At 62.5% G+C, this 115014-nt stretch carries 111 protein-coding genes, 1 tRNA gene and 2 pseudogenes (2 of these 114 cut by a window edge); 58 read left to right on the plus strand and 56 right to left on the minus strand.

Going from position 1 to position 115014, the window contains the following annotated elements:
• Positions 1-1256, minus strand: the 5' portion of a protein-coding gene (locus B4F07_RS09720; protein ID WP_293704741.1) for a S8 family peptidase. Its footprint begins 1105 nt before the window's first position; 1256 of the gene's 2361 nt are visible here — the first part of the coding sequence; it begins with the start codon at positions 1254-1256; the stop codon falls past the left edge of the window.
• A gap of 189 nt (positions 1257-1445) precedes the next feature.
• On the opposite strand from B4F07_RS09720, the gene B4F07_RS09725 reads away from it, so the two are divergent.
• From B4F07_RS09725 to B4F07_RS09735, 3 genes are all read left to right on the plus strand, one after another.
• Positions 1446-2138, plus strand: coding sequence for a pyrimidine 5'-nucleotidase (locus B4F07_RS09725; RefSeq protein ID WP_414711754.1), 693 nt, complete (start codon positions 1446-1448; stop codon positions 2136-2138).
• A complete protein-coding gene (gene dapD / locus B4F07_RS09730) occupies positions 2135-2977 on the plus strand; it encodes a 2,3,4,5-tetrahydropyridine-2,6-dicarboxylate N-succinyltransferase (protein WP_293701239.1) in 843 nt (280 codons plus the stop codon). The genes B4F07_RS09725 and dapD overlap by 4 nt, the downstream gene beginning before the upstream one ends.
• A gap of 126 nt (positions 2978-3103) precedes the next feature.
• Positions 3104-5194, plus strand: coding sequence for a TonB-dependent receptor (locus tag B4F07_RS09735; protein ID WP_293701238.1), 2091 nt, complete (start codon positions 3104-3106; stop codon positions 5192-5194).
• Positions 5195-5251: 57 nt separating this feature from the next.
• Here the strand turns inward: B4F07_RS09735 and gpmA are convergent, their stop codons facing one another.
• Positions 5252-5938, minus strand: a complete 687-nt coding sequence (gene gpmA / locus B4F07_RS09740; protein WP_293701237.1) for a 2,3-diphosphoglycerate-dependent phosphoglycerate mutase — start codon at positions 5936-5938, stop codon at positions 5252-5254.
• Positions 5939-6126: 188 nt separating this feature from the next.
• Here gpmA and B4F07_RS09745 point away from each other — a divergent pair, with 188 nt between their 5' ends.
• Positions 6127-6588 (plus strand): Hsp20 family protein, encoded by a 462-nt coding sequence (locus tag B4F07_RS09745; protein ID WP_293701236.1) that lies wholly within the window; start codon positions 6127-6129, stop codon positions 6586-6588.
• A 71-nt stretch (positions 6589-6659) separates the two neighbouring features.
• Here the strand turns inward: B4F07_RS09745 and B4F07_RS09750 are convergent, their stop codons facing one another.
• From B4F07_RS09750 to B4F07_RS09805, 12 genes are all read right to left on the minus strand, one after another.
• Positions 6660-7142 carry a GNAT family N-acetyltransferase gene (locus B4F07_RS09750; RefSeq protein ID WP_349681321.1) on the minus strand — a complete coding sequence of 161 codons (483 nt, stop codon included), beginning with the start codon at positions 7140-7142 and terminating at the stop codon, positions 6660-6662.
• Complete coding sequence (locus B4F07_RS09755) at positions 7139-8248, minus strand: M14 family metallopeptidase (RefSeq protein ID WP_293701235.1); 1110 nt, start codon at positions 8246-8248, stop codon at positions 7139-7141. Before B4F07_RS09755 ends, B4F07_RS09750 begins: the two co-directional genes overlap by 4 nt.
• Entirely contained in the window at positions 8245-8856 is a 612-nt protein-coding gene (locus B4F07_RS09760; protein WP_293701234.1) for a DUF4136 domain-containing protein, read from the minus strand. Before B4F07_RS09760 ends, B4F07_RS09755 begins: the two co-directional genes overlap by 4 nt.
• A 71-nt stretch (positions 8857-8927) precedes the next feature.
• Positions 8928-9596 carry a cell wall hydrolase gene (locus tag B4F07_RS09765; protein ID WP_293704743.1) on the minus strand — a complete coding sequence of 223 codons (669 nt, stop codon included), beginning with the start codon at positions 9594-9596 and terminating at the stop codon, positions 8928-8930.
• Positions 9597-9789: 193 nt separating this feature from the next.
• Positions 9790-10128 (minus strand): DUF1491 family protein, encoded by a 339-nt coding sequence (locus tag B4F07_RS09770; protein WP_293701232.1) that lies wholly within the window; start codon positions 10126-10128, stop codon positions 9790-9792.
• 21 nt (positions 10129-10149) lie between these two features.
• Positions 10150-10614 (minus strand): PTS sugar transporter subunit IIA, encoded by a 465-nt coding sequence (locus tag B4F07_RS09775; RefSeq protein WP_293701231.1) that lies wholly within the window; start codon positions 10612-10614, stop codon positions 10150-10152.
• A 148-nt stretch (positions 10615-10762) separates the two neighbouring features.
• Positions 10763-11335 carry a ribosome hibernation-promoting factor, HPF/YfiA family gene (gene hpf / locus B4F07_RS09780; protein WP_293701230.1) on the minus strand — a complete coding sequence of 191 codons (573 nt, stop codon included), beginning with the start codon at positions 11333-11335 and terminating at the stop codon, positions 10763-10765.
• Between the two features lie 47 nt (positions 11336-11382).
• Entirely contained in the window at positions 11383-12084 is a 702-nt protein-coding gene (dnaQ, locus tag B4F07_RS09785; RefSeq protein ID WP_293701229.1) for a DNA polymerase III subunit epsilon, read from the minus strand.
• A 19-nt stretch (positions 12085-12103) separates the two neighbouring features.
• A complete protein-coding gene (gene coaE, locus B4F07_RS09790; protein ID WP_293701228.1) occupies positions 12104-12727 on the minus strand; it encodes a dephospho-CoA kinase in 624 nt (207 codons plus the stop codon).
• Positions 12724-13539, minus strand: a complete 816-nt coding sequence (gene aroE, locus B4F07_RS09795) for a shikimate dehydrogenase (RefSeq protein WP_293701227.1) — start codon at positions 13537-13539, stop codon at positions 12724-12726. Before aroE ends, coaE begins: the two co-directional genes overlap by 4 nt.
• Complete coding sequence (locus B4F07_RS09800) at positions 13536-14132, minus strand: Maf family protein (RefSeq protein WP_293701226.1); 597 nt, start codon at positions 14130-14132, stop codon at positions 13536-13538. The genes aroE and B4F07_RS09800 overlap by 4 nt, the downstream gene beginning before the upstream one ends.
• The gene (locus B4F07_RS09805; RefSeq protein ID WP_293701225.1) at positions 14129-14941 is read right to left on the minus strand and encodes a pyruvate, water dikinase regulatory protein; all 813 of its coding nucleotides are present in this window, start codon (positions 14939-14941) and stop codon (positions 14129-14131) included. Before B4F07_RS09805 ends, B4F07_RS09800 begins: the two co-directional genes overlap by 4 nt.
• A gap of 349 nt (positions 14942-15290) precedes the next feature.
• Here B4F07_RS09805 and hemE point away from each other — a divergent pair, with 349 nt between their 5' ends.
• The 6 genes from hemE (at position 15291) to B4F07_RS09835 (ending at position 19753) form a co-directional block, all read left to right on the plus strand.
• Positions 15291-16319, plus strand: a complete 1029-nt coding sequence (gene hemE / locus B4F07_RS09810) for a uroporphyrinogen decarboxylase (protein ID WP_293701224.1) — start codon at positions 15291-15293, stop codon at positions 16317-16319.
• A gap of 1 nt (position 16320) precedes the next feature.
• Entirely contained in the window at positions 16321-16770 is a 450-nt protein-coding gene (locus B4F07_RS09815) for a CopD family protein (RefSeq protein ID WP_293701223.1), read from the plus strand.
• A gap of 196 nt (positions 16771-16966) precedes the next feature.
• Positions 16967-18220 (plus strand): transcription termination factor Rho, encoded by a 1254-nt coding sequence (gene rho / locus B4F07_RS09820; protein ID WP_293701222.1) that lies wholly within the window; start codon positions 16967-16969, stop codon positions 18218-18220.
• Between the two features lie 9 nt (positions 18221-18229).
• On the plus strand, positions 18230-18463 hold the full coding sequence (locus tag B4F07_RS09825; RefSeq protein ID WP_293701221.1) for an antibiotic biosynthesis monooxygenase family protein: 234 nt from the start codon (positions 18230-18232) through the stop codon (positions 18461-18463).
• A 59-nt stretch (positions 18464-18522) separates the two neighbouring features.
• Positions 18523-19248: a TerC family protein gene (locus B4F07_RS09830; RefSeq protein ID WP_293701220.1), complete on the plus strand. Its 726-nt coding sequence runs from the start codon at positions 18523-18525 to the stop codon at positions 19246-19248.
• A gap of 103 nt (positions 19249-19351) precedes the next feature.
• Complete coding sequence (locus B4F07_RS09835; RefSeq protein WP_293701219.1) at positions 19352-19753, plus strand: DUF1489 family protein; 402 nt, start codon at positions 19352-19354, stop codon at positions 19751-19753.
• A 13-nt stretch (positions 19754-19766) separates the two neighbouring features.
• Here B4F07_RS09835 and B4F07_RS09840 read toward each other — a convergent pair whose 3' ends face one another.
• Together B4F07_RS09840 and B4F07_RS09845 are read right to left on the minus strand one after the other, a co-directional pair.
• Positions 19767-20123 carry a nuclear transport factor 2 family protein gene (locus B4F07_RS09840; RefSeq protein ID WP_349681322.1) on the minus strand — a complete coding sequence of 119 codons (357 nt, stop codon included), beginning with the start codon at positions 20121-20123 and terminating at the stop codon, positions 19767-19769.
• Between the two features lie 47 nt (positions 20124-20170).
• Complete coding sequence (locus B4F07_RS09845; protein ID WP_293701217.1) at positions 20171-20869, minus strand: dienelactone hydrolase family protein; 699 nt, start codon at positions 20867-20869, stop codon at positions 20171-20173.
• A gap of 105 nt (positions 20870-20974) precedes the next feature.
• On the opposite strand from B4F07_RS09845, the gene B4F07_RS09850 reads away from it, so the two are divergent.
• The 9 genes from B4F07_RS09850 (at position 20975) to B4F07_RS09890 (ending at position 32142) form a co-directional block, all read left to right on the plus strand.
• A complete protein-coding gene (locus B4F07_RS09850; protein WP_293701799.1) occupies positions 20975-21268 on the plus strand; it encodes a DUF6489 family protein in 294 nt (97 codons plus the stop codon).
• A gap of 23 nt (positions 21269-21291) precedes the next feature.
• Entirely contained in the window at positions 21292-22596 is a 1305-nt protein-coding gene (mnmE, locus tag B4F07_RS09855) for a tRNA uridine-5-carboxymethylaminomethyl(34) synthesis GTPase MnmE (RefSeq protein ID WP_293701796.1), read from the plus strand.
• 184 nt (positions 22597-22780) lie between these two features.
• On the plus strand, positions 22781-24643 hold the full coding sequence (gene mnmG, locus B4F07_RS09860) for a tRNA uridine-5-carboxymethylaminomethyl(34) synthesis enzyme MnmG (protein WP_293701216.1): 1863 nt from the start codon (positions 22781-22783) through the stop codon (positions 24641-24643).
• Positions 24644-25036: 393 nt separating this feature from the next.
• A complete protein-coding gene (gene rsmG, locus B4F07_RS09865; protein ID WP_293701215.1) occupies positions 25037-25714 on the plus strand; it encodes a 16S rRNA (guanine(527)-N(7))-methyltransferase RsmG in 678 nt (225 codons plus the stop codon).
• Positions 25711-26493, plus strand: a complete 783-nt coding sequence (locus tag B4F07_RS09870; protein WP_293701214.1) for a ParA family protein — start codon at positions 25711-25713, stop codon at positions 26491-26493. Before rsmG ends, B4F07_RS09870 begins: the two co-directional genes overlap by 4 nt.
• Positions 26494-27453, plus strand: a complete 960-nt coding sequence (locus B4F07_RS09875; protein ID WP_293701213.1) for a ParB/RepB/Spo0J family partition protein — start codon at positions 26494-26496, stop codon at positions 27451-27453.
• Positions 27454-27795: 342 nt separating this feature from the next.
• Positions 27796-28293: a DUF4402 domain-containing protein gene (locus B4F07_RS09880; protein WP_293701212.1), complete on the plus strand. Its 498-nt coding sequence runs from the start codon at positions 27796-27798 to the stop codon at positions 28291-28293.
• A 213-nt stretch (positions 28294-28506) separates the two neighbouring features.
• The gene (locus tag B4F07_RS09885; RefSeq protein WP_293701211.1) at positions 28507-29337 is read left to right on the plus strand and encodes a molecular chaperone; all 831 of its coding nucleotides are present in this window, start codon (positions 28507-28509) and stop codon (positions 29335-29337) included.
• A 30-nt stretch (positions 29338-29367) separates the two neighbouring features.
• Positions 29368-32142 carry an MSCRAMM family protein gene (locus B4F07_RS09890; RefSeq protein WP_293701210.1) on the plus strand — a complete coding sequence of 925 codons (2775 nt, stop codon included), beginning with the start codon at positions 29368-29370 and terminating at the stop codon, positions 32140-32142.
• Positions 32143-32176: 34 nt separating this feature from the next.
• On the opposite strand, the gene B4F07_RS09895 is transcribed toward B4F07_RS09890, so the two are convergent.
• Positions 32177-33064 (minus strand): hypothetical protein, encoded by an 888-nt coding sequence (locus B4F07_RS09895; RefSeq protein WP_293701209.1) that lies wholly within the window; start codon positions 33062-33064, stop codon positions 32177-32179.
• Positions 33065-33221: 157 nt separating this feature from the next.
• Between B4F07_RS09895 and B4F07_RS09900 the strand changes: the two genes are divergently transcribed.
• The 3 genes from B4F07_RS09900 to B4F07_RS09910 are packed head-to-tail and all read left to right on the plus strand — an operon-like array spanning position 33222 to position 37082.
• The gene (locus tag B4F07_RS09900; protein WP_293701208.1) at positions 33222-34760 is read left to right on the plus strand and encodes an NAD(P)/FAD-dependent oxidoreductase; all 1539 of its coding nucleotides are present in this window, start codon (positions 33222-33224) and stop codon (positions 34758-34760) included.
• A 25-nt stretch (positions 34761-34785) separates the two neighbouring features.
• Positions 34786-35217: a GtrA family protein gene (locus tag B4F07_RS09905; protein ID WP_293701207.1), complete on the plus strand. Its 432-nt coding sequence runs from the start codon at positions 34786-34788 to the stop codon at positions 35215-35217.
• On the plus strand, positions 35214-37082 hold the full coding sequence (locus B4F07_RS09910; RefSeq protein WP_293701206.1) for a hypothetical protein: 1869 nt from the start codon (positions 35214-35216) through the stop codon (positions 37080-37082). The genes B4F07_RS09905 and B4F07_RS09910 overlap by 4 nt, the downstream gene beginning before the upstream one ends.
• A 25-nt stretch (positions 37083-37107) precedes the next feature.
• On the opposite strand, the gene msrB is transcribed toward B4F07_RS09910, so the two are convergent.
• From msrB to B4F07_RS09930, 4 genes are all read right to left on the minus strand, one after another.
• Entirely contained in the window at positions 37108-37593 is a 486-nt protein-coding gene (gene msrB, locus B4F07_RS09915) for a peptide-methionine (R)-S-oxide reductase MsrB (protein ID WP_293701205.1), read from the minus strand.
• 73 nt (positions 37594-37666) lie between these two features.
• Positions 37667-38923 carry a cytochrome P450 gene (locus B4F07_RS09920; protein WP_293701204.1) on the minus strand — a complete coding sequence of 419 codons (1257 nt, stop codon included), beginning with the start codon at positions 38921-38923 and terminating at the stop codon, positions 37667-37669.
• Between the two features lie 201 nt (positions 38924-39124).
• Positions 39125-40420, minus strand: a complete 1296-nt coding sequence (locus B4F07_RS09925) for an ABC transporter permease (protein WP_293701203.1) — start codon at positions 40418-40420, stop codon at positions 39125-39127.
• Positions 40417-41370 (minus strand): ABC transporter ATP-binding protein, encoded by a 954-nt coding sequence (locus B4F07_RS09930; protein WP_293701202.1) that lies wholly within the window; start codon positions 41368-41370, stop codon positions 40417-40419. Before B4F07_RS09930 ends, B4F07_RS09925 begins: the two co-directional genes overlap by 4 nt.
• Positions 41371-41437: 67 nt before the next feature.
• Here B4F07_RS09930 and queG point away from each other — a divergent pair, with 67 nt between their 5' ends.
• Positions 41438-42490, plus strand: a complete 1053-nt coding sequence (queG, locus tag B4F07_RS09935; protein WP_293701201.1) for a tRNA epoxyqueuosine(34) reductase QueG — start codon at positions 41438-41440, stop codon at positions 42488-42490.
• Between the two features lie 154 nt (positions 42491-42644).
• Here queG and B4F07_RS09940 read toward each other — a convergent pair whose 3' ends face one another.
• Positions 42645-43025, minus strand: coding sequence for a hypothetical protein (locus B4F07_RS09940; protein ID WP_293701200.1), 381 nt, complete (start codon positions 43023-43025; stop codon positions 42645-42647).
• The gene (locus B4F07_RS09945) at positions 43022-43705 is read right to left on the minus strand and encodes an EI24 domain-containing protein (protein ID WP_293701199.1); all 684 of its coding nucleotides are present in this window, start codon (positions 43703-43705) and stop codon (positions 43022-43024) included. Before B4F07_RS09945 ends, B4F07_RS09940 begins: the two co-directional genes overlap by 4 nt.
• A 109-nt stretch (positions 43706-43814) precedes the next feature.
• Between B4F07_RS09945 and B4F07_RS09950 the strand changes: the two genes are divergently transcribed.
• Both B4F07_RS09950 and B4F07_RS09955 read left to right on the plus strand, forming a co-directional pair.
• On the plus strand, positions 43815-44813 hold the full coding sequence (locus B4F07_RS09950) for an adenosine kinase (protein WP_293701198.1): 999 nt from the start codon (positions 43815-43817) through the stop codon (positions 44811-44813).
• Between the two features lie 57 nt (positions 44814-44870).
• Positions 44871-45128 carry a hypothetical protein gene (locus B4F07_RS09955; RefSeq protein ID WP_293701197.1) on the plus strand — a complete coding sequence of 86 codons (258 nt, stop codon included), beginning with the start codon at positions 44871-44873 and terminating at the stop codon, positions 45126-45128.
• A 13-nt stretch (positions 45129-45141) separates the two neighbouring features.
• On the opposite strand, the gene B4F07_RS09960 is transcribed toward B4F07_RS09955, so the two are convergent.
• From B4F07_RS09960 to tsaD, 3 genes are all read right to left on the minus strand, one after another.
• Complete coding sequence (locus tag B4F07_RS09960) at positions 45142-46677, minus strand: lipopolysaccharide biosynthesis protein (protein ID WP_414711711.1); 1536 nt, start codon at positions 46675-46677, stop codon at positions 45142-45144.
• A gap of 76 nt (positions 46678-46753) precedes the next feature.
• Positions 46754-47746, minus strand: a complete 993-nt coding sequence (locus tag B4F07_RS09965) for an NAD(P)H-dependent glycerol-3-phosphate dehydrogenase (RefSeq protein ID WP_293701196.1) — start codon at positions 47744-47746, stop codon at positions 46754-46756.
• A complete protein-coding gene (gene tsaD, locus B4F07_RS09970) occupies positions 47743-48777 on the minus strand; it encodes a tRNA (adenosine(37)-N6)-threonylcarbamoyltransferase complex transferase subunit TsaD (RefSeq protein WP_293701195.1) in 1035 nt (344 codons plus the stop codon). The genes B4F07_RS09965 and tsaD overlap by 4 nt, the downstream gene beginning before the upstream one ends.
• Before the next feature lie 309 nt (positions 48778-49086).
• Between tsaD and hemC the strand changes: the two genes are divergently transcribed.
• Genes hemC through B4F07_RS09995 form a run of 5 tightly spaced genes read left to right on the plus strand, consistent with a single transcriptional unit; the run spans position 49087 to position 54027 of the window.
• A complete protein-coding gene (gene hemC, locus B4F07_RS09975) occupies positions 49087-50040 on the plus strand; it encodes a hydroxymethylbilane synthase (RefSeq protein WP_293701194.1) in 954 nt (317 codons plus the stop codon).
• Complete coding sequence (locus B4F07_RS09980; protein ID WP_293701193.1) at positions 50037-50726, plus strand: uroporphyrinogen-III synthase; 690 nt, start codon at positions 50037-50039, stop codon at positions 50724-50726. The genes hemC and B4F07_RS09980 overlap by 4 nt, the downstream gene beginning before the upstream one ends.
• A 19-nt stretch (positions 50727-50745) precedes the next feature.
• Positions 50746-51651 carry a mitofilin family membrane protein gene (locus B4F07_RS09985; RefSeq protein ID WP_293701192.1) on the plus strand — a complete coding sequence of 302 codons (906 nt, stop codon included), beginning with the start codon at positions 50746-50748 and terminating at the stop codon, positions 51649-51651.
• A 47-nt stretch (positions 51652-51698) separates the two neighbouring features.
• Complete coding sequence (locus tag B4F07_RS09990; protein ID WP_293701191.1) at positions 51699-52904, plus strand: acyl-CoA dehydrogenase; 1206 nt, start codon at positions 51699-51701, stop codon at positions 52902-52904.
• Position 52905: 1 nt separating this feature from the next.
• On the plus strand, positions 52906-54027 hold the full coding sequence (locus B4F07_RS09995; RefSeq protein WP_293701791.1) for a CaiB/BaiF CoA transferase family protein: 1122 nt from the start codon (positions 52906-52908) through the stop codon (positions 54025-54027).
• 221 nt (positions 54028-54248) lie between these two features.
• Here B4F07_RS09995 and B4F07_RS10000 read toward each other — a convergent pair whose 3' ends face one another.
• A complete protein-coding gene (locus tag B4F07_RS10000) occupies positions 54249-56612 on the minus strand; it encodes a TonB-dependent receptor (protein WP_414711710.1) in 2364 nt (787 codons plus the stop codon).
• A 205-nt stretch (positions 56613-56817) separates the two neighbouring features.
• Between B4F07_RS10000 and B4F07_RS10005 the strand changes: the two genes are divergently transcribed.
• Positions 56818-57453 (plus strand): TetR/AcrR family transcriptional regulator, encoded by a 636-nt coding sequence (locus B4F07_RS10005; RefSeq protein WP_293701190.1) that lies wholly within the window; start codon positions 56818-56820, stop codon positions 57451-57453.
• A gap of 144 nt (positions 57454-57597) precedes the next feature.
• On the opposite strand, the gene metW is transcribed toward B4F07_RS10005, so the two are convergent.
• Positions 57598-58191 carry a methionine biosynthesis protein MetW gene (gene metW / locus B4F07_RS10010; RefSeq protein ID WP_293701189.1) on the minus strand — a complete coding sequence of 198 codons (594 nt, stop codon included), beginning with the start codon at positions 58189-58191 and terminating at the stop codon, positions 57598-57600.
• Positions 58191-59312 carry a homoserine O-acetyltransferase MetX gene (gene metX / locus B4F07_RS10015; protein ID WP_293701188.1) on the minus strand — a complete coding sequence of 374 codons (1122 nt, stop codon included), beginning with the start codon at positions 59310-59312 and terminating at the stop codon, positions 58191-58193. The genes metW and metX overlap by 1 nt, the downstream gene beginning before the upstream one ends.
• Positions 59313-59403: 91 nt before the next feature.
• On the opposite strand from metX, the gene hisC reads away from it, so the two are divergent.
• Both hisC and B4F07_RS10025 read left to right on the plus strand, forming a co-directional pair.
• Positions 59404-60519 carry a histidinol-phosphate transaminase gene (gene hisC / locus B4F07_RS10020; protein WP_293701187.1) on the plus strand — a complete coding sequence of 372 codons (1116 nt, stop codon included), beginning with the start codon at positions 59404-59406 and terminating at the stop codon, positions 60517-60519.
• The gene (locus B4F07_RS10025; RefSeq protein WP_293701186.1) at positions 60519-61430 is read left to right on the plus strand and encodes a prephenate/arogenate dehydrogenase family protein; all 912 of its coding nucleotides are present in this window, start codon (positions 60519-60521) and stop codon (positions 61428-61430) included. Before hisC ends, B4F07_RS10025 begins: the two co-directional genes overlap by 1 nt.
• 87 nt (positions 61431-61517) lie before the next feature.
• On the opposite strand, the gene B4F07_RS10030 is transcribed toward B4F07_RS10025, so the two are convergent.
• From B4F07_RS10030 to ftsE, 4 genes are read right to left on the minus strand one after another with little or no spacing between them, the layout of a single operon-like run.
• On the minus strand, positions 61518-62237 hold the full coding sequence (locus B4F07_RS10030) for a lysophospholipid acyltransferase family protein (RefSeq protein WP_293701185.1): 720 nt from the start codon (positions 62235-62237) through the stop codon (positions 61518-61520).
• Between the two features lie 11 nt (positions 62238-62248).
• Entirely contained in the window at positions 62249-62779 is a 531-nt protein-coding gene (locus B4F07_RS10035; protein WP_293701184.1) for a YdcF family protein, read from the minus strand.
• Entirely contained in the window at positions 62776-63681 is a 906-nt protein-coding gene (locus B4F07_RS10040) for a cell division protein FtsX (RefSeq protein ID WP_293701183.1), read from the minus strand. The genes B4F07_RS10035 and B4F07_RS10040 overlap by 4 nt, the downstream gene beginning before the upstream one ends.
• 10 nt (positions 63682-63691) lie before the next feature.
• A complete protein-coding gene (ftsE, locus tag B4F07_RS10045; RefSeq protein ID WP_293701182.1) occupies positions 63692-64423 on the minus strand; it encodes a cell division ATP-binding protein FtsE in 732 nt (243 codons plus the stop codon).
• 170 nt (positions 64424-64593) lie between these two features.
• Here ftsE and B4F07_RS10050 point away from each other — a divergent pair, with 170 nt between their 5' ends.
• A complete protein-coding gene (locus B4F07_RS10050) occupies positions 64594-65343 on the plus strand; it encodes a zinc-ribbon domain-containing protein (RefSeq protein ID WP_293701181.1) in 750 nt (249 codons plus the stop codon).
• Positions 65344-65375: 32 nt separating this feature from the next.
• Here the strand turns inward: B4F07_RS10050 and B4F07_RS10055 are convergent, their stop codons facing one another.
• Positions 65376-66410 (minus strand): YeiH family protein, encoded by a 1035-nt coding sequence (locus B4F07_RS10055; RefSeq protein WP_293701785.1) that lies wholly within the window; start codon positions 66408-66410, stop codon positions 65376-65378.
• A gap of 133 nt (positions 66411-66543) precedes the next feature.
• On the opposite strand from B4F07_RS10055, the gene B4F07_RS10060 reads away from it, so the two are divergent.
• Positions 66544-66620, plus strand: a tRNA-Arg gene (locus B4F07_RS10060).
• A 233-nt stretch (positions 66621-66853) separates the two neighbouring features.
• On the opposite strand, the gene rfbB is transcribed toward B4F07_RS10060, so the two are convergent.
• From rfbB to rfbA, 4 genes are read right to left on the minus strand one after another with little or no spacing between them, the layout of a single operon-like run.
• Entirely contained in the window at positions 66854-67918 is a 1065-nt protein-coding gene (gene rfbB, locus B4F07_RS10065; RefSeq protein WP_293701180.1) for a dTDP-glucose 4,6-dehydratase, read from the minus strand.
• On the minus strand, positions 67911-68768 hold the full coding sequence (gene rfbD, locus B4F07_RS10070) for a dTDP-4-dehydrorhamnose reductase (protein ID WP_293701179.1): 858 nt from the start codon (positions 68766-68768) through the stop codon (positions 67911-67913). The genes rfbB and rfbD overlap by 8 nt, the downstream gene beginning before the upstream one ends.
• A complete protein-coding gene (rfbC, locus tag B4F07_RS10075) occupies positions 68765-69310 on the minus strand; it encodes a dTDP-4-dehydrorhamnose 3,5-epimerase (RefSeq protein WP_293701178.1) in 546 nt (181 codons plus the stop codon). The genes rfbD and rfbC overlap by 4 nt, the downstream gene beginning before the upstream one ends.
• Positions 69310-70191, minus strand: a complete 882-nt coding sequence (gene rfbA, locus B4F07_RS10080; protein WP_293701177.1) for a glucose-1-phosphate thymidylyltransferase RfbA — start codon at positions 70189-70191, stop codon at positions 69310-69312. Before rfbA ends, rfbC begins: the two co-directional genes overlap by 1 nt.
• 330 nt (positions 70192-70521) lie before the next feature.
• Between rfbA and galU the strand changes: the two genes are divergently transcribed.
• The gene (gene galU, locus B4F07_RS10085) at positions 70522-71403 is read left to right on the plus strand and encodes a UTP--glucose-1-phosphate uridylyltransferase GalU (RefSeq protein ID WP_293701176.1); all 882 of its coding nucleotides are present in this window, start codon (positions 70522-70524) and stop codon (positions 71401-71403) included.
• Positions 71404-71436: 33 nt separating this feature from the next.
• Here galU and B4F07_RS10090 read toward each other — a convergent pair whose 3' ends face one another.
• The 4 genes from B4F07_RS10090 to B4F07_RS10105 form a co-directional block, all read right to left on the minus strand.
• Entirely contained in the window at positions 71437-71856 is a 420-nt protein-coding gene (locus B4F07_RS10090; protein ID WP_293701175.1) for a retropepsin-like aspartic protease family protein, read from the minus strand.
• Between the two features lie 190 nt (positions 71857-72046).
• Positions 72047-72829 carry a hypothetical protein gene (locus tag B4F07_RS10095; protein WP_293701174.1) on the minus strand — a complete coding sequence of 261 codons (783 nt, stop codon included), beginning with the start codon at positions 72827-72829 and terminating at the stop codon, positions 72047-72049.
• 98 nt (positions 72830-72927) lie between these two features.
• A complete protein-coding gene (locus tag B4F07_RS10100; RefSeq protein ID WP_293701173.1) occupies positions 72928-73506 on the minus strand; it encodes a PEPxxWA-CTERM sorting domain-containing protein in 579 nt (192 codons plus the stop codon).
• Positions 73507-73772: 266 nt separating this feature from the next.
• The gene (locus B4F07_RS10105) at positions 73773-74615 is read right to left on the minus strand and encodes an EpsD family peptidyl-prolyl cis-trans isomerase (protein ID WP_293701172.1); all 843 of its coding nucleotides are present in this window, start codon (positions 74613-74615) and stop codon (positions 73773-73775) included.
• Between the two features lie 104 nt (positions 74616-74719).
• Here B4F07_RS10105 and B4F07_RS10110 point away from each other — a divergent pair, with 104 nt between their 5' ends.
• A complete protein-coding gene (locus B4F07_RS10110) occupies positions 74720-74974 on the plus strand; it encodes an XrtV sorting system accessory protein (RefSeq protein ID WP_293701171.1) in 255 nt (84 codons plus the stop codon).
• Positions 74975-74978: 4 nt separating this feature from the next.
• On the opposite strand, the gene xrtV is transcribed toward B4F07_RS10110, so the two are convergent.
• Entirely contained in the window at positions 74979-75842 is an 864-nt protein-coding gene (gene xrtV / locus B4F07_RS10115; RefSeq protein ID WP_293701170.1) for an exosortase V, read from the minus strand.
• A gap of 332 nt (positions 75843-76174) precedes the next feature.
• On the opposite strand from xrtV, the gene B4F07_RS10120 reads away from it, so the two are divergent.
• The gene (locus B4F07_RS10120; protein WP_293701169.1) at positions 76175-77515 is read left to right on the plus strand and encodes an oligosaccharide flippase family protein; all 1341 of its coding nucleotides are present in this window, start codon (positions 76175-76177) and stop codon (positions 77513-77515) included.
• Positions 77516-77519: 4 nt separating this feature from the next.
• Here the strand turns inward: B4F07_RS10120 and B4F07_RS10125 are convergent, their stop codons facing one another.
• Genes B4F07_RS10125 through epsI form a run of 5 tightly spaced genes read right to left on the minus strand, consistent with a single transcriptional unit; the run spans position 77520 to position 83706 of the window.
• Positions 77520-78578 (minus strand): polysaccharide pyruvyl transferase family protein, encoded by a 1059-nt coding sequence (locus B4F07_RS10125; protein ID WP_293701168.1) that lies wholly within the window; start codon positions 78576-78578, stop codon positions 77520-77522.
• Between the two features lie 3 nt (positions 78579-78581).
• Positions 78582-79637, minus strand: coding sequence for a glycosyltransferase (locus B4F07_RS10130; RefSeq protein WP_293701167.1), 1056 nt, complete (start codon positions 79635-79637; stop codon positions 78582-78584).
• A gap of 51 nt (positions 79638-79688) precedes the next feature.
• Positions 79689-81083 (minus strand): hypothetical protein, encoded by a 1395-nt coding sequence (locus tag B4F07_RS10135; protein ID WP_293701166.1) that lies wholly within the window; start codon positions 81081-81083, stop codon positions 79689-79691.
• Between the two features lie 54 nt (positions 81084-81137).
• On the minus strand, positions 81138-82862 hold the full coding sequence (locus B4F07_RS10140) for a hypothetical protein (protein WP_293701165.1): 1725 nt from the start codon (positions 82860-82862) through the stop codon (positions 81138-81140).
• Positions 82863-82920: 58 nt separating this feature from the next.
• Positions 82921-83706: an exosortase-associated protein EpsI, V-type gene (epsI, locus tag B4F07_RS10145; RefSeq protein ID WP_293701164.1), complete on the minus strand. Its 786-nt coding sequence runs from the start codon at positions 83704-83706 to the stop codon at positions 82921-82923.
• Between the two features lie 66 nt (positions 83707-83772).
• Between epsI and B4F07_RS10150 the strand changes: the two genes are divergently transcribed.
• Genes B4F07_RS10150 through B4F07_RS10170 form a run of 5 tightly spaced genes read left to right on the plus strand, consistent with a single transcriptional unit; the run spans position 83773 to position 88742 of the window.
• A complete protein-coding gene (locus B4F07_RS10150; RefSeq protein ID WP_293701163.1) occupies positions 83773-84990 on the plus strand; it encodes a glycosyltransferase in 1218 nt (405 codons plus the stop codon).
• Positions 84990-86183 (plus strand): glycosyltransferase family 2 protein, encoded by a 1194-nt coding sequence (locus tag B4F07_RS10155; protein ID WP_293701162.1) that lies wholly within the window; start codon positions 84990-84992, stop codon positions 86181-86183. The genes B4F07_RS10150 and B4F07_RS10155 overlap by 1 nt, the downstream gene beginning before the upstream one ends.
• A complete protein-coding gene (locus tag B4F07_RS10160; RefSeq protein WP_293701161.1) occupies positions 86183-87208 on the plus strand; it encodes a glycosyltransferase in 1026 nt (341 codons plus the stop codon). Before B4F07_RS10155 ends, B4F07_RS10160 begins: the two co-directional genes overlap by 1 nt.
• Positions 87208-88230 carry a glycosyltransferase family 2 protein gene (locus B4F07_RS10165; RefSeq protein WP_293701160.1) on the plus strand — a complete coding sequence of 341 codons (1023 nt, stop codon included), beginning with the start codon at positions 87208-87210 and terminating at the stop codon, positions 88228-88230. The genes B4F07_RS10160 and B4F07_RS10165 overlap by 1 nt, the downstream gene beginning before the upstream one ends.
• Positions 88227-88742: a serine O-acetyltransferase gene (locus B4F07_RS10170; RefSeq protein ID WP_293701159.1), complete on the plus strand. Its 516-nt coding sequence runs from the start codon at positions 88227-88229 to the stop codon at positions 88740-88742. The genes B4F07_RS10165 and B4F07_RS10170 overlap by 4 nt, the downstream gene beginning before the upstream one ends.
• 5 nt (positions 88743-88747) lie before the next feature.
• Here the strand turns inward: B4F07_RS10170 and B4F07_RS10175 are convergent, their stop codons facing one another.
• From B4F07_RS10175 to B4F07_RS10200, 6 genes are all read right to left on the minus strand, one after another.
• Positions 88748-89215 (minus strand): serine O-acetyltransferase, encoded by a 468-nt coding sequence (locus B4F07_RS10175; protein ID WP_293701158.1) that lies wholly within the window; start codon positions 89213-89215, stop codon positions 88748-88750.
• 35 nt (positions 89216-89250) lie between these two features.
• A complete protein-coding gene (locus tag B4F07_RS10180) occupies positions 89251-90558 on the minus strand; it encodes a glycosyltransferase family 4 protein (protein ID WP_293701157.1) in 1308 nt (435 codons plus the stop codon).
• Positions 90559-90819: 261 nt separating this feature from the next.
• Complete coding sequence (gene epsE, locus B4F07_RS10185) at positions 90820-92052, minus strand: exopolysaccharide biosynthesis GT4 family glycosyltransferase EpsE (protein ID WP_293701156.1); 1233 nt, start codon at positions 92050-92052, stop codon at positions 90820-90822.
• Between the two features lie 43 nt (positions 92053-92095).
• Positions 92096-92860: a WecB/TagA/CpsF family glycosyltransferase gene (locus B4F07_RS10190; protein ID WP_293701155.1), complete on the minus strand. Its 765-nt coding sequence runs from the start codon at positions 92858-92860 to the stop codon at positions 92096-92098.
• Positions 92850-94238, minus strand: a complete 1389-nt coding sequence (locus B4F07_RS10195) for an undecaprenyl-phosphate glucose phosphotransferase (protein ID WP_293704746.1) — start codon at positions 94236-94238, stop codon at positions 92850-92852. Before B4F07_RS10195 ends, B4F07_RS10190 begins: the two co-directional genes overlap by 11 nt.
• Positions 94239-94285: 47 nt before the next feature.
• The gene (locus tag B4F07_RS10200) at positions 94286-95863 is read right to left on the minus strand and encodes a tetratricopeptide repeat protein (protein WP_293701153.1); all 1578 of its coding nucleotides are present in this window, start codon (positions 95861-95863) and stop codon (positions 94286-94288) included.
• Positions 95864-96062: 199 nt separating this feature from the next.
• Here B4F07_RS10200 and B4F07_RS10205 point away from each other — a divergent pair, with 199 nt between their 5' ends.
• The 9 genes from B4F07_RS10205 (at position 96063) to B4F07_RS10245 (ending at position 106585) form a co-directional block, all read left to right on the plus strand.
• Positions 96063-96704 carry a polysaccharide biosynthesis/export family protein gene (locus B4F07_RS10205; RefSeq protein ID WP_293701152.1) on the plus strand — a complete coding sequence of 214 codons (642 nt, stop codon included), beginning with the start codon at positions 96063-96065 and terminating at the stop codon, positions 96702-96704.
• Positions 96701-97930, plus strand: coding sequence for a hypothetical protein (locus B4F07_RS10210; RefSeq protein WP_293701151.1), 1230 nt, complete (start codon positions 96701-96703; stop codon positions 97928-97930). Before B4F07_RS10205 ends, B4F07_RS10210 begins: the two co-directional genes overlap by 4 nt.
• Positions 97927-99399, plus strand: coding sequence for a GumC family protein (locus B4F07_RS10215; protein WP_293701150.1), 1473 nt, complete (start codon positions 97927-97929; stop codon positions 99397-99399). Before B4F07_RS10210 ends, B4F07_RS10215 begins: the two co-directional genes overlap by 4 nt.
• A 9-nt stretch (positions 99400-99408) precedes the next feature.
• Positions 99409-100194 carry a CpsD/CapB family tyrosine-protein kinase gene (locus tag B4F07_RS10220; RefSeq protein WP_293701149.1) on the plus strand — a complete coding sequence of 262 codons (786 nt, stop codon included), beginning with the start codon at positions 99409-99411 and terminating at the stop codon, positions 100192-100194.
• An 887-nt stretch (positions 100195-101081) separates the two neighbouring features.
• The gene (locus B4F07_RS10225) at positions 101082-101765 is read left to right on the plus strand and encodes a PEPxxWA-CTERM sorting domain-containing protein (protein ID WP_293704748.1); all 684 of its coding nucleotides are present in this window, start codon (positions 101082-101084) and stop codon (positions 101763-101765) included.
• Positions 101766-102063: 298 nt separating this feature from the next.
• Positions 102064-102894 carry a cell wall hydrolase gene (locus B4F07_RS17410; RefSeq protein WP_349681323.1) on the plus strand — a complete coding sequence of 277 codons (831 nt, stop codon included), beginning with the start codon at positions 102064-102066 and terminating at the stop codon, positions 102892-102894.
• A gap of 112 nt (positions 102895-103006) precedes the next feature.
• Positions 103007-104638, plus strand: coding sequence for an alpha-D-glucose phosphate-specific phosphoglucomutase (locus B4F07_RS10235; RefSeq protein WP_293701147.1), 1632 nt, complete (start codon positions 103007-103009; stop codon positions 104636-104638).
• Between the two features lie 217 nt (positions 104639-104855).
• Positions 104856-105545, plus strand: a complete 690-nt coding sequence (locus B4F07_RS10240; protein WP_349681324.1) for a helix-turn-helix domain-containing protein — start codon at positions 104856-104858, stop codon at positions 105543-105545.
• A 389-nt stretch (positions 105546-105934) separates the two neighbouring features.
• Entirely contained in the window at positions 105935-106585 is a 651-nt protein-coding gene (locus B4F07_RS10245; RefSeq protein WP_293701145.1) for a choice-of-anchor C family PEP-CTERM protein, read from the plus strand.
• 738 nt (positions 106586-107323) lie between these two features.
• Here the strand turns inward: B4F07_RS10245 and B4F07_RS10250 are convergent.
• A complete protein-coding gene (locus B4F07_RS10250) occupies positions 107324-107971 on the minus strand; it encodes a PEPxxWA-CTERM sorting domain-containing protein (protein WP_293701144.1) in 648 nt (215 codons plus the stop codon).
• A gap of 709 nt (positions 107972-108680) precedes the next feature.
• On the opposite strand from B4F07_RS10250, the gene B4F07_RS10255 reads away from it, so the two are divergent.
• Positions 108681-109286 (plus strand): PEPxxWA-CTERM sorting domain-containing protein, encoded by a 606-nt coding sequence (locus tag B4F07_RS10255; protein WP_293701143.1) that lies wholly within the window; start codon positions 108681-108683, stop codon positions 109284-109286.
• 1341 nt (positions 109287-110627) lie between these two features.
• Here the strand turns inward: B4F07_RS10255 and B4F07_RS10260 are convergent.
• A pseudogene (locus B4F07_RS10260) lies at positions 110628-110786 on the minus strand (IS5/IS1182 family transposase); the annotation flags it as partial.
• A gap of 106 nt (positions 110787-110892) precedes the next feature.
• Between B4F07_RS10260 and B4F07_RS10265 the strand changes: the two are divergent.
• The 5 genes and pseudogenes from B4F07_RS10265 to B4F07_RS10285 form a co-directional block, all read left to right on the plus strand.
• Complete coding sequence (locus B4F07_RS10265) at positions 110893-111120, plus strand: hypothetical protein (RefSeq protein ID WP_293701142.1); 228 nt, start codon at positions 110893-110895, stop codon at positions 111118-111120.
• On the plus strand, positions 111074-111304 hold the full coding sequence (locus B4F07_RS10270; protein ID WP_293701141.1) for a hypothetical protein: 231 nt from the start codon (positions 111074-111076) through the stop codon (positions 111302-111304). Before B4F07_RS10265 ends, B4F07_RS10270 begins: the two co-directional genes overlap by 47 nt.
• Positions 111305-111309: 5 nt before the next feature.
• Positions 111310-112623 carry an HlyD family efflux transporter periplasmic adaptor subunit gene (locus tag B4F07_RS10275; RefSeq protein ID WP_293701140.1) on the plus strand — a complete coding sequence of 438 codons (1314 nt, stop codon included), beginning with the start codon at positions 111310-111312 and terminating at the stop codon, positions 112621-112623.
• Positions 112584-114758, plus strand: coding sequence for a peptidase domain-containing ABC transporter (locus B4F07_RS10280; protein ID WP_293704750.1), 2175 nt, complete (start codon positions 112584-112586; stop codon positions 114756-114758). Before B4F07_RS10275 ends, B4F07_RS10280 begins: the two co-directional genes overlap by 40 nt.
• A gap of 180 nt (positions 114759-114938) precedes the next feature.
• Positions 114939-115014 (plus strand): annotated as a pseudogene (locus B4F07_RS10285) (UTP--glucose-1-phosphate uridylyltransferase); its annotated part runs 29 nt beyond the window's last position; the annotation flags it as partial.

Raw genomic sequence — 115014 nt, forward strand, 5'->3', positions numbered from 1 at the left:
GCTACCAGCCCAATCGTGGATCCGGCGCGCCCCGCGCCCGCATCGCCCATCGGCCCGCCCAGGATGCCAAGCGCGCTGCCCAGATTTACAACGGTCGCCGTCCCCGCGAGCGTCGTCGCCCCCATGGGCTGAAACGCACGCGCAATGTCAAGCACGCCCTGTCCATAGACCGCGTCGTCACCCGCCGCCCCGGCATCGCGCGCCGATTGATAAAGCAATTGCACGATCTGCTGGCTCGAAAGGTTCGGAAATGCCTGGGCCAGCAATGCGACCGCCCCGGCGACTTGCGGTGCGGCAAAGCTGGTGCCGCTGATCACGAACACAAAATTGCCGCTGGTTTCGATCACGCCGTCTTTATAGGCGCAGCATACTCCTTCGCCGAGTGCCGCGAGATAGGATCCGGCATAAGTGCCGGCGCGGTTGCTGAAATCCGAACGTACGCCGTTTTCGTCCACCGAACCGACGATGATGACGAGCCCACCCCCGGCATCGCGAAGCCCTTGCGCAAACAGACCGGGGTTGTTCGGGTCGTTGCCCCCCGCCGTCGTGTCGCCTTCGTTACCCGCCGAAAGGATCACGATGATTCCGGCGGCGGTTGCGCGCTGCACCGCGGCGCGCAACGTCGCGCCGGGGCCGTCGTCGCCGCCCAGCGAGATATTGACGACGCGGGCGCCCGCCGTCACCGCGCGGTCGAGCCCTGCGGCGATCGCGCTTTCAGGAAACAGGCACCCGCTTTCGTCATTGGTCGGATCTTCGGTCGCGCAGCTGCCCGGGCGGTCGGCGCGTAGTACGAGCAGATTGGCATTATAGGCGATACCCATCGTGCCCGCGTCATTCTTTGCTCCGAGCAATATCTGCGCGACATTGGTGCCGTGCGTGCCCTCGCCATTGATGCCGCGCGATCCGGCGAGGTCGGCCGAGAAGGACGAGATGCGACCGGCAAATTCGGGGCTGTCGGCGTCGATGCCGTCGTCGATGACCCCCGCCAAAATCCCCTGCCCCGTCGCGCCCGCCTGATAGGCAGTGATCGCGCCGTGGAAGTTGACCCCGTCCGATCGCCGCGTTTCGGCAGTGTTGAAATTGCCCGTCGGTGGCGGCGTGGGCGTCGGGGTTGGTGCGGGGGCCGGCGTCGGGGTCGGTGCGGGCGCCGCGGGCGGAACCGGTGTCGGGGAAGGCCGCGCCCCACCGCCGCCGCCGCAACCGGCTAGCGATAGCGCCGCGACGCTGAGCAGCAGGGGCAAAGGCCGCCCTGCCATCCGCCGGACGCCTTTGCGTCGGTTCTGATGCACCATCGCCATTCCTTTTGCCCTGACCGCCGCTAGCCTAGCGGAGCGAATAGCGAAGCGGTAGCAAAGAGGTGTTAATCCGGAGTTCCAATCCTCCCTGTCGCGCAGCGATGGGGAGGATCCAATTTGCTGGTCTTGCCGCCGCTTCTTCCACCCTTTATGCGCCGCCCCGCCATGCCCGTCCCGCTTCACCATATCGATTGCTGGATCTTCGATCTCGACAACACGCTCTATCCGCCGTCAGCACAGCTGTTCGACCTGATCGACGAGCGCATGGGTGCCTTCATCATGCGGCTGCTCGATTGCGATGCGGTCGAGGCGCGGCGGGTGCAGAAGCTTTATTTTCACGACCATGGCACGACCATGGCGGGGTTGATGCGTCACCATGGCGTCGATCCCGAAGATTTTCTGGTCGACGTCCATGACATCGCCCTCGACCGGATCGCGCCCGACGCACGGCTGCGCGCGGGATTGGCGCGGCTGCCCGGGCGCAAGCTGGTGTTTACCAACGCCGATGCCGATTATGCCGCGCGCGTGCTCGATGCGCGTGGCATCGCCGACCTGTTCGGCGGCATCTGCGACATTCGCGCCACCGGCTATATGCCCAAGCCCGATCCAGCGGCCTATGCGACGATGATTACGCATCTGGGCATCGACCCGGCGCGCAGCCTGTTTGTCGAAGATATGGCGCGCAACCTGACCCCGGCCAAGGCGCTGGGGATGACCACCGTCTGGCTGGACAATGGCAGCGAAAGCGGCCATCGCGACCACCTGCCGGACCAGGTCGATTTTCACGTCAGCGACCTTGCCGACTGGCTCGATAGCTTGCCTGCACCCTGGGGGATTTCATGACGACCGAACTGCAATCGACGATCGACGCCGCGTGGGAAGCGCGCGACGCTTTGGGGCTGACAACGCAGGGTACCGTGCGCGAGGCGGTCGACACCGCGCTCGCCGGGCTCGACGACGGCAGCTTGCGCGTCGCCGAGCGTGACGCTGGGGGGACATGGCAGGTCAATCAATGGCTGAAAAAAGCGGTGCTGCTATCGTTTAGACTCAACGACATGGAACTCATCGAAGGTGGCCCCGGCGACGCGCGCTGGTGGGACAAGGTGCCGTCGAAGTTTGCCGGGTGGGGCGAGAATCGTTTTCGCGACGCGGGTTTCCGAGCTGTACCCGGTGCGATCGTCCGCCGCGGCGCCTTTATCAGCAAGGGCGCGGTGCTGATGCCCAGCTTCGTCAATATCGGCGCCTATGTCGGTGAAGGGTCGATGGTCGATGCCTGGGCCACCGTCGGCAGCTGCGCGCAAATTGGCGCCAACGTCCATCTGTCGGGCGGCGCCGGGATCGGCGGGGTGCTCGAACCGCTGCAGGCCGGACCGGTGGTGATCGAAGATGGCGCCTTCATCGGCGCGCGCGCCGAAGTCGCCGAAGGCGTGATCGTGCGCGAGGGCGCGGTTCTGTCGATGGGCGTCTATCTCGGCGCCTCGACCAAGATCGTCGACCGCGCGACGGGTGAGATTTTCATCGGCGAAGTGCCGCCCTATGCGGTGGTTGTTCCCGGCGCGCTGCCCGGTAAGCCGTTACCCGACGGCTCGCCCGGCCCGTCGCTGTACTGCGCCGTGATCGTCAAACGCGTCGATGCCAAGACGCGCGCCAAGACCGGCATCAACGAGCTGCTGCGCGACTGAAGCCCCATTGCCGCTCGTCGAATGCTGCGTCGGGTTGGTAGAAGTTTGACATCGTTTTGCGATCGCCCTGCCCAAAGCAGCGCGCGGAACGCCCGCCGCCGGCGTGTCCGGTTGGGGGAGGAAACCATGCGTCGCATTTCAGCTGTTTCGTCGCTGGCCATGGCTATGGCCTGCTCGCCGACGTTGGCGAAGGCGCAAGAAGTCGCACTTGACCCTACCCCGGCTATCGAAACGCCCGCCAACGGCGCGCAGCGTTACACCCAGAGCGATTTCGCCAGCTTTTCGCCGCGCACCGCGCTCGACATGGTCGAGAAGGTCCCGGGCTTCCTGATCGTCACCGGCACCAACGGCGGTGAGCGCGGACTGGGAGCCGCTACGCAGAATGTCCTGATCAACGGCGAGCGTATCGCCAACAAATCGACCGATGCGCGCAGTGCGCTGCAACGCATTGCCGCCATGCAAGTGGCCTATATCGATATCGTCGATGGTGCGAGCCTGGACGTCCCCGGCCTGACCGGTCAGGTCGCCAATGTGGTTCTGGTCGCGGGGGCGGCGCAAGCTGGCTTTACGACGACAATGCGCTGGCAACCCGAATGGCGACCGCGGATTGCCGACAATTGGTTGAACGGCGAGGTTTCGACAACCAGTCGGCTCGGCGGCACCAATGTCACGCTCAGTCTGAAAAATGATGCCACTCGGCAGGGGCATTGGGGGCCAGAACAACGCTTTGACGGCAATGGCGACCTGCGGTTCGTGCGCGACGAGTTCGGCGCTTATGACGGCGACCGGCCGCGACTGTCGGCGGCGCTCGCGCGCACGACGGTGAACGGCAACAAGTGGAACTTCAACGCCGGCGGGCAGCTGCAGCTGCTACGCGATCAGGTGACGGGTTCTTCGGTCCAGCCCGTCTTCGGCCGGGTGACCGAGAAATTCCGCTTCACCGAGAATGAGTATAATTTCGACATCGGCGGCGATTATGAGCTGGGGCTGGGCAAGGGTCGGCTGAAGCTGATCTCGCTCTATCGCTTTGAACACAGTCCTGTCGTCGACAGCTTCGTCGTCGAGCGCGAGTTCGGCGTGAGGTCGGGCGAGCGCTTCACGCAGCGCGCCGATGAGAGCGAATCGATCCTGCGCGGCGAATATAGTTGGCGCACCGCGGGCGGCACCGACTGGCAGGTTGCGCTGGAGGGCGCCTACAACACGCTCGACGTCGACGCCGAATTTGCCACGTTGCAACCCGACGGCAGTTTCCTGCCGATCATCTTCGGCGGCGAGACGACCCAGGTCGAGGAAAGACGCGGCGAAGCGTCACTGACCTGGGGGCGTGCACTCGCGTCCAACCTGACCGCGCAGATCAACCTTGGCGCCGAATATAGCGGGTTGTCGTCATCCGGCCCGGGCGGGCTGACCCGCCGCTTTATTCGTCCCAAGGGCAAGCTCGCGCTGGCGTGGAAGCTGGGCGCCAAGACGACCGTCAACTGGTTCGTGCAGCGCCGCGTCGATCAGCTCAATTTCTTTGATTTCGCCAGTTCGGTCGATGTCGCCAATGGGCAGGGCAATGGTGGCAACGGGTTGCTGGTGCCCCCTGTTTTGAACCGAACCGAGCTGGAGTTCGTTCAGGACATGGGCGCATGGGGCAATGCCTCGGTCGCCTTCGCTTATGCCTATGCGCAGGATCTGGTCGATCAGATCCCGCTGTCGCCGACCACCGAAGGCCGCGGCAACCTGCCGGGCGCCCATCTCTATCGCATCAGTTCAAAGGCGACGCTGTTGCTCGACCGGCTGGGCTGGAAAGGGGCGCGCATCAACAGCGACCTGACCTGGCGCCGCAACCGGGTGCGCGATCCGCTGACCGACGGATGGCGCAACCAGAGCCAGGGGCAGGAATATCTGGTCGATGTGAGCCTGCGGCATGACATTCCGGGATCGAAGCTGGCGTGGGGGGCGGGCTATTTCGATGAGCGCTACAGCCCCAATCTGCGGCTCGGCGCGATCGAGAACGACTACACAGACGGCGCATTCGTCACCGCCTTTGTCGAGCATAAGGATGTCGCCGGGTTTACGGTGAAGCTGTCGTATCGCAATCTGGCCGGGATGATCGACGCATTCGACCGCACCGTGTTCGTCGATCGCCGTGACGGGCCGGTCGCTTTCAGCGAAAGCCGGCGGCGCAAGTTCGGGCAATATGTCCAGCTGACCATGACGGGGACGATTTAAGCACAGTTATTCCGGCGACGCCCGGAGGACGAGGCAAGGGCGCCGCGCCGCCTTTTTTTACCGCTCGCTCAGATAATAGCGCTCGCGCGCAGTCAGATCGGCGTTCAGTTCGTAAACAATCGGCTGGCCGGTCGGAATTTCCAGGCTGGTGATATCGGCGTCCGAAATGCCCGACAGATGCTTGACCAACGCGCGCAGGCTGTTGCCATGGGCCGAGATCAGCACGGTTTTGCTCGCGGCAAGCTCGGGCACGATCGAGGCTTCATAATAGGGGAGCACACGCTCGATCGTGTCTTTCAAGCTTTCGGCTGAGGGGATGGCGATGCCCGCGTAGCGCGGATCGCTGGCGAGATTCCAGGGCGAGCCCGGCTCGAGCGGTGGCGGCGGGATGTCGAAGCTGCGGCGCCAGATCTTGACCTGATCGTCGCCATGCTTCGCCGCGGTCTCGGCCTTGTCGAGCCCGGTCAGCCCGCCATAATGACGCTCGTTCAAACGCCAGTCCTTGGTCACCGGTAGCCACAAGCGTCCCATCGCCTCGAGCGCCAGATTGAGCGTCTTGATCGCGCGCGACTGGACCGAGGTGAAGCAGGAGTCGGGCGCGATGCCCTTGGCCTTCATCAACTCGCCCGCCGCCCACGCCTCGGCCACGCCCTTTTCGGTGACGTCGACGTCCCACCAGCCGGTAAAGCGGTTTTCGAGATTCCACTGCGACTGGCCATGACGGATGAGGATGAGCTGGGGCATTTCGGATCCTTCGGACGGGGCGTTTGACTGCCCCTTAGCGTGGCTTTCGCATGAACGCCAATCACCCTCTTGAAATGGTTTCACGCGCACCCAGATTTGCAGCATCCGGTCGCCGAAACGGGGCCGGGTGGCGATCGCGGCGCGCCGCCGCGGTCCCTGACTTCGCTTTTAGGAAAGGAAGAAAGACCATGCGTAACAGTTTTGACTGGACCCCCTATCGCCGTTCGACCGTCGGTTTCGATCGGCTTTTCGATTTCCTTGAAACCAGTGGTTCGGGGGCGGAAAATTATCCGCCGTTCGACATCGAAAAGGTCGCCGACGATCATTTCCGCATCACCGTGGCGGTCGCCGGTTTCAAGAGCGACGAAATCGAGATCGTCGCGCAGCAGAATATGCTGACCGTCAGCGGCCGCAAGGCGCCCGCCGCCGAAGGCGAAGAGCGGCAGCTGCTGTATAGCGGCATTGCGACGCGCGCGTTCGAGCGCCGCTTCCAGCTCGCCGATTTCGTGCGCGTGAGCGCCGCCGACCTGGCCGACGGGCTGCTGATCATCGACCTGGTGCGCGAGGTGCCCGAGGCGATGAAGCCGCACAAGATCGCGATCGGCGGCAACGCGACCCCGACGTTGGTCGAGGACAAGCAGGCGGCGTAAGGCCTGCCAACGCACGCTCCCAAGGCGTAACGAACGGGGTCCGGAGTCCCTTCCGGACCCCGTTTTCGTTTCTAAAGCGCGCGCGTCATGAAGCGGCTAAACGGGTCGGGTTTATAGTCTGCGAAGGGGGCGCAATCGTCGAAGCCATAGCGGCGGTAGAGCGCAATCGCGGGTTCGAACGGCGCGCCTGAACCGGTTTCCAGACTGAGCCGTTTCAGCCCGCGGCCATGCGCTTCGGCGATAATATGGTCGAGCAAGCGTGCGGCAACGCCGCGGCGCAGGAAGGCGTCGGCGGTGCGCATCGACTTGATCTCGCCATGTTCGGCATCGAGCGTCTTGAGCGCGCCGCACCCCGCCAGTGCCTCACCATCATGGATCGACCAGAAGGTCACATCGTCGGCATTAAGCCCGTCAAAATCGAGAAAATGACAGCTGCCCGCGGGCGAGTTCGCCAGCATCCCCGCGAAATGCTGTTCCAGCAACGCGCGGATCGCGGCGCCGGACAGATCGTCTTCGACAATCCGCCAGGCCCCGTCCCCCGCGCTGTGTATCACAGCATCTGGTCCAGCGTCGCTAGACACGCGTGCGCCAGCAGCTTCGAGCGCTCGGGCGACCAGCCCGCGACCGGGTCGGGAAGGTCGTCATTGTCCTTGAACGGCATTTCGATCGTCATTGACACCGCGCCGAAGCGCTCGGCGAGCTGGGTCGTCGACATCGACAGATTCGCCTTGCCCGGCGCCGATTCGCTGTAGCCAAGTGCGACCTGGAAATCGGGCGTGTTCGCCGCGAGCGCGGTCTGGAAAGCCTTGTATTTTTTCAACTGCTCGGGCTTCAGCGACGGGATACCTTCAAATCCCGCGAGGAAAACCGCCGGGATCGCTTCGTCGCCATGGACGTCCATCGCCCAATCGACCCCGCTTTCGTCCATCGCGCTGCGCACGCACAGCACTTCAGGGCTGCGCTCCGCCGTCGGATTGTCCCATTCGCGGTTGAGGTTTACCCCCGCGAAATTGGTGCGCAAATGGCCGCGCCGCGACCCGTCGGGGTTCATGTTGGGGACAATGTGGAAACGGCATTTCTTCAGTAGTGAGCGCGCATGCGGATCGGCGGGGTCAGTGAGCTTTTCGAGCGCACCCTCGACCCACCATTCGGCCATGCTCTCGCCCGGATGCTGGCGCGCATAGAGCCACACCTGCGTATCGCCGCTCCCCATTTCGAGGCAGTCGATCGGCTGGCCTTCGAGGCTGGTGCCGAGGCATCGATAGGTGACGCCTTCGCACTCGGCGACCGAGGCGATCAGGTCGTGGTGTCGCTCCATCGAAAAGGGCGCGAAATAAGCGAGGTAGAGGATCGGGCTTTCGGCGGTGTGGCGGATGGTCAGCGTGCCGGCCTGATAGCTGGTATCGAGGCGAAACCAATAGTCGCGGTCGTAGCTCGCGCAGGCCGCATAACCCGGCCAGCCGTCGGGATAAGCCGAGGCATCGAGCCCGGTGATAGCGAGTTCAAGCGCATCGCCGACCGCGCACGACACGCGGAAATGGAACCACTGAAAGAAATCGGAGTCGCGGTCCTTGCGGATCGACAGGCGGGCGGACGTGCCGTCGATGGCGTCCACGACGATGTTGCCGCTGTCGAACGCGGCGTTGATGGTGATAGTCATGGGACGCTGATAGTGCGTCCCGATTCGCCGGGGAAGTCCTTGAATAGGGCCTCGGCCAATTTTGCTGCGGCAAGCGACGGTTGCGACGCGGGCGCCTTTACCGGGATTGCCGCGAGCGCGCGGCCTTCCCACAACGCCTGCCCGGTCGCGGCATCGTCGATGCGCACCGAAAGCTGCATGTCGGCCATCCGCTTGGGACCGCCGCCAAGGTTGATGCCGATACCGAGTCCAACCCCCGAGCCATAGCTGCCGGTCGAACCGCCGACCCCGACCGATACGGGCGAGCGGCGCCCCTCTAGCGGTTGTTCGCTGCGTTCAAAGGCGATCCGGACCAGCAACGGGGCGCGTTCGTTGGTCCCGGCGGCGACCAGCCCCTGGCGCTGCAATTGCTGGTCGACCGCAGAACGATAGCTGTTCCATTCGAGCGACGGCATGCCCGCGCCCGGCCCGTCGAGCGGCGCGGTTGCGATGGCGTATCGCGTCCCCGGCGCCCAGCTGGGCACAGCGTTATGAAAGCGAGTGACCTCAACCGGCGGCACCGCGGTGGCACAGCCACCGAACGAAAGCGCCGCTGCGCAGAGCAGGGCGACAGAAATTTGACGCGTCATCGGGTTATCATGCGCCACCAAATATGGCTTGGCAATGAATGGGATGCTGCCGCGTCGCGTCGTCTTGCGCCTCAGCGATAGAAGATGTGGTTGTCGATCTGTGCGATGCGCGTCTTGCGCCAGCCCGGCGAGACATAGCGGGCGTGGAAGAACAGCGCGCCCGGTGCATGATTCTTCCAGCTGCCGTCGCGGGCGATCTGCGCGATCGCAATGGCGTTGTTCCACTGCGCGCCTTCGCGGATCGCCGGCATCCTGCCGCCACGGACAAAGCTGAACTGGCTGCGCTGATGGACGACGCCGCACAGGCTTTTGGGGAAGCGGCCCGACTGGGCGCGATTGATCACGACATGCGCGACCGCGAGCTGGCCGACGAGCGATTCGCCGCGCGACTCGAAATAAACGGTGCCGGCAAGGCAGCGCAGCTCGGGATCCAGGTCCGCCGGGCGAGGGGTCGCAGCGACGAGCGCAGCGAGCGATTCGGCGGTGACCGGGGCCGGTTTGGATTCCGGGGCCGGCGCTTCATCGGTATTTTCGTTGATTCCGTCGATCGGCGCATCGGCCTTGATCGACAGATCCGCCTGTTCAGCCACAACCGGCGCATCGGCGCTGGGGGCGATGAGGGCGGGAAGATTGGCGTCGGCGGCAAGATCGCTTGCAAAGCCGGGTTCCGCCAAAAGCAGCATGGTGGCGGCAGTCATGCCGACGGCAGCCACGCTGGCTACGTTCAAAATACGACTCATTATGTCCGTCAAAAGTGCGGCCGATGAACCGAACCTCTCAAAACAGGTGGGGGGCTATGGCCCAATACCGCCTGCGGTCATCGTCCGACTGCGTGTCCATCCCATTTTGCCGGGGCATCGCCAAGACGATGCAACCCACGGGACGACCTACGCGTTATCGAATGGGCGCCACCTATTGTGCAGCGCAACAGAGTCAAGTTAACGTCGCCCATTCCGCGACGAGTTGTGGCGCATCTGCGATGTCCAGTTCTACGATCCACAAATCGGGATCCGCCTTTTGTCGCCGGTCCTGGTAGTTCGCGCGCGATTCACCATCTTTGGGGTCATCGGGGCCGACGGCCTCCCAGATATGGCGGCCAGTCGGTGAAAAGCGCCGTTCGAGTAGCGGGCCGGGCTGGCCGCGCTCGGTGCATTGGACAAGGATTGTTCCCGAATGCTCGTCGCCTTTGACGAGGATCGTCGCAAAACCGCCAGCCGATTCGGTGCGGCGCAGCAACAGGTCGACGAGGAAGCGGCTGGTCAGCCGCGTCATGGCACGGTCAGCGCCGCGACGTTAGGCCGCGTCACGCGTTTCGGTGTCGGCGAGCAGCGCGTATAGCGCCTCGTCGCTCTTTGCACCGCGCAGCCGTTCAGCGATCGCTTCGTTACGCAGCATACGCGAAACCCCGGCGAGCGCCTTGAGATGATCCGCGCCGGCGTCAAGCGGCGACAACAGCACGAACAGCAGGTCCACCGGCAGCCCATCGACCGCGTTGAAATCGATCGGCCGCGACAGTTGCAGGAAAAGGCCGCGGACCCCGGTCAGGTCCGCCAATTTGGCATGTGGCAGCGCGATCCCGCGCCCGAACCCGGTCGAACCGAGCCGCTCGCGTTCGAGCAGCGCTTCGCTGACTTCGCCCGCGTCGAGGCCGAGCGAGCGGCTGGCGAGGTCACCGACGAGAGGAAACAGCGCTTTTTTCGAATCGATCGGCACATGCGCGCGCACGGTCGCCGGATACAAAAGGGAGGAAAGGTTCATGGGTCTGGTCAAATCTGTATAGCCACCGGGCAAGGGGCCGGTTGTTCCGTAACGATGATCGCGGATCGGTGAGTCCGGCGCCCCGCCATACCGGCATAGGACGTTGTTGGGCGCGGCCCTTATGCCGGTTGGCGAAGAAAATCCAGTCCTATCGTGGTTCGACCCAGCCGATCGTCCCGTCATCGCGGCGATACACCATGTTGTGTGTACCGGTCTTGCTGTTGACGAACAACAGGGCGTTGGTGTTGCGCAGGTCGAGCATCATGACCGCATCGGACACGCTGCTATTCGGAATATCGACCCGCGTTTCGGCGATGATTGCGGGGGCATCGCCGGCATCATCGTCGTCGCCGGCGTCGAACACCGTATAGCCTGCGTTTTCTTCGATCTCGTCAACTGTCGGTGACGGCACCGCAGCGCCATTATTATGGTCCTTCAGGCGCCGCATATAGCGTCGCAGCTGCTTTTCGATGCGCTCGGCGGCGCCCTCAAACGCCACATGCGCATCTTGCGCCTGGCCATGCCCCTTGAGCACCAGCCCCTGCATCACATGCGCAACGATGTCACACTGGAAACTGTCGTGCGGGCCTTTGCCAAAGGTGGCGTGTGCGCCGATCGCCCGGGAGAAATATTTGTCGGCAATCGCGTTCATCCGATCCGACACATGCGCCTGCAGCGCTTCGCCGGTTTCGATCTGGTGGCCAGAGACGCGGATTTCCATTTTTCTTCTCCTGCTATGTCCGGTGCGATGACATCAAGGGAGCGTCGTCACACCGTATCGAGCCACAGCGGCTGGTTCAGCCCTGCGACAAATTCGGCATGGCGCGCGAGATCGGCGGCCGATGCCATATGGGGTCGGGGTTCGCGGAACGGACGGACATGGCCGCGCGCCGCTTGGGAGATGGTCGGCGCCAAGGCTTCGGTACCGGGTGCCGACGATGCCAGCCCCAAACCGATCTGTCGTCCACCGGTCATTTCGATATAGAGATGCGCCAGCAATTCGGCGTCGAGCAGGGCGCCATGCTTGACGCGGTGGCTGCGGTCGATGCCGTAGCGGGTGCAGAGGGCATCGAGGCTGTGTTTGGCGCCGGGGTGGAGCTTGCGCGCCATCTGCACCGTGCAGCACATCCGCGCCATGTCGAGCGCGGGGCGTCCCGCGCGCGCCAGCTCGGCGTTGACGAAACCAAAGTCGAAGGCGGCGTTGTGCGCAACCAGCGGCGCGTCGCCGAGAAATTCCATCAGGTCGTCGATGCGCTCAGCAAACAAAGGCTTGTCCGACAGAAACTGGATCGACAGGCCGTGGACCGCTTCGGCAGCGGCGGGCATATCGCGCTCGGGGTTGAAATAAGCGTGAAAGGTCTGGCCGGTCTCACGGCGATCCACCAGCTCGATGCACCCGATTTCGACCAGCCTGTCCCCGGTCTTGGGATCGAATCCCGTGGTTTCCGTATCGAAGATGATCTCTCGCATTGAACCATTAATCTGGACCCTATCGGGCGCGGAAACAAGAGGCGATGGCGCGAATCTGGCGATGCGTCTCGCTTTTGGGTCCGCCTGTGTCGATGACGAAATCGGCGCGCGCGCGCTTGACGCGGTCGGGAACCTGCAACCGCCGGATTGCTTTCAGGCGGCCATAGGTCATGCCCTGTCGGCGCATCACCCGCTTGGTCTGCATCCATGTCGGCGCCGACACCACCGCAATCGCCCCGACGCGCCGCCAGCCGCCCTTTTCGAAGAGCAGCGGGATGTCGAGCACCACGACGTCGCGGGCGCGGTGGCGGGCGAGGAATTTTTTTTGTGCCCGAAACACCGCGGGATGGACGATCGCTTCGAGCGCGGCGAGTTCGTGGCGGTTGCCGAGCACCAGCCCCCCGAGTTTCTGCCGGTCGACCCCACCGGGTCCGGTGGTGCCAGGAAAGCGCGCTTCGATCGCCGCGACGAGCGCGCCGCCCGGGCCTTGCAACCGGTGGACTTCGGCATCGGCATCGAATACCGGCACGCCTTCGCGTTCGAACATCGTCGCTGCAGTCGATTTGCCCATGCCAATCGAGCCGGTGAGGCCGAGGATGAAAGGCCGCCGCAACCGCGAACCGGGGCGGGGGTGGTGGGTCATGCAATGAGCAGCGCGCGCAGTTCGTCGTCGCGGCCCTGGGGCGGCGGCGCGCCGAAAAACAGCTCGAAGGCGAGCGCGGCCTGGCCGATCAGCATGTCGAGCCCGTCAATGGTGTCGAGCCCACGCGCGGCGGCAGCCTTGAGCAAGCCGGTCTGGAGCGGCGCATAGACGAGGTCATAGACAATCGCGTCTTCAGGAAGCGGCGACAGGTCAAGATCGAGCGGCGGCTGCCCGGTCATGCCAAGGCTGCTCGAATTGACGAGCAGCGCGACCGGCGGGAGCGCGGCGTCTAGCTGGACGACATCGCCCTTCAGTCCGAAGGTCGCGAGCAGGCCCATCGCTTTCAATGGGCTGCGATTGAGGATGGTGACATGGCCGACGTTCGCGCGTGCCAGCGCGAACAACACCGCCCGCGCCGCGCCGCCCGCGCCGACAACCGCGACCGGCGCGCCGTCCAGATCGAGCTCGGCAAGCGGCGCATAAAAGCCCGCCGCGTCGGTGTTGGTGCCGATCACCGACCCGTCGGGCTGACGCACGATTGTATTCATGGCCCCGATCGTACCGCGAATATTGCCGGGGTCGTCGACCAGGTCCATGACCGCGACCTTGTGCGGGATGGTGACGTTGCAGCCGCGCCAGCGGGGATCGTCACGGCGCTCGGTGAGGTAGGCGGCGAGATCCTGAGGCTTGATATGGGCGCGCCGATAATCCCCCGCGATGCCGAGCGCGTCGAGCCAAAATTTGTGGATCAGCGGCGATTTCGACTGCGCGATCGGATCGCCGATCACCTCGGCATAGGGAGCGCTGCTCATGACTTAGCCAATCCGGTGGCCCGCAGCCACGCCAGCAGCGGGAGCATCGGCATGCCGATGATCGTCCAGGGATCGCCTTCAACCCGCTCAAACAATTGCACGCCCGCTCCCTCAATCTCGTAACAGCCGACGGTCCAGCGGATGCTGTCCCAATGCTGCGCGACATAGGCGGCGATGAAGGCGTCGGACAAGGGGCGCATCCACAGCTTCGCCTCGCCGATCGCGCGCCACACCGGCGCTCCGTCGCGCGCGGCAACCGCGGCGCTGAACAGACGGTGGCGCGTTCCCGCCATGCGGCGAAGATGGTCAGCCGCCTCTTTGGGTGTTTCGGGTTTCGACAGCATTGTCCCATCGTCGAGCGCGAGCGTTGAGTCGGCACCGATCACCGTAACCCCCGGCAAGCGCGACGAGATTTTGACGGCTTTCGCTTCGGCGAGCGCGTCGGCGATATTGCGCGGCGTCTGGCCCGCGGCGAGCAGCGATGCGGTCAGCGCCTCTTCATCGACATGCGCGGCAGTCGTTTCGAACGCGACTCCCGCGGCACGGAGCATCGCGGCGCGGCCGTTGCTTTGCGAGGCAAGGAGAAGCGTCATCCGGCGCTGCGGTCCTCGACCAGCTTGATCACCGCCGCCGCGGTCTCCTCGATCGAGCGCCGTGTCACATCAATCACGGGCCAGCCATTGTCGGCGAACATGCGCCGTGCATAGGCCAGCTCAGCTTTCACCCGCTCGTCGTCAACATAGGCGGTTTCGGGCGCCTGATTGAGCGAGAGCAGCCGGTTGCGCCGCACCTGCACCAGCCGGTCGAGCCCGGTGGTCAACCCGACGACCATCGGGCGCCTCAGCCGGAACAAGACATCGGGTGGCGGCGATTCAGGAACGATCGGGATGTTCGCGGTCTTGAACCCGCGGTTGGCGAGATAGATGCTGGTCGGCGTCTTCGACGTGCGCGACACCCCGGCAAGAACGATGTCGGCCTGTTCCCAATTTTCCCAGCCGATGCCGTCGTCATGCGCAACGGTGAACTGAATCGCCTCGACCCGCGCGAAGTACGCGGCGTCGAGCTGGTGCTGGCGTCCCGGCCGCGCCTTCGCCTCCTGACCCAGCATCCGCGACAGCGCATCGGTCACCGCGTCGAGCGCGGGCACAAGCGGCAGATTGAGCGCCCCGGCGCGACGTTCGAGGCTGACGCGCAGGTCGCCATTGACCAGCGTGAACAGGATCATCCCCGGACTGGCCTGCACTTCGGCCATGATCCGATCGAGATGCGATTCCGACCGCACCATCGGCCAGAAATGGCGCACCACCTCGACATCGTCGAACTGTGCGATGGCCGCCTTGGCGATATTTTCGAGAGTCTCCCCTGTGGAGTCGGATATGAGATGAAGGTGAAGCCGGCCCATCGCGGCACCATGGCGGGAAGCTGCCAAGAAAGGCAATCCCGGATCAGCTTTGGAATGCCGAAAAGCCGCCTGTGGATAAGTTTTGGACAAGCGCGGGGAGCAAATGGGTACGGAGGATTCATCCCCGGGCGTGTCGAATCCGCTCCGCCACTTGTCCACAATGGACAAATCTTATCCACAGGCTGTGAATTAGGGGCACAGAGGTTCGCGACTCTGAAGCAAAGGGAGGCATGATGAGAGTCAAGCTGTTGGCAAAAACGACGCCTCGGCCTAAAGCCCCGCTGTCCGCCGACCAACAAACCACCACAATTTCATTTAAGATATTATTGATAGAAGAAAGAGGGGCCGTGTGAAGGCGTCACCGAAGAGTTTGCTGGCCGTGCTGCGCGGGGCGCGGCAAGAGCGCCCGCCCTTATGGCTGATGCGCCAAGCGGGACGCTATCTGCCCGAATATCGGGCGCTGCGGGAAACCAAGGGTGGTTTCCTCGAGCTCTGCTACGATCCCGAAGCCGCGGCTGAGGTGACCTTGCAGCCGATCCGCCGTTTTGGGTTCGACGGATCGATCCTGTTTTCCGACATTTTGATCGTCCCCCATGCGCTCGGACAGAAATTATGGTTCGAGGCGGGCGAGGGGCCGCGGCTGGCCCCGCCGCTGGTGGACAGCGCGTTGGCATCGCTCGAAGCAGTGCCCGCGCGGCTCGATCCCATTTATGCGACGGTAGCGCGCGTCGCCGCGTCGCTGCCTGCCGAAACGACCTTCCTGGGCTTTGCCGGAAGCCCGTGGACGGTTGCGACCTATATGGTGGCGGGGCAAGGGTCGAAGGATCAGGCCGCAGCGCGGCGCATGGCGTTCGGCGATCCTGCTGCGTTTCAGGCGATCATCGATGCGATCGTCGACGTTACGGTAACTTACCTGTCGGGGCAGATCGAACATGGCGTCGAGGCGGTGCAATTGTTCGACAGCTGGGCGGGCAGCCTGAGCCCGGCGCAATTCGAACGCTGGGTGATTGCACCGAACGCGGAAATTGTCCGCCGTCTGAAGGCGATGCATCCCGACACCCCGGTGATCGGCTTTCCGAAGGGCGCCGGCGGCAAGCTGCGCGCCTATGCCGATGAGACCGGCGTTAATGCGATCGGGCTCGACGAGACGGTCGATCCCGACTGGGCCGACCGCGTCGTGCCGCAACATCTGCCGGTGCAGGGCAATCTTGATCCGCTGGCGCTGGTTGCGGGCGGGCCCGCATTGGACGCCGCGATCGACCGTATCCTTGCAGCGTTCCCGGCGCGACCCCATATCTTCAACCTCGGCCATGGCATCGTCCCCGACACGCCGATTGCCCATGTCGAGCATCTGATCAGACGGGTTCGCGGCGGGTAACATGGCAGACTGGGCAGGATTTTTGGGGGCGACGATGCTTTGGGTCAAAGCGGCGCATATCATTTTTGTGATCTTCCTGATGGCCGGCCTGTTCATGATGCCGCGCTTTTTTGTCTATCACCACCAATGTGCCGTTGGATCCGACGAGGACAAAAAGTGGCTCGATCGCGAAGACCGCTTGCGCCGGATCATCCTGACCCCGTCGCTGACGATCGTCTGGGTGCTCGGGCTGCTGCTCGCCTTCAACGGCAATTATTGGGGTGAGACCTGGTTCATTGCAAAATTCATCCTGGTGTTTGCGCTGTCAGGCTATCACGGCTGGATGATCGGCTATTTCAAGAAGCTCCAGCAAGGCTTGCGGCCGCTCACCGAAAAGCAGCTCCGGCTGCTGAACGAAGTCCCCGGTGTCGCTGCCGCGATCATCGTCATTCTGGCGGTCGTTCGGCCCTGATATCCGGTGGTCCTGGCGCAGGTCCGATTGACTTGCTCCCGCCGCGGTTATAGGGGCCGTGTCAATCCCGCCAGCCGGGCGGCGCTTCCCGAGCGCCGAAGCTATCGCAAACGGTCGTCCCACGGCCGGATAGGCACCCCAGCGGTGCAATGAAAATCGACTGCCATTTTTCCTGAAATTCACCTGGAATCCATCCATGCATCTTAAAGAACTGAAAACGAAATCGCCCGCCCAGCTGGTCGAAATGGCCGAGGAACTGGGGGTCGAGGGCGCTTCGACGCTGCGCAAGCAGGATCTGATGTTCTCGATCCTCAAAGAGGTCGCCGAGGATGAAGAAATCATCGGCTCGGGCACGATCGAAGTGCTGCCGGACTCGTTCGGTTTCCTGCGTTCGTCCGAAGCCAATTATCTCGCCGGTCCGGACGACATCTATGTCTCGCCGAACCAGGTCCGCAAACATGGCCTGCGCACCGGGGATACAGTCGAGGGCGAGATCCGCGCCCCGCGTGACGGCGAACGCTATTTCGCGCTGACCAAGCTGATCAGTGTCAATTTCGACGATCCCGATGTCGTCCGTCACCGGGTCAATTTCGACAATTTGACCCCGCTTTATCCGAACCAGAAGCTGTCGCTCGACACCGTTGATCCGACCGTCAAGGACAAGTCGGCGCGGGTGATCGACCTCGTCAGCCCGCAGGGCAAAGGCCAGCGCGCGCTGATCGTCGCGCCGCCGCGCACCGGTAAAACGGTGCTGCTGCAGAATATCGCCAAAGCGATCACCGACAATCATCCTGAGGTTTATCTGATCGTCCTGCTGGTCGATGAACGCCCCGAGGAAGTCACCGACATGCAGCGCAGCGTGAAGGGCGAGGTCGTTTCCTCGACCTTTGACGAACCCGCGACACGCCACGTCCAGGTCGCCGAAATGGTGATCGAAAAGGCCAAGCGTCTTGTCGAGCACAAAAAGGACGTCGTCATCCTGCTCGACTCGATCACCCGCCTTGGCCGTGCCTACAACACCGTCGTGCCGTCGTCGGGCAAGGTGCTGACCGGCGGTGTCGACGCCAATGCGCTCCAGCGCCCGAAGCGCTTTTTCGGCGCCGCGCGGAACATCGAAGAAGGCGGGTCGCTGTCGATCATCGCCACCGCGCTGATCGACACCGGCAGCCGTATGGACGAAGTGATCTTCGAAGAATTCAAGGGCACCGGTAACAGCGAAATCGTCCTCGACCGCAAGGTCGCCGACAAGCGCATCTTCCCCGCGCTCGACGTCGGCAAGTCGGGCACGCGCAAGGAAGAGCTGCTTATGGAGAAGGACAAGCTCAGCAAAATGTGGGTGCTGCGCCGCATTCTCATGCAGATGGGCACCATCGATGCGATGGAGTTCCTGCTCGACAAGATCAAGGATTCGAAGACCAACGAGGACTTTTTCGATTCGATGAACCAATAACGCGGATCGATGCGGCACGATCGTCAAACCCGCGCTGTTCAGGTTCGGGTCGACGAAGGGGCCGCTTTCGAACGCGCCTTGACCAAAGCGCGCCCACTGTTCGCAGCTTTACCCGGATTTTTGGGCGTGGAGGCAGGGTGCGAGCGCGAAGCAGTGGAAACTTACTTGCTGATCGTGCATTGGGACCGCATGGAAGACCATCGCGATGGTTTTCGCTGCTCTGATCGATATGACGAGTGGTGAATACTGCTGCATTCTATTTATGACCCCGTTCCTGTCGTGCAACATGTCGGAGAGCTTGTGTGATTGACCTTTTGTTGACCGCTGCCACCACGGCCGCACAGGGACTGGGTGGTCCCAGCGAGATGTGGGGCCATATCGTCAATGATTTTTCGAACATTACCGAACCCGCCGCGATGGCGGCCTTTTTGCAGGTGTTGCTGATCGACCTCGTTCTGGCGGGCGACAATGCGATCGTCGTCGGCGCGCTCGCCGCGGGCCTGCCCGCCGACCAACGCCGCAAGGTGATCATTATCGGTGTGCTGGCTGCCTTGGTGCTGCGCATTGCCTTCGCTTTGGTCGTCACCCAGCTGCTCCAGATCGTCGGGCTCATCTTCATCGGCGGCTTGCTGCTTGCCTGGGTGGCGTGGAAAATGTGGCGCGAACTGCGCGAGGGCGCGCATTCGGCCGGATCGCCGGAAGTCGCGGGCGACGAGCATTCGGGCCTGAAGCCTGCCAAGAGCTTTGCGGCGGCCGCTTGGGCGGTTGCGATCGCCGACGTGTCGATGAGCCTCGACAACGTCCTCGCAGTCGCTGGCGCGGCGCGCGACCACCCCGGGATCATGATCGTCGGCCTGATCGTTGCGGTCATCCTGATGGGCGTCGCCGCGAACATCATCGCCAAATATATCGAACGCTATCGCTGGATTGCGTACTTCGGCCTTGCGGTCATCGTCTATGTCGCGGTCAAGATGATCTACGACGGTTGGGTCGACCCGTCGGTCGGGCTCGGCACCTTGCTGGGCTAGACAGCATCGATATCCGAAGCCGACGGGTCAGATACCCCGTCGGCGTCGGGACGATCGCGGCATATCGGCTTGGTTTTCGCCGTCGCCGCACCATTTAGGCTCGATGCCCCCACTTCATCTCACCAAGGTCGCGGTCGGTTGCGCGCATGTCGAGACGTTCGCGCGCCGGGTGGCGACGCGCGTGCGCGAGGGCGAGGTGCGCTATGCGACGCGGATGCGACCGAAGCGGATGGATGAGCTGGTTGGCGGTTACCTGCACTGGATCATCAAGCATAGGATCGTCGCACGGCAGCAGATTTTGCGCTTCGACGATCGCAAGGATGGCCGGATCGACATCGTCTGTTCGGAGGATGTGGAGATATTGCCGCCGCTGTCGAAGCGCGCGCATCAGGGGTGGCGCTATCTGGCCGATGAGGATGCGCCGAAAGGCATGGCCGAGCACGACGGCGTTGCCGATCTGCCACCACATCTTTACCGCGAACTTGCTGCGTTGATGCTGATCTAGCGCGGCGCGAACGCTAGTCCTGCGCGGCCAGCATCTCGCCCATCTTTTCCCAGACCTTGTTGATCGCCTTGAGCGGACGGACCATCACCTTGAAATCGATGATCTTTCCGTCTTGGTTCCAGCGGATGATATCGACGCCATTGATGTGGATACCGTCGAGCGTCGTCGCGAATTCCAGCATTGCCTGGTCGCCGTTAATGATCTCGCGCTCGTAGCGGAAATCGTCGCCGCCGAGGACATGGCTGGCAGCATGAAGATAGGCGAACACTTTGTCGCGGCCCGCCTGCGGCGAATGAACGACCGGCGAGTGGAACACGGCATCCTCGGCCAGCATATCACGCAGGGCCTGCGGGTCGCCGCCGCCGTCCATATAGGCGTGCCACGCCGCGACGCCTCTATGAGCAAGATCGGCAGCGCTCATGCCAGATGCTCGGCGAAAAAGGCCTTGGTGCGGCCATCGGCAAGCTGCGCGCCCGCCTCGTCGCGGCGATTGCCACTGGTGGCGGCAAAGCCATGGTCGAGCCCTTCATAGTCGTGGAGGGTGACCTTGGGATGCGGATCCAGCCCCTCGTGCATCTTCGCCTGCGCTTCGGGACCGACGAGATGGTCGGCGGTCGGGATATGCAACATCAGCGGATGTGCGATCGCATGGCTCTCGTTCAGCATCTGGTCGATCATCACGCCATAATAGCCGACCGACGCGTTCACGTCGGTGCGCGCCGCGGCCATGTATGCGAGGCGCCCGCCGAGGCAGAAGCCGACGCAGCCGACCTTGGTCGCGCCTTGGGCGTGGAGCCAGCGGATCGCCGCCTCAATATCCTTGACCCCGTCGTCGGCATCATATCGGCCGAAATAGCCGAAGGCTTCCTGCAACTCCGCCTCGACATCGGGGTCAAGCTCGACCCCGGGAGCAAAGCGCCAGAACAGGTCTGGAGCGATCGCGAGATACCCTTGCGCCGCCCATTCGTCGCATTTCTCGCGAATGCCGGCGTTCACCCCGAAAATTTCGGGAATGACGATGATCGCGTGCGAGCTGTCGGCATCGGGGCGCGCGACATAGGCGGGGATGGCATTCGTCCCGTCGAGCGCGGGGATCGTGATGTTCGTCGCGGACATGTGGGGGGTTCCTGACTCTTGCTAAATGGCGTTGAAAGCGCGAAGCTAGCGGGGCTGCGGGCGTGGCTCAAGCGGCTTACCGGTTTATCGGGGCGGAGACAGGCGATGAAGTTCAATATCGAGATCGATTGCACCCCGCAGGAGGCGCGGCAGCTGTTCGGCCTGCCCGATCTGGAACCGCTGCACGATGTCTATCTCGACCGCGTCAAGGACTTGATGGCGAAGGGGATTACCCCCGACATGGTGCAGGCGATGGTCAAGACCTGGGTGCCGATGGGCGAGAGCGGGCTGGGGTTAGTCCAGTCGCTGCTCGGCCAGTTCGGCAGCGGGCTGATGGGCGGTGCGAGCAAATCGGCCGCGACGGACGACGACAAGCCGGCGCGAGGGCGCAAGAGCTGAATCAAGAGAGCGTCAACGACACAATTTTTGCCCTGTCGAGCGGGATGCCGCCGGCGGCGATTGCCGTCGTGCGGGTCAGCGGGCCGCAGGCGGGTGCGGCGTTGCAGGCGCTGGCCGGGCGTGTGCCTGCGGCGCGGCGGGCGACGCTGGCTGACCTCAAGACCATCGACGGAGAACCCCTCGATCGCGCCCTGATTCTGTGGTTTCCCGGACCGGCGACGGCGACGGGCGAGGATCTGGCCGAGTTGCACCTTCATGGCGGACGGGCGGTCGTGGCAGCGGTCGAAGCGGCGCTGGGGGCGCTGCCGGAATTACGTCGCGCAGAGGCGGGTGAGTTTACGCGGCGGGCGTTCCAGAACGGGCGGATCGATCTGGCGGAGGCCGAGGGGTTGGCCGACCTGCTGGCCGCGGAGACCGAGAGCCAGCGGGTGCAGGCGCTCGGTATGGCAAGCGGGCATGTGTCGCGGGCGGTGGAGGGATGGCAGGAGCGGCTGCTGACCCTGATGGCGGGGGCCGAGGCGGAGCTGAATTTTGCCGATGAAGATGATGTCGAAGTTGGCGAAGGTGTCGCGCAGCGGTTGATTGCGGGGATGGCAGCTTTGGCGGACGAGCTGGGGCAGTGGCTGGCGCGGCCGGGGGCGGAGGTGATTGCCGATGGGTTGTCGGTGGTGATCGCGGGGCCGCCCAATGCCGGGAAATCTACACTTATCAACGCGTTAGTGCAGAGGGAGCTGGCGATTGTATCGCCGGTGGCGGGGACGACTCGCGATGTGATCGAGACGCCGTTGGCGCTGGGCGGGATTGCGATGCGCTTTTCGGATACGGCGGGACTACGCGGCGAAAGTGCCGATGCGATCGAAATGATAGGGATTGATCGCGCGAAGGCGGCGGTGGAGGCGGCGGACATATTGTTGTGGCTGGGCGCGCCGCGCGACGTGCCGAACCATCCGCGCGCCATTCTGATCGCAGCGCAGGCCGACCGCTGGCGCGGCGACGCCGCGGCCGAAGCCGATGCGGCCCGGTGCGATCTGACCCTGTCAGCGGCGACGGGCGAGGGGATGGACCGGCTCCATCGCATGATCGTCGAAATGGCGCGGACACTGCTGCCGCGCGAGGGCGAAGCTGCACTGCGCCAGCGCCAGCGCGCGGCGCTGGCCGACGCGAAACAATGGCTGGAGGTCGAGCCGCGATCGCGCGAGGCGTCGGACCTGATTCTGCTCGCCGAACGGTTACGGTTGGCGAGCGGGGCGCTTGACCGCATTACGGGGCGTGCGGGGGTAGAAGATATGCTCGACACGCTGTTCGGTCGTTTCTGCATCGGGAAATGATGTTCCACGTGGAACAGCGATTCTGACGCGGGCAGGGTGTAAGCTGAATTTTCTCACACAAAGACACAAAGATGGCGCGTCGGCCAGCAGCCGAACGCGCCATCTTTGTGTCTTTGTGTGAGATTTTGATCGCGCGGCTCGCGGTGGATTTCATCAGCGCTTTCGGCTATGCGCCGACACAATCATGCACATTAGCACAATCTATGATGTTGTCGTCGTCGGCGGGGGCCACGCCGGGACCGAGGCCGCGGCCGCCGCGGCGCGGCTTGGCGCGCGGGTGGCACTGGTCAGTTTTGATCCGGCGCTGATCGGGACGATGTCGTGCAACCCGGCGATCGGGGGGCTCGGCAAGGGGCATCTGATGCGCGAAGTCGACGCACTCGACGGGTGGATGGCGCGCGCGGCGGATAGCGCAGCGATCCATTACCGGATGCTCAATGCGTCAAAAGGCGCGGCGGTGCAGGGGCCACGGATCCAGGCCGATCGGACGCGCTATCGCGATGCGATCCAGCAGCTGCTCGCCGCCGAGGATGGCATTACGGTGATTGCAGGTGAAGCGGCGGCGCTGCGGCTATCCGACGATGGCGCGGTGGTTGAAGGGCTTGAGCTGGGAGACGGTACGGCGCTGACCGCGCCCGCCGTCGTGCTGGCGACCGGCACCTTCCTGGGCGGACAGATGTTTCGCGGCGAGGAGCGGATGGTCGGCGGGCGCATTGGTGAGGACGGCGCGCATCGGCTCGCCGAGCAGCTGCGCGCGGCCGATCTGCCGATGGCAAGGCTCAAGACCGGGACGCCGCCGCGGCTCGATGGGCGGACGATCGACTGGGCGCGACTCGAAGAACAGCCTTCGGACGGTGGTACATGGACTTGTTCCACGTGGAACAGCGAGCGGACGGTGCCGCAAATTTTTTGCGCGATCACGCGCACCAACGCCGAATCGCACGCGATCATAGCCGACAATCTGCATCGATCGCCGCTGTTCACCGGTGCGATCGGCGCGGCGGGGCCGCGCTATTGCCCGTCGATCGAGGACAAGATCCACCGCTTCGCCGATCGCGACGGGCATCAGGTGTTCTTGGAGCCCGAGGGGCTGGACACGCACCTCGTCTATCCAAATGGCATTTCCACCTCGCTGCCCGCCGAGGTCCAGCTGAGCATGCTGCGGACGATGGAGGGGTTGGAGGCGGTCGAGATGGTCGTGCCGGGCTATGCGGTCGAATATGATCATATCGATCCGCGCGCGCTCGACCGGACATTGCAGGTCCGCGCGATGCTCGGCCTCTATTGCGCGGGGCAGATCAACGGCACGACGGGGTATGAAGAGGCGGCGGCGCAGGGGCTGGTCGCGGGCGCTAATGCGGCGCTGGCGGTGCAGGGGCGCCCGCCGCTGATCCTCGACCGTTCCGAATCCTATATCGGGGTGATGGTCGACGACCTGGTGCTACAGGGGGTAACCGAGCCGTACCGGATGCTGACCGCGCGCGCCGAATATCGGCTGCGGCTGCGCGCCGACAATGCGGCAACGCGGTTGACGCCGAAGGGGATTGCGCTGGGGCTGGTGCGACCGGCAACGGCGGCGCGGTTTGCGGCGCGGCAGGCGGAGCGTGCGAGGGCCGAAGCCTTGCTAGCGGTATCCGTCACCAGCGCGGATTATGGCTTCATTGGCATGACTATCCCGGGTGATGGCGTCGCGCGGACGCGGATCGAGTTGCTACGTTTTCCCGATGTGACGATTGCGACCCTGGCGCGGCTCGCACCCGAATTGGACCCGATCGATTCGACGATCCTCGACGAGTTGGTCGAGGACGCGCATTATGCGCCGTATATTTCGCGGCAGGATGCCGAGCTGCGGTCGCTGGCGGCGAATGAGGCGATCAGCCTTGATCCGGCGCTCGACTATGCCGCGATCGGCGGGCTGTCGCGCGAGATGGTCGAGAGGCTGGGCAAGGCGCGGCCTGAGACCTTGGGGCAGGCGGCGCGGATTGATGGGGTGACGCCCGCAGCGCTGACCGCGATCATGGTGCATAGTCGGCGGCGAGCGGCCTGAGAGCGCCGCGGCAGGATCTTAGAATATCCCGCAAAGACACAAAGAGGGCGGTTCGGCCTCGGAAGCACCTGCCGGGGTAGCGCGGAGCGCAGTTCGAAGGATATGTTGCCACCCGATGCTCTTTTCTGGCGCATCGAGTGTAGGGTCTGATCCGGGGTTCCGTTCGTGTCGAGCGAAGGCGAGACACCCATCTGCCTGTCGCTAGTCGACAGGTGTCTCGACTTCGCTCGACACGAGCGGAAAACTGATGAGAGGGCCCTATTTGCGACGCGCGGAAAATGAGGGCTGACGCGATATCTTTGCGCCTTTGCGTGAGCCAATAGAAATCTCACGCAAAGGCGCAAAGGCGCGAAGAAGGACAAGCGGGACAGCAGCTTACGCTGGAATGACGAAATGGGGTGTAGCAAGATGGATGGCGGAGTAGCGGCGTTGGATGGAGAAGAGGCGGCGCGCGACTGGATCGCGGCGACTTTTGCCCCGTCAGCCAATCAATGGATGCGGCTGGAGCAGTTTGCGACGATGCTGGTCGCCGAGAGTGCGCAGCAGAATCTGATCGCCGCGTCGACGATTCCGATCTTGTGGGTGCGGCATATTGCCGACAGCGCGCAGTTGCTGGCGCTCGATCGCGATCGCGATGGGCTGTGGCTCGACCTGGGCAGCGGGCCGGGCTTGCCGGGGCTCGTCGTCGCGCTGCTGAGCGAGCGGCCGATGATGCTGGTCGAATCGCGCAAGCGGCGGTGTGATTTCCTGCGCGCGGTGGTTGCCGAACTGGCGCTGGCGCATGTCGAAGTCCTCGAAGCGCCGCTCGAACGCCTCGAAACGCGCGCCGCGGCGACAATCAGCGCGCGCGCTTTTGCGCCGCTCGACAAACTGATCGACTTATCCGCCCGTTTTTCCACCGAATCGACGCGCTGGCTGCTGCCAAAGGGGCGAAATGCGGTTAAGGAACTGGCGTTGTTGCCGCAGGCATGGCAGAATCTGTTTCACGTGGAACAAAGCCTAACCGACGCTGACAGCCAGATCTTGGTCGGAACCGGGCAAATCACGGACAAGAAACGAGGAAAAGCATGATCCGCATTTGCGTGGCGAACCAGAAGGGCGGGGTTGGCAAGACGACGACCGCGATCAACCTGGCGACCGCACTCGCGGCGACCGGCTGGCGCACGCTGATCATCGACCTCGATCCGCAGGGCAATGCGTCGACCGGGTTGGGGATCAAGCAGGCGCAGCGCGAATTTTCGAGCTACGAGTTGCTGCGCGGTGATGCGACGCTGCGCGAATGTGCGATCCCGACCGCGGTGCCGCGGCTCGACATCGTCCCGGCGACGGTCGACCTGTCGGGCGCCGAGATCGAGCTGATCGAATTTCAGGATCGGCTGCACCGGATGCAGCAGGCGCTGTCGGGTCCGGACGCGGCGCAGTGGGACATCTGCCTGATCGATTGCCCGCCGTCGCTGGGGATGCTGACGCTCAACGCGCTGATCGCCGCCGAATCGCTGATCGTGCCGCTGCAATGCGAGTTTTTTGCGCTGGAAGGATTGAGCCAGCTGCTCACGACGGTCGAGCGGGTGCGCGAGCGGTTCAACCAGAAATTGTCGATCCTGGGCGTCGCACTGACGATGTTCGACCGCCGCAACCGACTGACCGACCAGGTGTCGGACGATGTGCGCGAGGTGCTGGGCCCGGTGGTGTTCGAAACGGTGATTCCGCGCAACGTTCGTTTGTCCGAGGCGCCGAGCCATGGTTTGCCGGCGCTGATCTATGATCATCGCTGCGCCGGGTCGGCGGCGTATATCGCCTTGGCACGCGAGCTGATCGATCGTCTGCCCAACGTCCGCAAGGCTGCATAAATGGTTGATAAACAAGACGAAAATGGAGCATCGCCGGCGCGCAAGCGGCCGTCGGGACTGGGGCGCGGGCTGAACGCGCTGTTCGGCGATGTGGCGGCCGAAGCGCCGGTGCTGGCGAGTGCGGGAAGTGCCGCAAAGGCGGCGCCGACGGTATCGGGCGACGCGGTGCAGCATGTACCGCTGGGATCGATTCGTCCGCTGCCCGGCCAGCCACGACGCCATTTTGACGAGAATGCGATCGCCGAACTTGCCGATTCGATCGGGCTGCGCGGGCTGTTGCAGCCGATCATTGTCCGCCGCGCGCCGGATGGCGACGGCTATCAGCTGGTCGCGGGCGAACGGCGCTGGCGCGCGGCGCAGCGCGCCGGTTTGCACCAGATTCCGGCGCTGGTCCGCGAACTCGACGATGCCGCGACCTATGAAATCGCGCTGGTCGAGAATATCCAGCGGCAAGACCTGAACGCGATCGAAGAAGCGGGCGCCTATCGCCGCCTGATCGACGATTTCGGGCATAATCAGGAAGCGCTGGCCAAGCTGGTCGGCAAATCGCGCAGCCATGTCGCGAATCTGATGCGGCTGCTCGACCTGCCCGACGCGGTGCAGGCGCTGATCGGCGACGGATCGCTGGCGATGGGGCATGCGCGCGCGCTGATCGGCGCCGCCGATGCCGAGGCGATCGCGCGGCGGGTGGTCAAGGAAGGCCTGTCGGTGCGCACGGTCGAGGCGCTGGTGCGCGACGGCAAGGGCGGCGGGCGCAAGGCGCCGCTGGAATATAAGAGCATGGACGGCGTCGGACGCGATCCTGACATCGTCGCGGTCGAGCGCCATTTGTCCGAATTGCTCGGCATCGGGGTGGCGATTCAATATGCGGGCGGCGGTAAGGGCAATCTGACGCTGAAGTTCGCATCGCTCGACCAGCTTGATATGATCTGCCAGCGATTGAGCGGCGAGGCGATTTGAAGCTTGCCCGTTACCCCGGCGTTCGCCGGGATGACGATTGGGCCGTGCGAATCGATCAGGCGCCATTTTCTGTCTTCTATGCGATGCTGTCCGCCGCGCGCTTAATTTGTGCCAGTCCGGGCCGTTAAAGAAAGACAGGCGGTCCCCACGATCTCCTCAACATCAGGCTAAAAGCCTGATTTCGCTTGCTTACCATGGGTAAGGCGGGCCAATTCCTACTGCGCTGTTAACCAAGCTTGCTGGCAAAGGCTGAACCTGTCGCCCGCTAAACAGGTCGGCGAATGGGGTGGGATATCCATTCGCGTTTCGACAATCAGTTTTCGAATTCAAGGGACCAAACATATGCGCAAATTTGGAATGAAGCGCGCCATCGTCGGCGCCGCGATTGCTGCCCTCGCCATGAACGCCTCGGCGGCACATGCGGCTTCGGCAACGGGTACGGCCACGGCCAAGATTCTGCGTCAGATCACGCTGACCAACACCAGCGCCCTGCAATATGCCACGATCATCAGCGGCGCGACCGCTTCGACGGTGGCGGTGACCACGGCTGGTGCCCGCACCTGCGGTGCCGGGCTGACCTGCACGGGGACCACGACAGCGGCAAACTTCGACGTTCAGGGCACCAGCGGTGCGGTCGTTCTCGTCGGCGGCGATTCGAGCGTCACGCTCAACGGTTCGCTGGGCGGCACGATGGCATCGACGCTGACCTATTCGGCGGCGAACATCACGCTCGGCACCACCGGCGGCAGCTTCCAGGTCGGCGGCACGCTCAGCGTCGGCGCCAACCAGACCGCGGGCGACTATACCGGGACGTTCAACGTCACCGCCAACTACCAGTAAGGTGGGGGAGATGGCGGGCGGAAGCGCCCGTCAGCCAATCAGGGGTCGCCGGGCGCAGGTCTGGCGGCCCCTTTTCTATGCGCAGCGTCCAAGAGATCGACATGGCAAGTGACGGTCATGGTTAGCGAAATATCAACCATGTTGGCGCAGGCAGGATGCGACCATCGGAAAGGTGTGGGCCTTTCCGGACAAACGATTGTGGGGATCGTATCCATGTTGCGCTTTTTCAAAGGCTTCGGCCTGCTTTCTGTCGTTTTGCTCGGCGCCGTGACGGTGCCGGTTCAGGCGGCGGGTGACCTGCTCGTCGCGCCGACGCGCGTCGTTCTCGACGGATCGCGCGGTACCGAGGTGGTGCTGAACAATATCGGGTCAGAACCGGCGACCTATCGGATCAGCCTGGAGATCAAGCGGATGACCGCAGCGGGCGGGCTCGACGAGATCGCCGAGGCCAACGTCACACCCGCCGAGCGCACCGCGCTCGACATGATCGCGTTCAGCCCGCGCCGCGTCACCCTGCCGCCCAACCAGCCGCAGGTGATCCGCGTCGGGGTGCGTATCCCCGAGGGTACGCCGCCGGGCGAATATCGCGCGCATATGCTGTTCCGCGCCGTGCCCGATGCAGCGCCCGCCGTGGCGGCTGACCCGGCGAAACCGGCCGCGACCGGCGTGTCGATCGCGCTGATCCCGATTTACGGCATCACCATCCCGGTGATCGTCCGTGTCGGCGATCTGGGCGCCGAAGCGACGATCGGCGAGGCGTGGGTCGGCGACACTCCCGATGGCCCGGCGTTCAATTTCGGGCTGACGCGGACAGGCAATCGCTCGGTCTACGGCGATATCGAAGTCACGCGGCCGGGGGTGAGCGAGCCCTTGCTCGTGGCGCGCGGCATCGCGGTCTATCCCGAGGTCGGCGCGCGCGAGGTTTCGCTCCGCGTGCCGCCCGAACTCGCCGCAAAGCTCAAAGGGCCGGTGCGCATCCGCTATAGCGAGGACCGCGAGATCGGCGGCGGCACGATCGACGAGGCCGAGCGAGTGGTGAAATGACGGGTTAAGGACGGGGCGAAAGCCAAAGCCGTGATCCGCGCGGCGCTGACCCGATGGAAACCGGCGGTCCTCGCCGGACTGGCGCTGGTGGGACTCGTTCCCGCTGGCGCGCAGGCCGTTGATAAAGCGCCGGTTTCGCTGGCGACCGACAGCTGGGCGCCGAACGAGGACGACAGCTGGCTGTTCGACATGCGGTCGGGGCAATATCGGCTGGGCGACGGAGTGCGCGGCTATCAGACGCCGCAGGGGGTGTGCGTCGACCTCGCCGATGTCGTGCTCGCGCTCGACCTGGCGGTGCGCATCGACAAGAAGTTGCGCCGCGCAACCGGGTGGGTGTTCGACGAACGTCGCAGCCTGACGATCGACCGCGACGCGGGCGAAGTGCGCGCGGGGAGCCAGAGTTTCCGCCTCTCCGCCACGATGATTCGCGATACGCCCGCGGGCTGGTGCGTCGATCTGGACAGTTTGAACGCCTGGTTGGGGGTGCCGATCGTTGCCGACCTGTCGAACGCGGTGCTGCGGATCGACACCAAAGACAAGCTCCCGTTCCAGCTCGCCGCCGAACGGCGTGCCCGCGCGGCGGGGATCCGGCCGGCGGCGCAGTTCGACCTCGCGAGCCTGCCGCAGGCTTCGCGGCCGTATCAGGCGTGGGCGACGCCGTCGGTCGATGTCGTCGCGACGGCGGGGTTCGTGTCCGACCGGCGCGGTGGTTCCTATGTTCAGGGGCGGTACGAGATTTTTGCGGCGGGCGAGGTGCTGGGGCAGAGTTTCGATGCGCGGCTGTCGTCGGATAATGAGGGCGTGCCCGACAGCCTGCGGATGCGGCTGTATCGTACCGATCCCGAAGGACGTCTGCTCGGGCCGCTGAAGGCGACGCATTATGCGGTGGGCGATGTCAGCCTGCTGTCGACTGGCGCAGTCGCGTCGTCGGCGCCCGGGCGCGGCGCGGTGGTCACCAACCGCCCGATCGAGCGTCCCGACAGTTTCGACAAAACGACCTTCCGCGGCGATCTGCCCGCCGGATGGGATGCCGAACTCTATCGCAACGGCCAGTTGTTGGCGTTCACCAACCCGAATGGCGATGGCCGCTATGAATTTCTCGACGTTCCGCTGCAATATGGCGCGAACCGCTTCGAGATCGTGTTGTACGGCCCGCAGGGACAGGTCCGGCGCGAAATCAAGCAGGTGCAGGTGGGGATGGACTCGATCCCGCCGCAGCAGACCTGGTATTGGGCGGGGTTCGCGCAGGAAAATGCCGACCTGATCGAGTTCGGCGGGCGACGGCGCGGGCCGTTCCGGCGCGGCTGGCGCGGGACGCTTGGTCTAGAGCGCGGACTCGACACGCGCACATCAATCGCGGCCTATGCCCACAGCCTGATGATCGAGGATGTCCGGCGCAACTATGCTGAGGTAGCGCTGCACCGGTCTATCGGGCCGACCCTGTTGGAGGTCGGCGGCAGCTACGCCGACGATGGCGGCGGCGCGGTGCGCGCGAGCTGGCTCGCGGCGTTCGGCGAAACCTATATCCGGGCCGATGCAATGCGCGGCTGGAACGGCTTTGTGTCCGATCGTTTTATCAGCAATATCAATGGCCTCTATTCGATCTCGGTCGATCAGTCGGTCAAGCTGGGGCAGACGGTGCTGCCGCTGCATTTCGATGTGCGCCACATCGAACGGCGATCGGGCATCGACAGCATCGAGGCCAGCGCGCGCGCGTCGGCGAGTTTCCGCGCGCTGACCTTTACCGGGCAACTCGACTGGAGCCGTACCAAAGCGCCAATCGGTCCCGATCCGCCCGACAATTTGACCGCCAGTCTGCTCGCCAATGCCCGGATCGGGCGCGTCCGCCTGCGCGGTGAGGCGCGCTTTGCGCTGTCGGGCGACAGCAGCGACACGCGCGTGGCGCTCATCGGCGAATGGGCAGGGAAGGGTGATGCCGAATGGCGCGCCGAACTTGGCTATGACCGCGGGCTCGAACGCGCGCGCGTCGGTGCCGGATATACGCGCCGTTTCAATCGGTTACAGCTGAGCGGTTTCGGCGAAGTGGCGAGCGATGGATCGCTCGCGGCGTCGCTTTCGCTCGCCTTCAGCCTGGGGCCGAAACCTAACGGCGGCTGGCGGGTGTCGAGCGAAAAGCTGGCGAGCCGCGGCCAGGTGATCGCCGATGTGTGGATGGACGACAATGGCGACGGCATCCGCCAGCCGGGCGAAGCCGCGCTGGCGGGCGTGCCGCTGACCGCGGGCAACGCCTATGTTGAAGCCGCGACCGACAAGGACGGCCGCGGGACGATTGACGGGCTGGAGCCGTTCCGGCCGGTGCTGATCGGCATCGACGCCGGCAGCCTGCCCGATCCCTATGTCCAGCCCGCGCTGCTCGGCGTGGTCGTGTCGCCGCGCCCCGGCGTTGCGACGCGCGTGTCGCTGCCGATGGCGGCGGCGGGGGAGATCGAGGGTGTGGTGCGGCGCGACGGCGGCAACCCGGTCGAGGGGCTGGCACTCGAATTGGTCGATGCCGAAGGCCGGGTGCGGGCGACGACGCTGACCGAGTTCGATGGCTATTTCCTGTTCGAAAGCGTGGCTTATGGGCGCTATACGGTGCGGCTGGGCAAGGCGTCGGCGGCGGCGCTCCGGCTCGATGGCGGTTTTGGAGTCGCCGCGGTTCCGGGCAAGGCAATGCCGCGGGTACGGCTGGGCACGCTGGCGCTGAAGCCGTTGCGGCGCGACGCGGCCGTGCCCGATGGAGCGGCGAAGGGCGAGGGCAACGGCGCGCGTGGGCCGCCGGGTGAAGGGGACGGGGGCTTATAGCTGACAATCGGCGGTTCGGGCGTGGTAGCAGATTTCACTCCAATTCAGGCCGGGGGGCCATCCAGAGCTTTTCGTGCGGAAAAGGAAAACGGATCGAAGCCGACCATTTTTGACCGTCTATTTCAAAAGCGCCCCGTTCATTCCGGCGTTCGAAGAACGCGCGCAGATCGGCAAGTTTGGTCGAAGGCATGAAAATGCTGAACGAGTCTCCGCCTCGCCTGACAGTCTTGGCATCGTTCAGTCCTGGCCATTTCTCCGGCCAATTTAATGACGGTTCGGGCGCATGTTCATACGGCCAGATCATCACCTCGATGTTTTCCGGTAGCCATTCCCGGCCTTTTGGATGTTTGAATTGCGCCAGTACGTCGTAGGCGTGATTGACTTCGAGCGGCACCTGAGCCCGCACGGCCTTATCCTCGAGCGAACCGTACACCGAAACAAATATGGGGCGGGCGGTTCGATAGATCAGCAAATTCTGCTCAGGCTGGTCGGTCGCATCCGCGGCATCGAAACGTCCATAGGACCGCGACAGCGAAGGCAGATCCAGCCGATCGAGCAGTTGGTCGATTTCGGGCTTGTCCAATCGTGTGGTGACGAAGCCGTTTGTGCTCTTCTGGATGACCGTTCCGTCCTCATAGAGTGCAAAGGTTGGCGAATCGGATCCCATTACAGACGCCCATGGATCGGTTTCGAGCAAAACCACGAGCGGGCCTGGCTGATCGGACTGCCTCGCTGCCGCGAGGGTGCGCGGTCGTTCGAAGAAGGCAACTTGGTCTGGCTGGGGCAGGATCTCGCGCGGCTCTACGTTGGGCGGTTCGGCACCGGAGCAACTGACGAGGCAGAAGACCGCAAGAGACATCAGTATTCGCGTCGCGCCCAATGTTTTTCCGTCTCCATTTCCCGCTTTGTCGGCAACCAGCACATCGCCGCGATGGCCGCAACAGATTGTTGCCTAGGCGGCTGGATTGGCCATTCGAACGACGGAGGCACCGAATGAGACCCCACAAATTTAACCATTTCTTAGCCATGATTGGCCACAGCGGAAGGGAGCATGAATTTGCCTGTGGGGAAGTCAATCAATGTCCGATCTATCCGGTTCGCCGACAAACCGCCCGACCAGTGTCGATGTTGCCGTCATCGGCGCCGGGCCGGCCGGACTGACCGCGGCCTATCAGCTGACGCAACAGGGGTACCGGGTGACGGTCATCGAGAAGGATCCGGTCTATGTCGGCGGGATCAGCCGGACGGTGGAGCATGACGGTTTCCGCTTCGACATCGGCGGGCATCGCTTTTTTTCGAAAAGCCGCGAAGTCGTCGATCTGTGGAACGAGATTTTGCCCGACGATTTCATCGAGCGCCCGCGGATGAGCCGCATCTATTACGAAGGCAAATTCTACTCCTACCCGCTACGCGCGTTTGAGGCGCTGTGGAACCTGGGCGTCGTGCGCTCGACCCTCTGCATGGTGAGCTATGCCAAGGCCAAGCTGTTGCCGAACAACAATGTGCGCAGTTTCGAGGACTGGACGATCAACCAGTTCGGCAAGAAGCTCTATTCGATCTTTTTCAAGACCTATACCGAGAAGGTTTGGGGCATGCCGTGCGACGAAATGTCGGCGGACTGGGCGGCGCAGCGCATCAAGGGGCTTTCGCTCGGCGGGGCGGTGATTGACGGGCTGAAGCGCAGCCTGGGGCTCAACAAACGGCCGAATGACGGCATGGCGACCAAGACTCTGCTCGAAACCTTTCGCTATCCGCGGCTTGGCCCGGGCATGATGTGGGACGCGGCGCGCGACAAGGTCGTCGCGGGCGGCAATCATGTGTTGATGGCGCACAGTTTCAAACAGCTGACGCAGGATCAGGTGAGCGGCCGCTGGCGGCTGACCGCGAACGGTCCCGATGGCGACGTCGTGATCGACGCGGCGCATGTCATCAGCTCGGCGCCGATGCGCGAGCTGGCGGCCCGTATCCATCCGTTGCCCGCCTGCGCGCTGACCGCAGCGCCGCAGCTGAAATATCGCGACTTTCTGACGGTGGCGCTCAAGATTCGGTCGGAGGATCTGTTCCCCGACAATTGGATCTATATCCACGACAGCAAGGTGCAGGTCGGCCGGGTGCAGAATTTCCGCAGCTGGTCGCCCGAAATGGTTCCCGACCCCGAACTCGCGTGCGTTGGCCTGGAGTATTTCTGCTTCGAGGGCGACGGGCTGTGGGCGTCGAGCGACGACGAGCTGATTGCGCTGGCGACCAAGGAAATGGCGATCCTGGGGCTGTGCGATCCCAAGGATGTCGTGGGCGGCGCCGTGGTGCGGCAGGAAAAGGCCTATCCGGTCTATGACGACGACTATGCCGTGCATGTCGAAACGATGCGCAGCGAGCTGGAGGCGCGCTATCCGACGCTGCATATGGTCGGGCGCAACGGCATGCACCGCTATAACAACCAGGATCATGCAATGATGACCGCGATGCTGACGGTGCGCAATATCGTCGCGGGCGAGCGGGTGTACGACATCTGGGGCGTCAACGAGGATGCCGAATATCACGAAAGCGGCACCGAGGGCGAACAGGCGGCGCTGGCATCGGTGCGCGACGTTCCCGCGCGCGTGCCGAAAGCTGCCTGAGGCGTTGGCCAAAGGCGTTTTTGCCATGCTGCCCATTTCCAAATTGATCGGATCGATCCGCCGCGGCGAAATTCGCTGGCTGAACTATTTGCTCGCCAGCGTGCTCGCGCTGGGGAGCGATGCGGCGCTGTTCCTGCTGCTGCTCGATTCGGGGTTGGCGCCGGTCGCGGCGTCGGCGGTCGGCTATTGCGCCGGGATATTGGTTCACTGGCTGGTGTCGAGCCGCCTCGTTTTTGCCGACGGCGCCGCGGCGCGCGGCACGGGTGAACGGCACCGCCAGAAGATGCTGTTCGTCGGATCGGCGCTGGTCGGCCTTGCCGTCACGACGGCCATCGTTGGTACCGGCAGCGCGCTGGGGCTCGATCCCCGCCTCGCCAAGCTCGCGGCGATCGTGGTCAGTTTCCAGACTACCTATTTGCTGCGCCGCCATATCGTTTTCCGGGCCGCCGCGGCGTGACCGACGTCGCCGTACCAGCGGCGTGTTGGGCACTGGGCAACCAGCCCGCGCCGGATGCGGACGGCAGCACGATGCCGCGCTGGCTGACCCCCATACGCATCGCGCTGCTGATCTGGGGCGCGATGAGCCTGATCGCGATCATCGCCAACTGGCCGGCGATTGTCGCGCTCGATCTGGGCGATACCGACGACGCAATGCGGATGGCGCAGGTGCGCGACCTGCTGGCCGGACAAAGCTGGTGGGATTTGTCGCAATATCGCGTCAATCCCGCGGGCGGCGGGGTGCTGATGCACTGGTCGCGGATCGTCGATGCGCCGCTGGCGGCGGGCATCCTGATCCTGAAGCCGCTGTTCGGGCAAGCGATGGCCGAACGTATCGTGATGACCTTGTGGCCACCGTTGCTGGGTGCCGTGCTGAGCGTGGCCTGTGCGCTGGGCTATCGCAGCCTGTCGGATCGGCGGATCGCCTATATCGTGCCGCTGTTCCTGATCATGTCGGGCTTTATCGTGATGCAGTTCCGCCCGCTGCGGGTCGATCATCACGGCTGGCAGATCCTGCTGGCGATGCTGATCATGGCGCAGGCGCTGCGGCCCGCCAGCTGGCGGGCGGGATTGTGGGGCGGGCTGTTCGCGGCGGCGTTGCTGGCGGTGTCGATCGAAGGATTGCCGATCGTGGCGCTGTTCGCTGGACTGGCGGCGCTTCGCTGGGCGCTATATGCGCGCGATGCCGATCGCGATCGGTTGTGCGGCTATCTCGGCGCGCTTGCCGGGGGAGCGATCCTGTTGCAATTTGTCACGCGTGGTCCGCTCGGGCTGCTTGGCACCTGGTGTGATTCGCTGTCGGCGCCTTATATGGCCGCCTTTGTTGCGGCGACGGCGGCGACCTTTGCCGTGGTGCGCGCCAACCCGGCGGCCTTGTGGGTCCGCCTGGCGTTGCTGGGCGGCGCCGGACTGGTCGCGGCGGCGGCGCTGGTGGGAACCGAGCCGCAATGTGCGAAGGGGCCTTTTGCGGCGCTCGATCCGGTCGTTGTCGATTTCTGGTATAAGAATGTCCTTGAGGGACAGCCGTTGTGGGCATCGCGCGGTTATGACGCCATTTTTGTGCTGGTGCCGTCACTTGTCGGCTTGATCGGATCGGTCCTGGCGTGGCGCGGCTGTGCCGTGGCCGATGACCGTAAGGCTTGGACCACGGTGATTGTCGCACTGGTGGGCGCAACGGCCATGTCATTGCTGGTGCTGCGGAGCGTATCGACCGCCCACCTCTTTGCCTTGCCAGGCGGCGCTTGGCTCGGCCTGCGCGCCTGGGACTGGGCGCGGACGATCCAGGCAACGATTCCGCGCGTGTTGGCGTCAGCCATGGCGTCGCTGACCCTGCCGCTGCTTGGCAGTATCGCGGCTTCCGCCGCGCTTGGTGTCCTGTTCACCGATTTGCGGCCCGATCCGGGCGATGATGCAGCGGCTGCGCCATTTGCAGGAAACTGTATGGATTCCGCCGCGGTTGCGGCGCTCAATGGCTTGCCACCGACGACGATCCTGACCCCGATCGACCTGGGCGCGCCGGTGATCTTCTGGACGCGGCACCGCCTGGTGGCGACGCCGCACCACCGCAACAAGGACGCGATGGCGGACACCATCCGGGTCTTTGCAGGCGACCCGAGCCGGGCCGAGGCGCTGATCCGCAAAAATGGTGCGACGCTGGTCGTCTTTTGCCGGACGGCCAATGATTTCAGGCAATATCGGCGTGCGCGGAACGATGCGCTGGCCGCGCAGCTTTACGCCGGGAAAGCGCCGATCTGGCTGGAACCCGTGCCCATCGCATCGCGTGCCGGGCTGTCGATTTGGCGGGTGAAGCCCGCGACCATGTGACGTCTCGGCGTCAATGGATTCGGCCTCAGGCGGGGCGGAAGGTCATTGCGGTACCGTTCATGCAATAACGCTTGCCGGTGGGCTTCGGGCCGTCGTTAAAGACATGGCCAAGATGGCCGCCGCAGCGTTTGCAATGCACTTCGGTACGCGCATAGCCCAGGTCATAGTCGGTCGATGTCGCGATCCCGCCCTTGAGCGGCGCCCAGAAGCTGGGCCAGCCGGTCTTGCTGTCATATTTGGTTTTGCTGGAATAGAGCGGCAGCGCGCAGCCCGCGCAGACGAAGGTACCGGCGCGCTTTTCCTTGTCGAGCGGATGGCTGAACGGGCGTTCGGTGCCGGCCTCGCGCAACACATAAAATTGCTGCGCGGTCAGCCGCTTTTTCCATTCGGCTTCGGACAGGCGCCACCCGGGGGCGGCCTGCGGGCGGGCCGATTTGGCCATCAGCATCGGGGCGGCAATCACGCCGCCACCAAGGGCGAGACCAGCTAGCAGGTAGCGGCGGTCAATCATCAGGGACTCCTGACCCGTTGCGTGGGCCTTGCTGTGAGATACGTGGCGTTATCGCGCCAGGTTTCACCGCGCGTCAATAATTCTCCAGCTCGACCTGCATGTGGCGATAGCCGTGGACGAAGCTGGCGTGGACGCGTTCGGGCTCGGCGAGCACATTGACGCGCAGGCGGCGCTTCTGCATTTCCGAGATCAGCGTGGTCAGTTGCAATTCGGCAACGCGGGCGCCGACGCAGCGGTGGATGCCATAGCCGAAGGCCAAATGGCGGCGCGCATTTTCGCGATCGACGATGATCCGGTCGCCGTCGGGAAAGACGCTTTCGTCGCGATTCGCCGAGGCGTACCAGAGCGCGATTTTGTCGCGCTTCTTGATCTGGTGGCCGAACAGTTCGGTGTCCTCCATCGCGGTGCGCCGCATGTGCGCGAGCGGCGTCTGCCAGCGGATGATTTCGTGCATCGCATTGACCGCGAGTTCGGGATCGTGGTTCGCCTCCAGCTTGGCGCGTTCTTCGGGGAAACAGTGCAAGCCATAGGCATAGGCGGACATCGAATTGCGCGTCGTGTCGTTGCCGCCGACGATGAGCAAGATGAGATTGCCCATGAATTCATGCTCGCTCATATGCTTCATCGCATCGGATTGCAGCATGATCGAGATCAGGTCGTGCTCGCCGGGGTTGAGCGCCTTGCGGTCCCACAATTCCTTGAACGCGGCGCCCATTTCAAACGCCTTGGCGGTGCGTGCCTGCCGCTGTTCGGTGGTGTCGAAGGATTCGATGTCGCCGAGCGCGTCGGACCAGGCGGTCAGCCGGTGGCGTTCTTCCCACGGAAAATCGAACAGGATGGCAAGCATGTCGGTGGTGAGCTCGATCGACAGTTTTTCCACCCAGTCGAAGGCTTCGCCGATCGGCAGCGTGTCGATCAGCGCCGCGGTGCGCGCGACGGTGTCGGCGCGCATGCGTTCGATTTCGGACGGGCCGAAGGCGGGGGCGACGGTGCGGCGCTGCGCGGTGTGCTGCGGCGGATCCATCGCGATGAACATCGGCAGCGGGATCTCGCCCTCTTTGAGATGTTCGACGCCATCTCCGGCGACGGTGATGCCGCCATATTCCCACGACGAGGAGAAAATCTTGGGCAGCGCCTCGATATGCTGGATCGGTTTATAGGTGGTCACCGACCAATAGGGGCCGAATTTCGAACCCTCGCAATGATAGATCGGCGATTCGGCGCGCAGCTGGCGCATCGGTTCCTGCCAGCGGTCCTCGCTCCACAATTCGGCGCGGCTGACGTCGAGCGGATTGGCGATTTCGGGGGCGGTGCGAATTTGGGTGGCCATGGGGCAGCTCCTCTGAAGGGCCGTCTCGTGCGGCCTGATCAGTTGCAGAATGCCACTATTTACAGCTTTGTCAATGAGGGGCGAGGCGTGAAGCGCAAAGTCTAACAGCCACCTCTTATTCGTCATCCCGGCGAAGGCCGGGATCTCACCCTGTCGTATCAACGCAGCGGCGAGATCCCGCCCTTCGCCGGGATGACGAGGTTAGGAATGGCGGTCGATAATCGCGGCGGTGGCGTCGGTGGCAAGCGCGGCGGTCCGTTTGCCGCGCCGCCAGAATTTCCAACTGCTGCCGCCACTCAGCACCCCGGCGCGGAAGAGGCGAACCGAGAGGAAGATCACGAGTGCGACCCAGATCGCCTGCCAGCCGAGCGCGAGCAGGTGAACCGCCTTGCTGTCGTCGGTCGCGGCGCGGGCGGCCATGGCGAGCGGGGACGAGAAGGGGAAGATTTGCGCGACCGTTGACAATGTGCTGCCCGGGGCGCTCGCGGCCGCGGTCGACAGGCTGAACATGCCGACCTGAAAGATCGTGATCGGCAGGCTGAGCATCTGGATTTCGCGCACCGTCGCCGCCTGCGCCCCGACACCGAGGAACACCGCGCCGAGGAGCAGGAAGGACAGGATGAAATAGACAAAGCCGATACCGAGGAAAAAGGGCCAGCCGGTCGCGGGTGCCGCGGTCAGGGCGGCGGTGGCCTTGCTCGCGCTTTGCACCGACGCGAGCGCCGCCGGATCGATCTGCAGCGCGGCGATCAGCCCGCCGGCGATGGCCATCACCAGCCAGAAGGCGATGAACAGCACCGCGACGCCCAGAAAGCCGAGCAGTTTGCCGAGAAAGACGCTTTCAAGCGGCACCGCGGCGGCGAGGATTTCGATGACCTTGTTGCCCTTTTCCTCGGCGAGCGAGCTGACGGTCTGGCCCGCGAGGAGCAGCGTCAGCAGGAAGATGATGAAGACGGCGCCGAAGCCCAAGGATTGCTGGAGCGCGATGCTGGTGCCGCCGCTCGACAAGGCTTCGAATTTGGGTGCGACCGCGGGTAGCGGCCCTGCGGCCTTCGATCGCAGCACATCGTCGGCGAGCAGTGCAAGATAATGGCCGGCGTTGCTGTCCGCCTCGCGCTCGACGATGCGCGGGGTCGCGAGCGGGCCGCTGAGCACGGCATAGGTGTCGCTGCCCTTTTCGCGCGCGATGGCGACCGGGTCGGCGGTGGCGGGGCTGGCGATGCGGACCTCAAGCACCGGCACGCGGCGCGCGACGCTCGCGCGCAACCGGGCATCGGCGGCGCGCAGCGCTTCGACGTCACCGGCGCCGACTACCGCGACGATGCGCCCGGCGCCGCGCGCGCTGTCGGCAAGCTGCGAGGCGCCCATGCCGCCCGCAAGTCCCATGCCGACCATGAACAGCGGCGCGAGCAGGAACAACAGGAAGGTCGGCGTCGCGACGATCGCCAGAAAGTCGCGGCGTGCGATGACGAGCATGTTTTTGAGGAAGGGGGTCATGTCAGCGCCTCCTCGACCGCGTCGGTTCCCGCATCGGCGTCGAAACTCGCATCGACCTGGCGGACGATATGGACAAAGGCGTCGTGGAGCGCGGGGCGGGTGATCGACAGCCCGGCGACGCCGAGGCCGCTGCCCGTGATCCGCGCCAGCAGCGGTTCGACGTCGGCATCTTCGATCGGGAAGAACCAGCTGTCGCCGCGCGGCTCGGCACCGGCGGGGAGCAGCGCCGCGATTGCGGTTGCATCGGCGTCAGCGCGCGGGGTGTAACGCACCTGCATCGGCAGCAGCCCGCGCGCGTCGTCGACCGTGCCTTCGAAGCGGCGCTGCGAGCGCGCGATGATCGCGAGCCGGTCGCAGAGGCGCTCGGCGTGCGCCATGACATGGGTCGAAAACAGGATCGTCGCGCCGCGGTCGCGTTCGCGGCGGACGAGCATTTCGAGCCGTTCCTGATTGACCGGGTCAAGGCCCGAAAAAGGCTCGTCGAGGACAATGAGGTCGGGGGCGTGGACGATCGAGCCGATCAGCTGGATCATCTGTGCCATGCCCTTTGACATCTTGCGGATCTTTTCGTCGATCACGCGTTCGAGGCCAAGTTCGGTCATGAAGGTCGCGGCGCGGCGGCGGCCTTCGGACCAGTCGAGTCCGCGTAGTGCACCCATGAACGCGATCGCCTCGCGCGCCTTCATTCCGGGATAGAGCCCGCGTTCCTCGGGGAGGTAGCCGATGCGATGGCGCACCGCCTGCGGGCGTTCGCCAAAGACGCGGCTGGTGCCCTCATCAGGGTCGATGATCCCCAGCGTCATGCGCAGGCTGGTGGTCTTGCCCGCGCCGTTGGGGCCGAGCACGCCATAGATGCTGCCCGTCGGCACCGTCAGGCTGACGTTATCGACCGCCTTGAAATCGCCGAAATATTTGGTGAGGCCGATCGCCTCGACGCTGAAATCGTTCAAACTGCGGTCCCTGATCTGATCATCCGCAAGCTATGGCACGGACAGGCAGCTCGCGTATAGAGCGGCAATGGTTGCCGAAGCCTTGCCTGCATTAGAAGACCGCCTCGAGGCGGTGGCGCGCGCGCATGATTTTGTTGCGTTCGGGATCGCCGATGCCGATGCGGCGCCGCAAACTGCCGAAAGATTGAACCAGTGGCTGGCCGCGGGGCGTCACGGCGATATGATCTGGATGGAGAGCCGCGCGGCACAGCGAGGATCGCCCAAAGGTCTGTGGCCCGAGGTGCGGTCAGTAATCGCGCTGGGGATGAGCTATGCCCCGGCGCAGGACCCGCTGGCGCTTGCTGAGCACCCCGACCGCGGGCGGATTTCGGTCTATGCGCAGGGCGGTGACTATCATGACGTCGTCAAACGGGCGCTGAAGGCGGTCGCGCGCTGGCTGGTTGCGGAGGCGCCGGGGGCCGAGGTCAAGGTATTCGTCGATACCGCGCCGGTGATGGAAAAGCCCTTGTCGGCGGCGGCGGGGCTCGGCTGGCAGGGCAAGCACAGCAATCTGGTCAGCCGCGAGTATGGCAGCTGGTTGTTTTTGGGGGCGATCTATACGACACTGGAGCTGGCCCCGAGCAATCCGGGCCGTGACCGTTGCGGCAGTTGTATGGCCTGTCAGGACGCGTGTCCGACGCAAGCGTTTCCGAAGCCATATCAGGTCGATGCGCGGCGCTGCATCTCCTACCTGACGATCGAGCATGACGGGCCGATCCCGCTCGACCTGCGGCGCGGGATCGGCAACCGTGTTTATGGCTGTGACGATTGTCTGGCGGTCTGCCCGTGGAACAAGTTTGCCGAAACCGCGCACGCGCACCGCGCTTTCCTGCCGCGCGCCGAATTGGTCGCGCCGTCGCTGGGCGACTTGCTCGCGCTCGACGACGCCGGGTTCCGGCAGGTTTTCGCAGGGTCGCCGATCAAGCGTATCGGGCGCGGACGAATGGTGCGCAATGCCGCGATTGCGGCAGGAAACAGCGGTGATGCACGGTTTCGGCCGATGCTGGAGCGACTGGCGGAGGACGACACGCCCATGGTCGCGGAGGCGGCCAGATGGGCGCTGAGTGAATTGACGTCGTGACGTCAACGATAATCCTCCCTGTCGCGCAGCGATGGGGAGGTGGCAGTCCGCTCGGCTGACGGAGGGGCTTTGGCGCTACCGCTGTGGCCCCTCCACCACTCGCTTCGCGAGCGGCCCCCCCCTCCCCATGGCCTCGCCACAGGGAGGATGACTATCACCGCCGCAGCGCTTCGATACAGCTCGGCACATTGGCATCGCGGCCGTCGGGGGTGCGCGCATCGACATGGGTGGCGAGCGGATCGGCGCCTTGTTTGGGCGGATAATAATAGATGTCGAGGATACAGGCGGCGCCAGCAAACTGCAGCTTTCGCGCGGCGCCTTCGGCGACGTCGAGCCGCGGCTTGCCGAACAGGCCGAGTGCCGAATTGGCCGAGCGGCCGATCAGGCTGTTGTTCTGCGTGGGGCGCGGCGCCGGGATTGCGGCGGCAGGCGCGCCGCCCGGGGGCGGGGTGGCGCGCGGAATCGCGTTGCCGGCGCAGCCGCCGAGCAGCAGAACGAGGCTGGCGATCGCGGCCAGACGGCGATTTTGGTTCATATGTTCCGGTCCCCGCTCCGCAGATGGAGCATGTGCACGGCCATAGCGGCGCTGAGGATCGGCGCCAACAGATTGGCGATGGGCACCACAAAGCTTGCGGCAGACAGCAGCCCGAGCGACCAGCGCGCGGGCCGATCGAGCCGCGGACGGTCGGGGTGGCGCGCCAGCACCATCGCCTCCAGATCGCGGCCAAGCAGCAGGCCGTTGACGAACAAAGCAAAGATCGGCGTGCCGATGCCGGTGACGAGCAGCAGGATGTAGATTGGCAGCGCGAGCAGGTTGCCGCCGATCAGCCGCACCACCGACGCAAGCGCGAGGCGGATATTCTGCCGCCAGCCGACATCGACCGCGCGCGCCGCGGCGGCGGGATAATGGCGTCCTTCGACATCGGCGACGATCGCATCGGCGAACAGTCCGACGACGACGATCGCAACGGCGCGGAACAGCAGCCAGCTGCCCGCGACGATCGCCAGGACGACGAGTAGCCCTGCCATGTCGCGCTCGGTCGCGCCGAGCCACTGCCAGTGATCGAGCGCCCAGCGGGTGGCGAAATAGATCGCAGCGCCCGCGAAGAGTAGGAGGAGGAGGGTGAGCGCGAGGCTTTGCAGCAGGATGCGCAGCACGCGCGGCTGCGGCACGTCGCGGAGCGCGAGCAGAAAGGCGTGGACGGCGCGGGTCATGTTTGCCGGGATGCGAGGGGGCGGCGCGCGCGTCAAGCGCCGCGCTTGCCTTGATCGGCCCGCATCCCTAAAGCGCGGCAACTTTTCCCCGCGCATCACAGGATATTTTATGGCCGCCACCGCCCGTTTCGACGTCGTCGCCATCGGCAATGCCATCGTTGACGTTCTCGCCCGCGCCGACGACGCGCTGATCGATGCCGAAAAGCTGGTCAAGGGGTCAATGCGGCTGATCGACGCCGACGAGGCCGAGCGGCTGTATGCCGCAATGGGTCCGGCGATCGAAATGTCGGGCGGCAGCGCGGCGAACACGCTCGCGGGCATGGCGGCGCTGGGGCGGCGCTGCGGCTTTATCGGTCAGGTTGCCGACGATCAGCTGGGGCAGGTGTTCACGCATGACCTGACGGCTCTGGGCGTCGCGTTCGACACCCCCGCCCAGTCCGGCGGCGCGCCGACCGCGCGCTGCCTGATCCTGGTTACCCCCGACGGCCAGCGCACGATGAATACCTTTCTGGGCGCATCGCAGAATCTGGGGCGTGAATCGCTCGACGCGGCGCTGATCGCCGACGCCGACATCCTCTATCTCGAAGGCTATTTGTGGAACGCCGACGCCTCACGCGCGGCGATGGCCGAGGCGATCGGGCTGGCCAAGGCGGCCGGTCGGCGCGTTGCCTTCACTCTTTCCGACACGTTCGTCGTCGCCGGGCATGGCGAGGATTTCCGCCGCATGACCGCGGCGCGCGAGATCGACATCCTGTTCGCCAATGAGGCCGAACTGCTCGTGCTGGCGCAGGAAGACGATTTCGAGGCCGCGCTGGCCAAGGTGGCGGCCGATGTGCCGCTGCTCGTCGCGACGCGCGGCGCGCATGGTGCGGTCGCAGTGACGAACGGCGAGCGTAGCGAAGTCGCGGCTGAGCCGATCGACGATGTCGTCGACACGACCGGTGCCGGAGACCTGTTCGCCGCCGGTTTCCTGTCGGGTCTGGCCGAAGGCCGCCCGATCGCCGACTGCCTGACGATGGGCGCGGTGTGCGCGCGCGAAATCATCGCGCAGGTCGGTCCGCGGGCGCAGACCGATCTTCGCGCCAAGGTCGCCGAACGGCTGGGCTAGGAACTTTCGGCCACCCAACGCGTCCTATGCGCCAGATGAACGGTACAGGAGGACGGTATGGCCGACGAAATTCACGAAACGCGTGCGCCCGACGGGACGACGCACACCACGACAATCATTGATCGCGAACCGCGCCGCGGCGGTGGATTGGGCATGGGCCTGATCATTTTGGTGGTGCTGGCGGTTGCAGGCTTTTTTGCTTTCCAGTTCCTCGCCAATGACAAGGCCGAAACGGGCGCAATCACCGAAGCGGCGCAAAAGGTGGGCGACGCCGCGCAGGATGTCGGCGATGCCGCACAGGAAGCGGTGAAGTAGTCGCAATCCCAGGCTAAGTGGCGGCGGGCTCGGCGCCCGCCGTTTCGGGGTGCTTCTTGAACAGGGCGCGATCGGCGGGGCCGAAACCGCGGGTCCAGATCAGCCATGCGTAGATGCCGAGGATGACCGGCACGCCGATCAGCAGCTCGGCCCATTCGGGCAGCTGCGTCGCGCCCCAGCCCAGAATCGCGGCGCCCGCGGTCGCCCATACGAGCGCCCAGCGCAGACTGTTGACGGGCGCGCCGAGCACATGTGCGAGCAGCCGCGCCTTCACCACCGACGCGAAACCCAAAGCGAGCATCAGCGCGAGCGCAACCGCCGCGGCGTAAGTGATGGGCGGCCAGCCCATCGACTTGGCGATCAGGATCAGCGTGACGCTCAATATCGCCTGCAACGCCAGCGTCGCGATGCTGATCAAAAGATTACGATGGCGTGCGACATAGACGAGCGCCGCCTCGCTGACGACCGCGGTTGCAGCGACGACTTCGGCGGCGAGCAGGAAGGCGAGCGCCGCGGTCCCGCTGACGAATTCGGGGCCGACGAGGCCCATCACCGCCTCGCCGGGGATGCCAAGCGCTAGCGCGACCCCGGCCTGCGCCGCGATGATCCAGAAACCGACCTGGCTGACTTGTGCCGCCACGGCGGCAAGCCGCTTTTCGGCAAGGTTGCGGGTGATGACCGGGCCGAGGATCGGCTCGAAGCTGGTTTTCAGCTTTTGCGGCAGCGATGCGACCTGCTGCGCCATGTAATAAATGCCATAGATCGTCGGCGAGGTGAACTGGCCGAGGATGAACAGGTCGAGGCGGCGCGTGCCCCATTCGATGGCGTCGGCGGCGGCCAGCGGCGCGTTGCGCCGCGCCACCGCGATCAGATGCGCCGGATGCGGCTGCCAGCCGCGCGGTCCGCCATAATGGCGCAGCATCGGGATCAGCGCGGTCAGAAAAGCGCCGACCATTGCGGCGGCATAGGACAGCATCAGCCCATCGCGCACCGAAACGAACCAGAAAGCTGCCGCCGCGGCGCTGATCACCCATGGTTCGACGATCGCGCGCGCACGCACGGTTGCGCCGACATCGAACCGGTAGGCGCAGGCGGCCAGCGCGATGTCGGTTCCCGCGATGGCAAAGACGAGCAGCGCCATCCAGCGATCGGCACCACCCACATCGCCCGCAGGATACATAAGCTGCGGAAAGGCGAAGAGAAGCGCCGATCCGGCCGCCGAGGCGAGGAGGGCGACGAACATCCCGTCCCACACCACGGTGCGGTGGTCTGCGCCGGGCGCGCTGAGCTGTTCGGCAAGGCCCCGCTTGAGCCCCAGCGTCGCGAGCTGCGCCACCAGTTCGATGACGAGCACGGCAAAGGCAAAGCGCCCGACCGCCTCAGGCCCGTACCAGCGCCCTGCGACGTAGAGAAAGGGCAGGCGCGCAACGAGGCGCAGGATAAAGCCGAAAAAATTGGTCCGCCCGCCCTTGGCGAGCGCCGCGGTGTCGGCGTCGCCCGCGGGAGCTGTTGCCGATGCGGGCACGGCTGCGCTGTCCGTCTGGCTCAAGCCCGCCGCCCCTTCTGCTGGTCCCCGGCGCGCAGTCTAGCGCGATGGCGGGTGGCAGGCAATTCTCTGCGAAAGCTCACCGACCCTCGGATCGCAGCGGGCGGCTGAGCAGGGCCTGAATGGCATCGGACACGCGCGTTTCGCGTGCCACCAGCTGTGCCACCGTGTCGCAGATCGGCATATCGATGCCGTCGGCGCGCGCCGCGGCGGCGATCACGGGGGCGCTGAACGCGCCCTCGGCAACGGTGCGGCGGTCGGCCATCAGCGTGGCGGCATCGTCGCCCCGCCCCAGCCCCTGGCCGAGCGCGAAGTTGCGCGAATTGCCCGAGGTGCAGGTCAGCACGAGGTCGCCAAGTCCGGCGAGCCCCGCGAGCGTTTCCGCCAGCGCGCCGCGTGCCAGCCCGAACCGCGTCATTTCGGCAAAGCCGCGGCTGATCAGGGCGGCACGGGCATTAAGGCCAAGTCCCGCGCCGTCGACGATGCCGCAGGCGATGGCGAGGACATTCTTGATGGCGCCGCCAATCTCGGCGCCGATGACGTCGGTTGACACATAGGGGCGGAAATGCGGGCGGGCGATCGCGCCGGCAATCGCGGCGGCGAGGTCGGGATCGGCGGCGGCGAGGGTGATCGCGGTCGGGAGGCCCGCGGCAACCTCGTGCGCAAAGGTCGGACCCGACAACACCGCATGCGGCCGCTGCGGTGCGAGGTCGCGTGCCATGTCGATCGGGAAAGCGAAGCTGCCCGCTTCCATCCCCTTGCTACAAAAGATCAAAGGTGCGTCGCCCGCCGGGAGTTCCGCGAGCACCGCGCGCAGGAACGGTACCGGCACGACGACGAGCAGAGCGTCGCAAGCGGCCATGTCGGGGAGCGCACTGGTCGCGGTGAGCGACGGCGACAGCGCCGCGCCGGGCAGAAACACCGGATTGCGATGCTCGGCGTTGATTGCGGCGACGACATCCGCTTCGCGCGCCCACAGGCGGACGGGCGCGCCATCGGCCGCAAGCAACTGCGCCAGCGCGGTCCCCCAAGCGCCGCCGCCGATCACGCCGAAGTTGCGATATGACGTCATGCTTTCACTCCCGCACCGCGCACGGTTTCAGCTTCAGGATCAAGCGGCCAGCGTGGGCGTGCGGCAACCGACAGATCGTCGAACAGCCCCGCAGCGAAGCGCTCGGCCCCGGCCCAGGCGATCATGGCGCCATTGTCGGTGCACAGCCACAAGGGCGGTGCGACGAACGGCCGGTCGAACCGCGCGGCGAGTTCGGTGAGCGCGCCGCGGATTGCGCCATTGGCGGCCACCCCGCCGGCGACAACGAACGCCGTCGCATCGGGGCAGGCGGTGAGCGCGATGCGGCTGCGATCGACGAGGCAGTCCACGACCGCTTGCTGGAACGAGGCGGCGAGGTCGGGGACGCTGTGCGCCCCGCTCGCGGCCGCGCGCGCCACGGCGCTTTTGAGCCCCGCGAAGGAGAAATGCGGTTCGGCGCTTCCGACCAGCGGTCGTGGCAGCGGCACGGCGTGCGGATTGCCGTCCTGCGCGATCCGCTCGACCGCGGGGCCGCCGGGGTAGCCGAGTCCGAGCAATTTCGCGGTCTTGTCGAACGCCTCGCCCGCGGCGTCGTCGATCGTCGTGGCGAGGCGGCGATAGTCGCCGACGCCGTTGACGAGCAACAACTGGCAATGGCCGCCCGACACGAGCAGCAACAGATAGGGAAAGGCGAGGTCGGGGTCGACGAGCCGCGGCGACAGCGCATGCCCTTCGAGATGGTTGACCGCGATTAGCGGCTTGTTTGTGGCATGGGCAAGCGCCTTGCCGGTGACAAGCCCGACCATCACCCCGCCGATCAGGCCGGGACCGGCCGTAGCGGCAACGGCATCGACGTCGGCAAGCGACACGCCGGCATCGGCGAGCACCCCGGCGACGATCGGCGCGAGGCGGTCGACATGCGCGCGCGCTGCGATTTCGGGGACGACGCCGCCAAAGGGGCTGTGCTCCGCCTCCTGCCCTGCGACGCGGTGCGCCAATATGCGCCTATCGCTGGCGACAAGCGCCGCTGCGGTCTCGTCACAGCTCGATTCAAGGCCAAGGATGAGAGTCATAATGTTGCGTGTCCCTTACCCGCGCGGGGCGTGCGGGGGCAAGCGCGGTTGAAAGGAATGAATCGCGCAGAGATGGCAGAGCACGCAGAGAAGAAGAAAAGAACTTTGTTCACGCGGAGACGCGGAGGCGCGGAGAAGAAGGCGCGGGTCGAATGACCCCTTTTTCAATCAACGCTTTACTAGGGCGCAACGCCGGATGAAGAGAAGCCGCTTCGCGGCAATCGCACTCTCTCCGCGCCTCCGCGTGAACAAATCTTCGTGCGAATCCCTTGTCTTCCTTTTCCTGTCCGGACGCCTTAGCAGCGGCGCATGGTTTCGATCCCGCATCCTACACCCGAACATCCGCTTCGTATCGGTACCCGCGCATCACCGCTGGCGATGGCGCAGGCGCATATGACGGTGGCGGCGCTGATCGTGGCGCATGGTCTTGCGCCCGAAGCGCTGGAGATTGTGCCGATGACTGCGACGGGCGACCGCATCCAAGACCGCGCGCTCGCCGAGGTGGGCGGCAAGGAGCTGTGGACGCGCGAGCTGGATGCGGCGCTCGACGCCGGGGTGATCGACATTGCGGTCCACTCATTGAAGGACGTCGAAACGCTGCGCGATGCGCGTTTTGCGTTGGGCGCAATGCTCGAACGCGCCGACCCGCGCGACCGGCTGGTGGTGCGCGATGGGATAGAGGCGGCGACGATTGCCGATCTGCCGCACGGAGCGAAGCTGGGGACGAGCAGCCCGCGCCGCGCCGCGCAGATCCGGCGAATCCGCCCCGATCTGGACCCGGTGCTGCTGCGCGGCAATGTCGCGACGCGGCTGGCGAAGCTGGCGGCGGGTGAGGCCGATGCGACCTTGCTGGCGGCGGCGGGACTCGACCGGCTGGGGATGCACGCGGTCGGCACCGCGCAGGATGTGGCGGTGTTGCTGCCCGCGGCATCGCAGGGCGCGATCGGCATCGAGTGCCGCGCCGCAGACGGCGCTACGCTCGCGCTCATCCTGGCGATCGACCACGCGCCGACCCATCGCGCGGTGGCGGCCGAGCGTAGTTTTCTGGCCGCGCTGGGCGGCGATTGTCGTTCGCCGGTGGCGGCGCACGCGCATTGGCGCGATGACGGCATGTTGCAACTCGACGCCGAGATTTTTTCCGAAGACGGCGCCGATCATGCAATCGGCCATGCGCTGATAGACCATGACGATGCGGCGGCGGCGCTGGCGCGGCGGTTGCTCGATGACGCCCCCGAAACGGTGCGGCGGCTGTTCGCTGCATGAGCGGCGGCCTGCCGCTGCTAGTCACCCGCCCCGAACCGGGCAATCGCGCCACGCTGGCGCGTGCGCAGGCGCTGGGATTGGATGCCCATGCGATGCCATTGTTTGTGGCCCGGGCGCTGCCATGGAACGCGCCAAGCGCAGCGAGTTTCGACGCGCTGCTGCTCACGAGCGCGCAGGCGGTGCGGCTGGCGGGGCCGCAGCTCGCGCGTCTGGCTCCGCTGCCGGTTTATGCGGTGGGGGCCGCAACGGCCGATGCGGCGAGGGCGGCGGGGCTGACGGTGGTTCAGACGGGCGAGGCTGACGCGCAGAGCCTTCTTGATGGCATGACGGCAGGTCAAGCCCCTAGAATCCTTTGGCTTTGTGGTCGCGATCGATCGGCGCTCGACCCGCGCGGCGCCGCGCTGGAGCCGCTGGCTTGTTATGCCGTCGATGCGGCCGAGCCATCGGAGGCGTGGGTATCGCTGATCGCTACACCAGCGGTGCTGTTGGCCCATTCGGCCCGCGCGGCGCAACGGATTTCAGACTTGGTCGGGCCGTTGCGCGCGCATCTGACGCTCGTTGCGATCAGCCCCGCGGTTGCGGCAGTAGCGGGCGAGGGCTGGGCCGGACGGGCCGCGGCAACACAGCCCACCGAAGCGGCACTGTTGGCACTGGCCCATGCTTTGTGCCACAAGGGCGGAAAATAGGGTCGTTCGAAAGAGACATATGGCAATCGACAGCATCGACACCCCCTCGCCTGCGGCCGAGGCGGTCCCGGCCAAGGGACCATCGTTTCGGCTGCTCGCCATCGCTGCCTTGCTCCTGCTGCTGATCGGGATCGTTGGCGGCGGCTGGGCAGTGAACCGCTGGTTGACGGGCAATGGCGCGGCATCAGCGGCGAACGTCATCGCCGCACCGCCGGTTCGTGACATGACCGATCCGGTGCGAATCGCCGATGCGGCACCCAAGGGGGCGCCGCTGATCGTCGCGCCGGTCGATGGTGCCAATGCGCTGGCGGCGCGCGTCGCCGAACTGGAGCAGCGCCTGTCGCGGATCACGCTGGAGGCCGAATCGGCGTCGGGCAATGCATCGCGATCAGAAGGCTTGCTCGTCGCCTTCGCGGTGCGCCGCGCTCTCGATCGCGGGCTTTCGCTTGGTTATCTCGACGCCCAGCTGCGGCTGCGCTTCGGCGACGATCAGCCCAATGCCGTAAAAACGATCATCGACACCTCGCGCGATCCGGTGACGCTGGAACAATTGCGCGCCGAGCTCGATACGCTGGCGCCGCAGCTCGTCGGGCGCGGCAGCGATGGCAGCGGCAGCTTGTGGACGGGGCTGCGCCGCGAATTGAGCGAATTATTCGTTGTGCGCGCCGCGGGAACACAATCGCCGCGCTCCGCCGAGCGACTCGACCGGGCGCGGCGTTATCTGGGCGCCGGGCAGGCCGATCTGGCGATCGCCGAGGTCGAGGCGCTGCCGGGCGCTGCCGCCGCCAACGACTGGCTGATCGATGCGCGGCGCTATCATGAGGCGCGGCGCGCGCTTGACCTGATCGAGACCGCGGCGATATTGGAGCCGCGCGACAGTCCGGCTGCCGCAATCGCCCGCAGCACCGCGGCACCGACCCCCTAGCGCGTGTCCCGAAAGGGCTGCTCGCCATATAGAGAAAGCCCGTTTCCATGGCCCTCGCCGATCCGCAGCGCATCGAAGCGCTCGACCCGCTCGATCCCCTTCAGCTTGACGCCGAACTCAGCGAAGAGGAGCGGATGGTGCGCGACACGGCGCGTTCCTATGCGACCGATGCGTTGCTGCCGCGCGTCACCTCGGCGTTTCTCGACGAGCGATTCGATCGCGAGATCATGTCGGAAATGGGCGCGCTCGGCCTGCTCGGCGCGACGATCGACCCCGAATATGGCGGCGCCGGGCTGAACTATGTCAGCTATGGGCTGATCGCGCGCGAGGTCGAGCGGATCGATTCGGGCTATCGTTCGGCCTGCTCGGTGCAGAGCAGCCTCGTGATCCACCCGATCAACGCCTATGGCAGCGAGGAGCAGAAGCGCAAATATCTGCCCGGGCTGACCTCGGGCGAACTGGTCGGCTGTTTCGGGCTGACCGAGCCCGACGCGGGCAGCGACCCCGGTGGGATGCGGACGCGCGCCGAAAAGATCGAAGGCGGTTACCGCCTCAAGGGCGCCAAGATGTGGATTACCAATTCCCCAATCGCCGATGTGTTTGTCGTGTGGGCGAAGTCGGAGGCGCATGACGGCGCGATCCGCGGTTTCGTGCTCGAAAAGGGCATGAAAGGCCTGTCGGCGCCGAAGATCGAGGGCAAGGTGAGCCTGCGCGCCTCGGTCACCGGCGAGATCGTGATGGATTCGGTCGAAGTCGACGAGGATGCACTGCTCCCGCATGTTTCTGGGCTGAAAGGCCCGTTCGGCTGCCTCAACCGCGCCCGCTATGGCATCGGCTGGGGCGCGATGGGCGCGGCGGAATTCTGCTATGAAGCGGCGCGCAATTATACCGGCGAGCGCAAACAGTTCGGGCGCCCGCTGGCGGCGAATCAGATCGTCCAGCTCAAGCTCGCCAATATGCTGACCGAAATCGCGCTGGGGTTGCAGACGGCGCTGCGCGTCGGGCGGTTGATCGACGAGGGGCGGCTGATCCCCGATGCGATCAGCCTGCTCAAGCGCAACAATTGCGGCAAGGCGCTCGATATCGCCCGCGTCGCGCGCGACATGCATGGCGGCAACGGCATTTCGGCCGATTATCATGTCATCCGCCATGCGGTGAACCTGGAAACGGTGAACACCTATGAAGGCACGCACGACGTTCACGCGCTGATCCTGGGCCGCGCGATCACCGGCATTTCGGCTTTTGGCGGATAGCATTGCGAAGCCTCTGGCAGGCATCCGCGTCGTCGAACTGGCGCGGGTGCTCGCGGGGCCATGGTGCGGGCAATTGCTCGCCGATCTCGGCGCCGAGGTGGTCAAGGTCGAGCGGCCGGGGGTCGGCGATGATACGCGCAGCTGGGGGCCGCCATTTATCCGAGGCGAAAACGGCGAGAATCTCGGTGCGACCTATTATCACAGCACCAATCGCGGCAAGGCTGGGGTCGCGATCGATATTGCGACGGCGGAGGGACAGGCGGCAGTCCGCGATCTGATTGCTGGCGCAGATGCAGTGATCGAAAATTACAAGGTCGGCGGGCTGGCCAAATATGGTCTCGACCCCGCGACACTGATGACCGATTTTCCGCGGCTGATCGTCTGTTCGATTACCGGTTTTGGCCAGACCGGCCCCTATGCCCACCGTGCGGGCTATGATTTCATCATCCAGGCGATGGGCGGCGCGATGTCGCTGACGGGCGAACCCGACGGCGCGCCGCAAAAGGCGGGGATCGCCTATGCCGATATTTTCACCGGGATGTATTCGGCCGTCGCAATCCTTGCGGCGTTGCGAAGGCGTGACGTCACCGGAAAAGGCGCGCATATCGACATGGCACTGCTCGATTGTCAGGTCGGGGTGCTTGCCAATCAGGCGGCCAATTATCTCGCGAGCGGCGTCCCGCCCCGCCGGATGGGCAATGGCCACGCCAATGTCGTCCCCTATCAGGCGTTCGCGACCGCCGACGGGCAGCTGGTGATCGCGGTGGGCAACGACGGGCAGTTTCGTAAATTATGTATGATTGTGGGCGAACCCGGCTGGGCCGATGATGCGCGCTTTGTGAACAATGCGGCGCGGCTCGCCAATCGCACGACGCTAATTCCGCTGCTCGCGGCGAAGATCGCGGGCTGGGACGCGCAGCCGCTGGCGTTGGCGCTGGAGGCGGAAGGTGTCCCTGCGGGGCCGATCAACGATATTGCGGGGGTGTTTGCCGACCCGCAGGTGATCGCGCGCGGGATGCGGTTCCGGCCCGAGGGCGCCGCGGTCGACGGGCTAGCGAGCCCGATTGTGATCGACGGCGAACGAATGGTCGCGTTGACCGGAGCACCGGTGCTGGGCGGCTGATTACAGGCGGGCGTGAACAACCGCCCTTTGCATCCCATTCGTGTCGAGCGAAGTCGAGACACGCGAAAGGGGGAGACAAACTCAGCGTGTCTCGACTTCGCTCGACACGAACGGGGTGGGGGATTGGTCTGGGACCATCCCGCCCCACTATCGCAGACGCCCACGAAAAAGGGGCGCCGTTGCCGACGCCCCTTTCCCCCTTTTTGCAGATATTCAGTGGCTCAGAATTTCACTGTACCGGTGACGAAAACCTGGCGCGGATTGCCGTAGAAAGCGGTCAGCGTGCCTTCGGTGCCGAGCGCGGAGGTCGGCAGGCCGTTCGCCCCGATCACCGGCACGCCAGTGGTCGCGTTGACGTTGATGAAGGTGTAACCCGAGGTCTTATATTCCTTGTCGGTCAGATTCTTGCCGAACAGCCCGATGCTCCAGCGATCGTCGGGCGCGGTATAGACGATGCTGGCGTCGAGCAGCGCAAAGCCCTTTTGGTCGATATAGGGGTTGGGGATTTCGAACTGATAGGTCTTGCTGCGGTACGACAGCGTCGTTCCGAAGCTGAGGTCGCCGTCGCCGATCGGGGTCGCGTAAGCGAGCGTGCCGCTGGCGGTCCATTTCGGCGTATTCTGCACTTCGCGGAAATCGGCGACATTCGTTGGTACGGGTCGCCCGGTGGCCGGGTCGATGATGTTCGACACATATTCCTTATAGTCGGCGTCGATATAACCGAGCGCGGTCGACAGCGTCAGCCGGTCCCCGGCCGTCGCCAGATCTTCGCCGAGGCGCACGCGGCCTTCGAATTCGACGCCCTTGAAGGTTGCTTTGCCAGCGTTCGAAACGACGCCGCAGAAGCTCGGCAGTCCCTGCACAGTGCAGGCGACCGAACCCGGGATTTGGACGTCGGTGTAATCGGCATAAAAGGCGGCAAGCGCGACATTGACCGCACCGTCCATCAAGCTGCCCTTGTAGCCGACTTCATAGCTTTCGACCTGCTCGGGACGGAAGCTGAGGAAAGCGGCAATTTCGTCTTCGGTCGGGGCGCCGGGAATGGCGCCCGGCGCGTTGACACCGACGCCGCGCGGATCGAAGCCGCCGCCTTTGAAGCCCTGCGAATAGCTGGCGTAGAGCGTATGGTCAGGCGTTGGCTTGAACGACAGCGAGGCGCGCGGGGTGAATTTGTTGAAGCTGCGCTTGCCGTCGAAATTGGTGCCCGGAGCGCCGAAAGGAACCCCCGCGCCGCCGAACACCGGCGAACCGCCGCCGAGATAATTCTGGCGCAGGATCGATGCTTCGCGCGTGTCCCAGGTGTAGCGGCCGCCGACCGACAGGCTGAGCTGCTCGGTGAAGTCGAAGGTCGCATCGCCGAACACCGCAAAGGTCGTGGTGTCGACATCGGCCTCGGTGAAGGCGGTCAGCCCGGCGAGGGTGTTGAAGATGCGGACGTCGAACAGCGTGTCGGCGGTCGCGTCGAGATAATAGAAGCCGAGCAGACCTTTGAGGCGGTCGCCTTCATAGAGCAGCTGGAATTCCTGGCTGATCTGTTCGTTGAAGTAGAAGCCGGGGACGTCGACATCTACCGCGGGCAGCGCGTCGAAATCGATCGGCGTTGCCGAGCTGTCCTTGCGCCAGGCGCTGATCGAGCGGAGCGTCAGCGTGTCGGTCAGTTCGGCGGTGACGTTCATCGCCAGACCGTAGGATTCGATTTCCTGTTTCGGATCGACGAGGCCGCCGCGGCTGTCGAACACATTGTCGAGCACTGGCGCGTTGGTGCGCAGCGACGGGATCAGGCGGTGGCCGCCGCGCGGCGCGCTCTTGTCCTTGGTATAGTCGCCCGAAATACGGATCAGCACCGGCTCGCCATAGCCGCCAAGTTCGACGGTGCCGCGGCCGGCCCAGACGTCCTTGTTGTAATTTTCCAGCCCGGTGGTGAGGTTGTCGCCAAAGCCGCCGCGCGACAGCCGCGCAATCGAACCGCCGACGCGGACGATGTCGCCGATCGGCGCGCTGGCGGTGACGACGAGGTCGGCCTGATCATAGGTGCCGAGCGTGCCCTTGATCTTGAGCGAGAACTCCTCGGGAAGCTGCTTGGTCACATATTTGACTGCGCCGCCGATGGTGTTGCGGCCATAAAGCGTGCCCTGCGGCCCGCGCAGGATTTCGATGCGTTCGACGTCATAGATGTCGAGCACGGCGGCTTGCGGGCGGTTGAGATAGACGTCGTCGAGATAGAGGCCGACCCCCTGTTCGAAACCCGACACCGGATCCTGCTGGCCGACGCCGCGGATGAAGGCGCTGAGCGTCGAGTTGGTGCCGCGCGACACTTCGAGCGTGGTGTTCGGGGTCGTCTGACCGATGTCGGTGATGTCGATCGCGCCCGCCTTGGCGAGCGCTTCGCCCGAGTAAGCGGTAATCGCGACAGGCACGTCGATCAGGCGTTCGTCGCGGCGGCGCGCGGTGACGATGATCTCGTCATCGCTCGCATTGGCGTTGGCGCCATCGTCTTGCGCAAAGGCGGCGGGGGCAAAGGCGAGCATGGACAACGCGCTCGAAGCGAGAATGGCGCGGCGCAGCGGACGAGCGAAAGGACGCATGTTGGACTCTCCCATGTAAGGAGCGGCCGCTTGCCGCCCTTTTCGTTTTTCTTGGGCTCGGTGCTTGCCAAGCCGCGACGCACCCAATAATGAAACATGAACCAAGTTTCAACTTGGAATATGACTTCGACGTTTTTTGCTTGCCCGTGGTGCGAAAAAGCCACGATGAAGCGGAGGGCGGGCGGAGGGGAGACGGAAGACGGTGATGGATCAGACGCAAGACGGAGCTCACGTCGCCGCGGGCGAAGCGCGCGACAAGACGCCGCGTACCGAACGCGGGCGCCGCACCTTGCGCAAGCTGCTCGACGCGGCGGCGGTCGAATTTGGCGAGCGCGGCTTTCACGAAGCGTCGATCAGCGGCATCACGCGCCGCGCCGGGACCGCGCTCGGGAGTTTTTACACGTATTTCGATTCGAAGGATGAAATCTTCCAGGCGCTCGTCCGCTATATGAGCGAGCAATTGCGCGACCATGTCACGCCGCTGGTTCAGGCAGCGCCCGACGAAATTAGCGCCGAACGCATCGGGCTTGAATCCTTCCTCGGCTTTGTGCGCGCGCATAAGGAAATCTACCGGATCATCGATGAGGCCGAGTTCGTCGACTATGCGAGCTATCGCCGCCATTACGAAACAACCGTGGCGCGCGTTCGCCAACGGCTGGAGGCGGGGGCGGCACGCGGCGAGATTCGCGTCGATGTCGGCGAGATTCATGCCTGGGCGATTGGCGGCATGAACGTTTTTCTGGGTATGCGTTATGGCCTGTGGGACGAAGATGCCGATATTTCGGAAATCGCGCGGATCGCGAATGATTTTGTCGCGAACGGGTTGGTAAAGCGGGATTGAGCCAATCAATCCTCCCTGTCGCGTAGCGATGGGGAGGGGGACCGCTCGCGAAGCGAGTGGTGGAGGGGCCGAGGGTAGCGCCAAAGCCCCTCCGTCGGCGCTTCGCGCTGCCACCTCCCCATCGCTGCGCGACGGGGAGGATTTTTATGCCCGCCCAATTAAAAAAATCGCGTGTTCGGCGCGCCAGCTCGCGGCGGCTGCGCTCGTCGGCTTGTCGCCTGATAGATACCAGGCGCGCTCGACCTTGATGCCCTTGTCGCGGACCAGATCGCGAAAATCGCTGACCGTCACATGGTGGATGTTCGGCGTTTCGTACCAGGCAACGGGTAGCAGCCGCGTCACCGGCATGCGCCCGCCCCACAGCAGCGCGAGCCGGATCCGCCAATGCGCGAAATTGGGGAAGCTGACGAAAGCGCGCGGTGCGATACGCAGCAGTTCGTCGACAACGCGGTCGGGGCGCCGTGTCGTCTGAAGCGTCTGTGACAGGATGGCATAATCGAAGGCGTCGCCGGGATAATCGGCAAGGTCTCGGTTCGCGTCGCCCTGCACGACCGACAGCCCCTGCGCCATTGCCGCCTCAATCGCTGCGGCATCGATTTCGAGCCCTCGCGCATCAATATATTTATGCGCACGCAACTCGGCCATCAACGCGCCGTCTCCGCAACCGATGTCGAGCACGCGCGTACGGCCGGGAATCGCGTCGGCGATGATTTCCAGATCGGGGCGCAACGTCGTCATTACCATCCCGTCCCCAAGGCACCCGCCATGATTCGGTCGAGCGCAGGAACGTCGAGCAGGAAACTATCGTGGCCGAAAGGCGCAGACAGTTCGACGAAGCTCGCCGCGGCCCCGACCGCATGGAGCGCTTGGACTATGCGGCGCGATTCGGCGGTCGGATAGAGCCAGTCGGTGTCGAAGCTGACCAGCGTGAAGCGCACGTCCTTTGCCGCCCCGAACGCACCCGACAGGCGACCGTCGTGCGGATCGGCCAAGTCGAAATAGTCCATCGCGCGCGTGATATAGAGATAGGCGTTGGCGTCGAAGCGGTCGGTGAAAGCGAGCCCCTGATGCCGCAGATAGGATTCGACCTGGAAATCGGCATCGAAGCCAAAGCTTTTGATGTCGCGCGCCTGCAGGCGGCGACCGAATTTCTCGGTCAGCCCCGCTTCGGAAAGATAGGTGATGTGCGCCGCCATGCGCGCGACCGCGAGACCTTTGGTGGGCGCGCGGGCGCTGGCATAATATTGGCCGTCCTGCCAGTCGGGGTCGGCCATGATCGCCTGCCGCCCGACCTCGTGAAACGCAATATTCTGCGCCGAATGACGCGCTGCGCTGGCGATGACGACCGCCGAGGCGAGCCGATCGGGATAGGCCGCGGCCCAAGCGAGCGCCTGCATCCCGCCCATCGAGCCGCCGACGACGGCATGAAGTCGCGCGATGCCAAGGTGATCGAGCAGCATCGCCTGCGCACGCACCATGTCGGCGATGGTAATCACCGGAAACGCCATGCCGAGCGGCGCGCCAGTCGCGGCGTCGGGGGTTGCGGGACCGCTCGACCCCATGCAGCTGCCCAGCACATTGGCGCAGATGACGTGGAACCGGTCGGTGTCGATCGGCTTGCCGGGGCCGACCATACGCGCCCACCAGCCGGGTTTGCCCGTCGCGGGATGGTCGCTAGCGACATATTGGTCGCCGGTCAGGGCGTGGCAGATCAGCACCGCGTTCGACTTGGCGGCGTTGAGCGCACCATAGCTTTGATAGGCGATCGTCACCGACGGCAGGCTCTGCCCGCTGTCGAGCGGCAGCGACGCTGGGATCGTCACGCTGTGATGCTGGATCTGGTGGAGCAAGCTGGCCATGGTTTGCGCGGGGCTAAGCGGGCGCGCGAGGCCTGTCAACGTGCTGGACTAGACGCTGGACTTGGGGCGCATAGCCGTTAAACGGCGCGGCATGACCGACGCAACCCAAACACTCAGCCCGAAGCCGTGGATCAGCGGCATCGCTCCCTATGTCCCCGGCAAATCGGCGGGGGCTGATGGTCGCCCGTTGATCAAACTCAGTGCCAATGAAAATCCGCTGGGGACCGGCGAGAAAGCCCGCGCGGCATTTGCTGCGGCGCAGGCAGCGCCCGACGCTTTGTCGCGCTATCCCGATCCCGGTTCGGCCGAACTGCGCGCGGCGATCGCGGCGAAATTCGGGCTCGATCCGGCGCGGATCATCTGCGGCAACGGGTCGGACGAGCTGCTGCATCTGGCGGCGGGTACCTATGCCGGCGTCGGCGACGAGATCTTGTACGTGCGCTATGGTTTTGCAGTGTACGAGATCGCGGCGCGGCGGGTCGGCGCGGTGCCGGTCGAGGCCGATGACCGCAACTATGCGACCGATGTCGATGCGTTGCTCGCCGCGGTGACCGAGCGGACGCGCGTTGTCTATCTGGCCAATCCGAACAACCCCACCGGCACGCTGGCGTCGAAGGATGAGGTCGCGCGGCTCTATGCCGGACTGCCCAAGGACGTGCTGTTCGTGATCGATCAGGCTTATTCCGAATATCTGTCGGAGGCCGAGGACGACGGCGGGCTTGAGCTTGCCAAGACACAGCCCAATGTGTTCGTCACCCGTACCTTTTCGAAGATCCACGGCCTCGCCGCCGAGCGCATCGGCTGGGGCTATGCCGCTGCCGAGGTGATTTCGGCGCTGCACCGCATCCGCTTGCCGTTCAATGTCACCCGCGCCGGGCAGGCGGCGGCGATCGCGGCGATCGGCGACGAGGAATTCGTCACCGCCAGCCGCAATCATAACACCAAATGGCGCGCCTGGCTGGCGCAGGAAATCGGGAGCCTGGGCAATCACGGGCTGCGCGTCGTGCCGTCGGCGTGCAATTTCCTGCTCGTGCTGTTCGAGGGCGATGTGAGCGCCGAGACCGTGTACAACCGGCTGATGGACGCGGGCTATATCGTCCGCTGGCTGCCCGGACAGGGTTTGCCGCACGCGCTGCGCATGACGATCGGCACCGAGGACGAGACGCGCGGGCTGGCGGCGGCGATCCGCGCGGCGCTGAACGGCTGATGGTGACACGGCGCGTCGAACGTCTGGCGATCATCGGGCTTGGCCTGATCGGATCGTCGATCGCGCGCGCGGTGAAGGAACGGCTGCCCGATGTGATGGTCATTGGCCATGACGCCAGTGCCGAGGTGCGCGATGTCGCCCGCTCGCTGGGTCTCTGCGACACGGTGATTGACGAGGCCGTCGGCGCGGTCGCTGGTGCTGATCTGGTCATCCTGGCGGTACCGGTCGGCGGCATGGCCGCCGCGGCGTCAGCGATGGCGCCGGGACTGGGCAAGGACACAATCATCTCCGACGTCGGATCGTCGAAGGCGAGCGTCGCCGAGGCCCTGGCAAAGGCGCTGCCCGGCCATATCGTCATCCCCGCGCATCCGGTCGCGGGCACCGAGAACAGCGGCCCTGCCGCGGGCTTCGCCAGCCTGTTCGACGGGCGCTGGTGCATCATTACCCCTGATGCTGCGGCGCCCGCCAATGCGGTTGCGGCGCTGACCGTGTTCTGGGAAGCGCTGGGCGCCAGGGTCGACGTCATGGACGCCGCGCATCACGATATGGTGTTGGCCGTCACCAGCCATCTGCCGCATCTGATCGCCTATACGATCGTCGGCACCGCCAGCGAGCTGGAGGAGGTCACCGAGAGCGAAGTGATCAAATATTCGGCGGGCGGTTTCCGCGATTTCACCCGTATTGCCGCCAGCGACCCGGTGATGTGGCGCGATGTGTTCCTGGCCAACAAGGACGCGGTGCTGGCGACCTTGCAGCGCTTCAACGAAGATCTGACCGTCTTGCAGCAGGCGATCCGTCGCGGCGATGCCGACAAGCTGGAAGACTGGTTCACCCGCACCCGTGCGATCCGCCGGTCGATCATTGCCGAGGGGCAGGATGATCCGGCGCCCGATTTCGGGCGGAAGCATTAGCTAAACAACGTCGCCCCCGCGAAAGCGGGGGCCGCCATCGACCTTGCGTTACTTCTCCAGCGGCCCCCGCCTTCGCGGGGGCGACGATCAGGCTTTCAACAACGCCTCAGGCGGGTTCAGTGCATTGATCGCCACGCGCACGCGCTCCTCGGCCTCTTCGCGCGGCAGCCCCGCGGGGATGGTCTCGCCGATCTTGTAGGTGATCGTGCCCGGCCATTTGACCCAGCGGCGCGGGGGAAAAGCGAGGCCGCTGTTGACCGCGACAGGGATCACATCGACCCCAAGCAGCCGGTACATGCCCGCAAAGCCGGGGCGCAGCGGGGGCGCCTCTCCATGCGGCACCCGCGTCCCTTCGGCAAATAGCACCAGCGGGCGGCCTGCGGCGAGCGCCGCCTTCGCGGCACCGAGCATTGCGCGCATGGCCTTGCCGCCGCCGTCGCGATCAACCGGGATCAGGCCGTAAAAACGCGCTGCCTGACCCCAGACCGGGATCGAAAACAGCTCCTCTTTGGCGAACACCGCAGGATGCTTGAACAGCATCGGCTGTTCGATCGTCTCGAATGCCGATTCATGCTTGAAGACATACAGCACCGGGACGTCGGGCATATCGCCGTCGATGACAATCGTCTGGCCGAGCAGGAAACGGCAGAAGATGCGGTGCGCCTTTGCCCAGATGCGCACGAAAAAAATCGTCCCGCGATGCGAGATCGGCAGCGCGATTACCCCCCCGATCGACGAGATGCTGCTTATCACGAAAAAGGCGATCCAGAACAGGATCGAGCGGAACAGGGCGATGGTGTAGCGCATCGGCGTAGCGCTTACAGGCCCAGCAGGCCGCCCGCCAGCCCCGCGAGATATTTGTGATATTCGCGAAACAGCGTGGCGAAATTGGGCTCGCTGCGCACCGCGTCGGGCAGGATCGTCACCTTGTCGCCGATCGCGCGGCCGATTTCATATTCGGCGCGGCGCATGTGCCAGTCGGTGGTGACCAGTCGCACCGTTTTATAGTTGCGCCGCGCAACCCAGGTCGCGACTTCGGTCGCGTTCGAGCGCGTATCCTCGGCCTCGAACCCCAGCGCGATGCAGCAATCGAACAGCGAGGCGGGGCGTTTATATTCGGCAGCGAGTTCCCGCGGTTTCACCTCGCGCGCGACGCCGCTGATCAGCAGCCGCTTGGCATCGCCCGCTTCCAGCCGTTCGAGCGCCCGGTCGATGCGTCCCGGTCCGCCGGTCAGCACGACGATGGCGTCGGTTTTCTGCGCCGGGGCGGGCAGCGGTGGCAGCAGGGCAAACCATGCAAAGCCAAGCACCCAAGCCAGGAAGAGAAGGGATATCAGGCGCTTGATCATAAAATCTTCTTGAGCGCGGCGAGCAACGTCTGGCGCGCCGTCAGGGCTGCGAGGGCGATAGCCAATAGCGGCAGCGCCAGCAGGAGCGCCCAGCCGGCTGGCCCCAGCGATGCGGTTGCGGCAAGGCCCGAGGTGATTCCCGTCCATTGCCACCCGATCAGCAACAGGATCGCCGCGGCGACGACGCTGCCGAGCGCGATGCCATAGGCGGTGTCGATCGCGATGCGGCGCTGAAACAGCCGGGTGATCTGCCGATCGGTGGCGCCGATCAAATGGAGGATCTCGATCGTCGGGAAATGAGTGGCAAGCGCGGCGCGCGCGGTCATGATGACCACTGCGGCGCTCGCGAGCGTCATCAACAGCACCAGCCCCCCGGCGATCCACGCCAGCGAGCGGATCAACTGCGCGACCGGTCCCAACCATTCGGCGTGCGGGATGATCCGCGCCCCCGGGGCTTCCGCCGCGACCAGCGCGCGCAGCTGTGCCATATGGCTGCTGCGATCCTCGCCAACGAAATCGATGTCGATCAGTGCGGGCAGGGGCAGCGATTGCAGCACCGGATCATTGTCTTCGGCGCTGCCGAACCACTGGCCGAGCGTTTCCTGCAATTCTTCCTGCCCGACTGAGCGCGCCGACCGGACAAAGGGCTGCGCGGCGGCAGCGCGGCGGAGCGCCGCGGCCTGCTCGGCGCGCGTCACCGGATTGGCGGTGACGATCTGGACCGTCACCCGCCCCGCAATCGCGCTACCGATCGCATTGGCCGAGCGTGCCAGCCCGACCCCGGCGGCGGCGGCAAGCAGCGTCAGCATCATCAGGATGGCAATCACCCACGGCGTCGGCCCCGACAGACGACGATCGGGCAGCAGACGGCGGTGCTGGACGGGGACGCGTGGGATGATCATGCCTGCCCCGTCATGCCCGGTTTGCCGGCGGATAGCGCAGCGCGCCAGTCGGGTCGGCGAGCCGCCCCTTTTCCAGCCGCATCATCTGGGCATTTTCGATCCGGCTGATCAGGTGGATGTCGTGGGTCGCGACGACGACGGTGGTGCCAAGGCGGTTGAGTGCCTCGAACAGACCCAGCAGGCGCATCGCCATTTCGGGATCGACGTTGCCCGTCGGTTCGTCGGCGACAAGCAGCTGCGGTCGCGCAATCACGGCGCGGGCGATGGCGACGCGCTGCTGCTCGCCGCCCGACAAGGTCGCTGGGCGCGCGTCGGCGCGGTCGCCCAGCCCGATCCAGCTGAGCATTTCGCCGACCGGTCCCGACAGATCCTCTTCGCCGACCCCCGCGATGCGCAGCGGCAGCGCGATATTGTCGCGCGCCGACAGATGCGGGATCAGGCGGAAATCCTGGAACACGACGCCGATCCGGCGGCGAAACCCGGGCAGGCGCTGGCGCGGCATGTGGACCAGATCCTCGCCGAACAGGCGAACGATCCCGCGGCTCGGCCGCTGCGCCAGATAGAGCATCTTGAGCAGCGAGGTCTTGCCCGCGCCCGACGGCCCGGTCAGGAAGTAAAAGCTGCCAGGTTGCAGGTTAAAGCTGATGTCGCACAGCACTTCGGCATCAGGACCGTAACGCAGGCCGACGCTGTCAAATTCGACCATCGCGCCGCCGGGGCGCGGGCTGGGCGCGTCCGTCATGGCGTCATCCACACGCCCGTTTGCGCGGGCAGATTGGCACGAAACAGGGGCGCGGCGGCGCTCATGTCCCGCCTGTTACACGGCTGCCGTGGCAGGTAAAGCGGCGAGTGGACGCCGGGCGGCGACGCGGCGCTTGCAACGCCGCGAATCAGCGTGTTTAGAGGGTACCCATGATCCTCGCTTGCCCGTCCTGCCACACGCGTTATGTCGTCCCCGATACGGCGATCGGACCGACGGGGCGGACGGTACGTTGCGCCAGTTGTCGCCACAGCTGGTTTCAGGAGCCCGCCAAGGTTGATCCGGCAATTTCGCCGCCTGCGGTCGAGCCGGTTGCGGTGCCCTCGGCCGAACCCCCACCAGCCTATCCCGACAGCGCCGCGCCACTCGCCGAACCCGTGCCGCCGCCGCCCGCCGCCTTTGCCGCCGACCCGGCGCCGCGACCGGCACCGACGGTCGTTGACGAAGCGCCGCTGCCGTTCCGCCGCCCACGCCGCAATCCGGCGAAGCGCTGGACGTTGATCGCGGCCAGCGCCGCCACGCTGATGGTTGCCGCGACCGCCGGCCTCTATTTTTTCGGCTTGCCCAGTTGGGCGCAGGGGCTCGGCCTGCCCGGCATGGCCGCCGAACCCGATCTGGTGATCGAACTGCCGCCCAATCAGGATCATCGCGAACTCGCCGATGGGACGATCTATTTCGCCGCGTCGGGGGTGATCATCAACCCGACCGACCGCGAACAGCGGGTGCCGCCCATCCTCGCCGAACTGCGCGATGGGCAGGGGACGATCGTCTATAGCTGGACGATCAAGCCGCCGGTGCGGATGCTGCCGCCCAATGAGAAGGTCAATTTCAGCGAAGCAAAGCTCGACATCCCGCGCCGCGCGACGCAGCTGACCGTCAGCTGGGCATTACCGAAAAGCTAAGTCGTACAACGGTGTGACATGACGTCACGCCGTCACAAACTCAATGCGGCGGCGAGCGATAACAGAAAACTGGTTACTGTCGCGACGATGATCGGCGCAAAGCTGCGCCACCCTTGATCGAGCAGCAGATGCAGCCGCGCCTTCATTGCGGTCGCGACGATCGCCAGCAGGAGCAAAGCCTGCGCGCCGCTCGCTGCGCCATCTTGAACGGGTTTGGGAACGGCCATGACCGAATTGAGCGCCGCGATCACGAGAAAGCCGACGATAAACCAGGGCAGTCGGATTGGAATTTTCCCCGCCCCATCGCGTTCGCCAAGCCGTCCCAGCCACAGCGCGACCAGCATCAGCATCGGCGCCAGGAGTGCGACGCGGGTCAACTTGACGATCGTCGCGACTTCGCCGGCCTCCGGCGAGAAAGAGAAACCGCCGCCAATCGCCTGCGCGACGTCATGGATCGACGCGCCGATCAGGAACCCCGCTTGGGCATCGGTCAGGCCCAGCTCGGCGGCGAGCACCGGATAAAGCGTCATCGCCAAGGCGCTGGCGACGGTGATGCCGACGAGGGTCAGTGTGAAACGCGCCTGATCGACGCGCTTGTCGCCGATCAGCGAATAGAGGGCGAGCGCCGCCGACGCGCCGCAGATCGCGGTCGCGCCGCCCGCGAGCAGCGCGGCGTGGCGATCCTGTGCAAACAGCCGCGCGCTCGCGACGGTCACGACAATGACCGCCAGCATGATCAGCACGAGCAGCGCGAACGGCACCGGCCCCAACTCGGCGAGCTGGTCGGCCGTGATCCGCGCTCCGACCAAGACGATCCCGATCCGCAGTGCGGTCTGCGACATCAGGTCGAGCCCGGCGTGGGTGCGCGGATCCTGCGACAAAAAGCTCATCGCCAGACCGATCAGCAGCCCCATCAGCACCAGCGGCGCGGCATAATGGTCGGCGAGCCACGCGGCGGCGAGCGCCGCGATTGCGGTCACGAGCACCCCGGGCCAATAGTCGCGCCAGCGGCGCCTGGTCGGCTGACGCTCCTCAAGCTGCATCTCGCCATACAGGTCGGCGGCCATCGGCCAGTTTTGTTCGGATGGTGCGTTCACGCAGCGTTCCCCATGCTCATGGCGCCGCTTCGCACATCGCCGCGCGATGGTCGATAGGCCATTGCTGCGCGGCCACGCTCTTGCTAGAGGCCGCGCTCTATTGGCACCCGTAGCTCAGCTGGATAGAGCGCTGCCCTCCGAAGGCAGAGGCCAGGGGTTCGAATCCCTTCGGGTGCGCCATTTTTCAATGACTTAACTCTGTCGCAGAAATGGCGTACGGAAAACGTACGGAACAAATCAGGGCTGCTCAGAGAATCGCATTGGGTCGCGGCGCGGTTTCGGGGGGCAATCGGTCGGCTGGGCTGACCTCTTGATCCGGAATCAAGCTTTTTCAATGCAAGAAGCAGCAATGGCCTCGCGAAAATGCGTCGCTCATCAGACGTTTGCTGGTGTACAATTTGTGGCGCCGAGGCTCAATCGGCAGGATTGGACATTAAAGGCTGCCACCAGCCTTCGTTCGCGAGATACCATGCGATTGTTTCTCGCAAGCCTTGGGCGAAATCGCGCTCGGGCGCATAGCCCAGTTCTGCGCGCGCTTTGCGCTCGTCAATGGCATAGCGTCGATCATGGCCCTTGCGATCTGTCACATAGCTTTTCAGTTCGGATGAGGAACGGCCCTGTGCAGCAGGGGCGGCGGGGAAACGATCTGCCAATCGGGGATCGCTGGCGAAGGCGGCATCAACCGCGGCGCAGATCTCGTCGACCACTTTGATATTCGGAAGCTCCTCTCCGCCGCCAACATTATAGGTCTCGCCGGGGAGGCCGTGATCCAAACAGGCCTCGATGGCGCGGCAATGGTCGGCGACATGGAGCCAGTCGCGGACATTCATGCCGTCCCCATATATCGGCAATTTCTGGCCGTGGAGCGCGCGGATAATGAACAATGGGATCAGCTTTTCGGGAAACTGGTAAGGTCCGTAATTGTTCGAGCAGTTCGTGGTCGTGGTCACCAGCCCGAAGGTGTGGTGATACGCCCGAACGAGATGGTCCGCTGACGCTTTGGACGCTGAGTAGGGCGAATTTGGCGCGTAAGGATTCGTTTCGCTGAACGCTGGTTCGTCGGGTTCGAGCGAACCGAAGACCTCATCCGTGGAAATGTTGTGAAAGCGGTGCGGTCGGCCGGTACCCGCGTCGAGCCATTCGGCTTTTGCCGCCTTCAAAAGGCTGTGCGTCCCAATGACGTTCGTGTCGATGAACGCATCGGGTCCCTCGATCGAGCGATCGACATGGCTTTCGGCGGCAAAATGAACGATTGTGTCGATCTTCCTTGTCGCCAGCAGTTGGCGCACCAAGTCGGTGTCGCGGATGTCGCCGACGACGAGTTCGACATTGTCGATGCCGTTAAGGCTTGCCCGGTTTCCGGCGTAAGTGAGCAGGTCGAGGACTATAATTACCTGATCTGGGGTCTTTTCGCGAAGATAGCGGACGAAATTCGATCCGATGAAGCCGGCTCCGCCGGTGATCAGTAGATTATCCATCGGATCTGATTGCCTCCAAGACGTCACGAAGACTCGTCCGCCAGTGCGGTGGCGCGTAGCCGAGAGCTTCGATCGTGTCGCTTTTGTCCAGAACGGAATAGTGCGGCCTTTTGGCCGGGGTCGGATAGGCGCTCGACGGGATGGGTATGATATCGACTGGCTGGTCGAGAAGCCCGATGGTCATCGCGTCTTCCATGATGGCTACGGCGAAATCATACCAGCTCGCGACGCCGCTATCGCTGTAGTGCATGATGCCAACATTTTCGGTTGCGGCCAACTTCCAAAGGGCGTCTGCCAACGAAAGCGCGCTTGTCGGTGTGCCCACCTGATCGTCGACCACGCGGAGCACCGGGCGTTCCCGCATCAGACGCAGCATCGTTGCGACGAAATTATTGCCATAGGCGCTGTACAGCCAGCTGGTCCGGACAGTCAGAGACTCGGCGCCAGCGGCGCTCTCGCCAGCCAATTTTGTAGCGCCGTAGACATTGAGCGGAGCGGTGGGTGCATCGGGTCGATAAGGATGTGACGCCATGCCGTCGAAGACAAAATCAGTGGAGACGTGCAACATCCGGGCGCCGCTGCGCTGCGCGGCCTGCGCGAGATGGGCGACGCCGAGCTGGTTCACGCGATCTGCCAGTTCGGACATCTCCTCCGCCGCATCGACTTTCGTATAGGCCGCCGCGTTGATCACAATGGCAGGTGCGTGATCGATAAAGGCCGCGTCAACCGCAGCGCGCTCGCCGATATCCAGCTGCGCTGACGTCAGCGCGATTAGTTCGATGCTGGCTGGCGCGCAGGTTGCCAAGGTTCGGCCCAATTGCCCGTTCGCTCCGGTGATCAGCGCTTTCATTCGGGGAGCGCGCTTTCCGCGAGCAGCTTGCCAGCCTGGTCCTTCGCCGAGAGTTCCGGCGTCAGTCCCTCCAGCGGCCAATCAATCGCAAGCTCGGGATCATCCCAGCGCACGCAATGCTCCGCGGCCGGCTGGTAAAAGTCGGTGCATTTGTACAAGAAGTCGGTCTGGTCTTCGAGCGTCAGAAAGCCGTGGGCAAAGCCCGGCGGCACCCACAGCATCCGCTGATTGGCTGCGCTGAGTTCGACGCCGATCCAGCGGCCAAAGGTCTTGCTCGACCGGCGAATATCGACGGCCACATCGAAGACGCGCCCATTGACGACCCGAACGAGCTTTCCCTGCGGATTGGGGTCCTGATAGTGAAGGCCGCGGAGGACTCCGCGCGATGAGCGGCTGTGATTGTCCTGCACAAACGTCAGGTCGAGCCCGGCATCCGCAAAAACGGCTTGGTTCCAGCTTTCCAGGAAAAAGCCGCGATCATCACCAAATGCCTTGGGCTCGATGATAAGCGGACCCGGAATATCGCATTCGACGAACCGCATCAGACGCTTTTGTTTTCAAGCAGGTTGAGAAGATAATCGCCATAGCCGGATTTGCGTAGCGGTTCGGCGACTGCCTTCAGCTTTGCATCATCGATGTAGCGCAAACGCCAGGCAATTTCCTCGGGGCAACAGATTTTCAGACCCTGACGTTCTTCTGTGATGCGAACATAATTGCCGGCGTCGAGCAGCGATACGTGCGTCCCGGTGTCGAGCCAGGCAAAGCCGCGCCCCATGATCTGCACCGAAAGACAGCCATCGTCCATGTACGAGCGGTTGAGATCGGTTATCTCCAGTTCCCCCCGGGCGCTGGGTTTGAGCGCCAGAGCGCGCTGGACAACGGTCTCGTCGTAAAAATAGAGGCCGGTCACGGCATAGTTGGATTTGGGCTTCGCGGGCTTTTCTTCGATGCTGAGCGCGTTGCAGCGGCCATCGATCTCGACCACGCCATAGGCTTGCGGGTTGGCAACCTGGTAAGCAAAGACGCTGGCGCCAGTTGTTCGGCTGTCCGCTTCCTGCAGCATCTCCCCGAGGCCATGGCCGTAGAAGATATTGTCGCCGAGGATGAGGGCGCTTGGCGCGCCATTGAGGAAATCGGCGCCAATGTGGAAAGCTTGCGCCAGGCCGGCAGGCTCGGGTTGGGCCGCATACTGCAATTCGAGCCCCCAGTCGGAGCCGTCGCCGAGCAGCCGTTCAAACATCGGCTGCTCGTCGGGCGTGGTGATGATCAGGATTTCGCGAATCCCGGCGAGCATGAGAACCGCGATCGGATAATAGATCATCGGCTTGTCGAAAACGGGTGCGAGTTGCTTCGAAATGGCTCGCGTCAGCGGATAGAGCCGCGTTCCCGACCCTCCGGCCAGAACTATTCCCTTACGCTGCACCTTAGTCCCCTGTAGATTTTGTGTCGCACCGATTCTGCGAGGTTATCTGTACCCATTATGGAATATCTCAAAGCGATATTGCCGCCGACCGTGTAGCGCTTTTCACTCGCACAGCCCTTTTGAGCCGTCAACGAAACCAATGGCTTCGGCGCAATCCCGTTTCCGGACATGCAGCGGGGCTTGTGTTAAACAAGCTAGGCTTACGGTCTTTTTTCGGCTGTCGAAACGCTGCGAGTGGTTGCCAAGTGACAGGGGGAGCCGGAAAGCGGGAGCAGGTTTTCGACAGCCTGACGATGCCGGCACTGCGTTCTCGTTCGCGTCGCCTCTCACATGACAGGACAAAATATAGTGAAACCGATCCGCAAAGCCGTTTTTCCCGTTGCCGGTCTTGGCACCCGTTTTTTGCCGGCGACCAAGGCGATCCCCAAGGAGATGCTGCCGATCGTCGACCGGCCGCTGATCCAATATGCGGTCGATGAGGCGCGCGAGGCGGGGATCGAGCAGATGATCTTTGTCACCGGCCGCGGCAAGAGCGCGATCGAGGATCATTTCGACATCGCGTTCGAGCTGGAAAAGACGATGTCCGAACGCGGCAAGGATCTGTCGGTGCTCGAGCCGACGCGGCTTGGTCCCGGCAATTGCGCCTATGTCCGCCAGCAGGAGCCACTGGGCCTTGGCCACGCGATCTGGTGCGCGCGCGCGATCGTCGGCGACGAGCCCTTTGCGATCTTCCTGCCCGACGAGTTCATGCACGGATCGCCCGGCTGCATGAAGCAGATGGTCGATGCCTACCATCAGGTCGGCGGCAACCTGATCTCGGTGCTTGAAGTGCCGCGCGAGCAGGTGTCCAGCTATGGCGTGATCGCCCCCGGCGCGCGCGACGGGTCGCTAACCGAAGTCATGGGACTGGTTGAGAAGCCGTCGGTGGCCGATGCGCCGTCGAACCTGATCATCTCTGGCCGCTACATCCTCCAGCCCGACGTGATGCGGGTGCTGGAGGGGCAGGAAAAGGGCGCGGGCGGCGAGATCCAGCTGACCGACGCGATGGCAAGCATGATCGGCACCCAGCCGTTCCACGCCGTAACCTTTGACGGCGCGCGGTACGACTGCGGGTCAAAGGCTGGATATATCCAGGCCAATCTGGCCGTCGCTCTCGAACGCCCCGACATCGCCGCCGAAGTCCGTGCGTTTGCCATCGATTTGCTGAAGTAAGACCGGCGCGCCGCCGGGACCGCTCGCGGCGCGCTAGCGAACGAGCGTGAGGCGGTCGCCGTCGATATGAACGGCATCGAACTGTGCGAGCGCGTTTTGGCCGAGCAGCGAGAGGCCGACGTCGCGCCGCGGGATTGCGGCTTTAAGATTTTTGATCGAATGGTCGCCGAACGCAACGTCCTTGATCACGATCCAGTCGACCGCCATCGGGCCGCCGGCGGTCATCACCGTGCGTGTGTCGCCGACCGCCATATAGGAGTCGATTTTGCGGGCATCGGCGTGGCTCAGGATGACGTGGCTCGCGCCGGTGTCGACAAGAAAGCGGATCGTTTTCGACCCGACCTTGCCGCCGATGTAGAATAGTCCATTGTCGTCGCGGCGCGTTTCCGCACTTCTTTGCGGTTCGTCACTGGCTGCTGGTGCGGCACTGACCGAAAAAGCGGTTGCGGCCAACCGCTGATCCTCGGGCGCGAGGAGGGATGCTGCGACAACCGCAGTTACTACGCCTGCACAGAAGGTGAGACATTGCCGCATGGTGCCGCATTAACGGCAACGATTTCAGCTTCCGTTTCACGGCATGATTAACGGGCCGTTAGGGATTCGAGCCGCGCCGCGCGGATACGGCTGATGCGAACCTGCAGTATCAAGCAACCAAGGCGGTGCGCTCTTCTTCGAGCTTTTTGATGCGCCGGGTCTGCATCCGCCCGAAAATGATCAGAAACGCGGCCAGGATCGTCCATTGGATTGCCTGCAGCCAATAACGGATTTTGAGCGAGTATTCGTCGCGGTACAGCGTGTAGTAGGGATCGCTGATCCCAACCCCAAGCGAATTGAACAGAACGCGCGCAGTGCCCGGCAAGCCGCCCTGGACGAGTATTCCAGACCATGCGGGCCGCTGTGTGATGGTTGCGAGCTGCGTTCTATTCTTGGCTTCGAGCTGCACGAAAACGCGCGCAAGGCGGCCATCTCCGGCGGCGCGGTAGGGCGCAAATGCCATCCGATCGTCACCGATAAACCAGTCTTGTCCAAAAAAGACAATCGTCCCGATCTCTCCGCCGACCAAGCGGGCCGGGCCTTCCTTGACCGCGATCGTCCCGAGATCGCTGGCTGCAATCGTCTGCGCATTGCCCTGCGGGCTTGGCAACAGGAACAGCACAAAGACGACAAAACCAACGACCACCACAGCCGTCGCAGCGGCAAAGCTGTACAATATGGTCCGCAGCTTCTTGCCGCGCTTGATCTGCAGGATCAGTGCCTCGTCGAGGCTCTGCTCTTCCTGTTCGCGGCGACGAAGGAACCGCAGGACAAGCCATGCCGGGAGCGCCGCTAGGCCAAACAGGAACAAGAAGGTCAGCAGCGGCGCGTAGGCGCCGAAATAATGAATCTGGAGCTCGGCAAGTCTGCCGAAAAATCCACGATAGTTCATCGCTTCCCACAGGAAGTATATCCCTGCGAGACCAAGCCAAGCCTGTGCGGCCAGCTTCAAAAGCGGAGACCGCTTCGACGATTTCATCGCTTGGACGTTCAACGCAGTGCGCGAGCCGTCACGGGCTGCAGCGCCCGTCGCCCGTTTCGGCGGCGCAGAGCGGCGCCAATACCGAAAAACCCGAGGATTAGTGAAAGCCAGGTCGCGGGCTCGGGAATCGCACTAACCGGATCGGTTCCAGGCTGTCCGCCCGGGTCACCGCCCGTGTTGCCGCCGCCGGTTCCGCCACCAGTTCCGCCGCCATTGGCGGGCGGAGGGAGGCTGGCAGAAAACACCGGCGTTGCCGTTGGCCCGAGCGCGGGGCCGAGCGAAGCAAAGGTTGCCGGTGTACCGGCAGCCGGTGCAAATGCATCGGTGACAGCCGCCACGGTGGCTGCGTCGGCCGGCGCTCCGCCAATCGCTGCGGCGGGCGCTGCCACCGCCGGATCGACGCCGCGCGCGGCGACGGTGTTGAAATCCCGCTCGCGCAGGGCGCGGCGAATTCGGTTCCGCGGAACGCGGGTGGCGTTGCCAACCCGGACCACAGCATCGGGATCGTCGGCATAGGAACCGTCGTCGGCCTCGTCCGACGGCGGAATCGCCATGGCCGCCATGGCGCTCGGCGCGGCGCCAGGCATTTGGATAATGGCGCGGTCCTCAAGGCGGCTGAAGCCGATTAGAGCGACACCAAGGAGCAGGAGGACGCGTGTCTTCCTGTAGCTCGCTGGCGCTTTTGGCGCGGCCCCTTCGATCGTCACGGCAACCCTCTCTTTCGACTCGCGACGCTTATGCGCGGTAGTTGACGGTATATCAACCAATTAGCTGTCTCAGCGTGGCACATCTTTTCCATCGGTCTGTGTTGGTCCCGCGCTATGGCGCCGCGACCAGCATGAAGTTTCGCCGGTTATTTTGCGGCGGTCTTTTTGGGCAACGGCGCCAGCCCGTCCTGATAGGTGATATTGGCCTTGGCCTTGGCCTCGTCGAGCCGGGTGCGCAGAACCTTGCCGATGCTCTCTGCGCGCATGGTCTGCGCCGCCATCGGGCTGGCCTGCTGCTCGGTCGTCGGCACCGGCTGACGGCCGGTAATGACACTAACGACGACTTTGCCCTGCATCGGGATGATGAACGGCTCGCCCGCCGGGAGTGCAAGGATCTGGTTGAGCACTGGCGTCGGGATATTTCCCGAATCCATGCTGTTGGCGCCTTTCGCATAGTCGATCTTGAAGCTTTTCAGCGTCTCTTCGACATCGGCCAGCGATTTGTCGGCTTCGAGCGCTTTCAGGATCTTCGGATCGCTCGGGAAATCGAAGCTGATCTGATCGACGAGATAGGCGGTGCGCTGGCTGAATTTGCCGGGATTGTCGGCGAGATATTTTTTCACCGAAGCGGCGTCGGGAACGCGCACGGTGTCGGCGGTTTTCACCCCGTACATCTGGACCAGCAGCTCTTCCTTGAGACGCCGTTCGCGGATGACGTACATCGGGTCGCGATCGAGGCCGTCCTCCTTGGCGACCTGCGCCATCAGCCGACGATCAATGATCTGCTGCAGGATCTGACGGCGGATCGCTTCCTTGTCGCCGACCGGGGGCGCGGGCAGCTCGGCGATTTCGGCGTTAAGTTCCTGCTGGGTAATTTCTTCGCCGTTGACGACCGCGACGACCTGGCCGGTCGGTTCGCTGCTGCAGGCATGGAGGGCGATGAACGCCGCGCCGGCCAATGCCAGTCTTGCAGTTATGGTATAATTCACTTACGCCCCCTAAGGATCGCAGATCGCAAATTGCGAATTTCTGCCCTGAAATTAAACGGGTGCCATAGCGACACTTAAGACTACTTTACAACGAGGATTCCGAATTGGAAACTGTCTACGATTGGGTCACCGTCGCCGTCTTCGTGGCATTGGCCGTGCTGTTCTTGCAGCGGTCGTCCGAAGAGGAGCCGCGCGATAAAATCTATCATTATCTGCCGCCCGCCGTGGGCTGCGCCGTTTCCAACTATCTGGGGAATGAGGGCTATATGATCCCGGCCGTGCTGGTGATCGTCGCGGTCATGGCCTATATCTATCATTTCCTGAAGCCGTTCGCGGCCGCGGATGAAAAGATCGGTTAAGTTTTTAAACTTTTTGTCGGCGGCGCTGCTTCCAGCCCAGGCTTTTCTGCACCGCCAGATCGAGCAGGTAGATCGTTGCCAGCGAGATCGCGAAAGTCGTCATCCCCGCAAAATTGTGCAGGAACCCCTGCGCCGCTGCTTCGCCACCATGATAAGTGATCAGGATGAGCAAGAGCACCCGCATCATGTTCGAGAAGATCGCGATCGGCACCGCGGCGGCGATCAGCAGCACCATGTAACGCCAATTGGCCCGGTGGCTGAGATAGACATAGAATAAAGTGAGCGCCGTCAGCGTGATCAGCGAGTTGAGTCCGGCGCATGCCGCCGCGACGAGCAGTTGGTACTGGCCGATCTGGATCATCACCCCCGCACTGGCGATCGGATAGCCGACAAAGTGGAGCAGCGACACCGCACTTTCGCTGATCCACATTTTCAGCGGATTGGTGAGCGCCGCGACCAGGCTGTCGGGCAGCGGCACCGCGAACAGCAGGTAAAAGAGCGGGAACCACAGGATTTGCAGCGCGCGTGCGCCGATGTAGCTGTACAAGACCGCGACGAACAGGGCGTACAGGGCATAGACCTCCAGCTCGATCACCGCCGCGGTGCGGAACAGGATGAGGGCGGCGGCCATGGCGATGATGGCGCCATAGGCGCGCCACGCGGGCGGTGCCCGCCGCACCGCCGCGGTTTCGGGCAGCATCTTGACCAGCAGCCAGAGCCCCGAGGCGAGTACCAGCGGGCCGTGCGATCCCTGTTCGGTCGACCAGCTTTCGGTGGTGATGAAGCGCCAGGTGGGAAAGGTGATCGCGGCCAGCCCCAGCAGCGCCGGCCAGCAACGCTGCAACCAAGCCCACGATACGCGCTTCACGGTTTTGGTGCCCGAAGGGTGCAAGTTCGACTTTCGCTTTTGCATCGGGCAAGAATGTCGGCCCGCCACCGCGGCGGATTTGACGCTCTCCCAAGGCTTTGCGTCTAGCAAAGGTTCGGTGGGGGGCGCAAGCTGTGTGAACATAGCTGGCCCGCTGCCATCGCCGAGGGTCCCGAATCTAGACAGCCTGTCCTGCCGCAAAGCGTTTCTCCGCCCGCGCGACGCATTGTTTTCGCTCGACAAGCGAAAGCCGGGTGGTACCGCACTGAGCGACCGCGTCGGCATCAGCAACAATCGGATCGGGCCTGAATTCCGTGCAAGTGAAGCAGCGATTGGCATTTCTGAAATCGTTGGTGCTGGGCCAGGATGCGACATCGTCGCTGCGCAGCCGCGCGGTTCACTCGGGCGCGTGGATCGGCGTCGGGTTCGGCATCCAAAAGGTGCTGCAGCTGGGCTCCAACCTGATTCTGACGCGACTGCTGTTTCCCGAAGCGTTCGGGTTGATGGCGCTGGCCACCGTGTTCCTCGTCGGTTTGCAGATGTTTTCCGACATCGGCCTGAAACCCGCGGTCATTCGCGACCCGCGCGGCGACGACCCCAAATTTCTCAACACCGCCTGGACAATTCAGGTTGTGCGCGGCTTGCTCCTCTGCGTCATCGGCGCCGCAATCGCCTATCCGCTATCGCTGATTTATGAACAGCCAATCCTGTTCCCGCTGCTGGCGGTGCTCAGCACCACGGCGGCGATAAATGGGTTCATGTCCATCGGCATGGCAACCGCCGAACGCCGACTCGATTTCCGGACGATTACGATCGTCCAGGTCGCGGGACAGGCCGCGTCGACCGTGCTTTTAATTGTGCTCGCATACAGTTTAAAATCAGTTTGGGCGCTGGTGGCCGGAAACATCCTCGGTTCTGCCCTAACAGTTGTGCTCGGTCATGTCTTACTTCAGAGGCACCGGCACCGCTTTCAACTCGAGCCGAAGGCTACACAAACCCTAGTCAATTTTGGGAAATGGATATTCCTCTCGACGGCAGTCACATTTCTTGGCGGCGAAGGGCTGCGCGCCATACAAGCCGGTTTTTTGACGCCTGCGGAATTTGGGGTTCTAGCGATCGCCTACACGATCGCGGCAATTCCGATCGAACTCTCAATGAGGCTCACCGCTGCAATAGGGCTACCGGCGTTTTCGGAAGCGCATCGCAACGATGTAAATAGGCTATCAGGCGTTCTACAGCAGTTTCGCAAGCGAGTTCTTACGTTCTCATTCGTCTTGGTCGCAGTGGTTGCCTTTACAAGCGAAAAGATCGTCGAAATTTTGTACGATGAAAGATATCACGCAGCCGGTGCTTTCGTGGTTGCAATTACTATTTCAAACGCGGCCGCGCTTATTGGCCTAGGGTACAACAATGCTTTGCTAGCTCTTGGCGAGTCACGTACTTACTCATGGGTTATGACTTTTTCAACTATACTACGTATAATTGGTATCATAGCGGGATTTCACTCATTCGGAATATTAGGTATGATCGCGGGCGTAGGCGCCGCAAATATAATGATCTTGATCATAGTCTGGCCAACTATGTTCAAATTGCGACTTGTGAACATTAAGCTCGATCTATTAATGATCTTTTTTATTGCAACAATTGGCGCTGTTTCAATTATTTTGTCTTAGAGTTCTATCTCCGCCCTAGTATCATTTTCGCGGCTGGCTTTATCCTTTTTAGGAAGGGAGGCGGCGGCAATGTTTCCGGTAGTGCGGAAACTGCCGTTGCGGTGGCGCGCGCCTCAGGCGAAAACTGTCGCTTCCAGCTCGCAATTGCGTTATCGGGAAGAGTAATCGTCAATGGGGGTGCGCCAACGATCCATGTGCCAATCGCGGCCGGATCACTGCGCGGAAGTACTGGTAAACCAGTATCCCTGCCCATTTCTGCCGCGCGATTGTCAATGGAGAGTATCAAAGCTCGCCGACCTTTTTGCAGAGCTCTAATTCCCCCATGAAGTCGGGTTCCTATGAAGTCGACGTCGTGCTCGATAAGAAATTGGTCATATGCTTGCACTGTTGCGGCAACAGTTTTTATATCATCAAACCCAAGCGCTGCTAAATACTCAAAATCATCTTGCATTTGAGAAAAAAAGAAAACTTCGTCATAACTCTTTCGAACAACATCAATCCACGCCCTATCCAGCTCAATTTCCGCCCGCCATGCCGACAGAGTAATTATCGCAGTCTTTGCTTTACTATTTGAGATTTTCGAACAAAAATTCGGAGTTAAAAACCAAGTTGTAGGACATGATGTGAAAACAGATCTAATTCCTATACTTGTTAAATGATCTTGCGTGTATTTATCTCTCACAGCATGAAGATAATCTGAAGAGAGTGCTGTAGTTAGAAGATTTTTACTTTCAGCGCTCGGTGGCTCCATGTAATCGTTCCACCCAGTACCAAGGCAAACAGTTCTACTAGAACCGAAGGCGTTTGCAGCTAGTTTATCAAGGCGCCATAAATTCCAAGGGTTGATAACGGATGACAGTAGATTTGTACCGCCGATAAAGCACCAAGTTGATTTCCGAACAAATGTCCGCGTTCTTTCAGACAGCGCATCATGACTAGGTACTCGAAATATGTATGCGTCAGGAAAAAGCTCCATAACAATTTCGTTGACCGCATCCATGATGATCTCGTCACCGACATTATCTGTACTTATAGACGTGTCTACAATCGTAATAGTTTCCATTTACTATAATCCTTGGTTGTCTAATATATCATTAAATTGATTCCAGGCGCTAAGAAGCCCGGTCTGGAAAGCTGACATGCTGTATCGAATGTTGACTCGTTCAGAGGCTTTGCGGCGCATAGTATCCAGCCGCGAGGGGTCGGCTTCGTATTCGGCTACTGTTCGCTCCACAGCAGTAATAAGCGCAGCAACGTCGCCCTCGGTTACCGGTACGCCGACATCTTTGTCGAAATACTCCGCCGTCCCCAATCCGTCAAAGCCAACTACTACGCATCCGGCTGCCATCGCCTCCGCCGCAGGGAACCCAAGGGCTTCATGCTTGAGCAATGAGATAAATATTCTGGTGCGCGAAAGTTTTGCCGCGACTTCGGCTCGCGGCATATTCTCCAGTGCTTCAATCCGATAACCGAGCAATCTGTCGCGGCGAACTAAGGCCTCGGCAATCAGTGCCGCTTCCCACGGTCGTTTGCGCGGCATGTACGTTATCAGCTTTTCTTTGCGCGCGTGAAATGGGAACTCGTGAGGTTTCATTGTAACCGGAAAAATTGCTCTTGGTTCCAAGCCCAACACGTTCAGATGCGACTGGCACACGTCGGCTATTCCAAACCAGAATCTGACTTTCGTTTTGGGATCGAAGCCTCGCTCCAACGCGCGATGACAAGATGTCATCAGGGAGAAAGGATTTTGGACGAACACCGCAATATTCATGCCTTCAAAAGCCTCGATCGCTTCAGCCACTTGGAATTCCGGCGCTACAATCACGTCCGTGGGACGCAAATCGATCAACTGAAGCTTTTTCTTCCTTGAACCCAGCCAATCGCGGAAAATTTTTGCTCGCGCCCTTATGCGAGCGTGACGCCAATATACTCGCTGCATATTCTTCGTGTAAAACATGGGAACTGGGTCGGGATAGTCAGGATATCCTGAGTCCGCGGCGTTGTGAATCACAGCCGCACGATATCCCGATTTGTTCAATAACGCGACAACGTCGTAAATTACGGCAATGCCGCCCGATGCCGATTTTTCGTCGGGACACAGAAAAAGATAGCGTCGGGTCATATAGAATCCCTACTTTGATACAGCATAACAAAAGTCATATTGGATTTCTGATTATCTAGGCAGAGGCACATGCAATGCTTTTCGTCTCGCAACGTCTTTTTTATCTGTGGCAGAGGCGCTTGATCTGTCAGATTTCGGTCTTCTCGACTGTATGGACACCGAGAATATGGCCCCCGCCAAAATCCAAGTTATGGCACGAATGGATGAATTCGGAATACTGTCCAACAGGTTCACCGTTAGCAATATGCAAAGCGCCGCAGAGGTGAGCGATGTTTGACCCAGTCGTCGTCGATTCCACAGGAGGCGCGCGCAGCCGCCACAAAGCAGCCCGAACATCGACAGATAGCCAACCCATCCCCACATCCCCAGCGTAATGATCCACGTGCCGTCGGTTATGCTCAGATCCTTGCCATCCTCTGGCGAAAAGATGCGATTGCGGCCCCAGCTGCCCCAACCGAAGATCGGCTTTTCGGCCGCGCGCTGCAACAACTGGTCTTCGTTGATCAAGCGGACACCCAGCGATCCCTGCCGGTCGGCGCTGAACGAACCGGTCAGTTCCGATATCGTCGTGGTGGGGACCAATCCGGCGCTGCGAATGGCGGGGTACAGCAACATCGTGATGCACACGGCGGCGGCGATCAACGCAACGCGCTTCGCGCGCAAAAAGGCGACAATTGGGACGAAAACCGCCGCCAAGATCATGGCGCCGACCGATTTGCACAGTACCAGCAGCACCCCGAAATAGAGCGCGATCAGGCCCGCACGCGTCCTTTGCCGTCCCCTTGCCTCGCGCCAGCGCGCGATCGCTGCGGTCGCCGCCATCGCGCAAAAGATCGCGACCAGCAATCCGTGGCCCAGGAACACGACGGGGCGAAATCCGCCCGCGCGCATCTGCTGGCCAAAGCTATGCGGGAAAAAGCCATAAACCATGCGGTGCAGCTGCGGGCTCAATCGCACCTCGATCAGCATCAGCACCGAATAGGCCAGCGCGGCGGTGACCAGGATGATGATTACCTGCCACCGCCGCTCGTCGTTGTTGATCAGGCCATAGGCCGCAACAAAGGGGATCAGGGTGATGGCGTTGACCGCGGCCTGCGCCAGCGCGTCGTACATCGTCATGCCGGGGATAAAGCGCTCGGCATAAATGAGCGGCTCGGGATTGAAAAAGGCGGTCAAAAAGGGCGACAGGACAAAAGTCGCGGCCAACGCGACCACAGCCGGGTCTTTCAGCGCGCCCAGCCATTTTTCGCGGACGAACAGGAAACAGCAAAGCAGGATCGACAGGTTCGAAATCACCGTCTTGTCCAGCGACGGCACCACCGGAATTTCGAACGACGTGCCGACCGGCAGGACCAGATAGGCGCCCAGCACCGACCAGATCAGCGCGCGATGCGCGGGCAGCAGGATGAACAATATCATCGTCACCACCGGCCAGAAGGCCAGCATCGCATAGGCAAATATATTCGGAATCGCCGTGCCCCCTCGTCAGCGCATCATGGTTCAGGCGCGCGCGACATTGCAATCGAGCAACGCCCGCATTTTGGGGCTGTCGGCGTCGGGCGTATCGTAACTGGCCTTTGCACCCCAGCTGCCCCAGCGGGTGCCTTGCGGCCCGACGCTGCTAAAATGGCCAAACATTTCACAGCCCAGGTCCCGATGAAACCTCAACAGCTCAACGTAAAGATTATACATGCGGGGGTGCGACTGGGCCGCCGCAAGCGCCCCATTATACGGCACATCCTTCTGCCCTTTCGGCTGAATATGCTGACCACTTTCATATGATACATATTTCAAACCGCTTGCCCGGCCAAACGCTACGATTTGAGCCCCCGGATTGTTTTGCCGTCTGCTGGCCAGCTCACTTTGCAGATCTTCAATGACCTGTTCTGGCGTGAGGCTTGCGCCCCGCTCAGCCCACTTCGCATATATCGCATCATTTGGACCGATATAAGCTGTCGGTGACACTGCATCCAATCCGCCATTGTCCAGACACCATTGAATCGTCCGCTTCGACGCATCGAACCAGGCGGCCTGCACGGTGCCCACCCGAATCAGGCGTTTGCGCGCCTCACCCGACCATTCGCGCTCCCAGATCGCAAAATTGCGGCGGAACAGCGCCCCGATCCGTTCCGGATGGCCTTCGCCCTGCGTCTTTGCGCTGTCTTTCCACGCTTTGCCGCCCTTGGCTTCGACCAGCGCGCCGGCGAGCGGGGAGCGCAGCATCCACCCGGCCTGATGAAACATCCAGTTCCAGATCTCGTTCGAATATTCGACATAGACTTTCAGGCTGGGGTCGAGCTTTTCGCGGACGAGCCGCGCAAATTGCGCGATATAATCGTCGGTCGCGCGGTGCGGGATACAGAACCACGGGTCGATCTGGAGCATGTTGCTCAGCTGGATCATCAGTTCGATCGCGACGCCGCCGGAAAATTTGAGCTCGAACGGCGTCGGTGCTGGACCCCAAATGGCTTCGGGATCGCCGGATACTGCGACCATCGTGTAAAAACTGGCGCGCTTGCGATCCTTCCAATGCTCTTCGGTCGAATTGTTCGTCGCGGCCCAATCCATGAAGCGCAGCGCGTGGAACGGGCGGCAAAAATCCAGGAACTCGGGCAAAAACGGATCGTCGGCCAGATTGCTGGCCTCATGCTCCGCGGCGACCAGCCGGATGTTACGGACATGGTTCCCGAGCTTCGAGCGCTTGATCACCACGGCCTCGTAAAGCTTGCCGTCGTGGGTCATTTGCAGCACCAGCCGACCGGGCTTGCGCGAAATCACTTTCGTGGCGGCCAAGCCGTCGATCTCGCCTTCACCGTCGTAGAGCAGGACATAGCGCCCGCGCTTCCGCACATTGGGAACATAGGTAAAGACGGTCTGCGGCTCCGCGGCGCCCGGAGCGGCGACCGGCACCTGTAGCGGATAACCGTCATCGTCATACTGAAAGGCAGCCTGCATCTTCGTATTATGCGGGCCGCTCCCGCTCAGGTTGCGGGTCAACCACGGCCGCGCGCCAAGAAACAGGTTCTTGAACGGAAACCCGGGTTCCCAATCGGCGATGCCGGCCAGGTTCATCCCGATCGGCAGTTTGGGGAAGCTCTCGCCGCGCGGTAGCGGCTCGACAGCGCTGCTCGTGAAATTTCCGGCCCACAGTCCGGTCAGGCCGAGCGCAACGATCCCTGCTCCCGAGGCCGACCCGATGAGTAAAGAGCGTCGGTTTAGTCCCATCTTTTTGACCTTCGAATGTGGCATTGGATCGGGCCAACCGGGCGACCCCATCACTTTATCAGAAGAGAACGGTCTCGCGGAAGGACGGGCTGGAGGTCGCAATGAAAGCTTTGATGAACATCCTGAGCGCACTTGCCGCACGTTCAGGATCTTCCTCAAGCGTCGAGACCCTGAACAGCACACCGTCGGGCGTCACGCCGCGCGCGTTCGATAGGGCCATGGTCAGGCGCTGATCGGCCCACCCGATCGGAAACTCCTCGCCGACCCGCACCCAGTAGATGATCCGTTCGTTGAGACCGCCGCGGTCGGCCAAAAGCTCGCGTCCCAATAGCTTGCGGTTACCAGCATCGATTGTTGCCGGTTTTGTCCAAACGATCGGAAAGCCGGCTGCCGGATAACACACCTCCGGACGGTGCACCTGCACATCGTTCCTTTGCACGCTGCTGTAGGCGATCAGAAACATAATCGCCGGCAGACCATTGCCTTCGTAGATGCGTGTTTCCAGATTCTCGTAAAGTTTGTCCTGACCTTCATCCTCGGCCGGCAAGACCAGCTCGGCGCTTTTGCGCGAGGTCCAGCCGCCGACTTTGGGCGGAATCAGACGTTGAAAGCGCGCCTCCGCAATGGGGGACGCCAAGGCGCGCGGGGTGTTGAAATAGGAAACGGCTGCGCCTGCGGCGAGGCCAAGACCGACGACGACGCTGCGCCGATCAATTGCGGCTTTGACCTGCGGGTTGTCCGGCGCAGAATGTTCGCTAATTGTCATTTTCAATACCTGATTGGCTTCCACGCTTAGGCGGCGCACGGCAACTTCGCCAACGAAAAAGATCGTTAACAAAATCAAGCTATTCTTGCAAAGGCGGTCGAACGCCTTAGTCGCACTTTGGAAAACTTACATAAAGGCTGAACGGTGCGCGTTGCCTATTTGATAAATCGCTATCCGGCCGCCAGCCATAGCTTCATACGGCGTGAAATCGAAGCCGTTGAGGCCGAAGGCACCGAAGTCTACCGCTTTTCCGTGCGACCTGCGCAGCTCGCAGAGTTGCCCGATGAACGGGATCGGGCCGAAGTTGCGAAGACCGTCGTGCTGCTCCGGCTTGGCATGTTTCGCCTGTTACTCGATATGTTGCAGGCAATGTTCCGTGCGCCGACGCGTTTCCTTGCGGCGATACGAACCGCCTTGTCGGGCGTCGAATGGAAGCTCGGCCCCGTGGTTCGGCGCGCCGCTTACCTTGCCGAGGCCGCTGCACTGGCGCGCCGGTTGCGCGCGCAGCGCGTCGACCATCTGCACGCACATTTCGGCACCAATCCCGCCATGGTGGCGCGGATCGCCGGGAAATTATCCGGCATCCCCTACAGCTTCACGGTTCATGGCCCCGACGAATTCGATGCGCCAGCCGCGCTCGACCTGCGTGGGAAAATCGCCGATTCGGCATTCTGCGTGGGGATCAGCAGCTACGGACGCAGTCAGTTGATGCGCTGGAGCGCATTTGCCGACTGGACCAAGATCGAGGTGGTCCGCTGCGGCGTAGATGAAAGTTATTTGGCTGAGCGCGATCACTCCCGCCTGCCCGACGTTCCACATCTGTGCGCGGTAGCACGCCTTAGCGGACAAAAAGGGATACCCCTGCTGATCGAGGCGGCGGCACGGCTCGTCAACGTCGGAAAAAGCTTCCGTCTGACGCTGGTCGGCGATGGCGAGATGCGGCCCGAGATTGAGGCGATGATCCATCGGCTCGATTTGCAAGATGTGGTAACGATCACGGGATGGGCCAGTTCCGAAAAGGTCATCGACCATCTGCTCGGGTCGCGCGCGATGGTTTTGCCCAGCTTTGCCGAAGGGCTACCGGTCGTGATCATGGAAGCACTGGCGCTGGAGCGTCCCGTTGTCGTCACAGCGATCGCCGGAACACCTGAACTGGTGGACGAACAATGCGGCTGGCTGATGCCCGCCGGGTCAATTGACGCGCTGGTTGATGCGCTCGGCGCGGTGATCGACGCGCCGGTCGAGCGGCTGGCCGCAATGGGGCGGGTGGGGCGCGAGCGCGTGCTCGCGCGGCATGATTCTCGCGCAAATGGTCGGCAACTCAACGCGCTCTTTCACCATTATCGTCGCGGACCCGGGTGATGCTCATCCTGTTGTGCTGGGTTATCGCGATCCCTCCCCTCGTTGCGCTCACGATTTTCAGCCTGGAGACCCTTCTCGGCGTGACACCGCTCAAGGCGACGCCCTCTCGCGGCGCAATGCCGACGACGCGGATATTGATCCCGGCGCATAATGAGGCAGGGACGATCGAGGTGACGCTTGCTCGCCTGGCCGCGATCATCGCCGACGATGTGCGCTTGCTGGTCGTGGCGGACAATTGCTCCGACGAAACGGCGAACATTGTGCGGCGGGCGGGGCATGCGGTCGTTGAGCGCTTCGATGCCGATAATCGCGGCAAGGGATTTGCGCTGGCTTTTGGCATAGACCATCTGCGCCCCGACCCGCCCGCGTGCGTGATCATATTCGATGCCGATTGCGAGACAGATGCCGCATCGATTGCCGCATTGGCGAAGGCCAGCGTGGCCGGAAACATCGTGGTGCAGGCCAGCTACATATTGCAGCCCGATCTCACCGCCTCTCCCAAGGTACAGATTTCCAACTTCGCGTTCTGGATGAAGAATGTTGTGCGGCAGCGCGGCGGGCATCGCCTGGGGTCGGCGGCAGTACTGGTCGGAACGGGGATGGCTTTTCCGTGGAATGTCATTGCCAATGCACCGCTCGCAACATCGGAAATCGTCGAGGATCTGGCGCTGGGTGTGCATCTGACCCGATCAGGGCAGCCCCCGACCTACCTTGAGAACGCCCTCGTCAAAAGTGTGGCCGCGACCGAGCAGGCCACGCTGGACCAGCGCACGCGCTGGGAAACGGGCTTTGTGGCGATCGCCCGATCCTTTGGTTTTCGAGCTCTGTGGGACGGGATTGCGACGGGCAATCGCAAGCTCTTTCAGCTCGGCCTCCACCTGCTCGTGCCGCCGCTCGCCCTGCTGCTGATGCTTTCGCTGACGATCACGCTCGCGGTGGGGGTTGGAGCGTGGATAACCGGTCAGTGGGGCGCGTTCATTGCCCTCGGCCTCGCGCTCGCCGTCGCGTCGGCTGCGGTGCTGATCAACTGGCTGATCGCGGGGCGGAACTGGCTCGGTTTGCAGGCCATGCTGCGTTTGCCGCTCTACCTTCTCTGGAAAATCCCGGTTTATCTGCGCATTGTGAAGCGCGAGGAGGTGGTCTGGAAACGCACCGAACGGTCAGCCATCCTGTCGGAAGACAAGGCCGAGTGATGCGCATCGCGGTGGCCATTGTGAATTATCGCACCCCGACGATGGTGCTTGCCTGCCTTGATAGTCTGGGCCGCGAGCGAGAGGCGCTGCCATCGCTGCAAGCGATCGTGGTCGACAATGCGTCGGGCGACGATTCGGTCGCCATCTTGTCGGCCAGGCTTGGCGAAATGCCGTTCTCCGACTGGGTCCAGTTCCGTCCCTTGCCGCTCAACGGTGGGTTCGGCTGGGGGAATAATGAAGCTATCCTCACCCTGCTGGCGAGCGAGACGCCCCCCGACGCGATATTGCTGATCAACCCCGACGCGATGATCGAGCCGGGTGCGCTGGTTGCACTGGTCGAGGATATGGCGCGCCGCCCCGATGCGGGGGCGATTGGCAGTCAGCTGGTCAATCCGGACGGCAGCCTGTCGGGATCGGCCTTTCGCTTTCCATCGATTGCGCGCGAGTTTATGCGCGGGCTTGGCATCGGAGGCGTGGGGCGGCTGCTCGGGATAAAGCCCGTGCTTGTTCCGATCGGCGAACGTGGACCTGTTGATTGGGCGACGGGCGCAAGCGTATTGATCCGCACGCAGGCCCTGCGCGATGCCGGTTTGTTTGACACCGGCTTTTTCCTCTATTTCGAGGAAGTGGAATTGATGCATCGCTTCGCCGGCCATGGCTGGAAATCCTATCATTGCCCCGAAAGCCGCGTCATGCACGTCGCAGGTGCCGCAACGGGTGTGGTGAATGGTCAGCTGGAAGGCAGGCGTGCGCCCCCCGACTATATCTTTCAATCGCGTCACCGTTACTTCGCCCTCACCGCTGGCCGTTTCAGCGCCTGGCTGGCCGACGTCGCCTGGCTGACCGGGGATAGTTGCGCGCGCTTGATTGGATGGCTGGCTCCCACCCGGCCATCGCCCGACACGCAGGCCGAGCGAAACGCGTTGTTCCGGATCGGGCTGGGCGCCCGCGCGCGTGATACGGCGCGCGCCATCGCACGAACGAGCGACGCGCCCGGTCAGCCCCCGGCTTGGATGGACGGCTGATGGTCAGCAAATCCGTTGCTGTTGTCGTCATCGGCCGGAACGAGGGCGCGCGCTTGCAGCGCTGCCTTCGCTCGATTCCCGCAGAGGTACCCGCGGTTTATGTCGATTCGGGATCGACAGACGACAGCGTTGCCTTCGCCCGCTCGATCGGGGTCGCTGTCCTCTCATTGGATATGAGCATTGGCTTTACCGCGGCGCGCGCGCGCAATGTCGGGTGGCGTCATATCGTCGATGACCCGGCCTTGGATGCCGAATTCGTCCAGTTCGTTGACGGCGATTGCGAACTGGATGCCGATTGGATCGACAAGGCGCTGGCAGCCATGCAGGCAGAACCCGGGGTTGCCGCCGTCTTTGGTCGTCGGCGCGAACGCTTCCCCGGCCGCAGCATCTATAACCGGATGTGCGACGATGAATGGAATGTGCCGGTCGGCATTGTCGCGGCTTGCGGGGGCGATGCACTGTTCCGTGTCGCGGCGCTCAAGGCGGCAAACGGATATAGTGACGATCTGATCGCGGGCGAGGAGCCCGACCTGTGTCTGCGGCTTGCCCGGCTTGACTGGTTCGTGCGGCGGATCGACGTCGAGATGACGCTGCACGATGCCAACATCCTCCGCTTTGGCAGTTGGTGGCAGCGCGCGAAACGCGGGGGTTTCGCTTATGCGGCGCATGTGGTGCGCCACGGTCAGCGATCCGACCCGCAGTGGCGCCGACAGCTGAAAAGCATCCTGTTCTGGGGATTCGTCTGGCCCGTCGCGGGCATCGGCCTGGCCTGTCTTGGCGCGCTTTGGCAGCCGCTCGCGGGCGCGCTGCTGTTGGCGGCACTCGCCGCCAGCTATGCTGTACAGGTCGGCCGCATTGCGGCGCGCAAGCATCGCGCCGGGTTCGACCGGGAATTCAGCGTGCGATATGGCGCGTTGATCGTCATCGGCAAATTTGCGGAATTCAGCGGGGCGCTGAAATGCTGGACCAACCATGTGCTGCATCGCCAGCACCGTCTGATCGAGTATAAGCAGCCGGTATGACGAGCGGATTTTCCAGCCTCTGCGCCCAGATCGCCGAAGACTATGCCGCGCATGGCCGCGAATGGACGAAGCCGGGGTTCCGCAGCGTGGCGATCCATCGTTTCGGCGTCTGGCGCATGACGGTCAAAAGCAGGCTCCTGCGCGCGCCGCTCAGCATGCTCTACCGCTGGGGTTATCGGCATTGCCGAAACGTATACGGCATCGAGCTGCCCTATACCGTCACGCTGGGGCGTCGCGTCGTCGTTGAACATCAGGGCGGCATCGTCATTCATGGCCGCAGCCGCATCGGTGACGATTGCATCATCCGCCAGAATTGCACCCTGGGCATCCGCCGCATCACCGATCTTGACGATGCACCGACGCTGGAGGCAGGCGTATCCGTTGGCGCCGGAGCCGTGATACTGGGCGCGGTCACACTGGGGCGAGGGTGCGCGGTGGGCGCCAATGCGGTTGTGTTGACGGATGTGCCGCCGGGGGCGCTGGCGATTGGGGTGCCTGCCCGGTTCGGCTGAACCGACTATTCGATATCCAGCAGTGTTCCCGTGGCCGCAACAAAGACGCCGTGCGCCGGCACATCTTCCCGCACCACGGCGTTGGCGCCGATCCGGGCATGATCGCCGACATGGACGGGACCAATGATCTTGGCGCCGGCCCCGATATCGACATGCCCGCCGATGGTGGGGATGCCTTTCGACGTCGCTCCGATCGTCACCTGCTGAAAGATCAGGCGATTACAGCCGATTTTGGCGTCGGGATGGATCACGATGCCATTGGGGTGGGGAATGAGCAGGCCGCCGATCGCGTCGTTGATCGGGATGTCGGCGCCGGTGACGATAGACCACAGGCGGTGTCGGAGCACGGCGATTTTGCGGCGCATGGTGGCAAGTGGGCCTTGTGCGCTCTGGTAATCTCGAATGCTTCGCAGCAATGCACGGGACGGGTTCCAGGAGCGCGGTTTTGTCTCTTCACATGTCCAGTCCGGCACGCTTGACGAGATGTGTGGGGGGGCTCATACGCGGCTCAATCTTCGCCAAGGAAGCCGAAGTCGGGTACGCCGGAACGCGATGTCAGAAGCCACTGATAGACTGCCGATATCTGCGCAGCTTTCGCTTGCCAGCTATACAGCTTCGCAATCCGCTCTTTGGCGGCAGTCGACATGACTTCCAGATTAAATTCGTTGTTTGCGATAGCTGCGACAGTCATGCCGATTTGGCGCGTGATCGCCGTTCGTGGCCCGATTGGAATGGCGAAGCCGCATTCAGGCGTCACCAATTCGCCGGGTCCGCCATAGGCAATGACGATTGGCACGACCCCGCACGCCATCCCTTCCAGCACCACGCCCCCACCAAATTCGCGGACGCTGGGAAATACCATGACATCAGACGTCCGCAAAAGACCGGCGACGTTTTCATGCGATTGCCAGCCGTGAAGCGTCACCGCGTGTTCGATCCCCAGCTTGGCCACCAGCGACTGCAACGCGGCCATGTCCGGGCCATCGCCAATGATGTCGAAATGCGCTTTGCCAGCCCGTAAAAGCTCGCAGCAAGCCTCCAATGCGATGTCTGCACCTTTGTAGGGGACAAGTCGCCCGACAAACACGAGGCGCAGCTTGTCGTGGCGCTTTCGGATTTCGGCAGCCGACCCGAAACGGGCGGTATCGATGCCGTTTTCCGGAATATAGATCATCGGCCGCCGGTGGTGAGCGAGTTCGCCCGAGGTGTGGCAGGAACCGGCAATGATCGCTGCAGCGTTGCGATAGGTCGAGCGTATGGTCGGAAGGAAGGAATAGGCCTTGCGTATATAAGACAACCATTCGCGCTCCTTGATCCGCTCCCGGATATATTCGGGGTGCCACGGCAGCCCGCCGTTCAGCGGGCCGAGCAGAAACGGAACACCGGCGCGTCGGCAACGGCGCGCCAGACTGCTCGGCGCGGTCGGACTGAGCGGCGTGATACGGTGGACGACATCATATTGTCCCGCCTTGATGGCGGCGCCAAAGCGTTTCCAGACAAGATGTTCGAAATAGGGATAGGCAAGCGACTGCAGAGCGGTGATGGTTGTCCATCCCTTGCCGTCGCCACCCCGCAGGCGCTCGGCAAGTTTATAAAACGGGGCGGCGAAGGCTTCAGAATCGATCGCCGTAAAGTCGCGACCTTCGATCAGGCCACGGCTGAGAAATGCGGCCCGATTACGGATCTGTGTGACAATATGAACATCAGCAACGCTGCGAAGGGCGGTCGCGATGTTCCAGCCAACCAGAGGAACGCTGACCCAGTCCGGATTCGCTGCCTCGGCGATGACGAGAATGCGTGGCGCTTCTGCACTCACTTGCGGATACAGTGCTCAATAGTGGTCACGGGATCGGACGTCAGCGGACAGGCGTAGGCGATCTCGCGTTCCTTCAGGTCAGCCGCCTGTCGCCAGCTATGATGATTAACCAGGTATAGATTTAAGTTCGTCAATTGGAAGCGCCCCGACAGTATCGATGTGGAAGGCTCATATAAACGCGTACGCAAGTATATAGGGTGATTATTATTATCATCGATTTGACGGCACAGGTGATTTCCCCGGTTCTTTCGATCGGTGCAGTCATTGAGGCAATTGTGCAGCGCTTGCAGCTTGGCGGGCAAGCATTTCGGCGCTTCTCGTATCTTGAAAGTTGCTTCGGATTTTTTCGCGCGAGGCCCCTGCAAGTCGTTGCGCTAAGAAGCTGTCCGTCAAAACTTCGGCGATGGAGTTAGCCATGCTTTCAGGATTGCCTGCCTCGGCTAATATGCCGTCTTTTTGATGCTCTACCAGTTCCCCGACGCCGCCAACCGAGTTGACGACGACGGGCATCTCCAGCGCCATCGCTTCCATTATCGCTACGCCGAGCGCCTCGTGCCGGGTTGCGAGCGCAAACACATGGCTTGAAAGCAAGCCCTCCACTATCGCGGCCTCAGACACTGCGCCGACTAATGCAACATTGTTCGTAAGGTTGAGATCGTCAATCAATTTACGAAGAGTTTCTTGGTAACCGCTTCCGCCCTGCTCGTCCTGTCCGGCAATTGTAAGGTGCACGTTGATTCCTCGCCGCTTGAGTAAGTGAACTGCGAGAATAAGATCGGCATGACCTTTTCCTTCATTGAGTCGGCCGACGCTATATATCCGCGCAACACCCTCACCCTTCCAAGGGCGATAGGGCGACACACGTTTGAATTTATCGAGATTGACCCCCATGGGCGCAATCACTGTTTTAGCTGCAATCGCCGCACCTAGCTCTTTCCGCACCTGATCAAACAGACCGCGGGTTATGACAATCCCAAAAGCTGCATTTCGCCACTTCTCTGATTGGTTGGAGCCGTAATCCGTTAGCGCTCCATGAAGAGTCAGGCTATAGGGAACACCTGAGAGCATTGAAGCAAAGGCGGCGATGTTTGCTGCATTTCCGCAGGAATGCACATGTATATGGTCCCACGCCCGGTTCGTCGCGATCCTGGCCAATTTCGCGCCAAAGGCTGCCATGCCGACGAGCTGGAAACGCTCCTTGATGGAAACATGGGAGCAAGCAATTGATTGGACGCAGTTCGGCCACCTCGCAAAATTTGATCGTATCAAAGCCGCGGCGAGGCTGGCAGTGATTGAGATTTTCCCCGAGTTAGCCAAATACGTGGTTCGAGCCTCGGCTTCTTTGCTCCATGTATGGGATCTGATCGAAACTGGGGGCGGCCGGGTAGATATGATATCGACGTTAATCCCCATTTGTTCGAGTCGCTTGATCTCGCGCCAGAAAAAGATGTGGGTCTGGCCTGGAAACTCGGGGACTAGGTAACCGACTTTCATGTGATCACCTCGAATTGTTGGAACGAATTGGCGGTCAGCGCTCTCATGCCCGTTTCCAGCGGGCCGAAAGGATGAAAATACGCGGTCCTGTCACCAAGTATCGTCGCCATAAGCGCCGGGGTTCGCTGAGCAAGCGAAAGGCCCATTCCAGGCTCATTCGCTGCATCCACCGCGGTGCGCGCGATTTGCGATCGAGCAGGAATTCGATCGATGCACCGATACAAAGACCGACCCCCGCTGCCTTGCCTGCGAGCAGGCAGCGGTGCGCAATGATTTCGCTTTGCGGCGCGCCGATGGCAAACAAGACATAGTGGGCGCGCTCCTGCTCGATAAAGCGGATGATTTCCGTGCTGGCGCGATCGTTTCCCAGCACGCCCATCGGCGGCCGATGCTGGACCATCTCGATGGCCGGGAATCGCTCGCGAAGCTCGGGCACCATAGCGACGTCGCCGCCGATGATCGCGACCTTTCGTCCGTTCAGATGTCCATTCTGAAAAAGATGGGCCGTCAGGTCGCTCCCGGTCACGACGTCCAGCGTGACGCCATGCAATCGCGCCAGGCGTTGCAGGATGCGGCTGTCGCACAAGCGCATTTCGGCAGCGGCATAGGCTTGCTGGAAGGCGAGGGACGCATTCGTCGGTGATTTGGGATGCAGCATCAGGACATGGTCGACATTCGGCGTCACGACGTAGGTGAAGGTGTCGCGCCGCGCGAGGCGATCGAGCTCGTCGCCTACCTCGCCATAGCTGAGGGCATCGAAGTTGATACCGAGAAAGCGGGGCCGCATCCGCGCGATGTCAGTAGGCATTTTTGTCCCAGATCAGCTTCAGCACCGTTTCGATCATGATCCGGATATCGAGCAACGGCGACCAGTTCTCGATATAATAGACGTCATATTCGACGCGTTTGCGGGCGCGCTCGGTCGTTGCGATCTCGCCGCGCAGGCCGCGCACCTGCGCCAGCCCGGTAATGCCCGGCTTGACGCGGTGCCGCGCCGTATAACCCTTCACCGCATCGAAATAATATTTGTCGCCAACCCGCATCATTGTCGCGTGCGGCCGGGGTCCCACCAACGACATGTCGCCTTTGAGGACATTGAACAGCTGGGGCAGTTCGTCGATGCTGGTGCGGCGGATGACGCGCCCGACCCGCGTGACGCGCGGATCGTTTTTCTGCGTGCGTTCGGCGCCGCTGGTGTCCTGCCGGTCGATGTACATCGAGCGGAATTTCAGCACCGAAATCTCGTTGTTGTTGAACCCGAAGCGCTTTTGCCGGAACAGGATCGGACCCTTGCTCTCCAGCCGGATCGCGAGGCAGGTGAGCAGCAGGATCGGCGAGAGCAGGACAACCGCGACGGCCGCAAGTCCGCGGTCGAGAATCTCTTTCACGATGCCGTCGACATCGCGGATCGGCTGTTGCCAGATCGCAAACACCGGCAAGGAACCGAGGAAATTGACGCGGTACCCCGTCTTGAGCTCCAGGGTTTCGCGGGGCAGGACGCAAAGGTCGATCGAAGCCGCGCTCAGCGTGTCGGCAATATATTCGAGGCGATCCTGGCGGATCTGGGGCAGGGCCAGGATGACCTGATCGAGCTGCCCCGTTCGCGCCAGTTGCAGCAAGGCGTCGAAACCGCCCAAGTAGGAGAGCTCGCGTTCTTCGGGCTTTATCTGCCGGCGATCGTCGGCATAGCCGATGATCCTGAGATGGGGCAGGCGCTCGATTTCCAGCAATTTGGCGACCTTGTCGGCCCCTTTCGCGCTGTCGGCATAAATCGCTACGCGTTGGCCGACCACGCCCCTGTCCATCAGTTTCGAGATCAGTTTGCGGAACAATATGCGGCTCAGGAAGAGGGCAATCATGCTGAAAGAGATGAAATAGAGCGCAAAGCCGCGTGAGAAATCGCTCATCATCTCGAGCTGGAGGATGACCAAAGTGGTCAACCCCGAGGCCAGCAGGAAGTCGGCCAGCGAGCTGCCGCCGACATCCTCGCCTTGCCCCTTCACCACCGCATAGCCATCGCGCGAGACGCGGATGAGGAAATAATTGATGCACAGGATGATCGCGCCCGTCCGGTGCAGGCGTGCATCGTAATAATAGCCGATCGTCAGCTCATAGGCGATCATCGCCAGCACATAGGCACCGACGAAGCAGGCGATATCGTTGACGATACCGAGCGACCGCAACACATTCGATGTGAAGCGGATATGGCCGTTCGTTCGCCTGGGCGGCGGGTTCAGCTTCCCGTGCATACCCCCCCCGTAGTGGCGCAAATCTGTTCCGGGGTGATGCGCGCGAACAAGCCCCGGCGACGCGGGGTGCCGGGTCGGTCATCGACCGCAAAGCTCGATTTTGCGCGGGCCAACCCGCTGTTTACCTTGGCGGCGCACAGGGCGTCACCAAATTCGGCACACACGCGCGAGAACGCGGCCCATGCCGGGACCGAGGAAGGTTTTGCCATCGCCAGATCCTGATAGAGCGAAACCACTCTCGCTGTATCCCCTTCCGCGAGCAGAAAATCCCGATATGCGTCGGCGAGCATCCGGCTCTGCGGCAGGGCGTCCATGCCACGTTCGAATGTCTGGCGCGCCCGAATGCTGCTTCCTTTGGCTCTGTAGGCGTCCGCTAACGCGACATAACCCAGATATTCTTCGGGCGAATCCGAAACGACGACATTGGCGTCTTCGATCGCGCGATCGGTTCGTCCGCTGGCAAGATGCCGGGCGCCTCCGACCAACAGACTGTCCTCGTTTCGCGGATCGAGCTGCAACAGCCGTGCCGCGAGCGCCTCGGCGCGCTTGGCGTCGCCGCGGGCAAGCCATATCCGTGCCATCAAGCCCTGCGCTTCCGCGACGCCGCTGCTATAGGGGCGCATCAGCAGACGCTGCGCGGTGTCATGCGCGCCGATGCCGAGATAGAAACGGGCGAGCGAAATCTGCGATGTGCGTGTTCCGCTTTCGCCAAGATATTGTAGCTGCGCCGTTGAAAGGGGCCGCCGATCATATTCCATCCACAGGTCGCCTAGTGAGCGTAGCAGGCTGGTGTCGTTCGGCTTGGCTTCGATCGCCTTGACCGCCTCTGCGCGCGCCGCGGCAATATCGCCGCTCTTGTAGAGCAGGTTGATGAAGTCGATCTGGTAGCTTGAATCATCCGTCATGCTCTTCAGGATAAGCGGAAAGAGGCGCCGCATTCCCTGGGCGTCACCTTGGACCCTATAGATTTCAAGCAGTGTCACATTGAGCGCATCGGTCTCGCCGATCACCGAAACCGCGCGATCGATCTCTGCGTTGGCTTTCGCGATATCGCCTTGAAGGGCATGAATGCGCGCCGAGAGAATAATGCCGCCCTCGTCATTGGCGTTCGACGCGAGGATTTCGGTTGCCATGCGGCGCGCATCGTCCAGCTGGCCATTGTCGATCGCAATAAAGCCCTTCACCAGCATAGCGCGCGTTGAACCGGGCGCGAGCAGCAACATTCGGTCCGCGGCTTCCCCCGCTTCCCGAATGCGTCCGGTTTGCAAGCCGAGTTCTGCTATATTTTGCAGCACCTCGGCATTGTCCGCCTGGAGATCGAGCGCCATCGAATAGGCGTTGAATGCACTGGCGGGACGCTGCGCGCGCAGCTCGATGCGTCCGAGAAGGACATAATAGCCCGCGACGTCGTCGCGCGCCGCAATCGCGCGGCGAATGCTCTCGCGTGCTTCGTCGAGGTTTCCTGCGGCCAATTGGGCCTCCGCGACCGACGCGTCATCGGCAGCCGTCTGCAAGGCGTCATCGCAGCCTGCCAGCGCAAGCAGCAGGGCGGCGCCAACCAAGACGCCCTTCAAGGGCCGGGAAGCGGAGAGGAGGTTCAAAGCGTCTGCCTGGTTAAATATCTTAATTGATATGATGTTTTCGCTTAGCCTTTAACATATAAATTGATAGAGAGACTTAGGTTAATCGAGTTGACTTTCCGTGTTGAGTCCGTCCAATCGCCTCATTTGCTGGGGGCAGCGTTTCCGTTAGAGGTGATAAGTGAAGATTGCGTCAGCATTGTTTTGTCTTGGCGCGGCGCTGTGCGCGGCCCCGGCAGGCGCTCACATTCTCGTGTCGGCCGCGGCGCAGGCCGCCCCGGCGGCGGCGAGTGCGCCGCGCGCCGGAACCAATCTTCCCGTCTATCGCATCAATCCCGGCGACGAGCTTGAAATCAATGTGTGGCGCGAGGACCAGCTGCAGCGGACGGTCAGGGTCCTGCCGGACGGCACGATAAGCTTTCCCCTCGTCGGCTCCATTCAGGGTGCCGGCCGCACGACCAAGGAAATCGAGCAGTTCATTGCGGCCGGGTTGGCGGGCAAATATGTCGATGGCAATGTCCCCGATGTAACCGTCGCGGTTCGCAGTCCCGCCGGTCTGCAATTTTCGGTGATCGGCAAAGTGAAATCGGCGGGGACCTTTACCCCCGGCCGCTATGTGACGTTGCTCGAGGCGCTGAGTCTCGCAGGCGGCGCCGACGAATTTGCCAGTCTCGACAGCATCGTCATCATTCGCAAAACCGATGGCGGTCTGGTGACGATCCCCGCGCGCCTCTCTGGCATCCTGCGGAGCAAATCGATCAGTGCGGACGCGGTGCGGGCGATTCCGATGATCGAAAGCGGCGATACCGTCATCGTGCCATGAGGATGTCCATTACATCAGGCGACCCGAGTCTCGGGGTGAAGATCCGCTTTCTTGTGATGGCGGGCGCCGTGGTGCTGCTTTCTGCCGTTCCCGCCGGAGCACAGACGGGGAGCGATGTGTCCGTTACGGCATCGACGGCCTTTGATAGCAACCCGTTCCTCGCCTTTGGTGATGACACGGAAGTTGCCTCGTTCCGGCTCGAACTGGCGCCCAGCGTCTATCGGTCGGACGGCATCAGCAGCCTTAAAATATCGGGGCGGGTCGAGCATGTCGAATATATGCGCCGTTACGATTCGGCGCAGAACCTGTCGGCAAATGTCGCCGCCAGCCACCGCATCAACGAACGCCTGGATGCGACTGCCAATTTCTCGATTTCGAGCAGCGTATCGACCACTGACTTCGTCGGCCCGATCGGCACTGGCGAAGAGCTTGGCCCCGACGATCTCCCCCTCCCGATCGACAATGACATCACATTGCTGGGCGACCGGCAGCGCCGGAACCAGGCCGCAGCCGATGTGTCTTTGCGCTACACGCCCAGCGAATTCGACGAAATTCGTTGGTCGAGCTCGGCACGCGCCAATCGCTACGGTGCGGCGCGACTGCAAGATTCCGATTATGCGTCGCAGCGCCTCGCTTATTCGCGCCGCATCAACGACGGTTTCACGATCGGCGGCGTTGTCGATGCCAGCGTCAGCAACTTCAAGGATACGCGCATCGGCGATGCCAAGACGCTGTCGCCCCAATTGTCAGTGAGTGCCATGCTGGGATCGCGGCTTCAGGCGTCGGGAAGTTTCGGGCTGTCGTTTACCCGGACGAACCTTGCCGTCGGTCGCGATACGTCGACGACTTTTGCCGGCAACGCAACGCTCTGTTACAAGGGATCGTTGAGCAATTTCTGCGTCAATGGCTCGCGCCAGGTGCTGCCCTCCGCCATCGGCGGCGTGCGAAAGCAGACGTCGGCGGGCGCCACCTATTCCTTGCGATTGTCGGAGCGCGAAACTGTCCAGCTCGGCGGTAGCTACTCGGTGGCTTCGGCACCGCTGGCCGGAGTTGGTGGAGATTTCGAAAGCATCCGGGGTTATGCGCGTTACGAACGCCTGCTCAATGAGCGAACCCGCCTGTTTGCGAGTGCGGGTTATTCAGATACGTCGGACGATATCGGCGCACGGCGGTCGAACATTCAGGGAGCCGTGGGAATCACGTTCCAATTCGGAAATACGCGATGAGCAGCGATCGGTACGAACGGGACGAAGAAGAAGGCGGCAATCTGCTTGCACATCTTCCGACCATTATCCGCGAGCGTTACCGCTGGCTGCTCTTTCCGACGATCCTTTGTTTTATCGCGGGGGTTGTGGCGGCTTTCACCCTGCCCGCGGTCTATCGCTCGACAGCCACGCTGCTCGTTGAATCGCCGCAGCTTCCCGAGGACGTCGTCGGGGCGCAAGATGGTGACATTGTTGACCAGCGTATTGCCAAGATCCGTCAGCAGGTTCTCAGTCGGCCCCGCTTGATCGAGCTGATCCAGAAACATCGGCTCTATACCGACGAACGGTCGAGCAAATCCTTGTCCGAGATCATCGAGAAGATGCGTAGCTCGACGACGATCGAAACGGTGTCGGCCGAGTTGCAGCGGGCCTCGGCGGGGCGGTCCTCGACGATCGCTTTTGCCTTGAGCTTTGACTATAAGGATCCCGCCCCGGCCCAAGCCGTTGCGCAGGACATGACCGAGCAGATTCTGCTCATCGATGCCACCAGAAGCTCCGAACAAGCCACCAACACGGTTCAGTTTTTGACCGATCAGGCGACCGCGCTGCAAAGCCAGATGGCGGAACTCGAATCGTCGATCGAAACGATCAAGGCGCAAAACGGCTTCGCACTGTCAAATCCCGGCATGATGGTGATGGGCGGAACGAGCGGCAGCTATGACGCGCAGATCATCGCCCTGCAGCGCGACAATGCGCTTCTTGCGGCGCAGCGCGAAGCACGTAAATCGGCGGCGGAGCGCGATCCGCTGGTTGCAGGTGCCGAAGCCGAACTCGCCGCCGCGCAGGCGCGTTATTCCGATGGCCATCCCGATATCGGCATCGCCAAGCGGCGGTTGGCCGAGGCGCGCCGCCTCGCCGACAGCAATCAGGCGAAGCGACCCGCCGACACCATCGATCAGCAGATCGCTTCGAATAACGCCCAGATTGCCGCGCTTCAGTCAGTGAAGGCGCAGGAAATGGGTCGCATGTCGGCCGCACAAAGCGCACAGGCGCGCGCCCCGCTCGTTCAGGAACAGATCGCCCAGCAGCAACAAAAGCTGGAGGGGCTAAACACACAATATGAGAGCGTTTCGACCCGGCTGCTGGCGGCGCAGGCGAGCGCCAAAGCCGAAAGCGAGCAAAAGGGCGAGCGGCTGTCGGTGATCGATCCGCCCGTCGTGCCTGAGGATCCGAATTCGCCAAATCGGCCCTTGCTGATCGCGGGTGGGCTTGCTTTCGGGTTGGGGTTCGGGCTGTTCCTTATCCTTCTGGTCGAGCTCTACTATCGGCCGATCCGGGACATGCTCGACATTCGGTCAGTGACGGGCGAAATGCCGCTGGTGTCCATTCCCACGATCGACCCCGCGGCGTCGGCACCGAAGACACGGATTCAGCGATTACTCGCTTTTCTGCCCGGTCGAGGTCGCCTATTGCAGCGCGCGAACAGCTAGAACGGATCGATGAACAGCTTGACCAATCTCCCCGACCCGCTGCGCGGGCAGCCTGCCGTTCTGCCGTTGCCGGGAATTGGCGAAGTTGCCGACGTTGAGCAGCCGGAAATCGGTCCCAAGCTGGTTGGTTTTGAATCGAAAGACGCCCGTTCGCGCCCCTTCAATCTGCTGCGCGCCCAACTCATCAAGAAGCTTGCAGAAACCGGCGGCCGCTTGATCGGGATCACCTCGCCGGCTCCCAACGCTGGCAAATCATTCGTCGCGTCCAATCTTGCCGCGTCGATGAGCCAGCTGTCAAACCGCCGGACGGTTTTGATCGATCTCGATCTTCGCCGTGCCACGATTGCCGATATCTTCGGTCTGGAGGGTCCTGAGGGCGTCACCGAATATTTGCTCGGTGACGAGCTGACACTTGCCCAGATCGGGCGGCGCATCGGCACCAGCAACCTCGTGGTGTATCCGACATTTCCGGCCCAGGTAAGTTCCGCCGAACTCATGGTCGGCGACCGGCTTTTGGATCTGGTGGCGCGTGCACGCGCGCTGGGTGACGATGCGATCGTGATTTTCGACCTGCCGCCCGTTTTTGCCAATGACGATGCAATGCTGGTGGCCGAGCAGCTCGACGGCATTGTGCTCGTCGTTGAGCAGGGCGTCACGACAAAGAAGCAGCTGCAAAGCTCGATGCAGTTGCTGCATCCGACCCCGCTTCTGGGCACAATTTTCAATCGCTTTACCGGCGGCTCCGGCGATCCGTACGGCTATGGTGGCAAGTACGACGGCTATTACAGCGACTAACAAGTACTGGACTTCGTGAACCCGCGCATCGGGGCGACATGCCTCATCGCAAACTGGTGCCACGCGCCGATCACCGGTCCTGCAAACCCTCAAGACATGATCGCGACTCGGTCGCCGCCTGCATCCCGCTTGGTCGACACGCTTAACTGGATTCGCCGATCCGCTTAAGACCGACGCCGAGCGCCCCTATCGCTCAGACCCCGCGGAAGATGAGAATTTATCCATTAAATTAGGATACTTAAGCGCAATGGATTGCGGTGTGGCCGCAGCTTACTTATGGGAAGAAGCCCGCTTAAGGCGGCTTTAACACGTCTTCAGTCATCAATGTCCCACATTGAAACAAGAATCTGAGCGAGCGACGAGGTTGCACCGTCCGCAGATTCAAAAGCTGACCTAACATACTGATGTCAATCAATTAAAATTATCAGCGGCATCTGGGCCCGAAAAAACACCGGAACTGAATCCCGACGCAGATGTTAGCGCTTTAACAGCACGTTGACATTTCTTAACGAATCATCAATAGCTGCCACTCGCAAGTGGGCAACAGACCCACTGCGGGTTTCGCGCACATCGGGTCGTCTTTTGCATCGGGATTCCAGCTTGTTGGGATTCCCGAGGCGAAGGGGTTCGTGTCGCGATGCCCTCCCGCTCGAATGGGACTGGGTCTGTCTGCGAGGTGACTCCACTCCACTGGACTGTCCAGCGGGGAGCGGAGCTACTGAATTAAGGGGAATAGGATGAATAAATCTCCGACAATTGCTGCTCGCGCAGCCTGATTTACTATTTCCCGGACAGCTTGGGCCAGAAAGCTCGTCAGTTCGCTCCGCCGCTCTAAGGGCCTTTGTGCCAGCTTTATTTAGTTTCAGTTTAAGATGGGGATGTTCAACATGAAAACTACACTCGCTCTTGCATTTTCGCTGGTAGCGCTCGCGCTTCCCGCAACCGCGGCGCAAGCTGCAGCCACCGTAAACGTCAATACTGGTACGGGCACGCTCGGTGGATCTGACGCGAATTGGGTTGTTGGCGGGCCCGCGAGCGAATCGCTCGCTTATATTCCGTCGGTGATCAACAATGCGTGGTTCTCGGGCGGCTCGCCCGCCGGCCAGAACGGCAATGCCGACGGCGCCCGCTGGATCACGGCAGTTAACGGCAGCAACGGCAACGAAAGCGCGCCGGTTGGCATCGTGAATTATTCGACGACGTTCACGCTCAGCCAGATCGCCACGGTCGCGACACTGACGGGCAATTTCTGGTCGGATAACCGCGTACTGTCGATCGTTCTGAATGGCGCCACCATCTATGCCAATAATACCGGTTTGGCGTCGCAGTTCAGTGGTTCCGGCGTGGCCCTCAATCAGTGGGTCAATCTCGCGGGCGGTTCGAACACGCTGGAATTCAATGTCCAGAATGATTCAGGTGGCAGCGGCAACCCCGCTGGTCTGCGCTTTGCCGGCGTCTTCTCGGCCGTTCCCGAGCCGGGCACCTGGATGCTCATGATGCTCGGCCTTGGCGCCGTCGGTTTCTCGATGCGTCGTCGTCAAAAGACCCAGGTCCGCTTTCAGTTCGCTTGAACGCGACTGCGGCCTACTTCGAAACTAGCAGAAGGGTCGGCCGACACGGTCGGCCCTTTTTGCTTTTCTTAGGCACCATCCGGTAATGAACTACGCCATGTCTCGATTCCGCAAATCATGGGGTGCGGTTGCCCTGTTGGTAGCGTGCGGCATGGCCATGCTTGCCGCGGTTGCGGCCATCTATGCGTCGACTTTGCCGTCTGCGACCCTTTGGCATGAGCCGAGCAATTCGCGAGAGCTTGCGCTGCGGACACCGCCCGAACCGGAAGCTTTCAAGTTTCGCGAGGGGATCGCACCCTTGCAAGCCGCTGAAATCAATGCCGCGGTTCCCGAATCCGACGAGCCGATCCTGCCGGCCAAACCCTTTGCGATCTTGGCCCCCGCAACCGCTGGCGCCGCCCAACTCTCCGCGGTCGATTGCCTGACGGCAGCGATATATTATGAGGCGGCGTCCGAATCCGCGACGGGTCAGCGGGCGGTGGCGCAGGTGATCCTCAACCGCATGCGCCACCCCGCCTATCCCAACTCGGTCTGCGGCGTCGTTTTTCAGGGATCGCAGCGCACCACCGGCTGCCAGTTCACCTTCACCTGCGACGGATCGCTGCGCCGTCGACCCTCGGCGAGCGGCTGGTTGCGTGCCCGATCGGTCGCTACCGCCGCCCTGTCCGGCTATGTCGAACCGTCGGTGGGCTATGCCACCCATTACCACACCACCTATGTCGTGCCCTATTGGAGCAGCAGCCTCACCAAGCTGCGGACGGTCGGCTCGCACATTTTCTATCGCTGGAGCGGCAATAACGGCACCGCGCGCGCGTTCATTAATCGCTATGCCAATGCGGAACTCATTCCTGCCGGTGCTGCCGCCAATCTGTCCGGCTATTTGCTGGGCTCGTCCGCCATTCCGGGAGTCTTGGATTTGGCCAGTATCCCGCTTGCTGCCGAACCCCTGGTTTCGGTTGCCCCGCCCCCGTCGTCTGGGCTGAAGGCGCCCTTGCGCGGCGAACTCAGCTCGGCGCCGAGCGGCGTGATTGCCGAGAGCGGCAGCGGCATCGTGTTGCCCAGCCACAAGCTGAAAGGCGACGTGGCAGAACCACGGCTCGTCGATGATCGTCCCCGCTTGATCGACTGAGCGGCCGGTACAATTGACGGCGTGGCCTGTGATCCAGGCCGGTTTTGGTGGGTCATCGCCGCCAAACGCAAAAATCTTCGCTCGACACGATTTCTGCCACGGGAGCTAACAAGTGCCGACGATCAGTTACCGAACCAGGCCATTCGCCGATCAGAAGCCGGGTACCTCTGGCTTGCGCCATAAGGTGCGCGTGTTCGAGCAGCCCGGATATGCCGAGAATTTCCTGCAATCCATTTTCGACGTGGTCGCACGTCCGGATCGCGCCACATTGGTGATCGGCGGCGACGGTCGCTACCACAACCGGACGGTCATTCAGCAGGCGATCCGTATCGCCGCGGCCAACGGCTATGCCCGCGCCATCATTGGCCGCGGCGGCATCCTCTCAACGCCGGCGGTCAGCCATCTGATTCGCAAATATGGGGCGAGCGGCGGCCTGATTCTGTCCGCCAGTCACAATCCGGCGGGCCGCGACGGCGATTTCGGGATTAAATACAACATCGCCAACGGCGGCCCGGCACCCGAAGCGATCACCGATATGGTCCATGCCCGGACGTTGACGATCGATCGCTGGTTGGCCGAGGATAGCTCCGACATCGACCTCGATCAGGTGGGACAACATCGTGTTGGCTCGATGGACGTCGAGATCATCGATCCGGTGCAAGATTATGCCGACCTCATGGAAGAGCTGTTCGACTTTGCCGCGATTCGCGGTGCGGTGGCCGGGGGCTTGACCATGGCGTTCGATGCCATGCATGCGGTGACCGGACCCTATGCGGTCGAGCTGCTCGAAAAGCGCTTGGGCTTTGCGTCGGGAACGGTGCGCAACGCCGTCCCGCTCGAAGATTTTGGCGGCGGCCACCCGGACCCAAACCTGGTGCACGCGCACGATCTGTATGCGCTGATGATGAGCGAAGCGGCACCCGACTTTGGCGCGGCGTCGGATGGCGATGGCGATCGCAATCTGATCATCGGGCGCGGCCGTTACATCACCCCCTCCGATTCGCTCGCCATGCTCGCGGCCAACGCTCATCTCGCGCCCGGCTACGCGCGCGGCCTGCGCGGCATCGCCCGGTCGATGCCGACGAGCGCCGCTGCGGATCGGGTCGCCGCCGACCTTGGCATTCTCTGTTTCGAGACGCCCACGGGTTGGAAGTATTTCGGCAATCTGCTCGACGCCGGGATGGCGACAATCTGTGGTGAGGAAAGCGCTGGCACCGGATCCGACCATATCCGCGAAAAGGACGGACTTTGGGCGGTGCTGCTGTGGCTCAACATCCTGGCGGTTCGGAAGATATCGGTTGATGCGCTGGCGCGCGCACATTGGGCGCGCTTCGGGCGCAACTATTATGAACGCCACGATTATGAAAATTTGCCAGTCGCGGACGCCGAAAATCTGATGAATGCGCTAAAGGCAGGACTTTCTAGCCTGTCCGGCACCACCTTTGGAAATCTTGCGGTGACCCTGGCGGACATCTTCACATACGATGATCCCGTCGACGGCTCTTCGAGCACCAACCAGGGCGTGCGTATCTTCTTTGCCGACGGATCACGGGCAGTTTTTCGGCTTTCGGGAACCGGGACTGAGGGGGCAACGCTGCGCATATACCTCGAACGTTATGAACCCCCCGACGGCGTTATCGACGCCGCGGCATCCGAAATGCTTGCAGGTCTTGCGTCGGTCGTTGAACTGATCGCCGGGGTTCACAGATATACTGGTCGGGCCGGACCCGACATTGTGGCCTGAAGAACGGCCGATTTGCCATTGGCGCTCGGCGCGTGAGAGAGGCAGACCCCGAATCTCGGGCCGTCGCCATTGGCACCGGACAACGCCCTGTATCGCCGCTGTCGGACTGTCGCCGGAGGCACCCGGTGCATTTGCGGACGAACATTTTGGCCGAAATATCCTGGTTTCCATTCGGGCGCTAAGACGGTTTTAACACCGTGTGGCCGATAACAGGACCATGGCTATTTCTGCATATTTTGAATCAGGCGCAAGGTCGTCAGCGGCAACCCGGGCAAAGCGCCGCAAACTGATGCTGGAGGTCCGCGGCGCTCATGCGTCAGGCGCCGATGTGCCCGTGACGATTCATAACATCTCCGAAACAGGATTGCTGATCGAATGCGAAGCGTCGCTAGCGATCCGCGACCGCATCGACATCGATCTTCCGCATGCGGGCGTGGTCCCCGCGACGCTGGTTTGGGTGAGCGGTCGGATGTTCGGTTGCCAGTTCGACGCGCCGATTTCGCCTGCGGCGCTGAGCGCGGCGCAGTTGAGAAGTGCTATTGCTATCGAAGAGGCATCGCCGCCGTCATCCGTCGTCGAACAAGACTCCGTTCCGGTCGGGCCGCATAGTTCCAGCTTTGCCGCGAATTTGAAGCGCCTGCGTAAGGCGAAAGGCCTGAGCCAGACCAATGTGGCCGAACATCTTGGCGTGAGCGGCCCGTCGATTTCGGGCTGGGAAAAGGGTCGTGCCCGTCCAAAGGAGGACCGTTTGGCCGACCTTGCCCATTTGCTCGGCGTCCCGGTGTCCCAGTTGCTCGTCGATCCCCAGCCCGACATGATCCACGATCTGATCGATGCGAGCCGGGAGCAGATCGCGCGCGCCACGGGTGTGGCTCCCGAGAAGGTTCGAATCATCGTCGAGTTTTGAGCAAGCGGGGATTGCTGAGGTCGACGGCGAGGATCGACGAGGGCCGGCAGACGGTGCGCGGCTTTATTGTCTCAGCGCAGCCGACTCTGGTGCCGACGCCTGACGAGGTGATCGAACAGACAGAGATTGCGGGTCGGCGCATCTGCTAGCGATCAACAGATCTGGAAGCGCGGGGTGACCCGCGATAGCCAGATTTTTGATTTTCGAGGTCATAAATCGTTTCACAATGAGACAGATGACGCGATTTTTCGACAATTTGCTCGCCTACAGCACACTTAACAACTGGTTAAAAATTCCATTTTGTGCGATGCAGCAGAACGAATCGTTGACTTGAAATTGATCGTACGGGTCGAGCAAGGCGACAGGTCCATCTGAAGGGGTAGAGAAATATGCGCAGCATTTTCGCCGCAGTCGCCGCCGTCGCGTTGGTTCCGGCCAGCGCCAGTGCCGCCACGCTTGTCAATGGCAGTTTTGAAAACGGCACTCTGACAAATCCGAGCTTCGCGACCGTCGCCGGGGGTAACTCGACCTCGATCAACGGCTGGGTCGTGACGGGCAACAGCGTCGATTATATCGGCAGCTATTGGTCGGCGCAGCAGGGCTCGCGCAGCATTGATCTGAATGGCAATGGCCAAGGCGGAATTCAGCAGACGTTCGATACCGTCGTGGGGCAGCTATATAACATCAGCTTCTGGCTGGCGGGTAACACCGACGGTAACCCCACCACCAAGTCTGTCCGGGTCGGTGCGGGCAACGTCAGTTCGGTCTTCACCTTCGACACCACCGGATTTAGCGCGCCAAACAACATGGGGTGGAAGAACTATAATTTCCAGTTTACCGCCGGCCCTGGCACATCGACCACGTTGTCCTTTGCGTCACTCGATACAGGATCCTTTGGTGCATCGCTGGACAATGTATCGGTGTCAGCTGTTCCGGAACCTGCGACATGGGCCATGATGATGCTTGGCATTGGCTTGATTGGCGGTGCAATGCGCCGCCGGACCACCGCTCAGTCCGCAACTCGCCTGATTAAGGCCTGACCTAAATCCCGCGCGGCCCTGCCGTCGGCTAAGTACGACGGCAGGTTCATTGATAATGGCTCGGGTCGGGTCGACCCGCCTTGTCTATTCTCTTTGTAAGAATCTTGGTTCGTACCAAAATTCGCGTTCGGGCGTTCATGTCGGTTCGCCGTGGTCGGGGCCTGCACATTCGAGCTGGGAATTTGAACGACCGCCAAAGTCAGGATGCTGAAGGCCTGGCAGTTCGGGCGCGACAAAGCTTATCGCTGCGTATTGCATTCACTGCGGCTGAGTGCTCATTCATAAATCCGGATAGATTGTTGGCGCTTGCGAATGGCGTTTCATCAGGGTCGTCAACAGGCAGGCTGTGACTGTCGAGCCTCAAGCAAACGCGCTTATGCAACGGCCAGAGGCTGCTGATTTCTGCCGCCTATCGCATTGTGTGAGCGCGACACATTGGCGCTCTGCCGATGTTTGTGCGGCATGTTCTTCGCCGGTTCGGCAAACGGCGCGTCGCGCGACACACTAAAGATTTCCGATGTCGACCAATCCACCGGGGTGGAGCAATCGGTTACGAGAACGATCTCGAAAATAGGCGGGGCGACGTTGCCGGACAGGGCGGAGAGCGACGTGTTGAACCAGGAGATGCTCCGGTGGACGCGCTAGCGTCGGTCGCTCGTCCAATTGGTTCGATAGTCTGAAGATATGTTTGGGGGAACCGCCGTCCGTTGACGGCGGTTCCTCAGTCCAGCGCTGAATTCAAACGTAGGCAGCGGTACGATACTGACGGCGGCGTGTCCGCAGCACCCCACCGACGAAGCCCAGTCCGAGCAGCATCATGGCCCACGTTGCCGGCTCAGGAACCGCGCCCGGTGAGGCAATCGTGTAAGGCGTGGCATTGGCCAAGGCCTGATTGCCGATGTTCGTATAGCCGTTGAGAAAGGGCTGCCCGAAAGGATCTGCCGCCGAATTGACCGTGATCGTGCCGCCATTCATTTTGAACAGGTAGTTCACACCCTCCAGCGTAAAGATGGTGTTGAAGAAAAAGCCGTTAAAGGCGCCATTATTATATTGCACCATTGCCGTCGGATCGTCGGCCAGGGTGAACACATAGGGACCAAAGTTGAACTTGAAGGCGTCAGCAGCGGGAATGCTCGTAATATCAGCATAGCTGTTGAAGAAGACGTTGACGAAGCCCGACCCCGCGGCCGGGATCAGGTCTTGATCATATACGAAACTGCCGGTGAATGTGTCACCCGGGAAGAACGGATCGCGCAGCGGGTCGCGCACATTCGCGTCACCCCCAAACACGCCCGAAGAGAAATCGGCCTTGACGTAAGATGCTGCATGGGCCGGCGTGGCGAATAGCAGCAGGACGAGTGCCGCGGCTAAAGTACGAAATGTCATGATGTTCCCCTCAGTCGATCGGATGTGAGCATTCAACGACTCAGCCCGCGCCCAAGACCAGTCATCAGAGCGATGGCAGGGAAGAGCCATCTGATCAATTCTTTGTTAACCTTTCTGTATAAAAACTTGGTTCATATTAAGACATCTATATTTGGGTGTGCTCTCTCCAACGGCCCCCGCATGTGCCGACATCGCGGTTAGACCATCAACGAAGGCGACTTTTTCGCTTTCTTTGGCCGTTCTACCGTAAACCCAAGTCGACCAGATATCCCAGCGCGAATGGGCAAATCCGCCGTTTCCACTGTTGCCCTGGGCGCCAATGGTGCGGTGCCATGACCCGCGACCTAGGCGAGAGGCTTCCTGGTGCCGCGAAATCGCCGAATTCCATGTCAAAGTGCGTATAATCCGATTCTCTCAAATGCGCGGCGCGGCATGGGATCAAGGGGCTTGCACCCATCTAGCTGTGTTGCCGCCATGGCGGGGAATGTTCGACGCCCTGTTGGCGGAACGACATCGCGCCGATGTCCAAGCGTGGTGAAACGGGCGAGCTTCTGATCAGGCCGATGCAGGTAATGAGTGCAATCTTCGTATTGCCGCTCGGCGCAACCCCGGGCTTGTGGCTTTGATACGCGCCTTGCAGCAAATGTAGGCGGCAATTGCAGAACCGTTCCAAAACGAAACAACTTCTAAAGTCTGGCAGCAGCAGGGCATGGACTCGCGCCGAGAAATCTTACAAATGTTAAGAAATCTTAACGGGGGTATTATGAAAAGACTTTGGATCGCTTGTTCGTTCGCAGCTTTGCTTTCGGCTTCGCCTGCTCAAGCAGCGACTTTGATCGGGGATACGGTAACCTGTGCGCAGGTCGGTGCGGGATCGACCTATTCCTGCTTTACCAACTCGGCGATTGTGGGTGGCGGTCGCGAGTTTGTTGTCGGTGCCGCGCCCAATCCGGCTATTGGACTCAACTTCAACGGCGGCGGACTGCGGATTACCAACATTTCGGGCGGGGCACTCTTCCTGACGCAGACCATCGTTTCGCTTGCGGACCTGTCGAAGGCATTCACCAGTGCCAACTTGCTTAATTCTTCGATCCTCGGTTTTGGCCAATCTGATGTGACGATCCAGAATGGTGTGCTGCGACTCGATTTCGCTGGCACCGTTTGGGGGCGTAACTCGACCGCCAATATCGCGCTCGACACGGCCGCAGCGGTGCCCGAGCCGGGTACCTGGGCCATGATGCTGCTTGGACTGGGGGCAATGGGTGCAGCGATGCGCTCACGCCGCCGCCAGAAGATCAGCGTTCGCTACGCTTGACCGGACTGACGTTCGGCATTGGACATCGGGGGGCTCGGGTCTGGCATGACCTGAGCCCCTTTTGCGACGATTGCTCGTATCCATATCGCCTTTGGGGCCAGGCTGGGCTTTGGGCAGTTCGTGATGTCGTCGTGACAGAAACACCGCATGGAACCGCCGCGCGATTCAATCTACTTTGAGCAGCTCGCGCGCGTGGCCCGAGCGAAGGCTAGCCGTTGCGGAGACCCTTTTCTGGCGCGCCGTCTTCGCGAGGCAGCGATTCATCACGACCGCACGGCTCGAAAGCTTCGCCGCGCCGAGCAGGCAGGAAAATCCTGACTGCCAAGCCCCGCTCATCCTGACGGGAAGACAGCGAAATCACGATTGCTTCTCGGCGCGCGTGGACTGCCGGCGATCTTAAAGGTGACAGCTGCGTGTCACCTTGCGCCGCGTTGCTGCAGCATCGCCAACAACCCATCTTAGACGTGGGCCTCAAACAATTCCGTCATCAAATCATCCTCGGCGCGCCCTTCACTGCAGCGGGTGGCTTCGGCTTGCCGAGGCTTCAACGTTGCGTCGTGTGCCCCAGCGCTGTCCCTTCCACCGGTTGTTCAAGTGGCTCGGTCGAATTTCGCAAATGTTACGACCTCGTGCGGAGGATAAACCATCGCCCGCCCCAAAAAGATGTTGGGTAGACCGGCAGCCGACCTGCCCCCTAGGCAACATGCATCCTGCGCACATCGCCCGTTGATCACGCGACCCGATCATCGGCGGCATACGCCGCCGGGGTCGGAGCGGCAAAATTCGCTTCGGCCCTTTTTCGGCAAGCTCTTCCGGTAGCCCGTGCGGCGGCGCGGTTTGGGGTAACGCAGCGTTTATGTGCTCCAGGCGAAGAGAGCGCGGGCACCACGACCAACTCTGAACTGCGCTTCTCGGTTCACAAGCAAGCAATCGCCGATCTGAGCCGATGTGCCATCTCGATGGATTGATCCGGTGACCGGAACAAGCAGCCTATAGAGATACCACCAGCTTCATTTTACCTTCATAGGTCAGGGTTATAGTAGCCAGGCTCTGCGACGCCGCGACCCGCGGCGCAGGGCCGAAACTTGGCATGGACAAACTTGTGTGTGCCATCAAAACTAGCCCGGTCCTCCCCACTCCGAGGGTCGGGCTTTTTTGTGTGCGCTTCGACCGCGTCAAGCCGAAGCCGTCCGGAACGACGTTCCGTCCTGAACCGGTTGGCGAATTGCTGTCAGGATAGATCAGAGGTGTAGCGTAGCCAGCGCTTTTGCCACCGCACCCCTTTTGCAGCGACCATTGACATACGCGTTCCACTGATCGGCGCCGCGGATAGCGCGGGCAGGTCGCGGCGATCATGATCGTCTTGCGCGCGGGCGCCTGCGACGTCGCAGGCCTTCCATCATGGGGATGAAGATGCCTTTGTCGCTCCACCGCTTCCAGCGATCGTAGAGCGTCTTTGATGGGCCACATCCTCTTCGCATCGTGCCACCTCTGCCCATTGTCGGTGTGCTAGGCCGATGAAGTAGTTGTTTGAAACCGAATTTTGATCACAATCAGAGCGTAAGCCAAGTAACGTCGCTTACATTCAGATAAAGGAGATATCATAATGACATATATTAGTCATAATGACGTGTATGAAAACGGTATTCATGAACTAAGCTTTGATGAAATTTCTGAAGTGGGTGGCGGGCCCGTGGTTCTGGTACCTCTAATAGTTCCAGTAGTCAAAATTGCTGGAGGTATCCTTGCTGGTATTATCGCTGCGAATGCTGTCGGTGGATTAATTGATGGCCTTGCTGGAAACCCAGAAGAAACAGAGCCAGCAAAAAAATAGTATTAAGGACAAAATCCACATGATTCAGGAACTACAATTTGATGAAATTCAAATGATTTGCGGAAGTGGTGAAGTCAGTGACATCATTGATTCTGTCGTTGAAGGCATCGATAAGCTCGCCGACACTGCATATCAAGCCGGACATCGCCTTGGGTCTGCCCTCAGGTCGTTGTTTGTTGAATAAATAGTATGTCCGCGCTGCTTTGGTGGCGCGGACATATTTGTCATATATTCAAATTTATTATATTTTACGATCTTATTGGTAACTGGCATAAATTAATGTTCAGACCTGAAGCTATTGCGAAACACCACAATCGCTTGATTGGAGAAGTGGCGATTGCGGTGCCGGTTGCGTGGCAGGGTATTGGCGCATTAATTTTTTTTGGCGTGGCTGCTGGGGTGTTATTTTTGTCGTTGGCAAGCTATTCTCGTGTCGAAACCGTCACAGGCACGATAGCTCCGGACGCTGGCGTTTCATCCATTGTTTCAACCCGCGCGGGGGTTATCGCCGCCTTGGCTGTTCAAGAAGGTCAGAGCGTGGCCGCGGGCGCCGAGCTCGCCACCGTCCGGACTGAAGAGGATGGCGCGGCCATGTTTTCACCCGCTGCCCTGGTGGAAGCTGCGATAGCTCAACAGGATGCGAGCTTGGCCGCCCAATCCAGCGCAGCACAAGCATCTGCCGCAGCGCAGGCCTCCCAGCTTGCCGCACAATATTCTGGCATCGCTTCCGAAATCACCCATCTTCAATCGCAGATCACGACCCAGCAATCCTTGATCGCCTCCGCGCAAAAGGATCTCGACCGCGCCCGCACGGTCGCCGATCGGGGATTTATCAGCGGGCGGGATCTGCAAATACGCGAAGAAACCCTGCTCGCACGGCAGCAGGGTCTTTCACAGCTCGAACAATCGCTCGCATCCAAACGTGCTGCTCTGGCCGAGACCGAACGCTCCGCCGCTCAGATATCGGCCCAGGCCCGCATTCAAACTGCAAGCCTGTCCGCCACACGGGCGGAGGTCGCCCAGCAAGCCGCGAGCACGGCGGGCGCGCGATCTTATGTACTACGAGCGCCGGTAGCAGGCCGGGTCACCGCCCTCACGGCCCGCGTGGGGCAGCCTGCCCGTCCACAAGGTCAGTTAATGACCATCGTGCCAGCTGGCGCAAAACTACGCGCGGAACTGGCCGTGCCAAGCGCCGCCATCGGCTTTGTGAAACGCGGACAGCAAGTCCGAGTTGCGATCGATGCTTTCCCATACCAGCGCTTCGGCACGATTTCAGGAAAGGTGCAAACCGTATCAGCAAGCGCGGTGAGCATTCAAGGGCCGGACGGCGCGACGATTGCGGTCTATCCGGTTACTGTCGCCATCGATCAAGCGAGCGTTGTCGCCTATGGTCGCACCGAACCGCTGGTATCGGGGATGACGGTAACAGCGCGGATCGTCACCGAAAAACAATCCTTGCTGGAATGGCTGTTCGAGCCGCTATTCGCTGTGCGGCGGCGGTAGGCACTATGCTCGATTTAGGCTTTCTGGCCCGCTCGCGGGTGCGGCTTGTGCGGCAGACCGAGATTGCCGAATGCGGCCTTGCCTCCCTGACGATGGTCGCCAATTATCATGGCCTCGACATCGACCTCGGCACCATGCGCCGCCGTTTTGCACCAAGCTTGCGCGGTGCAGCGCTCAAAACACTGATTGGACTGGCCGACCGGATTGGTCTCACCCCGCGGGCGGTCAAGCTGCCATTGGAACAACTTGGCAATCTTCATGTCCCTGCGGTGCTGCACTGGAACATGAACCATTATGTGGTGCTCGAACGGGTCAAGGGCGAAAAGGCGCTGATCCATAACCCCGATGGCCGTTCGACCTGGATGCCGATGGCCGAGGTCTCCGACCATTTTACCGGTGTCGCCCTGGAACTTCGTCCCACCAACGATTTTCAGACTGGCAAATCGCGTGAACGGTTGAAGCTCGCGCAGCTATGGCAGCGCATGACCGGCATCAAACGGGCGCTGCTGCAAGTGCTGGTGCTGACGCTGGTGCTGCAAGCGTTTGTGCTGGCTTCGCCCTATTACATGCAGCTTGCCATCGATCAGGCCATTCCTGCCCTCGACAATGACCTGCTCACGGTGCTTGCGCTTGGGTTCGCGCTTTTCACTATCATCAATGCGGGTGCGGCGTTGCTGCGCTCGTTCGTGCTGCTTGTGGCTGGCACGAGCATTGGGTTCAGCCTGGCATCGAACATTGCGCGGCGGCTGTTCCGACTGCCGATTGACTGGTTTGAGAAACGCTATACGGGCGACATTTTGTCGCGCTTCCAATCCATTGGGCCCATTCAAAACTTTCTGACCCAAGGCGCCGTTGCTGCGTTGGTCGACGGCGTCATGGCGATCCTGACGTTGGCGCTGATGTTCTGGTATAGCCCGCTACTCGCTTTCGTCGCGTTGATCGCTTTCGTGCTTTACGCGGTGGTCCGCTTCGTTTCCTTTTCGTTTGAGCGCGAAGCGATAGAGGCGTCCATTGTCACCAGCGGCAAAGAACAAAGCACGCTGATCGAGACGTTGCGCGGTATGACAACGCTGCGCCTATTCGGGCGTGAAACACTGCGTCACGCGCTGTGGCAGACGCGGCTGACCGATGCGGTCAATGCCGATGTCCGCGTGGCGCGGATCGGCATTTGGCAAGTCACGGCAAACTCGATCATCTTTGGCATCGAGAACATTGTCGCCATCTGGCTTGCGGTTGGGTTCGTGATCAATGGGGTCGGATTCAGCGTGGGCATGGTCTTTGCCTATATGGCTTACAAGGGTCAATTCATCGGCAAGGCCGCTGCGCTGATCGACCAGGCTATCGCGTTCCGAATGCTGGGGCTCCACCTTGAACGCCTGTCTGACATTGCCTTATCCAGCGAGGACAGGAGTTTCGGCGAAAGCGCTGAAATTCAAACTGAGCTCGAAGGCAAAATCGAGTTGCGTGAGATATTCTACCGCTACGCGCCGAGTGAACCGCTGGTACTCGACGGTGTCAACCTGATCGTCGAACCTGGCGAACATGTCGCAATCACGGGGCCATCGGGCGGCGGTAAGTCCACATTGGTCAAGCTGCTGCTCGGCCTCGTTGAGCCGGAAGCTGGCGAGGTGCTGGTCGATGGTCTGCCGCTTGCGCGGTTTGGCCATAAGAGCTTCCAAAGCCAGATTGCAGCGGTTCTGCAAGAGGATAGCCTGTTCGCAGGCAGCTTGGCTGACAATATTGCGCTGTTCGATGAAACCATCGATTTGGAGCGAGTGATGGCGGCGGCGGTCGCCGCATCGATCCATGACGACATTGCCCGAATGCCAATGCAATATGAAACACTGGTCGGCGATATGGGGTCAACGCTGTCGGGCGGACAAAAGCAGCGCGTGCTGCTTGCTCGTGCGCTTTACCGTCAGCCTAGAATCCTCATTATGGACGAAGGCACCGCGCACCTAGATGTGGGCCATGAGCAAGCGGTTAACGCTGCCATTGGCGCAATGGGCATAACGCGCATTATCATTGCCCACCGGCAAGAAACCATATCGGCGGCCAACCGCATTTTGGTGATGACGGGCGGCAAAGCGCACGAGCTACCGATTGCTGCAAAGACAGGTGATTTCAGCTCCTAAGAGCATCATCGAAAATCGAATTGATTTTGATCAGCAAGTTAGATCGACGCTAGCGCCAGTCGTCGGTGCAGGAGTTTTGCCACAAACTTCCGGAGATCGACGATGTGGACCGAGGCGCGGCCTGAACCCGCCTGCGTTGCATCAGACGACAACGAACCCGTCCGTCGCGCGGTGCCGGCCGATGCCTACACCCTCGTCGGCGGCAATTTGATCTCGGTGCTCGAAGTGCCGCGTGAGCAGGCGTCAAGTTATGGCG

It is taken from the genome of Sphingopyxis sp. UBA6723 (assembly GCF_002454115.1).
GTDB lineage: Bacteria > Pseudomonadota > Alphaproteobacteria > Sphingomonadales > Sphingomonadaceae > Sphingopyxis.

Coding starts and splice junctions, on each gene's coding strand:
- B4F07_RS09725 (WP_414711754.1), top strand. CDS start 1,446: ATGCGCCGCCCCGCCATGCCCGTCCCGCTTCACCATATCGATTGCTGG.
- dapD (WP_293701239.1), top strand. CDS start 2,135: ATGACGACCGAACTGCAATCGACGATCGACGCCGCGTGGGAAGCGCGC.
- B4F07_RS09735 (WP_293701238.1), top strand. CDS start 3,104: ATGCGTCGCATTTCAGCTGTTTCGTCGCTGGCCATGGCTATGGCCTGC.
- gpmA (WP_293701237.1), bottom strand. CDS start 5,938: ATGCCCCAGCTCATCCTCATCCGTCATGGCCAGTCGCAGTGGAATCTC.
- B4F07_RS09745 (WP_293701236.1), top strand. CDS start 6,127: ATGCGTAACAGTTTTGACTGGACCCCCTATCGCCGTTCGACCGTCGGT.
- B4F07_RS09755 (WP_293701235.1), bottom strand. CDS start 8,248: ATGACTATCACCATCAACGCCGCGTTCGACAGCGGCAACATCGTCGTG.
- B4F07_RS09760 (WP_293701234.1), bottom strand. CDS start 8,856: ATGACGCGTCAAATTTCTGTCGCCCTGCTCTGCGCAGCGGCGCTTTCG.
- B4F07_RS09765 (WP_293704743.1), bottom strand. CDS start 9,596: ATGAGTCGTATTTTGAACGTAGCCAGCGTGGCTGCCGTCGGCATGACT.
- B4F07_RS09770 (WP_293701232.1), bottom strand. CDS start 10,128: ATGACGCGGCTGACCAGCCGCTTCCTCGTCGACCTGTTGCTGCGCCGC.
- B4F07_RS09775 (WP_293701231.1), bottom strand. CDS start 10,614: ATGAACCTTTCCTCCCTTTTGTATCCGGCGACCGTGCGCGCGCATGTG.
- hpf (WP_293701230.1), bottom strand. CDS start 11,335: ATGGAAATCCGCGTCTCTGGCCACCAGATCGAAACCGGCGAAGCGCTG.
- dnaQ (WP_293701229.1), bottom strand. CDS start 12,084: ATGCGAGAGATCATCTTCGATACGGAAACCACGGGATTCGATCCCAAG.
- coaE (WP_293701228.1), bottom strand. CDS start 12,727: ATGACCCACCACCCCCGCCCCGGTTCGCGGTTGCGGCGGCCTTTCATC.
- aroE (WP_293701227.1), bottom strand. CDS start 13,539: ATGAGCAGCGCTCCCTATGCCGAGGTGATCGGCGATCCGATCGCGCAG.
- B4F07_RS09800 (WP_293701226.1), bottom strand. CDS start 14,132: ATGACGCTTCTCCTTGCCTCGCAAAGCAACGGCCGCGCCGCGATGCTC.
- B4F07_RS09805 (WP_293701225.1), bottom strand. CDS start 14,941: ATGGGCCGGCTTCACCTTCATCTCATATCCGACTCCACAGGGGAGACT.
- B4F07_RS09815 (WP_293701223.1), top strand. CDS start 16,321: ATGGCAGACTGGGCAGGATTTTTGGGGGCGACGATGCTTTGGGTCAAA.
- rho (WP_293701222.1), top strand. CDS start 16,967: ATGCATCTTAAAGAACTGAAAACGAAATCGCCCGCCCAGCTGGTCGAA.
- B4F07_RS09825 (WP_293701221.1), top strand. CDS start 18,230: ATGCGGCACGATCGTCAAACCCGCGCTGTTCAGGTTCGGGTCGACGAA.
- B4F07_RS09835 (WP_293701219.1), top strand. CDS start 19,352: ATGCCCCCACTTCATCTCACCAAGGTCGCGGTCGGTTGCGCGCATGTC.
- B4F07_RS09840 (WP_349681322.1), bottom strand. CDS start 20,123: ATGGACGGCGGCGGCGACCCGCAGGCCCTGCGTGATATGCTGGCCGAG.
- B4F07_RS09845 (WP_293701217.1), bottom strand. CDS start 20,869: ATGTCCGCGACGAACATCACGATCCCCGCGCTCGACGGGACGAATGCC.
- B4F07_RS09850 (WP_293701799.1), top strand. CDS start 20,975: ATGAAGTTCAATATCGAGATCGATTGCACCCCGCAGGAGGCGCGGCAG.
- mnmG (WP_293701216.1), top strand. CDS start 22,781: ATGCACATTAGCACAATCTATGATGTTGTCGTCGTCGGCGGGGGCCAC.
- rsmG (WP_293701215.1), top strand. CDS start 25,037: ATGGGGTGTAGCAAGATGGATGGCGGAGTAGCGGCGTTGGATGGAGAA.
- B4F07_RS09870 (WP_293701214.1), top strand. CDS start 25,711: ATGATCCGCATTTGCGTGGCGAACCAGAAGGGCGGGGTTGGCAAGACG.
- B4F07_RS09875 (WP_293701213.1), top strand. CDS start 26,494: ATGGTTGATAAACAAGACGAAAATGGAGCATCGCCGGCGCGCAAGCGG.
- B4F07_RS09880 (WP_293701212.1), top strand. CDS start 27,796: ATGCGCAAATTTGGAATGAAGCGCGCCATCGTCGGCGCCGCGATTGCT.
- B4F07_RS09885 (WP_293701211.1), top strand. CDS start 28,507: ATGTTGCGCTTTTTCAAAGGCTTCGGCCTGCTTTCTGTCGTTTTGCTC.
- B4F07_RS09900 (WP_293701208.1), top strand. CDS start 33,222: ATGTCCGATCTATCCGGTTCGCCGACAAACCGCCCGACCAGTGTCGAT.
- B4F07_RS09905 (WP_293701207.1), top strand. CDS start 34,786: ATGCTGCCCATTTCCAAATTGATCGGATCGATCCGCCGCGGCGAAATT.
- msrB (WP_293701205.1), bottom strand. CDS start 37,593: ATGATTGACCGCCGCTACCTGCTAGCTGGTCTCGCCCTTGGTGGCGGC.
- B4F07_RS09920 (WP_293701204.1), bottom strand. CDS start 38,923: ATGGCCACCCAAATTCGCACCGCCCCCGAAATCGCCAATCCGCTCGAC.
- B4F07_RS09925 (WP_293701203.1), bottom strand. CDS start 40,420: ATGACCCCCTTCCTCAAAAACATGCTCGTCATCGCACGCCGCGACTTT.
- queG (WP_293701201.1), top strand. CDS start 41,438: ATGGTTGCCGAAGCCTTGCCTGCATTAGAAGACCGCCTCGAGGCGGTG.
- B4F07_RS09940 (WP_293701200.1), bottom strand. CDS start 43,025: ATGAACCAAAATCGCCGTCTGGCCGCGATCGCCAGCCTCGTTCTGCTG.
- B4F07_RS09945 (WP_293701199.1), bottom strand. CDS start 43,705: ATGACCCGCGCCGTCCACGCCTTTCTGCTCGCGCTCCGCGACGTGCCG.
- B4F07_RS09950 (WP_293701198.1), top strand. CDS start 43,815: ATGGCCGCCACCGCCCGTTTCGACGTCGTCGCCATCGGCAATGCCATC.
- B4F07_RS09955 (WP_293701197.1), top strand. CDS start 44,871: ATGGCCGACGAAATTCACGAAACGCGTGCGCCCGACGGGACGACGCAC.
- B4F07_RS09965 (WP_293701196.1), bottom strand. CDS start 47,746: ATGACGTCATATCGCAACTTCGGCGTGATCGGCGGCGGCGCTTGGGGG.
- tsaD (WP_293701195.1), bottom strand. CDS start 48,777: ATGACTCTCATCCTTGGCCTTGAATCGAGCTGTGACGAGACCGCAGCG.
- hemC (WP_293701194.1), top strand. CDS start 49,087: ATGGTTTCGATCCCGCATCCTACACCCGAACATCCGCTTCGTATCGGT.
- B4F07_RS09980 (WP_293701193.1), top strand. CDS start 50,037: ATGAGCGGCGGCCTGCCGCTGCTAGTCACCCGCCCCGAACCGGGCAAT.
- B4F07_RS09985 (WP_293701192.1), top strand. CDS start 50,746: ATGGCAATCGACAGCATCGACACCCCCTCGCCTGCGGCCGAGGCGGTC.
- B4F07_RS09990 (WP_293701191.1), top strand. CDS start 51,699: ATGGCCCTCGCCGATCCGCAGCGCATCGAAGCGCTCGACCCGCTCGAT.
- B4F07_RS10000 (WP_414711710.1), bottom strand. CDS start 56,612: ATGCGTCCTTTCGCTCGTCCGCTGCGCCGCGCCATTCTCGCTTCGAGC.
- B4F07_RS10005 (WP_293701190.1), top strand. CDS start 56,818: ATGGATCAGACGCAAGACGGAGCTCACGTCGCCGCGGGCGAAGCGCGC.
- metW (WP_293701189.1), bottom strand. CDS start 58,191: ATGACGACGTTGCGCCCCGATCTGGAAATCATCGCCGACGCGATTCCC.
- metX (WP_293701188.1), bottom strand. CDS start 59,312: ATGGCCAGCTTGCTCCACCAGATCCAGCATCACAGCGTGACGATCCCA.
- hisC (WP_293701187.1), top strand. CDS start 59,404: ATGACCGACGCAACCCAAACACTCAGCCCGAAGCCGTGGATCAGCGGC.
- B4F07_RS10025 (WP_293701186.1), top strand. CDS start 60,519: ATGGTGACACGGCGCGTCGAACGTCTGGCGATCATCGGGCTTGGCCTG.
- B4F07_RS10030 (WP_293701185.1), bottom strand. CDS start 62,237: ATGCGCTACACCATCGCCCTGTTCCGCTCGATCCTGTTCTGGATCGCC.
- B4F07_RS10035 (WP_293701184.1), bottom strand. CDS start 62,779: ATGATCAAGCGCCTGATATCCCTTCTCTTCCTGGCTTGGGTGCTTGGC.
- B4F07_RS10040 (WP_293701183.1), bottom strand. CDS start 63,681: ATGATCATCCCACGCGTCCCCGTCCAGCACCGCCGTCTGCTGCCCGAT.
- ftsE (WP_293701182.1), bottom strand. CDS start 64,423: ATGACGGACGCGCCCAGCCCGCGCCCCGGCGGCGCGATGGTCGAATTT.
- B4F07_RS10050 (WP_293701181.1), top strand. CDS start 64,594: ATGATCCTCGCTTGCCCGTCCTGCCACACGCGTTATGTCGTCCCCGAT.
- B4F07_RS10055 (WP_293701785.1), bottom strand. CDS start 66,410: ATGGCCGCCGACCTGTATGGCGAGATGCAGCTTGAGGAGCGTCAGCCG.
- rfbB (WP_293701180.1), bottom strand. CDS start 67,918: ATGGATAATCTACTGATCACCGGCGGAGCCGGCTTCATCGGATCGAAT.
- rfbD (WP_293701179.1), bottom strand. CDS start 68,768: ATGAAAGCGCTGATCACCGGAGCGAACGGGCAATTGGGCCGAACCTTG.
- rfbC (WP_293701178.1), bottom strand. CDS start 69,310: ATGCGGTTCGTCGAATGCGATATTCCGGGTCCGCTTATCATCGAGCCC.
- galU (WP_293701176.1), top strand. CDS start 70,522: ATGACAGGACAAAATATAGTGAAACCGATCCGCAAAGCCGTTTTTCCC.
- B4F07_RS10095 (WP_293701174.1), bottom strand. CDS start 72,829: ATGAACTATCGTGGATTTTTCGGCAGACTTGCCGAGCTCCAGATTCAT.
- B4F07_RS10100 (WP_293701173.1), bottom strand. CDS start 73,506: ATGCCTGGCGCCGCGCCGAGCGCCATGGCGGCCATGGCGATTCCGCCG.
- B4F07_RS10125 (WP_293701168.1), bottom strand. CDS start 78,578: ATGGAAACTATTACGATTGTAGACACGTCTATAAGTACAGATAATGTC.
- B4F07_RS10130 (WP_293701167.1), bottom strand. CDS start 79,637: ATGACCCGACGCTATCTTTTTCTGTGTCCCGACGAAAAATCGGCATCG.
- B4F07_RS10135 (WP_293701166.1), bottom strand. CDS start 81,083: ATGCTGGCCTTCTGGCCGGTGGTGACGATGATATTGTTCATCCTGCTG.
- B4F07_RS10140 (WP_293701165.1), bottom strand. CDS start 82,862: ATGGGACTAAACCGACGCTCTTTACTCATCGGGTCGGCCTCGGGAGCA.
- B4F07_RS10155 (WP_293701162.1), top strand. CDS start 84,990: ATGCTCATCCTGTTGTGCTGGGTTATCGCGATCCCTCCCCTCGTTGCG.
- B4F07_RS10160 (WP_293701161.1), top strand. CDS start 86,183: ATGCGCATCGCGGTGGCCATTGTGAATTATCGCACCCCGACGATGGTG.
- B4F07_RS10165 (WP_293701160.1), top strand. CDS start 87,208: ATGGTCAGCAAATCCGTTGCTGTTGTCGTCATCGGCCGGAACGAGGGC.
- B4F07_RS10170 (WP_293701159.1), top strand. CDS start 88,227: ATGACGAGCGGATTTTCCAGCCTCTGCGCCCAGATCGCCGAAGACTAT.
- epsE (WP_293701156.1), bottom strand. CDS start 92,052: ATGAAAGTCGGTTACCTAGTCCCCGAGTTTCCAGGCCAGACCCACATC.
- B4F07_RS10190 (WP_293701155.1), bottom strand. CDS start 92,860: ATGCCTACTGACATCGCGCGGATGCGGCCCCGCTTTCTCGGTATCAAC.
- B4F07_RS10210 (WP_293701151.1), top strand. CDS start 96,701: ATGAGGATGTCCATTACATCAGGCGACCCGAGTCTCGGGGTGAAGATC.
- B4F07_RS10215 (WP_293701150.1), top strand. CDS start 97,927: ATGAGCAGCGATCGGTACGAACGGGACGAAGAAGAAGGCGGCAATCTG.
- B4F07_RS10220 (WP_293701149.1), top strand. CDS start 99,409: ATGAACAGCTTGACCAATCTCCCCGACCCGCTGCGCGGGCAGCCTGCC.
- B4F07_RS10225 (WP_293704748.1), top strand. CDS start 101,082: ATGAAAACTACACTCGCTCTTGCATTTTCGCTGGTAGCGCTCGCGCTT.
- B4F07_RS10240 (WP_349681324.1), top strand. CDS start 104,856: ATGGCTATTTCTGCATATTTTGAATCAGGCGCAAGGTCGTCAGCGGCA.
- B4F07_RS10245 (WP_293701145.1), top strand. CDS start 105,935: ATGCGCAGCATTTTCGCCGCAGTCGCCGCCGTCGCGTTGGTTCCGGCC.
- B4F07_RS10250 (WP_293701144.1), bottom strand. CDS start 107,971: ATGACATTTCGTACTTTAGCCGCGGCACTCGTCCTGCTGCTATTCGCC.
- B4F07_RS10255 (WP_293701143.1), top strand. CDS start 108,681: ATGGACTCGCGCCGAGAAATCTTACAAATGTTAAGAAATCTTAACGGG.
- B4F07_RS10265 (WP_293701142.1), top strand. CDS start 110,893: ATGACATATATTAGTCATAATGACGTGTATGAAAACGGTATTCATGAA.
- B4F07_RS10270 (WP_293701141.1), top strand. CDS start 111,074: ATGGCCTTGCTGGAAACCCAGAAGAAACAGAGCCAGCAAAAAAATAGT.
- B4F07_RS10275 (WP_293701140.1), top strand. CDS start 111,310: ATGTCCGCGCTGCTTTGGTGGCGCGGACATATTTGTCATATATTCAAA.
- B4F07_RS10280 (WP_293704750.1), top strand. CDS start 112,584: ATGGCTGTTCGAGCCGCTATTCGCTGTGCGGCGGCGGTAGGCACTATG.